102 protein-coding genes, 1 tRNA gene and 2 pseudogenes (1 of these 105 only partly in view) are annotated in these 115,343 nt (G+C 41.4%); 35 read left to right on the top strand and 70 right to left on the bottom strand.

All coding sequences use genetic code 11. From position 1 onward, the window contains the following. Positions 1-335, bottom strand: partial view of a phosphoserine phosphatase SerB gene (serB, locus tag MSC25_RS04770; protein WP_096739181.1) — the start only. Its footprint begins 682 nt before the window's first position; only the first 335 of its 1,017 coding nucleotides appear in the window; the start codon lies at positions 333-335; the stop codon falls past the left edge of the window. Between the two features lie 151 nt (positions 336-486). On the opposite strand from serB, the gene MSC25_RS04765 reads away from it, so the two are divergent. Beyond that, the gene (locus tag MSC25_RS04765; RefSeq protein WP_004586158.1) at positions 487-1,107 is read left to right on the top strand and encodes an AhpA/YtjB family protein; all 621 of its coding nucleotides are present in this window, start codon (positions 487-489) and stop codon (positions 1,105-1,107) included. On the opposite strand, the gene MSC25_RS04760 is transcribed toward MSC25_RS04765, so the two are convergent. The 7 genes from MSC25_RS04760 to MSC25_RS04730 all read right to left on the bottom strand — a co-directional run bounded on the left by MSC25_RS04760 (position 1,074) and on the right by MSC25_RS04730 (position 10,707). Continuing rightward, positions 1,074-1,841: a TatD family hydrolase gene (locus MSC25_RS04760; protein ID WP_248442785.1), complete on the bottom strand. Its 768-nt coding sequence runs from the start codon at positions 1,839-1,841 to the stop codon at positions 1,074-1,076. The two genes, MSC25_RS04765 and MSC25_RS04760, sit on opposite strands and share 34 nt — an antisense overlap. Before the next feature lie 12 nt (positions 1,842-1,853). Beyond that, positions 1,854-2,492 (bottom strand): pyridoxamine 5'-phosphate oxidase, encoded by a 639-nt coding sequence (pdxH, locus tag MSC25_RS04755; protein ID WP_248442784.1) that lies wholly within the window; start codon positions 2,490-2,492, stop codon positions 1,854-1,856. A 410-nt stretch (positions 2,493-2,902) separates the two neighbouring features. Then, positions 2,903-4,645: an arginine--tRNA ligase gene (gene argS, locus MSC25_RS04750; RefSeq protein WP_248442783.1), complete on the bottom strand. Its 1,743-nt coding sequence runs from the start codon at positions 4,643-4,645 to the stop codon at positions 2,903-2,905. A gap of 62 nt (positions 4,646-4,707) precedes the next feature. Next, on the bottom strand, positions 4,708-6,297 hold the full coding sequence (gene prfC, locus MSC25_RS04745) for a peptide chain release factor 3 (RefSeq protein ID WP_004586154.1): 1,590 nt from the start codon (positions 6,295-6,297) through the stop codon (positions 4,708-4,710). 289 nt (positions 6,298-6,586) lie between these two features. Then, complete coding sequence (locus MSC25_RS04740; RefSeq protein WP_064385284.1) at positions 6,587-7,621, bottom strand: HlyD family secretion protein; 1,035 nt, start codon at positions 7,619-7,621, stop codon at positions 6,587-6,589. A 24-nt stretch (positions 7,622-7,645) separates the two neighbouring features. Then, on the bottom strand, positions 7,646-9,190 hold the full coding sequence (locus MSC25_RS04735) for an MFS transporter (RefSeq protein WP_248442782.1): 1,545 nt from the start codon (positions 9,188-9,190) through the stop codon (positions 7,646-7,648). After that, positions 9,190-10,707, bottom strand: coding sequence for an efflux transporter outer membrane subunit (locus tag MSC25_RS04730; protein ID WP_248442781.1), 1,518 nt, complete (start codon positions 10,705-10,707; stop codon positions 9,190-9,192). The genes MSC25_RS04735 and MSC25_RS04730 overlap by 1 nt, the downstream gene beginning before the upstream one ends. A 232-nt stretch (positions 10,708-10,939) precedes the next feature. On the opposite strand from MSC25_RS04730, the gene MSC25_RS04725 reads away from it, so the two are divergent. Beyond that, positions 10,940-11,608, top strand: a complete 669-nt coding sequence (locus tag MSC25_RS04725) for a TetR/AcrR family transcriptional regulator (RefSeq protein WP_248442780.1) — start codon at positions 10,940-10,942, stop codon at positions 11,606-11,608. Between the two features lie 432 nt (positions 11,609-12,040). Next, positions 12,041-14,713 (top strand): ATP-binding protein, encoded by a 2,673-nt coding sequence (locus MSC25_RS04720; protein ID WP_248442779.1) that lies wholly within the window; start codon positions 12,041-12,043, stop codon positions 14,711-14,713. Between the two features lie 48 nt (positions 14,714-14,761). Here the strand turns inward: MSC25_RS04720 and rimI are convergent, their stop codons facing one another. From rimI to MSC25_RS04705, 3 genes are all read right to left on the bottom strand, one after another. Further along, the gene (gene rimI / locus MSC25_RS04715; RefSeq protein WP_029772791.1) at positions 14,762-15,229 is read right to left on the bottom strand and encodes a ribosomal protein S18-alanine N-acetyltransferase; all 468 of its coding nucleotides are present in this window, start codon (positions 15,227-15,229) and stop codon (positions 14,762-14,764) included. Continuing rightward, positions 15,216-15,521, bottom strand: coding sequence for a hypothetical protein (locus tag MSC25_RS04710; RefSeq protein ID WP_248442778.1), 306 nt, complete (start codon positions 15,519-15,521; stop codon positions 15,216-15,218). The genes rimI and MSC25_RS04710 overlap by 14 nt, the downstream gene beginning before the upstream one ends. Positions 15,522-15,585: 64 nt before the next feature. Continuing rightward, a tRNA-Trp gene (locus tag MSC25_RS04705) sits at positions 15,586-15,662 on the bottom strand. Positions 15,663-16,365: 703 nt separating this feature from the next. On the opposite strand from MSC25_RS04705, the gene MSC25_RS04700 reads away from it, so the two are divergent. Next, positions 16,366-17,964 (top strand): BCCT family transporter, encoded by a 1,599-nt coding sequence (locus MSC25_RS04700; RefSeq protein WP_055252828.1) that lies wholly within the window; start codon positions 16,366-16,368, stop codon positions 17,962-17,964. 153 nt (positions 17,965-18,117) lie between these two features. Here MSC25_RS04700 and guaA read toward each other — a convergent pair whose 3' ends face one another. Together guaA and guaB are read right to left on the bottom strand one after the other, a co-directional pair. Continuing rightward, positions 18,118-19,695 (bottom strand): glutamine-hydrolyzing GMP synthase, encoded by a 1,578-nt coding sequence (gene guaA / locus MSC25_RS04695; protein WP_024033152.1) that lies wholly within the window; start codon positions 19,693-19,695, stop codon positions 18,118-18,120. Positions 19,696-19,791: 96 nt separating this feature from the next. Continuing rightward, positions 19,792-21,261: an IMP dehydrogenase gene (gene guaB / locus MSC25_RS04690; protein ID WP_004586134.1), complete on the bottom strand. Its 1,470-nt coding sequence runs from the start codon at positions 21,259-21,261 to the stop codon at positions 19,792-19,794. A gap of 146 nt (positions 21,262-21,407) precedes the next feature. On the opposite strand from guaB, the gene xseA reads away from it, so the two are divergent. Further along, positions 21,408-22,739: an exodeoxyribonuclease VII large subunit gene (xseA, locus tag MSC25_RS04685; protein WP_248442777.1), complete on the top strand. Its 1,332-nt coding sequence runs from the start codon at positions 21,408-21,410 to the stop codon at positions 22,737-22,739. 11 nt (positions 22,740-22,750) lie between these two features. On the opposite strand, the gene MSC25_RS04680 is transcribed toward xseA, so the two are convergent. The 3 genes from MSC25_RS04680 to MSC25_RS04670 form a co-directional block, all read right to left on the bottom strand. Then, complete coding sequence (locus MSC25_RS04680; protein WP_248442776.1) at positions 22,751-23,431, bottom strand: hypothetical protein; 681 nt, start codon at positions 23,429-23,431, stop codon at positions 22,751-22,753. Positions 23,432-23,473: 42 nt separating this feature from the next. After that, the gene (gene cysE / locus MSC25_RS04675; protein ID WP_004586131.1) at positions 23,474-24,292 is read right to left on the bottom strand and encodes a serine O-acetyltransferase; all 819 of its coding nucleotides are present in this window, start codon (positions 24,290-24,292) and stop codon (positions 23,474-23,476) included. Between the two features lie 124 nt (positions 24,293-24,416). Next, positions 24,417-25,346: a GGDEF domain-containing protein gene (locus MSC25_RS04670; RefSeq protein ID WP_248442775.1), complete on the bottom strand. Its 930-nt coding sequence runs from the start codon at positions 25,344-25,346 to the stop codon at positions 24,417-24,419. 296 nt (positions 25,347-25,642) lie between these two features. Between MSC25_RS04670 and MSC25_RS04665 the strand changes: the two genes are divergently transcribed. Further along, positions 25,643-26,050, top strand: a complete 408-nt coding sequence (locus MSC25_RS04665; protein ID WP_024033156.1) for a hypothetical protein — start codon at positions 25,643-25,645, stop codon at positions 26,048-26,050. A 1-nt stretch (position 26,051) separates the two neighbouring features. Continuing rightward, positions 26,052-26,366, top strand: coding sequence for a helix-turn-helix transcriptional regulator (locus tag MSC25_RS04660; RefSeq protein ID WP_054982750.1), 315 nt, complete (start codon positions 26,052-26,054; stop codon positions 26,364-26,366). A gap of 87 nt (positions 26,367-26,453) precedes the next feature. Here MSC25_RS04660 and MSC25_RS04655 read toward each other — a convergent pair whose 3' ends face one another. Then, a complete protein-coding gene (locus MSC25_RS04655) occupies positions 26,454-29,333 on the bottom strand; it encodes a pitrilysin family protein (protein ID WP_248442774.1) in 2,880 nt (959 codons plus the stop codon). Positions 29,334-29,592: 259 nt separating this feature from the next. Between MSC25_RS04655 and MSC25_RS04650 the strand changes: the two genes are divergently transcribed. Then, entirely contained in the window at positions 29,593-30,549 is a 957-nt protein-coding gene (locus MSC25_RS04650) for a methylenetetrahydrofolate reductase (RefSeq protein ID WP_154945191.1), read from the top strand. 77 nt (positions 30,550-30,626) lie between these two features. On the opposite strand, the gene MSC25_RS04645 is transcribed toward MSC25_RS04650, so the two are convergent. The 3 genes from MSC25_RS04645 to MSC25_RS04635 all read right to left on the bottom strand — a co-directional run bounded on the left by MSC25_RS04645 (position 30,627) and on the right by MSC25_RS04635 (position 33,938). Then, positions 30,627-31,604, bottom strand: coding sequence for a sensor domain-containing diguanylate cyclase (locus tag MSC25_RS04645; RefSeq protein ID WP_154945190.1), 978 nt, complete (start codon positions 31,602-31,604; stop codon positions 30,627-30,629). Positions 31,605-31,659: 55 nt separating this feature from the next. Further along, positions 31,660-32,910 carry a DEAD/DEAH box helicase gene (locus MSC25_RS04640; RefSeq protein WP_248442773.1) on the bottom strand — a complete coding sequence of 417 codons (1,251 nt, stop codon included), beginning with the start codon at positions 32,908-32,910 and terminating at the stop codon, positions 31,660-31,662. A 326-nt stretch (positions 32,911-33,236) separates the two neighbouring features. Then, positions 33,237-33,938 carry a DUF3581 domain-containing protein gene (locus tag MSC25_RS04635; protein WP_248442772.1) on the bottom strand — a complete coding sequence of 234 codons (702 nt, stop codon included), beginning with the start codon at positions 33,936-33,938 and terminating at the stop codon, positions 33,237-33,239. Positions 33,939-34,105: 167 nt separating this feature from the next. Between MSC25_RS04635 and MSC25_RS04630 the strand changes: the two genes are divergently transcribed. Beyond that, positions 34,106-34,498 carry a hypothetical protein gene (locus MSC25_RS04630; RefSeq protein ID WP_029773896.1) on the top strand — a complete coding sequence of 131 codons (393 nt, stop codon included), beginning with the start codon at positions 34,106-34,108 and terminating at the stop codon, positions 34,496-34,498. 4 nt (positions 34,499-34,502) lie between these two features. Here the strand turns inward: MSC25_RS04630 and MSC25_RS04625 are convergent, their stop codons facing one another. The 5 genes from MSC25_RS04625 to proB all read right to left on the bottom strand — a co-directional run bounded on the left by MSC25_RS04625 (position 34,503) and on the right by proB (position 39,330). After that, positions 34,503-34,802, bottom strand: coding sequence for a hypothetical protein (locus MSC25_RS04625; RefSeq protein WP_024033163.1), 300 nt, complete (start codon positions 34,800-34,802; stop codon positions 34,503-34,505). A 161-nt stretch (positions 34,803-34,963) separates the two neighbouring features. Then, on the bottom strand, positions 34,964-36,448 hold the full coding sequence (gene gltX, locus MSC25_RS04620; RefSeq protein WP_248442771.1) for a glutamate--tRNA ligase: 1,485 nt from the start codon (positions 36,446-36,448) through the stop codon (positions 34,964-34,966). A 45-nt stretch (positions 36,449-36,493) separates the two neighbouring features. Continuing rightward, a complete protein-coding gene (locus tag MSC25_RS04615) occupies positions 36,494-36,853 on the bottom strand; it encodes a glutaredoxin domain-containing protein (protein ID WP_004586118.1) in 360 nt (119 codons plus the stop codon). A 55-nt stretch (positions 36,854-36,908) separates the two neighbouring features. Continuing rightward, complete coding sequence (locus MSC25_RS04610) at positions 36,909-37,883, bottom strand: GGDEF domain-containing protein (RefSeq protein ID WP_248442770.1); 975 nt, start codon at positions 37,881-37,883, stop codon at positions 36,909-36,911. 343 nt (positions 37,884-38,226) lie between these two features. Continuing rightward, positions 38,227-39,330 (bottom strand): glutamate 5-kinase, encoded by a 1,104-nt coding sequence (gene proB, locus MSC25_RS04605; RefSeq protein WP_024033166.1) that lies wholly within the window; start codon positions 39,328-39,330, stop codon positions 38,227-38,229. Positions 39,331-39,446: 116 nt separating this feature from the next. On the opposite strand from proB, the gene MSC25_RS04600 reads away from it, so the two are divergent. Then, positions 39,447-40,412 (top strand): DMT family transporter, encoded by a 966-nt coding sequence (locus MSC25_RS04600; protein WP_248442769.1) that lies wholly within the window; start codon positions 39,447-39,449, stop codon positions 40,410-40,412. Here MSC25_RS04600 and MSC25_RS04595 read toward each other — a convergent pair. From MSC25_RS04595 to pdsO, 3 genes and pseudogenes are all read right to left on the bottom strand, one after another. Then, positions 40,301-40,900, bottom strand: coding sequence for a class GN sortase (locus MSC25_RS04595; protein ID WP_248442768.1), 600 nt, complete (start codon positions 40,898-40,900; stop codon positions 40,301-40,303). The two genes, MSC25_RS04600 and MSC25_RS04595, sit on opposite strands and share 112 nt — an antisense overlap. After that, positions 40,897-42,879: a marine proteobacterial sortase target protein gene (locus tag MSC25_RS04590; protein WP_248442767.1), complete on the bottom strand. Its 1,983-nt coding sequence runs from the start codon at positions 42,877-42,879 to the stop codon at positions 40,897-40,899. The genes MSC25_RS04595 and MSC25_RS04590 overlap by 4 nt, the downstream gene beginning before the upstream one ends. 46 nt (positions 42,880-42,925) lie before the next feature. After that, positions 42,926-43,657, bottom strand: a pseudogene (gene pdsO / locus MSC25_RS04585) (sortase-associated OmpA-like protein PdsO). Between the two features lie 200 nt (positions 43,658-43,857). Between pdsO and pdsR the strand changes: the two are divergent. From pdsR to MSC25_RS04570, 3 genes are all read left to right on the top strand, one after another. Further along, positions 43,858-44,547, top strand: coding sequence for a proteobacterial dedicated sortase system response regulator (gene pdsR / locus MSC25_RS04580; protein ID WP_054982760.1), 690 nt, complete (start codon positions 43,858-43,860; stop codon positions 44,545-44,547). Continuing rightward, on the top strand, positions 44,547-46,682 hold the full coding sequence (gene pdsS / locus MSC25_RS04575) for a proteobacterial dedicated sortase system histidine kinase (protein ID WP_248442766.1): 2,136 nt from the start codon (positions 44,547-44,549) through the stop codon (positions 46,680-46,682). Before pdsR ends, pdsS begins: the two co-directional genes overlap by 1 nt. A gap of 141 nt (positions 46,683-46,823) precedes the next feature. Further along, positions 46,824-46,988 (top strand): hypothetical protein, encoded by a 165-nt coding sequence (locus MSC25_RS04570; RefSeq protein WP_024033174.1) that lies wholly within the window; start codon positions 46,824-46,826, stop codon positions 46,986-46,988. Between the two features lie 8 nt (positions 46,989-46,996). Here MSC25_RS04570 and MSC25_RS04565 read toward each other — a convergent pair whose 3' ends face one another. Continuing rightward, positions 46,997-48,247, bottom strand: a complete 1,251-nt coding sequence (locus MSC25_RS04565; protein ID WP_248442765.1) for a multifunctional CCA addition/repair protein — start codon at positions 48,245-48,247, stop codon at positions 46,997-46,999. Between the two features lie 125 nt (positions 48,248-48,372). Here MSC25_RS04565 and MSC25_RS04560 point away from each other — a divergent pair, with 125 nt between their 5' ends. After that, a complete protein-coding gene (locus MSC25_RS04560; RefSeq protein WP_004586108.1) occupies positions 48,373-48,600 on the top strand; it encodes a hypothetical protein in 228 nt (75 codons plus the stop codon). Between the two features lie 8 nt (positions 48,601-48,608). On the opposite strand, the gene MSC25_RS04555 is transcribed toward MSC25_RS04560, so the two are convergent. From MSC25_RS04555 to MSC25_RS04540, 4 genes are read right to left on the bottom strand one after another with little or no spacing between them, the layout of a single operon-like run. Continuing rightward, positions 48,609-49,109 (bottom strand): DUF1543 domain-containing protein, encoded by a 501-nt coding sequence (locus MSC25_RS04555; protein ID WP_064385316.1) that lies wholly within the window; start codon positions 49,107-49,109, stop codon positions 48,609-48,611. A 20-nt stretch (positions 49,110-49,129) separates the two neighbouring features. After that, the gene (locus MSC25_RS04550) at positions 49,130-50,479 is read right to left on the bottom strand and encodes a sigma 54-interacting transcriptional regulator (RefSeq protein WP_004586106.1); all 1,350 of its coding nucleotides are present in this window, start codon (positions 50,477-50,479) and stop codon (positions 49,130-49,132) included. Between the two features lie 2 nt (positions 50,480-50,481). Continuing rightward, a complete protein-coding gene (locus MSC25_RS04545; RefSeq protein ID WP_029773902.1) occupies positions 50,482-51,003 on the bottom strand; it encodes a hypothetical protein in 522 nt (173 codons plus the stop codon). A 4-nt stretch (positions 51,004-51,007) separates the two neighbouring features. Then, positions 51,008-52,459, bottom strand: coding sequence for a HAMP domain-containing sensor histidine kinase (locus tag MSC25_RS04540; protein WP_248442764.1), 1,452 nt, complete (start codon positions 52,457-52,459; stop codon positions 51,008-51,010). 301 nt (positions 52,460-52,760) lie between these two features. Between MSC25_RS04540 and MSC25_RS04535 the strand changes: the two genes are divergently transcribed. From MSC25_RS04535 to MSC25_RS04510, 6 genes are all read left to right on the top strand, one after another. Continuing rightward, on the top strand, positions 52,761-52,994 hold the full coding sequence (locus MSC25_RS04535) for an EF-hand domain-containing protein (RefSeq protein WP_248442763.1): 234 nt from the start codon (positions 52,761-52,763) through the stop codon (positions 52,992-52,994). A 25-nt stretch (positions 52,995-53,019) separates the two neighbouring features. After that, positions 53,020-53,247: a hypothetical protein gene (locus tag MSC25_RS04530; RefSeq protein WP_004586102.1), complete on the top strand. Its 228-nt coding sequence runs from the start codon at positions 53,020-53,022 to the stop codon at positions 53,245-53,247. Positions 53,248-53,536: 289 nt separating this feature from the next. Beyond that, on the top strand, positions 53,537-53,773 hold the full coding sequence (locus MSC25_RS04525; RefSeq protein WP_024033183.1) for a calcium dependent protein: 237 nt from the start codon (positions 53,537-53,539) through the stop codon (positions 53,771-53,773). Positions 53,774-53,781: 8 nt separating this feature from the next. After that, positions 53,782-54,018 (top strand): calcium-binding protein, encoded by a 237-nt coding sequence (locus MSC25_RS04520; RefSeq protein WP_004586100.1) that lies wholly within the window; start codon positions 53,782-53,784, stop codon positions 54,016-54,018. 131 nt (positions 54,019-54,149) lie between these two features. Further along, positions 54,150-55,805 (top strand): amidohydrolase, encoded by a 1,656-nt coding sequence (locus MSC25_RS04515; RefSeq protein ID WP_248442762.1) that lies wholly within the window; start codon positions 54,150-54,152, stop codon positions 55,803-55,805. 120 nt (positions 55,806-55,925) lie between these two features. Continuing rightward, complete coding sequence (locus tag MSC25_RS04510) at positions 55,926-56,603, top strand: FlgO family outer membrane protein (protein ID WP_004586098.1); 678 nt, start codon at positions 55,926-55,928, stop codon at positions 56,601-56,603. A 50-nt stretch (positions 56,604-56,653) separates the two neighbouring features. Here MSC25_RS04510 and MSC25_RS04505 read toward each other — a convergent pair whose 3' ends face one another. After that, the gene (locus tag MSC25_RS04505) at positions 56,654-56,884 is read right to left on the bottom strand and encodes a uroporphyrinogen decarboxylase (protein WP_248442761.1); all 231 of its coding nucleotides are present in this window, start codon (positions 56,882-56,884) and stop codon (positions 56,654-56,656) included. 489 nt (positions 56,885-57,373) lie between these two features. On the opposite strand from MSC25_RS04505, the gene MSC25_RS04500 reads away from it, so the two are divergent. Then, positions 57,374-58,030, top strand: coding sequence for a Crp/Fnr family transcriptional regulator (locus MSC25_RS04500; protein ID WP_004586096.1), 657 nt, complete (start codon positions 57,374-57,376; stop codon positions 58,028-58,030). 142 nt (positions 58,031-58,172) lie between these two features. Here the strand turns inward: MSC25_RS04500 and MSC25_RS04495 are convergent, their stop codons facing one another. Both MSC25_RS04495 and pepB read right to left on the bottom strand, forming a co-directional pair. Beyond that, positions 58,173-58,739: a phosphoribosyltransferase family protein gene (locus MSC25_RS04495; RefSeq protein WP_004586095.1), complete on the bottom strand. Its 567-nt coding sequence runs from the start codon at positions 58,737-58,739 to the stop codon at positions 58,173-58,175. Between the two features lie 182 nt (positions 58,740-58,921). After that, on the bottom strand, positions 58,922-60,217 hold the full coding sequence (gene pepB, locus MSC25_RS04490) for an aminopeptidase PepB (protein ID WP_248442760.1): 1,296 nt from the start codon (positions 60,215-60,217) through the stop codon (positions 58,922-58,924). Between the two features lie 120 nt (positions 60,218-60,337). Between pepB and sfsA the strand changes: the two genes are divergently transcribed. The 8 genes from sfsA to MSC25_RS04450 all read left to right on the top strand — a co-directional run bounded on the left by sfsA (position 60,338) and on the right by MSC25_RS04450 (position 66,681). Further along, entirely contained in the window at positions 60,338-61,054 is a 717-nt protein-coding gene (sfsA, locus tag MSC25_RS04485; protein WP_248442759.1) for a DNA/RNA nuclease SfsA, read from the top strand. A gap of 226 nt (positions 61,055-61,280) precedes the next feature. Next, positions 61,281-61,724, top strand: a complete 444-nt coding sequence (gene dksA / locus MSC25_RS04480; protein WP_004586092.1) for an RNA polymerase-binding protein DksA — start codon at positions 61,281-61,283, stop codon at positions 61,722-61,724. A gap of 16 nt (positions 61,725-61,740) precedes the next feature. Further along, entirely contained in the window at positions 61,741-62,685 is a 945-nt protein-coding gene (gene gluQRS, locus MSC25_RS04475) for a tRNA glutamyl-Q(34) synthetase GluQRS (protein WP_248442758.1), read from the top strand. A 234-nt stretch (positions 62,686-62,919) separates the two neighbouring features. Further along, positions 62,920-64,251 carry a polynucleotide adenylyltransferase PcnB gene (gene pcnB, locus MSC25_RS04470; protein WP_248442757.1) on the top strand — a complete coding sequence of 444 codons (1,332 nt, stop codon included), beginning with the start codon at positions 62,920-62,922 and terminating at the stop codon, positions 64,249-64,251. Positions 64,252-64,255: 4 nt separating this feature from the next. Further along, positions 64,256-64,741 (top strand): 2-amino-4-hydroxy-6-hydroxymethyldihydropteridine diphosphokinase, encoded by a 486-nt coding sequence (gene folK / locus MSC25_RS04465; RefSeq protein ID WP_029773910.1) that lies wholly within the window; start codon positions 64,256-64,258, stop codon positions 64,739-64,741. Between the two features lie 30 nt (positions 64,742-64,771). Then, the gene (gene panB, locus MSC25_RS04460; protein WP_248442756.1) at positions 64,772-65,566 is read left to right on the top strand and encodes a 3-methyl-2-oxobutanoate hydroxymethyltransferase; all 795 of its coding nucleotides are present in this window, start codon (positions 64,772-64,774) and stop codon (positions 65,564-65,566) included. Further along, entirely contained in the window at positions 65,566-66,414 is an 849-nt protein-coding gene (panC, locus tag MSC25_RS04455; RefSeq protein ID WP_248442755.1) for a pantoate--beta-alanine ligase, read from the top strand. Before panB ends, panC begins: the two co-directional genes overlap by 1 nt. Before the next feature lie 30 nt (positions 66,415-66,444). Continuing rightward, positions 66,445-66,681, top strand: a complete 237-nt coding sequence (locus MSC25_RS04450; protein WP_024033192.1) for a hypothetical protein — start codon at positions 66,445-66,447, stop codon at positions 66,679-66,681. A gap of 92 nt (positions 66,682-66,773) precedes the next feature. Here MSC25_RS04450 and MSC25_RS04445 read toward each other — a convergent pair whose 3' ends face one another. From MSC25_RS04445 to MSC25_RS04385, 13 genes are all read right to left on the bottom strand, one after another. Then, complete coding sequence (locus tag MSC25_RS04445) at positions 66,774-67,739, bottom strand: phosphate ABC transporter substrate-binding protein PstS family protein (protein ID WP_004586085.1); 966 nt, start codon at positions 67,737-67,739, stop codon at positions 66,774-66,776. Between the two features lie 115 nt (positions 67,740-67,854). Further along, a complete protein-coding gene (phoR, locus tag MSC25_RS04440) occupies positions 67,855-69,162 on the bottom strand; it encodes a phosphate regulon sensor histidine kinase PhoR (RefSeq protein ID WP_004586084.1) in 1,308 nt (435 codons plus the stop codon). Positions 69,163-69,220: 58 nt separating this feature from the next. After that, complete coding sequence (phoB, locus tag MSC25_RS04435) at positions 69,221-69,910, bottom strand: phosphate regulon transcriptional regulator PhoB (RefSeq protein WP_004586083.1); 690 nt, start codon at positions 69,908-69,910, stop codon at positions 69,221-69,223. Positions 69,911-70,545: 635 nt separating this feature from the next. Beyond that, positions 70,546-71,610 carry a class II fructose-bisphosphate aldolase gene (gene fba / locus MSC25_RS04430; RefSeq protein WP_004586082.1) on the bottom strand — a complete coding sequence of 355 codons (1,065 nt, stop codon included), beginning with the start codon at positions 71,608-71,610 and terminating at the stop codon, positions 70,546-70,548. Positions 71,611-71,813: 203 nt separating this feature from the next. Further along, a complete protein-coding gene (locus MSC25_RS04425) occupies positions 71,814-72,989 on the bottom strand; it encodes a phosphoglycerate kinase (protein WP_004586081.1) in 1,176 nt (391 codons plus the stop codon). 63 nt (positions 72,990-73,052) lie between these two features. Further along, positions 73,053-74,063, bottom strand: coding sequence for an erythrose-4-phosphate dehydrogenase (gene epd / locus MSC25_RS04420; protein ID WP_004586080.1), 1,011 nt, complete (start codon positions 74,061-74,063; stop codon positions 73,053-73,055). A 178-nt stretch (positions 74,064-74,241) separates the two neighbouring features. Continuing rightward, positions 74,242-74,904, bottom strand: a complete 663-nt coding sequence (locus tag MSC25_RS04415) for a peroxiredoxin-like family protein (protein WP_248442754.1) — start codon at positions 74,902-74,904, stop codon at positions 74,242-74,244. Positions 74,905-74,983: 79 nt separating this feature from the next. Further along, positions 74,984-75,712, bottom strand: coding sequence for an SIMPL domain-containing protein (locus tag MSC25_RS04410; protein WP_248442753.1), 729 nt, complete (start codon positions 75,710-75,712; stop codon positions 74,984-74,986). Between the two features lie 82 nt (positions 75,713-75,794). Continuing rightward, on the bottom strand, positions 75,795-76,487 hold the full coding sequence (locus tag MSC25_RS04405) for a hypothetical protein (RefSeq protein WP_029773917.1): 693 nt from the start codon (positions 76,485-76,487) through the stop codon (positions 75,795-75,797). 58 nt (positions 76,488-76,545) lie between these two features. Further along, positions 76,546-77,169 carry a 3'-5' exonuclease gene (locus tag MSC25_RS04400; protein ID WP_248442752.1) on the bottom strand — a complete coding sequence of 208 codons (624 nt, stop codon included), beginning with the start codon at positions 77,167-77,169 and terminating at the stop codon, positions 76,546-76,548. A gap of 15 nt (positions 77,170-77,184) precedes the next feature. Beyond that, positions 77,185-79,023: a DUF294 nucleotidyltransferase-like domain-containing protein gene (locus MSC25_RS04395; RefSeq protein ID WP_004586076.1), complete on the bottom strand. Its 1,839-nt coding sequence runs from the start codon at positions 79,021-79,023 to the stop codon at positions 77,185-77,187. Positions 79,024-79,136: 113 nt separating this feature from the next. Further along, positions 79,137-80,861: a sodium:solute symporter family protein gene (locus MSC25_RS04390; protein WP_004586075.1), complete on the bottom strand. Its 1,725-nt coding sequence runs from the start codon at positions 80,859-80,861 to the stop codon at positions 79,137-79,139. A gap of 10 nt (positions 80,862-80,871) precedes the next feature. Then, positions 80,872-81,135, bottom strand: a complete 264-nt coding sequence (locus tag MSC25_RS04385) for a DUF4212 domain-containing protein (RefSeq protein WP_004586074.1) — start codon at positions 81,133-81,135, stop codon at positions 80,872-80,874. Positions 81,136-81,527: 392 nt separating this feature from the next. On the opposite strand from MSC25_RS04385, the gene MSC25_RS04380 reads away from it, so the two are divergent. Further along, a complete protein-coding gene (locus MSC25_RS04380; protein WP_055252793.1) occupies positions 81,528-84,968 on the top strand; it encodes a PAS-domain containing protein in 3,441 nt (1,146 codons plus the stop codon). A gap of 70 nt (positions 84,969-85,038) precedes the next feature. On the opposite strand, the gene MSC25_RS04375 is transcribed toward MSC25_RS04380, so the two are convergent. The 4 genes from MSC25_RS04375 to MSC25_RS04360 all read right to left on the bottom strand — a co-directional run bounded on the left by MSC25_RS04375 (position 85,039) and on the right by MSC25_RS04360 (position 91,169). Continuing rightward, positions 85,039-87,756: a DUF2339 domain-containing protein gene (locus MSC25_RS04375; RefSeq protein ID WP_096739147.1), complete on the bottom strand. Its 2,718-nt coding sequence runs from the start codon at positions 87,754-87,756 to the stop codon at positions 85,039-85,041. A 176-nt stretch (positions 87,757-87,932) separates the two neighbouring features. After that, positions 87,933-89,294: a DUF4397 domain-containing protein gene (locus tag MSC25_RS04370; protein WP_024033201.1), complete on the bottom strand. Its 1,362-nt coding sequence runs from the start codon at positions 89,292-89,294 to the stop codon at positions 87,933-87,935. Positions 89,295-89,447: 153 nt separating this feature from the next. Beyond that, positions 89,448-90,353, bottom strand: a complete 906-nt coding sequence (locus tag MSC25_RS04365) for a GGDEF domain-containing protein (protein WP_096739146.1) — start codon at positions 90,351-90,353, stop codon at positions 89,448-89,450. Between the two features lie 231 nt (positions 90,354-90,584). Then, positions 90,585-91,169: a VTT domain-containing protein gene (locus MSC25_RS04360; RefSeq protein ID WP_096739145.1), complete on the bottom strand. Its 585-nt coding sequence runs from the start codon at positions 91,167-91,169 to the stop codon at positions 90,585-90,587. Between the two features lie 190 nt (positions 91,170-91,359). Between MSC25_RS04360 and MSC25_RS04355 the strand changes: the two genes are divergently transcribed. Beyond that, on the top strand, positions 91,360-92,595 hold the full coding sequence (locus MSC25_RS04355) for a TMEM143 family protein (protein ID WP_096739144.1): 1,236 nt from the start codon (positions 91,360-91,362) through the stop codon (positions 92,593-92,595). 284 nt (positions 92,596-92,879) lie between these two features. Here the strand turns inward: MSC25_RS04355 and csrA are convergent, their stop codons facing one another. The 6 genes from csrA to ribA all read right to left on the bottom strand — a co-directional run bounded on the left by csrA (position 92,880) and on the right by ribA (position 98,949). Beyond that, on the bottom strand, positions 92,880-93,071 hold the full coding sequence (gene csrA / locus MSC25_RS04350; protein WP_004587515.1) for a carbon storage regulator CsrA: 192 nt from the start codon (positions 93,069-93,071) through the stop codon (positions 92,880-92,882). Between the two features lie 89 nt (positions 93,072-93,160). Then, the gene (locus tag MSC25_RS04345) at positions 93,161-94,378 is read right to left on the bottom strand and encodes an aspartate kinase (protein ID WP_024031600.1); all 1,218 of its coding nucleotides are present in this window, start codon (positions 94,376-94,378) and stop codon (positions 93,161-93,163) included. 6 nt (positions 94,379-94,384) lie between these two features. Further along, positions 94,385-96,985, bottom strand: coding sequence for an alanine--tRNA ligase (gene alaS / locus MSC25_RS04340; protein ID WP_055254821.1), 2,601 nt, complete (start codon positions 96,983-96,985; stop codon positions 94,385-94,387). A gap of 19 nt (positions 96,986-97,004) precedes the next feature. Next, the gene (locus MSC25_RS04335; RefSeq protein WP_004587512.1) at positions 97,005-97,457 is read right to left on the bottom strand and encodes a regulatory protein RecX; all 453 of its coding nucleotides are present in this window, start codon (positions 97,455-97,457) and stop codon (positions 97,005-97,007) included. Beyond that, the gene (locus MSC25_RS04330) at positions 97,457-98,245 is read right to left on the bottom strand and encodes a BPSS1780 family membrane protein (RefSeq protein WP_004587511.1); all 789 of its coding nucleotides are present in this window, start codon (positions 98,243-98,245) and stop codon (positions 97,457-97,459) included. The genes MSC25_RS04335 and MSC25_RS04330 overlap by 1 nt, the downstream gene beginning before the upstream one ends. Before the next feature lie 80 nt (positions 98,246-98,325). Beyond that, positions 98,326-98,949 carry a GTP cyclohydrolase II gene (ribA, locus tag MSC25_RS04325; RefSeq protein WP_024031598.1) on the bottom strand — a complete coding sequence of 208 codons (624 nt, stop codon included), beginning with the start codon at positions 98,947-98,949 and terminating at the stop codon, positions 98,326-98,328. Positions 98,950-99,404: 455 nt separating this feature from the next. On the opposite strand from ribA, the pseudogene MSC25_RS20315 reads away from it, so the two are divergent. After that, positions 99,405-100,517: pseudogene (locus tag MSC25_RS20315) on the top strand (energy transducer TonB). A 42-nt stretch (positions 100,518-100,559) separates the two neighbouring features. Here the strand turns inward: MSC25_RS20315 and MSC25_RS04310 are convergent. Together MSC25_RS04310 and MSC25_RS04305 are read right to left on the bottom strand one after the other, a co-directional pair. Continuing rightward, positions 100,560-101,009: a low molecular weight protein-tyrosine-phosphatase gene (locus MSC25_RS04310; protein WP_248442750.1), complete on the bottom strand. Its 450-nt coding sequence runs from the start codon at positions 101,007-101,009 to the stop codon at positions 100,560-100,562. 34 nt (positions 101,010-101,043) lie between these two features. Continuing rightward, complete coding sequence (locus MSC25_RS04305) at positions 101,044-101,550, bottom strand: DUF3087 domain-containing protein (RefSeq protein WP_248442748.1); 507 nt, start codon at positions 101,548-101,550, stop codon at positions 101,044-101,046. A 145-nt stretch (positions 101,551-101,695) separates the two neighbouring features. Between MSC25_RS04305 and MSC25_RS04300 the strand changes: the two genes are divergently transcribed. From MSC25_RS04300 to MSC25_RS04290, 3 genes are read left to right on the top strand one after another with little or no spacing between them, the layout of a single operon-like run. Beyond that, the gene (locus MSC25_RS04300) at positions 101,696-102,331 is read left to right on the top strand and encodes an energy transducer TonB (protein WP_248442746.1); all 636 of its coding nucleotides are present in this window, start codon (positions 101,696-101,698) and stop codon (positions 102,329-102,331) included. 14 nt (positions 102,332-102,345) lie between these two features. Beyond that, positions 102,346-102,918 carry a sigma-70 family RNA polymerase sigma factor gene (locus MSC25_RS04295; RefSeq protein ID WP_248442744.1) on the top strand — a complete coding sequence of 191 codons (573 nt, stop codon included), beginning with the start codon at positions 102,346-102,348 and terminating at the stop codon, positions 102,916-102,918. Further along, on the top strand, positions 102,905-103,516 hold the full coding sequence (locus MSC25_RS04290) for a hypothetical protein (protein WP_248442741.1): 612 nt from the start codon (positions 102,905-102,907) through the stop codon (positions 103,514-103,516). The genes MSC25_RS04295 and MSC25_RS04290 overlap by 14 nt, the downstream gene beginning before the upstream one ends. Before the next feature lie 86 nt (positions 103,517-103,602). Here the strand turns inward: MSC25_RS04290 and MSC25_RS04285 are convergent, their stop codons facing one another. The 9 genes from MSC25_RS04285 to MSC25_RS04245 all read right to left on the bottom strand — a co-directional run bounded on the left by MSC25_RS04285 (position 103,603) and on the right by MSC25_RS04245 (position 115,083). After that, complete coding sequence (locus MSC25_RS04285) at positions 103,603-105,264, bottom strand: P-loop NTPase fold protein (protein ID WP_248442739.1); 1,662 nt, start codon at positions 105,262-105,264, stop codon at positions 103,603-103,605. A gap of 216 nt (positions 105,265-105,480) precedes the next feature. Further along, positions 105,481-107,223, bottom strand: a complete 1,743-nt coding sequence (locus MSC25_RS04280; RefSeq protein ID WP_096739138.1) for a potassium/proton antiporter — start codon at positions 107,221-107,223, stop codon at positions 105,481-105,483. A 210-nt stretch (positions 107,224-107,433) separates the two neighbouring features. Continuing rightward, a complete protein-coding gene (locus MSC25_RS04275; RefSeq protein WP_248442737.1) occupies positions 107,434-108,144 on the bottom strand; it encodes a hypothetical protein in 711 nt (236 codons plus the stop codon). A 202-nt stretch (positions 108,145-108,346) separates the two neighbouring features. Next, positions 108,347-109,246, bottom strand: coding sequence for a hypothetical protein (locus tag MSC25_RS04270; RefSeq protein WP_248442736.1), 900 nt, complete (start codon positions 109,244-109,246; stop codon positions 108,347-108,349). 60 nt (positions 109,247-109,306) lie between these two features. Continuing rightward, positions 109,307-109,897 (bottom strand): hypothetical protein, encoded by a 591-nt coding sequence (locus tag MSC25_RS04265; RefSeq protein ID WP_248442734.1) that lies wholly within the window; start codon positions 109,895-109,897, stop codon positions 109,307-109,309. Further along, positions 109,894-110,469 (bottom strand): hypothetical protein, encoded by a 576-nt coding sequence (locus tag MSC25_RS04260; RefSeq protein ID WP_248442732.1) that lies wholly within the window; start codon positions 110,467-110,469, stop codon positions 109,894-109,896. The genes MSC25_RS04265 and MSC25_RS04260 overlap by 4 nt, the downstream gene beginning before the upstream one ends. 200 nt (positions 110,470-110,669) lie before the next feature. Then, positions 110,670-112,046 carry a Na+/H+ antiporter NhaC family protein gene (locus MSC25_RS04255; protein WP_029773935.1) on the bottom strand — a complete coding sequence of 459 codons (1,377 nt, stop codon included), beginning with the start codon at positions 112,044-112,046 and terminating at the stop codon, positions 110,670-110,672. 187 nt (positions 112,047-112,233) lie between these two features. Further along, complete coding sequence (gene pbp4b / locus MSC25_RS04250) at positions 112,234-113,898, bottom strand: penicillin binding protein PBP4B (protein ID WP_248442729.1); 1,665 nt, start codon at positions 113,896-113,898, stop codon at positions 112,234-112,236. 9 nt (positions 113,899-113,907) lie between these two features. Further along, positions 113,908-115,083, bottom strand: a complete 1,176-nt coding sequence (locus MSC25_RS04245) for a DUF1343 domain-containing protein (protein WP_248442726.1) — start codon at positions 115,081-115,083, stop codon at positions 113,908-113,910. Between the last annotated feature and the right edge of the window lie 260 nt (positions 115,084-115,343).

Below are 115,343 nucleotides of genomic sequence, written 5' to 3'. Positions count from 1 at the left end.
TCAAGCGTGTTTGCAAACTCTCTTAGCGCAAGCGGGTTAATTTTTTGCTCTGCCTCTGGGCTATAAAAACACAGAGCTGGGGCTAACCCTAAGTCGGGCTGATATTGACATACAGCGGTTACTTTAAGCGCGTGCGTTTTTAGAAAGTCGATAATACTCGTTACATGCTTTAGTTCAAAATCGCCCGCAAACGCAATACTAAATAACCCAACGGTTTTATCTGGTATTGTTTGAGCAGGAGTAAAACTCCCTTCTTTGTAATCAAACCATGTGTTTAGCGTTAAAGAATGTAATGCTTGCTCAGCAGCTGGCTGTGCCATGTTCATTTGCGACATGGGTTCTCCGTGTTTGTTATTTATTTTTCTAATTTGGCGTATCAATTAGGGTATTCATAACTCTAAATTCGCCATCGGGGTAGATTTAAGGTTATAGTTAGCGTAGTTGTAACATCAAATCAAAATGCTGTCAGTAGCATATACGGTGACTATGAAAAATAACCATATAAAAAGCCCTTTGTCTGCATCACAAAGAAAGCGAATCGTTCGCTTGTTATTGGCTGCGGGCTGTTTTGTATTACTGAGTTTTGTAGGTGTTAACAGTAGCTTTGAAAGCCACCAACTACTTTATAATAGTGCCGATAATACTGCCAAAAGCTTAACCTCATTTATGGCACTTAATGCTAAAGAGCCATTGCTTGCTAAAAATAAGCCACAGCTTAGAGCTTTGTGTAATGATATAAGCAAAGACGAGTTTGTACTTTCAGCCACAATTTACGATCAGCAAGGCGTACTTATAGCCAGCAGCGATCACTGGCAATCGCACCACATATTTGGCCAATTGCCAGAGTCTACCCCAGGGATTAGTAAACTAAAAACCCCATTTGTTGAGCCTGTTGTAAGCGACATAGATAAGCCTTTAGGCTTTGTATCTATTACTTATTTAACCCGCGCGGCAATATCTGACAGCCACAATCATTTTCATGATTTAGGCAGGCAAGTTTTATTAATGCTAGTAATAGCCTGTATTTTTACATGGCAGCTAGGGCGAGGCCTAAAACGTTGGCAGGTAAATCGCTATATGCAAAAAACCTCAGAGCAAGAATCGTAAAGCTGCTGAGCAAGTTCGGCTTTATTACTATTTGGCTTTAAGCTGCATAAAACTTCAAATACAGTAGGAATATGCGCAGGGGTGTTAATTTCTCCCTGATGGCCACTTAATGGCATTGAGGGTGCGTCCGTCTCAAGCACTAAATGCTGCGGTTCTATTTGAGCAATTACATCACGGGTTTTAGCTGCTCGTTCATAAGTAATAACGCCACCTACACCTAATTTAAAGCCCTGTTTAATATAATACTGTGCTTGTTGCATGGAGCCTGAGTATGCATGTATCACCCCGCCATATTTTGGCTTGCAGCGCTTAAACGCATGCGCAATTAAATCATGGCTTTGCCTGTGATGCACAATAAGCGGCAGCTTGAGCTCGTTAGCAAGGGTAATATGTTGCTCAAATAGGCTGGTTTGTTTTTCAAGGTCATCAATACTTCTATCAAGCCCGCACTCCCCTATTGCCACCAGCTGCTTTTTATTGGCTTTTGCAAAATCGAATAACTGTGCTAAGTGAGCATCTTTATGCTCATCTAAAAAGTAAGGGTGAAGCCCTGCGGCAATATGTAATTGTGGGTATTTAGCTTTAAATTCAATTAGTTGCTTAGATTGCGCCAAGCTAATTCCTGGCACAACAAAGCGCTCAACACCTTTAGCCATACACTCTTTTATGAGTGATCCGCGGTTTGCGTCAAACTCAGTAAAATCGAGGTGGCAGTGGGAGTCTATAAACTTCACAGCGCAAACCGGTTAAGGGTTTAAACGTGTTATTTGCCAGCTATTATCAGTTTGGCGCTGATATATAAAGCGGTCATGTAAACGGTGTGCGCCACCTTGCCAAAACTCAATTTTAGAAGGGACTACGCAGTAACCGCCCCAAAAATCAGGCAATGGAATTTCACCATTAGCAAATTTACTCTTCATATTGGCAAAGGTTTCCATAAGCACTTTGCGCGATGAGACTGGCCTGCTTTGCGCTGAGGCCCATGCTGCTAATTGACTTTCTTTAGGGCGCGATAAAAAATACTTAGCGACTGCAGCCGTCGGTAATGGTCTTGCCTCACCGTATACAATCACTTGGCGCTCCATATGATGCCACGGAAAATGCAGCGATATTTTGTTATTGCCTTTTAGCTCTTGCGCTTTACGTGAGCCGGTATTAGTAAAAAATACAAACCCGTTATCATCTAAATGTTTTAGCAATACAATACGCTGTGAAGGTTGCCCGGTTTCATCAACCGTTGCCACAACCATGGCCGTTGGGTCTGGGATATTACTGCCCACAGCATGCTCAAGCCACGTTTCAAATTGTTTGAATGGATCATCTTGCAAATTATCTTCGCTTAGCGCGTCTTGCAGGTATTCACGGCGGATGTCTTCGAGTTTCATAAACAAATCCTTCTCTGTTTATTAAAGCGTATGTGGGTAAGTTAAGGTCAGGCAATCAATAGTAATCAGTAATAAGAACAATTTTATATTTTGGGTTAGTGCTTGGTTAATGTTGGGTTTCGTTTCACTCAACCCAACCTACGGTGCAAACCTATATATCTGCAAGTGCAGGAGTGCTGACAAGGCGAAGTGCATTTTTATGCCAAGGAGCATACAATTAGTATATGACTTAGGCTAAAAAAGCACGACAACGCAGTCAAAGCGAACTACACGAAGCAGAAGGTTCACCTATGTAGTTTAGCCTAAGACAAGGCATCCACCTCCTACTTATCCCTATGAGCATACGATTTGTATGTGATTAGGGTAAGTTGGGGTGGATAACGCAGTATTAGGTTAAAATACGACGGTGATTACATTTGCTCCATGACTTCAATGCCTAACAAATCCAATCCTGTTTTTAGTGTATCTGCCACTAAATTACATAACACTAAACGGCTGTCACGTACGTTTGGCTCTACGCCTTCTTTTAGTACTGGGCAGGCTTCGTAGAATGTCATGTATAGGCTAGCTAGCTCGTATAAGTAGCTACATAGTACGTGCGGAGTAGCCTCAGAGATCATTAAATCAAGGACTTCTTCAAGCTGTAACAGTTTAAGCGCGAGTGCTTTTTCTTGCGGCTCGGCTATGGCTACATCTGCATTTAGCGTAGCGGCGTCGACACCTGATTTACGGAAAATACTGCGCACACGGGTGTAAGCATATTGTAAGTAAGGTGCTGTTGCGCCTTCAAAGCTTAACATGGTGTCCCAGTTGAATATGTAATCGCTGGTACGATGCTTAGAAAGATCAGCGTATTTAACAGCGCCAATACCTACTTTACGCGCAATTTCGCTGCGATCATGATCTGATAAATCAGATTCACGCTCAGCAAGCTTTGTTGCTGCACGACTAATTGATTCTTCAAGTAAATCAGCAAGTTTTACTGTACCACCTGTACGGGTTTTAAATGGTTTACCATCGGCGCCCATCATGGTGCCAAACGGGCAAAACTCGTAGCTCGTTTCATCGCGTAAAAGGCCTGCTTTACGTGCGGTAAGCTCCACTTGATTAAAGTGAAGGCTTTGGCGTGCATCAACAAATATTAAAATACGCTCAGCGCCTAAGGTATTTGAGCGGTAGTTACACGCGGCTAAATCGGTGGTTGCATATAAAAAGCCGCCGCCAGATTTTTGCACAATAAACGCCGATGGCTCACCATCTTTATTAGCAAGTTCATCTAAAAAGACCACTTGTGCGCCTTGCGACTCTACCGCTATGTTTTTATCTTTTAATAGGCTAATAATATCGTTAAGCTCACTGTTGTAAGCACTTTCAGCCATAATATCGTCTTGGGTAAGCGTTACGTTTAGACGTTTGTAAACTTCTTCAGAGTGCTTAACAGAGGTCGCTATAAATAGCTTCCATAGCTTTTCACAGTGCGCGTCGCCGCCTTGTAGTTTAACTACATAGTCACGGGCTTTATCGGCAAAGCCTTCTTCATCGTCAAAGCGCTTTTTAGCATCGCGGTAAAACGTTTCTAAATCAGCAAGCGCTACCGACTCTAAGTCTACGCCTTGACTAATTTGATCTTCTAAATGCGCAATTAGCATACCAAACTGTGTGCCCCAATCGCCCATGTGGTTTTGACGAATGACTTTGTCGCCTCTAAATTCAAGCGCACGTACAATGGCATCACCAATAATGGTTGAACGCAAATGGCCTACGTGCATTTCTTTTGCAAGGTTAGGTGATGAGTAATCTACCACGACAGTTTGCGGATTTGCGTGCTCGTTTACAGCCAGTTTTGCATCGCTGTTAGCTGCTTTTACACTGTTGGCTAAAAACTCAGGCTTTAAATGAATATTAATAAAACCCGGGCCGGCAATTTCTGTTTTTTCAGCGATGTCGGTTACATCTAGGTTATCAATAATTTTTTGCGCAAGCTCACGTGGGTTGCTTTTCATTTTTTTAGCGGCGCCCATTGCACCATTAATTTGGTAATCACCAAACTGTGGGCGTGTGCTTTGTGTAACAGCTGGGTTTGTGTCTTCTGGTAGGCCTGCTGCGGTCATGGCGGCAATGGCTTTTTCTACTAAAATAGTACGAATGTTCATTATATTATTTACCTTTGTAAGCCCGCCATAGCAGGCTTTCAGTTAACTTTAGTCAGTCGATTCTAGTTTTCGCGCGTATGGTTAAAGGTTACCTCTGGGTAACGCTCTACCGATAAGTTAAGGTTTACACGGCTCGGTGCTATGTAAGTTAAGTTATCGCCACCATCGAGTGCTAAGTTGCTTTCACACTTACGTTTAAACTCTTCAAACTTTTTAACATCGTCGCTGCTTACCCAACGTGCCGTATTTACATTTACGCCTTCGTAAATTGCATCTACGTTGTACTCAGCTTTTAAGCGCGCTACAACTACGTCAAACTGTAGTACACCTACCGCGCCTACAATTAAATCGTTGTTAGTAAGCGGTCTAAATACCTGTACAGCACCTTCTTCAGAAAGTTGTACTAAGCCTTTTAATAATTGCTTTTGTTTGAGCGGATCGCGCAAACGAATACGACGAAACAGCTCAGGCGCAAAGTTAGGAATACCGCTAAATTTAAGCTTTTCGCCTTGCGTAAAGGTATCACCAATTTGAATGGTACCGTGGTTATGCAAACCAATAATATCGCCCGCATATGCATCTGCTGCGCGCTCACGATCGCCCGCCATAAAGGTTACCGCATCAGAAATACTAATTTGCTTACCAAGGCGTACGTGGTTCATTTTCATGCCTTGGCTGTATTTGCCCGACACAATACGCATAAAGGCAATGCGGTCACGGTGTTTAGGGTCCATGTTGGCCTGAATTTTAAACACAAAACCGGTAAAGTTTTCTTCTGTTGCGATTACTTGGCGGTCATCTGTTTCGCGCGGTAATGGTGTTGGTGCCCATTGCGTTAAACCATCAAGTACATGGTCTACACCAAAGTTACCAAGGGCTGTACCAAAGTACACCGGTGAAAGCTCACCTGCTAAAAACAATTCAAGATCAAACTCATTTGAGGCACCAATTACCAGCTCTAGCTCTTCACGTAATTGCTCAGCGAGTTCTTCACCAATGGCGGTATCAAGCTCAGGGTTATCTAGGCCTTTTACAGTGCGAACTTCTTGAATAGTATGACCTTGGCCTGTTTTGTATAAAACAGCTTCGTCGTTATGAATGTGATAAACACCTTTAAACTCTTTACCACAACCAATTGGCCAGGTAATAGGCGCACAGGCAATATTTAGCTCTGTTTCTACTTCATCAAGTAGTTCCATTGGGTCACGAATATCACGGTCACACTTATTCATAAAGGTAACAATAGGCGTGGTACGTAGGCGCGTAACTTCCATTAGCTTACGGGTACGTTCTTCTACACCTTTTGCGGCATCAATAACCATTAAACACGAATCTACCGCGGTCAATGTACGGTAAGTATCTTCTGAGAAGTCTTCGTGTCCAGGGGTATCAAGTAAATTAACCAGCGCATTGTTATACGGAAACTGCATTACAGAGGTAGTAACCGATATACCACGCTCTTTTTCCATTTCCATCCAGTCAGACTTTGCATGCTGATTAGAGCCACGACCTTTTACAGTACCGGCTTTTTGAATCGCTTGTCCGAACAAAAGTACTTTTTCGGTGATGGTGGTTTTACCAGCATCCGGGTGCGATATGATTGCAAAAGTCCTTCGCTTGCTAATTTCGTTGATAATATTCTGGTCTGCCATTAATAAGTTCTTTTAGTTTGATGCCAAGTTACATGCATAACATTGAGTGTATGCAAGGCAACCCGTTAAGTTGATCGTTATTAACTGGGCTTTGAGCAATTTAGTGTGAATAAATTGACAACAATTAACGCCATATAGCTAATTTTTTAATAGTGGCAATTGTAACAGGAGTCGGTATAAAAGTGTGCTATCTAACTCAAAAATATCTTGGCTTTGTATGCAAAAGGAAGGAGTAACTAATTTTAAGGGCCAGCAACATGGTTACTGGCCCTGTAATTAACGCAATGTGCTACTGCGTTATTGAAATACTTGGCACCACCGACATACCTACTCGTAACTGCTTAAGCGCTGGCTGGTTTGCATCTAAACTAATTTTAACCGGTAAGCGCTGCACAATTTTGGTGAAGTTTCCCGTGGCGTTATGAGCACCAATGGCTGAGTAGCTCACGCCACTGGCAGGGCTTAGGCTATCAACGTGGCCGCGTAAAATTTGCCCTGGTAGTGCATCCACTTTTATTTCAACTTCTTGGCCTACTTTTACATTAGCTAGCTGAGTTTCACGGTAGTTTGCACTAACAAACACTTTATCAAGCGGTACAACAACCAATAGCGGGCTGCCTGGGTTTACATACGCCCCTACACGCACCGATTTTTGGCCAACTATGCCATCAATAGGCGCAGTAATTTGGGTATACGATAACTTAAGCTCGGCATCTACTACACGAGCTTTAGCTTGTACAAGCACGGCTTTGGCTTTTTCGATATCGGCACGTAAAATTTCAATCTGCTGCTTTGCTGCTGCAAGGCCTGCTTGGTTTTTATGCAAGTTTGCTTTTTGAATAGCCAGCTTTGCTTGTGCTTCTTCTCGTGCTTGCACAGTGCCTGAGCCATCGGTTGCTAAGTTGGTATAACGCTTTAAATTTAACTGCGCTAATTTAAGTGATGCAGTATCGGCCTCTACCGCAGCTTGCGCTTGTTGTACCAGCGAATCTTGATAAGTTAGCTTAGCTTGCAAGCTAGCTACACTTGCTTTAGCACTATTAGCTTGGGCTTTAGCAGAATCTAGGGCCACTACAAAATCGCGATTATCTATGGTGGCAATTAAATCGCCTTTTTGTACTCGCTGGTTATCTTTAATGAGTACTTGATCTACCGTGCCAGATACCTGAGGCGCCACAAAGGTAAAGTCGGCTTGCACGTAGGCATCGTCAGTTGTTTGAGTTGCACTTTGCGACTCCGGTTTATTAAGATAAATAATACTGCCTGCAACAACGGCAAGTATAGTTGCTACAACGGTTAATTTAACTACTTTTGGTAAGGCCATAATATATTACTCAACAATTAAAATTTAAGATTTATTAAGATTCGGGGCTGGTACAAAGTTCATACATAGCGCCAGCGGAATTAATACAAGTGCTAACACACCAAGCACCAAGTAGGCATCACCTACCGACATCACTAACGATTGCTGGGCAATAACGCCACCTAATTGATCATTAGGTATGGTGTTTGCCAATGAATTACCGACCAGTGAGGCGCGATCTAATAGCATTTCGTTATGAAAATGACTGCGCACCGTTAATAGCTGCCCCACAACAGCCCCGCCAATAAGCGAGCCAAACACACGTAATGTGTTTATGGTTCCCGAAAAAAACGGCCCTTCGCTTGGGTCTAGTACACTGGTCATTAAAAATAAAATAGAGACCACTGCCATGGGCTGGCCAAATGCTTGCAACAGCTGCGCTGTGATAAATTGATCCCGATGCCATAAAGGCGTAATTTGTGCGCCGCTAAAACAGGCCAGCGCAATTAAAAATAATCCAATTGACATCACAATGCGGGCGTCTACCCATTTTTTGTATAAAAGCAGTGCCACTACCGAGCCAAGTACAAGTTGTGGTAGCGCAATTAATAACCCTACTGGCGCTAGCTGTAATGCTCTATAGCTATGCAAATTGGCTAAATGGGTTGAGGGCAACATTGAGCCCGACATCAACACCACTAACAACATGGTAAGCAGTACAGAGCCAATACCTAAATTGCGTCGGCCTAATAATTGCGGTCTCATAAACGGCGCTTTGTGATGCCACTCGGTTAATACGTAGCAGCCAAATAAAATTAGCCCACCAAAAAAACACACACTAATAAGCGATGAATTAAACCAATCTAAACGCACACCTTGATCAAGCGCGATGGCAATTAACGTCAAAGACGATACGCCGCACACTAGGCCTAACCAGTTTCCTTCTTTAAAGCGCACATATTTAACGCCCTCTTTTGGGAGCCCCCACGCAGTTAGTGAGCCCGCAATAATACAAAGCGGAATAACTTGCCAGTAAATCCAGCGCCAGTCCGATAACACTTCAGCCCACTGCCCGCTTAGCCAAATAGCTAAATTTGGAGCGAATGTAGCGGTCATGGCGTAAAGCGCTAAACCGTGTAAACGTATGTTAGGGGGTAAAAATTTAAGTGCAGCCATCATTAATATAGGAATGAGCGCGCCACTACTTACCCCTTGCACAAAACGCAGAGCAATTAATAAGTTTAAATCATGAATAAAAGGCAAAATAGCCGCAATAACGCCACATATAGTCACCATAGAAATATGAAAGCGTCTAACCGATAACGTAATAGCAAACCACGAAGCAAAAGGCATAGCGATTAGCTCCCCAACGGTATAGGCGCTTGAAAGCCAAGAGGCATCGTCTAAACTAGCCCCTATTACGCCCCTAACATCTGCTAATCCAAGTGCCCCTACTCGGTTATTTAAACCCGCCATCATAGCGGCAATAAAAATGCCTAATAGCCCAGCCAGTGCTTGTTTTGAAGGCCCTGCGGGCTTAGCAACAGGTGCTGCATTTTGTACAGGCACATTAATCGTGACTGCATTCATTACTCGCCCTCCGCCTTGGCTGACATTGGCGCAAGCGCACTTTCAGGTAGCGCGTCTGGGTTCCAGCCACCACCGAGAGATTTATACAAATTTACAACCGCAATCGAGGCATTGGTTGCACTGTTATTTAACTTAGTTTGGCTTGCTAATAAATTACGTTGCGCCGTTAAAACACTAAGGTAGTCGGCTGCCCCTTGCTGGTAGGCTCTTTCAACGGTTTGTAAAGCCTGCTTATTAAAGTCGTGGGCAATTTCAACTTTGTGATGGTGATTTTGCTGCGCAGCCCAGCCATCTACTGCGTTATCAACTTCGTGCCACGCTTTTAGTACAGTTTGACGATACGTTAATGCCGCGTTTTTCTCGCGCTCTTTAGTAAGCTTAAGCTGTGACTTTAAGCGCCCACCCTGAAAAATAGGCAAATAAACATTTGGTCCCACTGAAAAAACACGTGAATCCCAGGTTGATAAATCACTCTGCGCATACCCTTCAACTCCTAATGAGCCCGTTAAAGTAATGCGTGGGTAAAAATTCGCTTCGGCCGCGCCAATAGCGGCAACAGCGGCAACAGCGCTGTGTAAGTTTGCTTGCGCTTGTAAAATATCTGGGCGGCGTTTCACAAACTCTGATGGAATAGCCGAAGGGATTTCGCTTGGCATAACAGGCGCAGCAATACGCTCGGCTAACAAAGTATTTAAGGCACGTGGTTTTTCACCTACTAGCAACGCAAGCGCGTTCATTAACACATTACGGCGCTGCGTTTGCTCTGGTAGCGCAGCATTAATTGTTGCCAGCTCTGCTTTTGCACTAATTGTTTCAAAACGTGTACTTACACCGTTTTTTTCGCGGCTTTGTGCAAGCTTTAACACACGCTCTGCAATGGTTTTGTTTTCGTGTGTTATGTTGAGCTGCGTTTGTGCACTGCGCAGTAACAAATACGTTTTAGCTACCTCGCCAGCTAAGCTAACACGCGCGGCTTCACGCGCATACAAAGAGGCCTGCAGCATAGCGACGGCCCCTTCTTCAACACGTTTATTACGGCCCCATAAATCAAGTTCCCAGCTGGCATCAAAACCAAGCTGCCAAAAGTTATCAGGGTCTGAGGGCGCACCGAGTGCAACAAACTTACCATTTTCGCTCAGCCCTTCGCGCTTGTAGTCAAACCCAGCAGATACACTGGGTAAGCGGTCTGCCGATGCAATACCCAATGCCGCGCGGCTTTGGGCAATTCGGCTTGATGCTAGCTGTAAGTCAAGATTACCTAACTGTGCTTTGCGCTCTAGCTCCGTTAAAATAGGATCGTTTAAAATTGTCCACCAATTCCACGCCAATTCAGCATTACCGCGTTGTAGCTGAGTAAATTCGGGAGTTGGCTTTATAGCATCGTTGTTTATATTTGTATTAGGCTCTTCAAAGTTAGGACCCACTACACAACCAGACAAAGCCGCAGCTAATGTAAGCGCAATAGCTGAATGCCGCGAATAATTAAAAAGTCTTTTATTAAGACACTGATTAGCCATTTTTAAATCCTAAATTAATAACACAATTATTTATGTACTGTACCGCTCGGTTCGAACGATAAGCAAAAAAAAGCTAAGCACGCTAATTGCTGCCTAGTCACACCTTAAATACATTTAAACAGGGTAATACCGATAGTTAACAGCTGCTAAAAACACCCTTAACTCAAATTGAACTGTACCGCTCGGTTTGATATGCTAGGCGTAATTTAACATTATGTCAAGGTGAAATGTAATGACAAAAACGCTTACTAATGCCCAAAACACTCTGCCTCCAAGTGAATTAGAGCTTGGCGCAAAAGCACGAACGGTATTACACGCTGCACGTAAAATATTTTTAATTCATGGTTTTAACGGTGCAACCACCGACATGATCCAACGTGAGGCAGGCGTATCAAAATCGACGGTTTACGCTCACTTTGCAAATAAAGAAATTTTATTTTTAGCGGTCATTAAAAGTGAATGCGAAATATTTACAGCATCAATCGATAATATAACGTTTAAGCCAGGCAACTTAACAGAAAACTTACGCCGCCTTGGGCATGCTTATTTACAAATCGCTCTATCAGAGACAGCCATGGCTCTATACCGAATTGTTGTTGCTGAAGCCCCCCGCTTACCCGCCCTAGGTCATATGTTTTATAACTCTGGCCCGCGGATGGTAAAAGACAAGGTCTCTAATTATTTAAAAGCGGCAGTGGAATCTAAAGAGCTTGATTTTGAAGAATTAAACATTGAAGAAGCCACTAACCTATTTGTTGCCTTAATGCGCAGTGAGCTACATTTAATGTACTTAACTCATCCCGATCAGCCAGTGCTTAAAAAAGATATAGACCGCTGGGTAGAAGTAGCAATAAACTTTTTAGTGCGCTCTTACGGTACGGCTCACACTCAAAAGAACTAATTTTTAAATGTGTAATACTTTAAATAAATAGCACTTTAAAGCCACGTATAAATTTTAAACGTGGCTAAATTACCCTTAACGCCAATGCCCTGACAACGCATATTTTAATGCATTATGCTAACTAAACACTAATAAATATAAAAATAGCGCTACAGGTTTGCCCCTTGCGCTCAATTTATGACAGGCATTTATACTGCACTGTTAGCTATATAATTAAAAAATCAAGCAGCGCAGCCGCTAACTTATTTAAAACAAAGCTAAATATAGCGCCTTAAAAGATAATCTCGCTTTCGGTGCTCATTAGCCTTGTTTAAACCAATTATATACACACTTTTTTTACGCTAAATTAACCCAAATCAGCTTACGCTTCTTGTGTAATAAAGTCGTAACGCATATCATTGCTAGATTGCACGGAGGATAAGTAGTTTGGTCATGAAAACCAGTAAGTTAAGTATTCGATTATTATGGTATATAACCCCGCTTGTTATATTACCCTTGTTGTTTTTAGGTGGTTTTACATTAACTAACGTAACCAACTCAACACAAAAGCAGGCTGATCTTATAATGAGTCGCTTTGTTGAGCAGCAACAGCAAAAGGTTTTCAACTACATAGACTCGTTTCATTCAACAGCAAAACTACTGTCTACCTCGCCTGTTTTAAACGATTTTTTATCAAACGACATTCATGCTGATGGCAGCTATACCCGCCGCTTAGGGGCACTAATGGATGTTTTTGCCAGTTACAGCGAAGCCTACCCAGACATAATTAGTATTAACTTAGTCTCGGCCAGTGGTAAAAGTGACGCGTATTATTCTAATAATTTAACTACCGCACCGCAGTCATACCCATTTTTTAAGCAAGTACTGCAAAGTAATTTGCGCCAACAACAATTTATGGTGCAAAACAACGATGGCACCACCAACTTATTTTTTGTACAGCGCGTACAAAGTGTTGATTACTATTTAAAACGCCCACAACAACTTGGCTTTATAGTATTACAAGTTGAACCCTCTATATTAAACACCAGTATTTTAGAGGCGCCTTATAACAACACCCTAAATTTACTGCTAACCAACGACGGGCAAATTTTATTTAGCTCAGACTACAGCTTACGTGGGCAATATATTACCGAGCACGAGCTTGAACAGGTTCACGATTTAGCCGATGTAGGCACCCTTTCGACTATTGAGCTTTCGAGCATAGATAAAATAGAAAGAATGATATTTGCCGTACAAATGAGTGGCGGTTATTACTTTGTATCAACCATTCCAAAAGGCGTGCTTTATCAATCGGGTAAGGCAATTAGCTTAATCACAGGCTTAATTGTGATAATTTCGGTGATCACCCTGCCTATCCTTATTTTTGTGGTTGTGCGCAATTTACTGCTAAACCCAATTGAGCTTTTAGGGGCCGCCAGCCACCGTGTAGGTGATGGTGATTTATCGGTAAATTTACCTGCTCATACAAATGATGAAGTTGGTGTGTTGTTTAACGATTTTAACCACATGATCAACCAAATAAGACACTACCAAGAACAGTTAGAAGAATATAAACACCACCTAGAAGACAAAGTAGAAAGCCGTACTAAAGCGCTTGAAGCGATGAACAGCCAGCTTGAACTTGCCATAGCTCAAGCAGAGCAAGCTAACCAGCTTAAAAGCCGCTTTTTAGCAAATATGAGTCACGAGATTCGCACCCCACTTACAGCCATTATGGGCTTTACCGAGCAGTTATTAATTAACGATAAAGTGGTTAACGACAAACAGCATTTAAATACCATTTTACGAAACTCTAAACACTTATTAGAGCTAATAAACAACATACTCGATTTATCTAAAATAGAAGCAGAAAAGCTCGCTGTAGAGCAAGCACCCCTTAATGTAGTGCAGCTGGTTCACGATATAGAATCAATTATTGAACCGCTAGCACACGAAAAACAACTCGGGTTTAGCATTCATTACGAGCTGCCATTACCGCGCACTATTTATAGTGATATGACGCGCTTAAAACAAATTTTGATAAACATAGCCAGCAATGCCGTAAAATTTACCGAGCAAGGCAAGGTGTCAATTTGTGTGCACTATTTGCAAAGTAAGCAGCAGCTTGAATTTGTGGTTAAAGACACCGGTATTGGTATGTCTGAGCACCAAATAGAGCGTATATTTAAACCTTTTGAACAAGCCGATGCCACCACCACGCGCCGCTTTGGAGGCACAGGATTAGGTTTATGTATTTCTAAAAACTTAGCGCAATTATTGGGTGGCGATGTTACTTTAAAAAGCGAAATTGGCATAGGCAGTCGCTTTGCTATTACCGTTGATTGCCATATTAACGAGCCTAAACAGTCACTAGAGCTTTTAACTGAGCAAGCACAGCTTATTCCAGAAAAAGACCCTTTCTTGTCGTTTGCCACTTCTAGTTTTGATGCCAACATATTAGTTGCCGAAGATAACCCCGATAACCAGCTACTTATAAAACTGCTATTACAAACCTGGGGCCTAGAGCCAGATATGGCTAACAATGGTGCACAAGCAGTAGAAATGGCGTTAGTAAACGACTACCAGCTAATTATTATGGATATGCAAATGCCTATAATGGGCGGCCTTGAGGCAACTAAAATGCTACGTCATGCAGCCTACGATGGGCCCATTATCGCGCTTACTGCCAATGTAATGAACCATGATATAGACACATACATTGAGGCAGGTTGCGATAAAGCGCTGGCAAAACCCATTGATAAAGACGCGCTTGAAAACGTGCTAGTTAGTTACTTAAACCTTGAAAAAGATAATCAGAACAAGTGGGATAGTTTACTAAAAAGTGAAAAGTTTCAGCAAATTAACGATAACTATGTGGCTAACCTGCCAAGTTACTTACAAAAGGTAAACAGCTTAAAAGCCAGTAACGATGCAGAGGCGCTTCGAAGTGTAGCTCATAGCTTAAAAGGCAGTGCTGGTTGCTTTAATTTTGACGATATTTACCACAGTGCAGCGCTACTAGAAGAAAACCTACTTAGTAATGACCAAGCGCAGCGCCCCACCTTAATTGTAAATTTAATTAATGCTATTGAGCAAACCATAGCTAAAAGTAAAGAAACCGCCTAAAAGTGCGTGTTTTACTTTAAACGTTTATTTAGCGCTTAATTTAACCCTTTAACTAAACCCTAAGTTAAGCGCCATACCCATTAGTATGGCGTCTTCATAGCCATTTTTAGAGGGTTCATCGCTTGGGTAATAGTTTTTACGTACCGACATTTGCGTAAAGCCAGCATGTTCGTAAAGCGTTATTGCACGCGCGTTTGATTCGCGTACTTCTAAAAAAAGGTTTTCAGCATTTTGCTGCTCGCCATATTCAATAAACTGGCTAAGTAACTGCCTTGCAATGCCTTTACCTTGCTCACTGGGCGTTACACATATATCCATAAGGGTAAAGTCAGGCCCTGCCTTTTCACCTATATAAAAACCTACCAGGGTATTTTCATCAAACGCCGCTAAATTAAAGTAACGGCCGCCCATGCAAGAGCTCATTGTTTTAAGAGACCAAGGATGAGAGTGGCAGGCAGTTTCAATAGCCATTAATTGTGCTATTGCGCTTTCGTTTACAGGTTTAAAGTTTATCAAGGTGTGTGCTCATTAAAGCCCATAAAGCGCGCTTATCAGAAGCACTGAGCTGTGAGGTTGGTAGTGTAAGCTTATCGTCGGCTAACTGTATGTCTGCCCCTTTTAAAACATGATTAATTGTTAAAGAAGGTGCACTAAAACGTATATCACTTAATAACTGCTTGCTCAGCGCTAAAGGCTCAGCTGGAGTGCTTTGTGAAACGGCTAAAGTAGAGTCAGTATTTTTAGGACGATAATGCTGATTTAGTTCAAGGTTTTCTATACCAAAAATAGCTGCGTAACGTGGATGCATAACAACTCAGTAGATTAAACACTAGAACAATATATGAAGTAATAAAAACGATGTAAAGAAGAAATGGCAGGGGCGGAGAGATTCGAACTCCCAACCGTCGGTTTTGGAGACCGCTGTTCTACCAATTGGAACTACGCCCCTGCAATGTCGACGAATTATAGAGACCTTTTAGAAAAGGTAAAGTAAAAAATTAACTTTTTAGTTTAACTGCTTTTTAATTATACAAAACGCTGAATTAGCAAGCTAAATAGCGCTGTAAAGCCACTTTAGCTTTAGCAGCACTCACCTTTAAAAAAATAAATGCTGCTCAGCTTAGCGTAATTAAAACTGCAGTATGTGCTTTAAAACCGTGCGTGCTTAATAACCGCCGTACTGTTTTACCTACGCTTAGCCCAAACGCTATGCTGTAAATTCCTTCTTAAGTGTTAAATGCTTTAGCTAGCATGGTGTATTTACACTTGCTGCTAGTTATTTTTATAGCGATTTAGCTTGGTGGAGTTGCTGTATACATAAACAAATCAATAACATTGGCAGCATTTATGATACAGTTTAGCGTCTAGGGGATCCGCGTTATACCAATCGTGTTAAGTTATTAGTCGCTTATAGCGACAGATAAATAGAGCGGTTACAAGGCATTAATTTTTACATGTAGTTGCTCTACCTGAGAAATTTATAACGCTGTTAGCGCTTTATTTAGCTCGCTAGAAAGACTAAGTATTTAAGTCGATTGGTATTACCACCTAATTGCATATTTCATCATGTATCTTACTTACGCGGGTCATTCACAATGCAAATATGGAGGAGCTTTACTATTAGCAGTTGCTGGTAGTTCACGCCGTGTTATATGAAGTTTAAATCAAAAAAATACAGTATCGATTCAACCGATTACCAAGTAGGACAAGATAACGTTAGCAAATGGGGCATGGATATTCATACTAATGTATTTTCTGTTTCTATTGGCCTATCTCTACTTTTTATAATTACTCTACTTGCACTCTCACCTAACGAAGCTAAAGAGGCGATTAACTCAATAAAAAATGCCGCACTAACTAATTTTGACTACGTATTTATGTGGGGCGCCAATATATTACTGCTGTTTGCAGTAGGTATTGCCGCTTCACCGCTGGGTAAAATTCGCCTTGGCGGCGATAAAGCAACTACAGACTATTCAACCTTATCGTGGGTATCTATGCTCTTTGCTGCAGGCATGGGTATTGGCCTAATTTTTTGGGGCGTGGCTGAGCCCACCGCCTTTTACACCGACTGGTTTGGCACGCCTCTCAATGCAGAAGCCTTTACCGAGCAAGGCCGAGAAATGGCTTTAGGGGCTACTGTATTCCATTGGGGTCTGCACGCGTGGGCAATTTACGGTATGACCGCTTTATGCCTAGCCTATTTTGTTTATAACAAAGGCTTACCGCTTTCTATGCGCTCAATATTTTATCCGCTTTTAGGAGATAGAGTATGGGGCAAGTTAGGTGATGTTATCGATGTAATGGCGGTATTAGTAACCCTTTTTGGTCTAGCTACGTCGTTAGGCTTAGGCGGAGCACAAGCTGCCAGTGGTATTAGCCACGTGCTCGGCTTTAAAAGCTCTTTATTATTACAACAAGGCATTATTTTATTAATTATGAGCTTGGCTATCCTCTCTATTGTGCGCGGTATGGATGGTGGCGTTAAACTCCTAAGTAATATAAATATGGGCATAGCCTTTGTGTTTCTGGGTTTAGTGTTTATTTTAAACTTTACCACGGTACTTGATTCTGCATACACTGCAGTAATAGGTTATGTTAAAAATATCATTCCTCTAAGCTACAGCACAGGCCGAGAAGATACGCAGTGGCTACATGGCTGGACTGTGTTTTATTGGGCGTGGTGGGTTGCATACGCACCTTGCTTTGGTATGTTTGTAGCGCGTATTTCAAAAGGGCGCACCATACGCGAATTTTTAGTGTATGTATTACTCATTCCTACTCTTGTAACTACTGCTTGGATGTCGGTTTTTGGTGGTGTTGCGATTGATCAAATTATAAATGAAGTTGGGGTACTTGGCGCAAACCAAGGCATTACAGATGTAACGCTTAGCTTGTTTTATATGCTAGATGCTTATGCATTTGGTACGCTGCTTTCACTTTTAGCTGTGGCGTTAATAATTATCTTTTTTGTCACCACCCTCGACTCCGGCTCTATTGTAATAGATAGCCTTACATCAGGCGGAAAACTAGAAGTACCTATAAAGCAAAAGCTAGTATGGGCCGTTATTGCCAGTATTATTGCTATGTTAATGCTGTGGATTGGTGGCACCGATTCAATTCAAGCATTGCAATACATTACTATTATCGCCGCCCTGCCCTTTACTATTATTTTAATTTTAGGCTGTATTAGCCTAGTTAAAGGGCTACTTACAGAAACCGAGCAACCTACGCCCGTTCCTGCAAAATAACCCCGCTTAGCCCACTTCACTTAATGAGTTTAGTGGGCAAGAGCTAACGGTTTTTAGGCATAAAAAAAGTCCGTGTAAGCGGACTTTTTATTATTTAGATAACAAAACTATGTTTGCTATCTAAAAGGCATTAACCATTAGTAAAGACGGGTGTTATTCCCACTCAATAGTGGCCGGTGGTTTACCAGAAATATCGTAAACAACACGTGAGATACCGTCAATTTCGTTGATGATACGGTTAGAAACCACACCTAAAAACTCATACGGTAAATGTGACCAACGCGCCGTCATAAAGTCGATAGTTTCAACACAACGTAGTGACACAACCCAATCATATTTACGTGCATCGCCCATAACCCCTACCGACTTAACAGGTAAGAATACAGTAAACGCTTGGCTTACTTTATGATAAAGCTCAGCTTTGTGTAGCTCTTCAATAAAGATAGCATCAGCACGGCGTAGTAAATCACAGTACTCTTTTTTAATTTCGCCAAGTACACGTACACCTAAACCTGGCCCTGGGAATGGGTGGCGGTAAAGCATGTCGTACGGTAAACCAAGCTCTAAGCCAATTTTACGTACTTCGTCTTTAAATAATTCACGTAATGGCTCAACTAAGCCCATTTTCATGTCATCTGGTAAGCCGCCCACGTTGTGGTGAGATTTAATTACGTGTGCTTTACCTGTCGCTGAAGCGGCTGATTCTATTACGTCTGGGTAAATAGTCCCTTGACCTAACCACTTCGCATTTTTAAGCTTTTTCGCTTGCTCATCAAATACATTAATAAACGTATGGCCAATGGCTTTACGTTTTTCTTCTGGATCTGATTTGCCTGCAAGGTCAGCTAAAAATTGCTCCTCAGCGTCTACTTTAACAATGTTTAAGCCAAATTTATTGCCAAACATGTCCATAACTTGCTGACCTTCGTTTAAGCGAAGTAAGCCATTATCAACAAATACACATGTTAGGTTTTCGCCAATTGCACGGTGGATCAGCATTGCTACAACAGATGAATCAACACCTCCTGATAAGCCTAAAATAACTTCGTCATCGCCAACGGTTTCTTTAATGCGCTCAATAGCATCATCAATAATTTTGGCAGGTGTCCATAGCTTTTCACATCCACAAATATCAATTGCAAAACGCTCTAATAAACGTTGCCCTTGATGAGTGTGCGTTACTTCTGGGTGAAATTGTACGCCGTAAAAACGTTTTTCTTCGTTAGACATAGCAGCATGCGGACACGTTGGTGTTTTAGCTGTGGTGCTAAAGCTTGCCGGCACTTCCATTACTTTGTCGCCGTGGCTCATCCACACGTCTAAAACGCCGTTGCCGCCATCGGTAATATGATCTTCAATTGCATCGAATAATGCACAGTTACCCACTTTTTCTACTTGTGCATAACCAAACTCTTTTTTATCTGAGCTGTGTACACTACCGCCAAGTTGAGCTGCCATGGTTTGCATGCCGTAACAAATACCCAGCACTGGCACGCCAGCGTTAAACACGTATTCAGGTGCACGCGGGCTGTTCTCTAGTGTGGTTGACTCAGGGCCACCAGATAAAATAATACCTTGTGGATTAAATTCGCGAATTTGCTCTTCGGTCACATCCCATGCCCACAGCTCACAGTAAACGCCAATTTCGCGGATACGACGCGCGATTAATTGAGTGTATTGCGAACCAAAATCTAAAATTAGAATTCGTGAATCGTGAATATCTTTGCTCATGAAGGATCTCGTAAAGTAGATGCTAGATTCCACTAATTTGCTTAGTGGCTATAAAAGAGGGCTGGTAATTCCAGCCCCGTAATTTAAACGTGTTGTTTAACCTAAGCGGTAGTTAGGCGCTTCTTTGGTAATTTGCACATCGTGAACGTGCGACTCACCCATACCTGCAGATGTAACACGTACAAACTGCGGTTTAGTATTTAGCTCTTCAATGGTGGCACAACCCGTTAATCCCATTGCGCTACGAAGGCCACCCACTTGCTGATGAATAATCGTTGCAATTGGGCCTTTATAAGCGACGCGACCTTCAATACCTTCAGGTACTAATTTGTCAGCTTGGTTAGATTTTTGGAAGTAACGATCCGACGAACCTTCTTTTTGATCCATCGCACCTAATGAGCCCATACCACGGTAAGATTTGTAGTAACGGCCTTGGTAAAGTTCAACTTCGCCTGGCGCTTCTTCTGTACCAGCAAGCATTGAGCCCACCATTACACACGATGCACCCGCAACCAATGCTTTAACAATATCGCCAGAAAAACGAATACCGCCATCAGCAATAACTGGAATGTCACGCCCTTGTAAGCCATCTACCGCATCAGAAATAGCCGTAATTTGTGGCACACCACAACCTGTAACAATACGCGTAGTACAAATAGAACCTGGGCCAATACCTACTTTAACCGCATCCACACCTGCATCAGCAAGGGCAATTGCGCCTTCGGCTGTAGCAACGTTACCGGCAATAATTTGTAAATCTGGGTAAGTTTCACGAGTTTGAGAAACACGGTCAATAACACCTTGTGAGTGGCCGTGTGAAGTATCGATAAGTAAAACATCAACACCCGCTTCAACTAATGCAGCAATTCGCTCATCAGTACCTGCGCCAACACCAACTGCAGCACCTACACGTAAACGACCTAGCTCGTCTTTACATGCATGTGGTTTGTCTTGCGCTTTTTGGTAATCTTTTACGGTGATCATGCCTTTTAGTTTAAACGCATCATCAACCACTAAGATTTTTTCAATGCGGTGTTCGTGCATTAAACCTAAAATTTCTTCGCGCGATGCACCTTCTTGAACCGTTACCAGTTTGTCTTTTTTAGTCATAACGCTAGAAACAGGCTGTTCAAGCTTCGTTTCAAAACGCATGTCACGACCAGTAACAATACCTAGTAGGTTATTTTCGCTATCAGTAACCGGGAAACCCGAGAACCCTTTTTCTTGCGAAAGAAGCGTCGCATCTGCAATGGTTAAATCGGCAGACACAGTAACAGGGAATGACACAATACCTGCTTCGTAGGTTTTAACTTTACGTACGTTTCTCGCTTGTTCTTCAATGGTCATGTTTTTATGGATAAAACCAAGACCACCTTCCTGCGCGAGGGCAATAGCTAAACGAGCTTCTGTAACAGTATCCATAGATGCTGAAATAAGCGGCAAGTTAAGTTTGATACCACGCGTTAAGCGAGTTGAAATATTTGCCGTGTGTGGCAAAACAGTAGAATGACCAGGTACTAAAAGTACGTCATCAAAGGTAAGAGCTTCTTTAGCGATTCTAAGCATTTTGGCAACTTCTCACATGTGGATCTAAGATAAGGAATTGCGGCCAAATTTTAACAGCGTTGTGGGCATTCGTAAATAATATTTCGCAAATATTTATGATAAACTTGCCTTATAACTTGCCTCATAATAGTTTTAGGTTGTTTTTTATGTTTTCGAAGCCTTCGCAAACGGTTTACACCGTATCGCGCCTTAATAGAGAGATTCGTACAGTTCTTGAGCAGGGCTTTGCATCGCTAATTTTAACAGGCGAAATTTCTAACTTTATTACCCCTGCTTCTGGGCACTGGTACTTTTCGTTAAAAGATGAAAAAGCACAAATTAAAGCGGCTATGTGGCGCGGCAATAACCGCTCTCAAAGTTACCGCCCCGAAAGCGGCGCACAAGTAACAGTAAGAGCCCGAGTTTCACTTTACGAACCACGCGGTGATTATCAGCTTATTGTTGAGCATATGGAACCTGCCGGTGAAGGCCAGCTTAAACAAGAGTTTGATGCATTAAAAATGCGCCTAGCCGCAGAGGGCTTGTTTAGTTCAGCCTATAAAAAACCACTGCCGCAAAATATAAACCGTGTAGGTGTAATAACCTCAGCAACGGGCGCTGCTATAAAAGATATATTAACCGTACTTAAACGCCGCGCACCGCAATTAGAAGTCATTATTTACCCAGCCATGGTGCAAGGCAAAGAAGCCCATGTGCACTTAATTAACCAAATACAGTTAGCCAATGCACGCAATGAGGTCGACGTACTTATTGTAGGGCGAGGCGGTGGCTCGTTAGAAGATTTATGGTGCTTTAACCATGAGCAGCTTGCGCGTGCTATTTATCAAAGTGAATTACCCACAGTCAGTGCGGTAGGCCACGAAATAGACACAACCATCAGTGACTACGTAGCCGATGTACGCGCAGCAACGCCTTCAGCAGCTGCTGAGCTTGTCAGCCCTAACACGCAAGAGCTACATAGTAAGGTTATTGAGCTCATTAACCGGTTAAATAATGCCTTTAAACACGATATGGCCGATAAGCGCGCACTAGCAACACAGTTACAGCATCGGCTTAACTTGTGTCATCCGCGCAATCAACTTAATCAAAAAGCGCAGCGACTAGATGAGCTAACTATTGCCTTACAACAAGGCATGCGCAATCGCCTTTACCAACAAGAGCGCACGCTTAATAATTTAACCCCGCGTTTAATGCGTCAATCGCCTGATAAAAAGTTATCGCAGGCCAGCCATCAGCTTATGCAGATACAAACTCGGCTTGAGCAAGCAATGCAGCACAAGTTACAACACGCGCAAAATAGTTTAGCGCTGCAAGCGAGTAGGCTCGACTCGGTAAGTCCACTTAATGTTTTAGCGCGCGGTTACAGCATAACCAAAACCCAACAAGGCAAAGTGGTTAAATCGGTAGATCACATTAAAACGGGTGACGTGCTAATTACAGAGCTGGCCGATGGCGCTATAAAATCAACGGTGTTGTAAAGCTCTTTCAGTTAAAGCTCTGTGGCCATTAGTAAGGTTAGTTCGGTGTCGCTTGACGTTGAGGTTGTTCTTTTAAATTGCAACCAAAACTCTTGCTTCATTAACTTATCGTTTAGCTCTCGCCATTGGGTATGATCAAACGAGTCGTTATCAGTAGGTGCAGCAAGTTCAAATTTACATACAGTGGTTTTACACGCTGCACTAACAATCTCTGGGATAGAGCTTAGATCAGAGGTAAGTAAAAAATCTTGTAAAGCTATTTCTGTTTGATAAGCCCACTCTTCATTACGTATTTGCTCATCAAATTGCGCTTGCAAAACGGCTTGCGCATCAGAGGGGTCACGCAGCTGCTGCGCCGCGTTTTTCATCAAGGCTTTTTGTGCTGCTAATTGCTGTTTAAGCTGCGATACTTGCTCTTCTAAAGGAAGCTCATCTAGCGGTTGTGGTTCTGATTTAGGGGGATTATCTTTTTGCTCTATACGAGCGCTTTGTTCAGGGGCAGCGGGTACAACACGCTTTGCTGTTGCTTCACTGCTTTTAACTGGCTGAACAAAAGGTGCCTGCTGCTTTATATCAGCATGTTGTAACTTTGCGGGGTTTGCGTCACTTGAAGATAAATTAAAGTAGCTCCACGTTAAACCTACACCCGCAATAAATCCTATCCCTAGTGTTAATAAGCTATTTTTGTTCATTTTAATTCCTTTTAAAATTATTTTTATTTATACAGGCTGCTATTACAGCATGGCGCTGGTGTGTGATTCGTTTTCAGGCTCTGGAGTGGTTAAAAAGTTTTGGTTCATACTTTGCGCCGGACACGGGCAATCCGGTCTGCCAATAATTTTAGCTGGTACGCCTACAGCGGTGGTATGTGGCGGTACTGCGGTTAAAACAACTGAGCCTGCGCCAATACGTGCGCCCTCGCCTACTTCAATATTACCCAGCACTTTGGCGCCTGCACCAATAAGCACACCGGCTCTAATTTTAGGATGACGGTCGCCCTGCTCGTTACCCGTACCACCAAGCGTGACCGATTGCAGTATTGATACGTTATCTTCAATTACTGCCGTTTCACCAATAACAATACCGGTGGCGTGGTCAAACATTATCCCTTTACCAACCTGACAAGCAGGGTGAATATCAACCCCAAACACTTCTGAGGTTCGGCTTTGAATAAAACGAGCAAGCTCTTTACGGTTTTGCTGCCACAAGCAGTTAGCTAAACGATGCGCTTGAATAGCATGAAACCCTTTTAAGTTTAAAATAACCGTAAGGTAGGTTTCGGCTGCCGGGTCTCTGTCTTTAACGGCTTTAATATCTTCGGCCACATAGGTAAGCATACGGTCGCACTTTACAAACGCTTGGTCAAACAACTCACGTATTGTAAAAGCCGATACAACAGCATCTGCCAACTTATTAGCAACAATAAAGCTTAACGCCGAACCTAAACACTCATGATTTAAAATGCATGAATACACATGACTTGCTAAAAGTGGTTCGCGAGTTACAACTTCATTAGCTTCACTACGAAGCTGTTGCCAAATTTCATGACGCATAATACTACACTGCCTTAAATTGATATAAAAAGAGCCTTTTCCTAAGTTTAACGGATTTAAAGCCTAAGGTGTTAACGCCTTAGTTATTTGTTCTGGTTATTAGGTATAACTAAGAGTAAAAAAATTATATGAGTGCTAAATCACTCACACACAAAGCATCTTTTCCTTTATCTTTTGCTTTATAAAGTAAATCGTCTGCTTCTTTTATTAAATGCGCACAGGTAAAGTCACTATTGGGTGTAATAGTAGTGAGGCCTACACTCACTGTAAGGGTTTGGCTGGGTAATGAATGTTTATTTTCAATGTTTAACTGTTTTAATTTTTCTAAAATATCGTTCAATACTAACAAGGCCTGATCTGAGTTTGTATTTCCATACACTAAAACAAATTCTTCACCACCAAAACGGGCACATAAGTCACCTGGGCGTTTAGTAAATTCATTGAGTACTTTAGCCACCCTTTTTAAGCATGTATCGCCTTGTTGGTGGCCGTAAGTATCATTGAGTAATTTAAAATCATCTATATCAATAATAGCCAACGAAAGCGGCATACCTAAACGCTGACAACGATTCCATTCTTGCTCTAAAAAGGTATCAAAAAAGCCTCGGTTAGCAATATCCGTTAAGCCATCAATAGCGGCAAGTTTTTGTACTTGCTCTTCAGCTAGTTTACGCTCGGTAATATTTTGATGGCTAATAGCGTAATACGCTTTATCTGTATGGTTAAACGACACTACTCGCATCATAAACCAACGTTTTTCATCTTCACTATGGCATGGATATTCTAAATAAAAGTCGTCATTAGCCCCCGAAATAACTGATTTAATGCCGTTAAATGCCTTTAAACCAAAGCTATCTCCTTTTTGCGCAGCTTTTTCACACTCTGCTAAGTAATTTTGCTGCTCCCACATATCACAGCAGGCACAGTCGTTTTGCTCACCAAAGTTTTGCCAGCTTCGGTTTATATAAACTATGTCGCCGTTAAAATTAATAACCACTACTTGGTCGGGCGTGGTATCTAGTACCAACTTAAAAAACGCTTTATCGTCAATCACGAGCTTTCCATTTTAGCTTTGTTGTTAATTAGTATAATCAATAACAATTTTTTAACACAATATTGTTACTTTACTTCACGCTAGTTGCATAATTTATTAATGTGAAGTAATACTCCGTATGACAGCTAAGTAGCCTATAAAAAATATAAAAATTTTACTTTTACATTAAAAATCAGATACTAAAGCAGCATGACAGGGTTACTGTCATATGCCAAACTAGCTACTGGCATACTACTGACGGCGTAAAAAATAAAAACAAACGCTAAATTAGCATCATCAACTCAACAAGGATAACGATGATGAAAAACGATATATTGAATACAAAAAAGCTTGGTTATAAATTTTACTTTCAAGATGGCGACAATCAAATAGCCTGTTTTGGAAGCTACTTTACTGGTAAGGAAGAAGTATTTGTAAACGATGACCTATTTAGTAAAAAACGAACTATCTACTGTGCAAGCACGCACTCTTTTGCTTTTGAGGGTTCACAGTACCAAGTAAAATTTGACATGCTTAATATACTTACGGGGCGTCTGGAGTGCACTCTTTATAAAAATAGCAGTGTGATAGCCAAACAAGTTCAAAGTAGTCTTTCAGACGATCCTAAAAAGGCAGCATTTTTTCTTGCTGGCTGTACATTAGGTGGCGCGGTGTTTGGCTATACAACGGCAACTATTGTTGAACTATTTGTAGGGAAGCTTTAACGTGCAATTAAATCCTACAACAGTTAAATCGCTTAGAAGTAAGTTAGATTGGACGCAGCAACAGCTCGCAGATGCCTGCGATGTAAGTTTGCGGACCATTCAACGGGTAGAAAAAGAAGGCGCCGCTTCTAAAGAAACCACTATGGCGCTTTGCGCGGTACTTGAAGTACGCCAAGGCGAGCTAATTAAACTTGATGAGCCTATAAATAATGACGTTAAAAGTACGCCAACTAAAAGCTTTTTAGCGGGAGTGGTTATTAGTTCCTTAATAAGCTTTGCTCTAGGCGCAGGCTCAGTGCTTTTAGCGACTAACTAATATTACGCTTTAATAGTACTAATTAAATAAAAATGCCCCAGGCTATAAGCACTGGGGCATTTTTTATATGTTAGAAAAAGAGATTAATTACTGAAACACTTTTTCAACAGCCATTACTTCAATGTTGTTAGCTGGAATAGCTAATTTATAATCGGCAATGACTTTATCCTCAGCAACAAGCGCTGCTGGTTTTTCTGTGTTGTAAACCATTGGCGATGTTTGCTCTGACACTAAACGTTTTTTCATGTCTTCGCCGTCACCGGTAATAAACACGTACTGTACGTTATCTGTTTGCAGATTATCTTTAATCACGCGATTAACATCAGCAAGCGTTAGCTTTTCAAGTTTACTTGTCACGTATTTTACAAACGACTCTGTGTTATAAAATTCACTATCAAGTGCATAACCTAATTGGCGGTTTTGACTTGCGACAAGCTGTGGTACGTAGTTAATTAAAAAGTTACGTGTTGCTTCAAAGTCTTTTTCGGTTAAGCCATTTTTAATAAGCTTATCCAGCTCAAACAACGCGGTACGTGTTGCAAAGTGTGCATCGTTATTAGAGCGCAGCGGGCGTAACCAAATTTGGAATATTTGCTCAGAACGTCCTAAGTTTGCATCAGGCTTAGTTTGAAACATGCCACGTGGGAAGTACTCAATGTAAGCGTAATCGCCGTAGTTCATACCACGTGTTTGACGAATTCGCTCATACAGGTATGAGTTAGAACTACGGTGCTCACCAAAGTACGAACGCACCAGCCAAAGGGCTGTCCAATCTTCACTACTGCGAATAGTATCAATTGGGAAACCAAACGATACCGCAGTAGATTGCGCCGACTTTTCTACAATCGTTGCATGGTGACCTTTGAGCTCTGGCGCATCAGGAATACTTAAACGGCTTTGCTCGCCTTTAGGTAAGGTTGCTAAGTCGCTCATAATTTCTGCTTTAAGCGCTTTTGGCACAGCACCAATTAAACCCAGTGTTAGTTTAGATTGGGTAAGCTCTGTGTTGTAAAAGGCTTTTACATCATCAAGCGTTAATGCTTCTAAATCCGAAATATCCCCGTAATTGTAGCTTTCGTATGGGTGGCCTTTGTAAAGTGCGCTGTAAAGCACTTCTTTACCTAGCTCTTCATCGTTAGAGGCTTTTAATCCCGATTTAATACCGTCGATCATTTCTTTTTTAAGGCGTTTAAAGTCATCGTCTCTAAAGCCTGGGTTAAGTAATTGATCGCTTACAAGCGCATACCATGTGGCAGCGTTATCTTTATGAATACGCCCTTGGAATGACAGCATTTCTTTATCTATTTGATAACCAAAGCTGCCAGCAAGCGGATAAAGCGCTTTTTGTATATCTTTGTAACTCGTACTTTGCGAGCCACCTTGAGCAAGCATAGCGGCTGTGAGCGCAGCAACCCCTTTTTTACCTTGCGGGTCTGCAGCAGCCCCTGTATTGAATAAAAAGTTTACATCAATCAGCGGCGAGCTATTCGTTTTATCAAGCACTTTAAATACGGGTGCCTCTGGCGCTTTATCACGCTTAGCTACTAATGCGTTTAAGCTTGTTTCTTGTTCAAACCCTGGCGCTTTATCAAGTGCCGACATAGTTACGGTAGTACGCGCGTCATCTACAAAATACTTATTAGCCACGGCTTTAATATCTTGTGCTGTGATGTTGTCGGCCGATTTATAAAGCTGGTTAATAACCTCTGGGTCGCGCTCAAAATGCATATAACTTGCAAGTGTTGATGCAATCGCTTGCGATGAGTCTAAGCCGTTAATAAAGCTGTATTTAAGGTTAGACTTTAAATCACTTAGTTTTTGCTCATCAACAAGTTCGGTACGTGCTTTTGCGTAAGTGCGGTTAATAGCATCGCGTGCTTTTGCTAAATCATCTTCGTTTTCTACTTTTACAAATACATGCAGTAAGCCAGGATCTTTTGTCTCTGGATTGTAGGTAAACATTTGACTCGCTATTTGTTTATCAACAACTAGCTCTTGGTATAAATCGGAGTTTTTAGAAAAATAAAGCTGTGAGATTAAATCAAGTGCGGCTCTGTCCTTTTTAGCAGGCTCCCATGCAGCCCCTTTGTAAGATACAAGCAACCAATGACCAGGCAAACCTTCGTTTTTCTCATGTACATATTTAGGTGCTTGCTGCTTTGGCTCAGCTTTAATATCGGCAACGTAATCGCCTTTTTCCCAGCCACCCCAATGTTTTTTAACCATAGCCATTGTGGCTTGTGGGTCAATATCGCCCACAATCACTAGCGATACATATTCAGGCTTATAAAACTTATCAAAAAATTCTTTACCGTACGCCATTTGATCTGGCATGGCTTCTATATCTTCAAAAAAGCCCATGGTGGTATGTTTATAGGTGTGTGTATCAAACGCTTCTTCGCGTACTGCGCTCAATAACTTACGAATTGGGCTGGCGTTATTTTTTAAATATTCCCCTTTAACCGTTAGCGCTTCGGTTCTAAATTGCTCTTCGGTGTAGGTTAAGTTTTGAAAAATATCGGCTTCAATTTCAAGTACTTTATCAAGGTGCTGCTTTGAAAAGTTTAAATGGTAGTTTGTGTAATCGTTAGTGGTGTAAGCACGGTTATCGACCCCTGCATTTTTAAATATGGCAGTGTATTCGTCTTGCGGAAATTTTTTAGAGCCTTTAAACATCATGTGCTCAAAAAAGTGAGCAAAACCGGTTTTACCTGCTTTTACTTCATTACGCGAGCCAACCGATACCGGAATTTGCAGCGAGACTACATCGGGGTAATCAGTTTTAACAACCATTACACGCAAGCCGTTATCAAGCTCTTCGATTAAGTACTCTTGCGAAAATACACGTTCGTCAGCTTTTGTTGTTTGCTGTTGTTGTGCCGCTTGGGTGTTTTCGCTTTGCTGTGTTGCGCAGCCTGTTAATGCCAGCGATACCGCTAAGCTTGTTGCTAGTAATTTAAATTTCATTGTTGTCCCTTTTTAAATTGAGCAAATTTGTTATTAGGTTTAATACTAACTCGCTTAGATTATGCCCCAAAGCCACTAAATATAAGAGCCCATCGGCTATTTATAATGTAAACAACTGTGTCAATTCCCTATTTTAAAAACATTTAAGTATGAAAAAAGCTCAAGTTGATTGAAAAACTTTCACTAAATAAATCTATCTAGACGTCTAAATGGCTGCTATATTAAATTACATACATTGGACTAAGCTGGAATGAGGATTATGGCTTTATCACTACAAGAAAAAATAGAAGACACCAATCAAGGTGTTTATCTTATTGGTACTACTCCACCTAAAATTGGTACTGATAAAGCGCAACTAAAAATCATTGCAGAAAAACTACTTGCTCGCTTACACGAAATTGAATACGACGGCGTGATAATTTACGACATTCAAGATGAAAGTAGCCGTACAGATAAAGCACGACCATTTCCGTTTAAACAAACTGTAGACCCACGTGAATACAGCCACTTACTACGTAATTTATCTGCTCCAGATGTCATTACTTACAAAAGTGTGGCACAACGTGGTGTAGAGGAGTTTAAAGGCTGGTTGGATGAAACTAAAAACGACTACGATTTAAAAAATGTCGTTTTAGTGGGTAGCCCCTCATCGGTAGGTGATATAAAACTAAGCTTGCCCGATGCCTATAAAACGCTTGCAGAGCAAAGTGATGACTTCTTTTTAGGGGGCGTTACCATTGCTGAGCGACATTCAAGTAAGCGAAATGAGCACGAGCGCCTTATAGAAAAAACAGCACAAGGTTGTCAGTTTTTTATATCGCAAGCGGTTTACGACGCGCAAGCAACTATAGAGCTAATCACAAGTTACGCGCGTACCTGTAAAGCACAAGGTATTACACCAAAACGGATTATTTTAACGTTTACGCCGTGCGGTGGCGATAAAACCTTAGAGTTTATGCAATGGTTGGGTATCTCAGTGCCAGAGGCCACTAAATGGCGCATGCTCGATGCAGACAATACCTTAAGTGAATCTGTACGTATTTGCCGAGAAAATCTCGACCTAATACTCAAAAACTGTGCGCACCTAGATGTGCCACTGGGCTTAAATATTGAAAGCTTAACAAACCGTAAAGAAGAAATTGACGCATCAATAAACTTATACCGTTTATTAAAAGCCATTATGGAATTAAACCTAGCCGAAAAACAAATCGCTTAACGCCTAATTCACACCGTTTATAGCAAGCCTAATGGCTTGCTTTTTTGTTGCTATGTTTAAGTGTATTACTTTTATTATTATGCTTTTTTAGCCAATTTGTACGCTTGTTTATTTTTATACATTTGGTGATCGGCCAAATTTAATAACGTATCAAAAGGTTGCTTTTGTTTATTAGTAAAACTTTCGCCTATGCTAAGTGTCAGCGCGCACACGTTGTTTTCTAATAGTGCGTTTTTATACTCAATTTTTATTTTATCAATAATATGGCTAAGCTTACTTCTATCACTAATTTGCATCACAGCTACAAATTCATCGCCGCCTAAACGCCCTACTATATCAGCCTCTCTTAAATGTGTTTTTAAGGTATTTGCTAAGAGGATTAACGCTTGATCGCCTATTTCATGGCCATAAGTGTCGTTTAGTTTTTTAAAGTCGTTTACATCAATAAACAAGCAACACACATCAAAACCTAAACGCAGCGCTAAATTAAGTTTGTGTTGGGCAAGTAAGCTAAGTGCACGGCGATTATAAATATTGGTAAGCGGGTCGAGCATGGCTATTTCGCGCATTTGCTCAAAGCTATAAATAAGGGCTAAATCGTCTTCAATTAAATCACGAAGCTGCTCTATTAGCTCAAAATATTCATCGGTATAACTGGTTTTTTTTGAATCTTTTAAACACAAGGTGCCAAATACTTCACCTTCAGGCCAGTGAATTGGCAAGCCAAGGTAGGATTCAACGCCGTCTTCAATAACCTCGGGCATGGTATTCCACTGCGTATCGCTGCGAGTATCGCTAACATACAAAGTGTTGTTGTTTTCGGCTACATATTTACAAAATAAGGGAGTTTCGGGAGGGAGTATAGGGTTGGTTTCAAAGTGTGAGCCACCTTCATTAGCTCTAATAACTACACGATAACCTTTACTAGTAGCTTGAACTATATAACCAGAGGGGGCCGAAAAAAGCCCCGTAATAAGATCAATGGTTTTTTGCCATTTATGTAATGATATTTGGCCATCGACACCAGAAAACGCCCATTGATCTGTTTCAAACATAACTATACCTCAGCTATTTAGTGGCCTTAGTATAGCCAAATAAATATGTTTAAGGCTACTTTCTGCGGCGTTTACTTGGTGCTCTTTGCCCGGTAATGCGCTTTTTATCGCGATCTTTACGCGCTTTGTTGGTGTTTTTACGGTTATCTTTAGGGGGCTTGTTTAAATCAGGCTCGTAACCTTCTAGCCATTGTGGTGCTAAGCGGGTATCCAGTAGTACTTCAATTTCTTCCAGTAACCACTGCTCGTCAATACTTACCAGTGACATGGCAAGGCCTTGCTCGCCAGCGCGCCCCGTACGGCCAATTCGGTGCACGTAATCTTCAGCTATGTAAGGTAGCTCAAAGTTTATTACATATTTAAGCGCTGGAATATCTAAACCGCGGGCAGCTACATCGGTGGCAACTAAAACCCGCGTTGTGCCTTCTTTAAAGTTTTGTAATGCACGGTCGCGTGCACCTTGTGATTTATCGCCATGGATAGACTCGGTTTTTAAGCCGTCTTTACACATTTCTTTGGCAAGTTTATCGGCCATTTGTTTTGTGCGTGTAAATATAAGTACTTGGCGCCAGTTTTTCATGCCAATCATGTGTGATACAAGCTCGCGCTTTCGCTCTTCATCTACTGCGTAAATAACTTGTTCAACCTCTACAGCAGCAGAGTTGCGTTTATCAACTTCAATTAGCTCGGGGCTTTTAAGTAGCTTTTTACTCAGCTCAAACACGCTGTCATCGAATGTGGCTGAGAACAATAAGGTTTGGCGATCGCCTGGAGTGTGGCGCAAAATACGTTTTATTTCATCAATAAAGCCCATATCCAGCATGCGGTCGGCTTCATCAAATACTAACGAATCAACACTTGAAAGCACCACACTGCCTTTAACGATATGATCAAGTAAACGCCCAGGCGTTGCGACTATCACTTGCGCCGTTTTAAGCGCTTTAATTTGCGGGCCAATACTTGCACCGCCATACGCTAAAGCGCCTTGAATATTTGTGCCTTGGGCGTATTTTTCAAAGCTTGCAAACACTTGCTGAGCAAGCTCACGCGTGGGCGTTAAAATAACCACTCGGGCTATGCCTGGCTCATCTTTTTTTGGTGTATTTAAAAGCTTATGTAGTAGTGGTAATACAAAGGCGGCTGTTTTACCTGTGCCTGTTTGCGCGCTGCCCATTACATCGCTGCCCGCTAATATGTGCGGAATAGTTTTAACCTGAATTGCGGTAGGCGTGGTGTAATTATTTTGCTCAATTGCGGTTAGTAATAACGAATCGAGTTTAAGAGATGAGAACGATGTGGCAGACATAGGCTTAGCTTTAAAATAACAAAGAGCGCTATTGTACGCATATTACGGTACTGCGTAAATTAACCAGCCCAGAAAAGTATTCAGCCTAGCTGCATTCGCTAACCAATAAAAAAGGCGCTAAATAACAATGTATTTAGCGCCCTTTTTATACCAATCCGCTTAATTAAGTGATCTATTTTGAGGACAGATAAACGTGTTGATAGCTAGGCAAAAAATTCGCTATTTAGTTGTTCTAAATGAGAATTTTTTAACGCAGATAGCAACACTTTTAGCCCCTAAAAATGATTAAGTATTATTGCGGATTGGTATTATAATTTAATAACGTTTTAAACCGGTTTTAAGGTGGCTTTTCGCTCATTATAAAACGCGATTAAGTCATCAACCGTTGCTTGGCAGTATTCACGAATGCCCGACACCACCATGTGCTTTTCACCAAAACCCACTTTTTCGCCGTTTTCTAGTAAATTAAAGCGCAAGGTAATTTTGCCGCGCTTACCCGTGTACTCAAAACTTGGCTCAGCAAACTCAAGGGTTGCCGTTTGAATATTAATGTTATCAAGGTTAATGATCATCGACTCGTAAATAACCATAGGGCGCGCTGGGTTAATCATTACATCTTGCTTACCCATTAGCGGAATAATTACGTGCGGAAATGCAGCACCAGAAAACTCAACATAGTTTTTTATTAAGCTATTTGTAAGTGTTGGGCATTTGCTGGTTTTACCTTCGCGTTTTACCTTTAAAATTACTTTGTCGCCGTTGGTTACAGCAAACTCATCATCCCCTTCTGGGAAGTTAAGTTTGGTGTTTTCGTCAACCATACCGGCAAAGGTAAATTCCATTCGCTCACTTATACCGTAGCGGTCTAACACTAAAGAAAAAAGTAAGTCTCCTGGCGCGCAAAACTTTTTGGCATCTTTGTCATGAAGTGGGTTGTAATCATCGGCAACGCACTTTGCGAAACGACACCCTTGCTCACGAGAGATAGAAACATAATCAGCATGCTGCTGAAAGTAAGGACTTAACATAGATTGTTCACTGCTTAAACTGCTTATAACCTGCCCATACTACCAGAAAAAATTTAAAGAGAGGTCGAATCACTTACAAATTCATACAATTAACTTAAGAGTAAATGTTGCACACACCTGTTTTAGTTAGTAATTTAGGTACCAAACTAAATAAGGGACTAATTATTATGTTACGTGTTTTTGCAGTAATAAGCGTACTCACTACTTTGGCTGGATGTTCTAGCGTGACTTTTCATACCGATATAGATAACGATGTTTTATCTGAGGAAATTGGTACGTACGTTAAAAAACGAGATTTACAACAGTTTTATAGCGACCAAGAAGCACACGAAAGTGGCGCCACACTTTTAGGCCGAATTGAAGGCGAAAGCTGCAATGGCGACGGTAGAGGCGACAATAATATAAGCTACAATCGCTTAAAATCAAATGCTATAGATTTACTTAAAGCAGATGCAATGCGCAGAGGCGGTAATGCCTTTACTATAAATTCTTGTAGCGAAATCTCTGTATCGTATTGTGACCTGTCTGTTTTATGCAGCGGACAGGCCTACGACTATTAATAAATTATATATTAAGCGCAAAGCTAAGTAGTACGCGCTTTCCCGACTCAATTTTAGATACGCTATGCTCGTACTTGTCGGGTCTAAATAAATACACGCGGTTAAACCAATTAATAATGCATTTTGAGCATTTAAAAACCCCACCAGCTTTAGGTTTTACTAGTACAAAATTAAGTTTGTAGTAGCGCCCTTGCTGTACTGGATCTATATGGTTCATCACACTGTGATGTGTAGGGTAAGTAACTAGGTTTATTGAAAAGGCATTACTGCTAAATAAAGCTTTGTTTTTTACAGGTGCAATCATACTGCCTCCTTTTAATTTACATACAGCATTGTAGCATTTGCTAAAGCGCCACGGCTTGCGCTAAACAATATCAAAACGCGATGACATATAGCCAAACAGCCTGAAACAAAAAAGCCGAGCTTAATTAATAAGCTCGGCTTTTTATAAAGTATGACTAAAGATTATGCACTTGGGTATGTGCGGTACGCACGCTCAATATTTTTAGCCTGCTTTTTAGAAATGCCTAAATGAGCAAGCGCTACACGTAAACGCGCACGTGATAAGTCTGAGCCTAAAATTTCCATTGCATCAAGTACTGACGTTGAAGACGTTTTACCCGTAATTGCTACAAATATTGGCTCTAAAAAGTCTTTAATTTTAAGCTCGTGGAATGTAGCAACTTCTTTTGCAATGGCAAAAATAGCTGGCTTATCAAAACTACGTAAACCTTCAAGCTGCCATACAAAAAACTGTAGCGCTTGGCGTATTACGTTTTCGTCAGCTTTGCCCGCCGTTAACAGTGCTGGGTCGTAAGTTGGAATACCGCCTACAAAATGCCCTGCTAAATCAACCATGTCCGAAAGTGTATTAATACGCGTTTTAGCTTCTGGTAATACTTTAGCTAGCATTTTGCCATTAAACTTCCAATCAACAAAGCGCTGTACAAGCTCTTCATCTGTTAGGTTTTCGCGGATCCACATGCCGTTTAACCAGCTTAGCTTATCAACATCAAATACTGGGCCACCAAGTGATACACGCTTCATATCGAAGTGTTCAATCATCTCGTTAAGAGTGAATTTTTCACGCTCATCTGGCATTGACCAACCCATACGGCCTAAGTAGTTAAGCACGGCCTCTGGTAGGTAACCCATTTCTTTATAGTAATTAATAGAAGTTGGGTTTTTACGCTTAGAAAGCTTTGATTTATCAGGATTACGCAGTAGTGGTAAATGCCCTAGCACAGGTGCTTCCCAACCTAAATCTTCGTAAAGTTTTAATAGTTTAGGTGCTGAGTTAATCCACTCTTCGCCACGGAAAATATGGCTTATTTGCATGTGGTGGTCATCCACTACGTTTGCTAAAAAGTACGTAGGGAAACCATCGGCTTTTAATAGCACTTGCATGTCTACGTTTTCCCACGGGATCTCAATTTCGTCGCGTAGGTAGTCGTTAAATTTAAAAGTGCCTTCGCTTGGTATTTTCATACGTATAACGTAAGGCTTGCCTGCGGCTAGGTTTGCTTTAATTTCATCTTCGGTGAGGTTTAAGCCACGGCCGTCGTATTTCGGGCGCAGACCTTCTGCCATTTGCTCTTCACGCATTTGGTCAAGCTCTTCGCTGGTTGCAAAACAGTAAAATGCTTTACCTTGCTCAACTAATTGGTGTGCGTATTTTTTGTATAAATCGCTGCGCTCTGATTGACGGTAAGGGCCAAATTCGCCACCTACGTCAGGGCCATGATCCCACTCAAGACCTAACCAACGTAAGCTATCCATAATCGCTTGTTCTGACTCTGGCGTGCTACGAACTTGGTCTGTATCTTCAATACGAAGCACAAACTCGCCGCCTTGTTGTTTAGCAAAACAGTAGTTAAATAAAGCAATATAAGCGGTGCCAAGATGCGGGTCACCTGTTGGAGATGGGGCAACACGAGTACGGATTGTCATGATAATGTCTCTTTTAATAAGTGAGATAAAAATTAAGGGGGTCGTTTAAGCCGCTACTTTGTTTAAGTAAGCAATAATATCGTTAGATTCGTATAGCCACTCTACTTGGCCATTTTTTTCTATACGAAGGCATGGCACTTTAATTTTGCCGCCTTGCTCTAACAGCTCTTGACGAAATTGTTGATTATTTTTTGCATCACGCGTTTCTATTTTTAAGCCTTCGCGCTTAATTGCACGGCGTACTTTTACGCAAAACGGGCATGCTTTAAATTGATAAAGTTTAAATTGTGAGGTTTGCTGATCAAGCTGCGCTTGCACATCGCTTGCACGCTTTTTACTGCGAGGAGTAAATACAAAATTAAAGAATAAAATTATACAACCTAAAAACCAACGAACGAATTTCATGTTTTGTGCCTGCCTACAACAATTTAAGGAGCCAGATTTTAGCACAAATTTACAATCAAAAAAGCTCAATACTATTATCGGTGGTCACTTCTTCATTTACATCAAGCTCGCTATAAGCAGTCACTTTATTACGGCCGCTATTTTTAGAATGATACAGCGCCATATCTGCTTGGTTTACGATACTAGATACAGTATCAATACTTGCCAGCTCTAAAAAGCCAATACTTATTGTAAGCTGCCCAACTTGCGGAAAAGGATACTCAGCAATATTTGAGCGTAAACGGTTAAGTGCTATATGTGCTTGTGCCTCGGTTTTGGTTTGAAATAACACCGCAAACTCTTCGCCACCATACCTAAATACGTAGTCTTCTAGCCTAAAGTTATTTTTTAACAACCGCGCCACAAGTAAAATAACTTCATCGCCTATTACATGGCCGTAGCTGTCGTTTACGCGTTTAAAGTGATCGATATCTGCAATGGCTAAATACCATCGTCGCTTTTCGTTGGTATCATCAAGGGGTAATAAAAAACCTTTGCCTGAGACAATTTCGATCACTTTTTTATCAAAGGTTTGTCTATTTAAAAGCTCGGTTAAAGGGTCTAACCGCGATTTATGTAATAGCCCTAGCTGGTTGGCATAAATATTTAAAATATGCACGGCGAGCATTGTGGTGGTTTGCGCTAACTCTTTTGTGGTTTCTATTAGTAATATGCCAATTACTTTACCAAAGTAATACACCGGCACATACGTAGTTACTACACCTAAGGCACGGCTTACTCTTATTTTGTTTTGGGTTACTTTATTAAGCAGCGCTAAGGCTTCGTTAGACTCTAATACTTCAAGGCGGGTGTGGGTGTTTATAAGCGTAGGCGGTAATTGCGCACTAAAGTGCTTATTAATATAAATAGCAAAATTTTCAACTTCGAGTAGGTCGCCAATAATCTGCACTAATGATGCATCTAAATCACTTTCTTCTTCTTGCTGAGTTAGACTGATTATCCATTCGTGCCCGCAATTGTTTGCCTTCATTAGTTTGCCTAAACTGTTTTAACTTCAATCAGTTTAGACAAAATCATCAACTTTGCTAATTAATTAACCAATACTTTTGAATTAGGTCGCATTGAGCTATGTGGATTAAAGTTTGTTTTAGCTAAGCGTTATTAATTCGCAGCGCGAGCTTTGTAACTTAGTGAGCTCAATAACTACTGCGCTGTTATTTAATAACTTACATACAGCAGAGCCTAAAACAGCCTATGCTTTGTATTTATGTTTTGTATTTATGTTTTTATACAACCAGTTATTCTAAACACAACATAGGCTCTGCCTTGCTTAAATACCGAATATACGGCCGCAACACGCGCTATTTAAAAAGCTAAAGCAAAACTAAGTCGTCTCTGTGTAGCACCACAGCGCCACTATCAAAGTCGAGTAGCTCGCCTATTTGCTCTGAGTGAGCGCCTTTAATTTTATTTACTTCAACTTGGTTAAAACGTGTTAACCCTCGTGCAATAACTTGGTTATTGGCGTCTATTAAATCTATTAAGTCGCCCCGCTCAAAACGGCCAAACGCATTGGTTATGCCTTTTGCCAGCAGGCTTGCCCCTTTGTTTTGTAGCGCCGAAATAGCCCCTTTATCAATCATAATTTGGCCGGTACTTTTAGGCCCAGCCATTAGCCATTTTTTACGGCCATCTTTTGGCGCAGTAAGTTTTAAAAACCGCGTACCGGGTAATTGCTCACTCATGCATTTTAAAATAACGTTGTTGCCAGCGCCTTTTGCAATAATAACCTCTACCCCTGCGCGCCTTGCTACGTCGGCGGCTTGTAGTTTTGTGGCCATACCGCCGGTACCTAAACTTGTACCGCTACCACCAGCCAGTTGGCGTAACTCATCGTTTATATGAGTGACTTCGTCAATCAGTTTTGCATCGGTATTTGTGCGCGGATCGCTGGTAAATAAACCTTCTTGATCGGTAAGCAGTAATAGCTTGTTGGCATTAGCTAAAATAGCCACCAGCGCCGATAAATTATCGTTATCGCCTACTTTTATTTCAGCGGTTGCTACCGCGTCGTTTTCATTAATAATAGGCACAACATCGTGGCTTAATAACGCATTTAAGGTATCGCGCGCATTTAAATAGCGTTCGCGGTCATCTACGTCGGCACGGGTAAGCAGCATTTGCCCTACGTTTATGCCATACAAGGCAAATAAGCTTTGCCAAATATGTATAAGCTGGCCTTGCCCTACGGCTGCCAACATTTGTTTATCTATTAGGCCGCGGCCACAGGGTTTAATAAGTTGTTCGCGACCCGCAGCAACCGCGCCACTTGATACTAATATAACTTGGTGGCCTTGCTTTTTAAGTTCGCTACATTGGCGAACCAGCTCAACCATATGGGCTTTATCTAACTTATCGGTGCCGCCGGTCAGTACACTTGTACCAAGCTTAACAACAATTACCTGTTCCCTACGCATTATTATTTACTATTAAAATGAAAGATAAATAAACTTATACCAGCTCGGTATTTTTGAACAAGTTAAAATTATTCATGCTAGGATCGGCGTTAATTTAATTTGATAAAATTTCATTTATGCCAGCCAGTTTATGCCTAATTATTGCCACCTTTTTATGGGGTAGCTCCTTTATTGCACTTAAGTATGCTATTGCCGTTTACGACCCTGCATTAGTTATATTTTTACGCATGCTAACCACCTTAGTTTTATCGCTGTGTTTATGGCGTTATGTAATTAGGTTTGAGTATTTAAAAGGCGATTGGAAGTACTTATTAGGTATGTCGCTCGCAGAGCCATGCTTGTACTTTTTATTTGAAGGCCACGCAATGGAATACACCTCGGCCTCTCAGGCGGGAGTTATTGTTTCGTGTTTGCCTATTATTGTGGCGTTGATGGCGTTTTTTATGCTTAAAGAGTATATAAGTAAAGCCATTGTGATTGGGTTTACCCTGTGTATTGGCGGCAGTATTTTACTTACTTTGCTTTCACCAAATACCGATCAGGCCCCTAATCCATTATTGGGTAACTTTTTAGAGCTTATGGCCATGGTATGCGCGGCGTTTTACACCATTAGCATTAAGCACTTAGCCAATCGCTACTCGCCGTTAACGCTAATTGCTTTACAAGGCATAAGCGGCAGTGTGTTTTTTGCACCGTTTTTATTTTTTATCGACTTACCAAGCGAAAACCAGCATGACCTAACCGCCCTTATGAGCATTTTGTATTTAGGCTCGTTTGTCACCTTAGGTGGCTATGGTATGTATAACTATGCAATTGGCAAAGTGTCGGTATTAACGGCTGCGGCTTATTCAAATTTAATTCCTATTTTTACGCTTATTTTATCGGCCATTATTTTGGGTGAAGTACTCGATTTTTGGCAATGGGTGAGTATATTTGTTGTTTTTGCAGGGGTGCTGATAAGCCAACGACATCAAGAGCTGGTGGTAGACATACCGCTTAATGACGCTGGCGATGACCCTATCAACTCAGCCGATACAAGCCATCTTAAATCAGTACCTGATGCCAGCGAGTCAAAAGGGTAACAGGTTAATAAATAAAGCCCTGGGGTTTGTAAAAACGCCTGCTGGGATTGATGAATTACCTCAATCCCCTTCACTTTATAATGCTGTATTACGCCACTTTGCAGCTGCAGCGTAAACGTTTCACCCACTTTGGTGTGTTTTAAAAATGCAAAGTGGGTATCGTTGTGACCCGCTATTAACGCACCGCCATGTTTATCTCCAAGCTTTGCCCCTGGTAAAAAGTGGCTTGGTGCAAATGCTAAATTACGACCACTTGCCCCAGCTAAAACGCTAAGCACTTTATTATGCTCGGGCCAGTTAAGCTGCGCGGTTACAAAGCTGTCGGCGTAAAACCACGGTTTAACGCGAGCGTGTGGCGTAATAAGTGCCTCTTGCCAGGCCTGCTCTATTAATACTTGGGCAAGCCATGCCTTAGCTTGCATATAAGCACCATGAGAAAACAGCCCCAGCCCAGCGATTAATAAGCCCGCACTTAGCCACTTTTTCATTTAAGCCCTCGGTTTATTTTAAACGCGCCATAGCCAAGTAATACAATGCAGCCCAGCAATATGTACAGTCGGCTTTGCCCATCGGTTTGTGGTAAACGCATAGCCAGTCCTTGTGGCGCTGCGTTCTTAGCCAGTGCCGTTTGCTTTGCAGGCTCGTTAATTTGAGTGTGTTCAATAGCTATAAAAGCAGTAAACGGGCTCAGTAGTTGATGTGTGAGCGCAAGCCCCTGCACCTCATTTTTAACTGACTGACGGTCATTATACAAAAGCAACGATTTAATTTTTTGGCGCGCCCACAGCTTATCAATCCCTTTTGCGTTGGCGCTATTTTGTGCGCTTAGTTTTATATTTAAAGGGCCTTGAGCGGTTTGCCCACTAAGCGTAATTTGATTTGTATCATTTAGTTTTATAGCCACCATTATTGGCTCGCCAAAATATAAATCAGGCAAAGGTGATGGCCAAAAATCTAAACTGTGAGTGCTTTCATCGCGCAGTGCTAAATTAGTGATAGCGGGATGAGCAAGCTTATCAAATAACTGCTTCATTTTAGGCTGCACCTCATTTGTGCTGCCAATAAACGTAAATGACCCTTTACCTATATCAGCTGCGCGGCGCATAAAAAAGCTATTGGGTGCACTGCCAATGCCTACAGTAAATAAGCGGCTATCACCCAATTTACGCTGAATATTTTTAAATAAGGCATCTTCGTTACTTACACTGCCATCCGTTAAAAACACCACTTGGCGTACAAAGCCTTCAAAACTGCTGCCATCAAGTACCGCATCAAGCGCACCTTGTATTTCGGTACCGCCATCGGCCTCTAGGCTATAAATAAAGCGCTCAGCGCGGCGTAAGTTAAAGTCACTAGCAATAAGGGGTTTATCGCTCATGGGGGTAACTACGTTATCAAAGCCAATAATGTTAAAGCTGTCGTCACTATCAAGCAAAGACAGCGCATAAAACAGAGCCTTTTTAGCTTGCTCCATAGATTGCCCGTGCATAGAGCCTGAGGTATCTACAACAAACACCATTTCGCGAGGTAGGCGCTGCGTTTGTGTAAAGTGATCTGCTGGCGGCATTAGCATAGCAAGCCCGTACCGGTCGCCGTTTTCAAACTGCTGGGTAAAAAATGCTGCTTGTGCGCTTTCTTTTTGCAGCGGTTTAAACTCAAGTACAAAGTCGCGATTAGCCCCCGTTTGCTCATTTAAAGCAACCGTATATTGCCCAAAAGCCGGGTTTTGTACTTCAACACGATGAAATTTAGACGTTATATCTACAAGCTCTAAGCCTACATCTATATCAATATTTAAACTAAATTGGCTGCTTGGCGCCTCGCTGTGCTGCGTTTTGCTATACACAGGGCTTAACCACCCCTGAGGAGCATGAGTTAGGCTAGTTTGCTCAGCTTCAATATTTGCGCTTATTGTGTGATAGCGCGGCGTAATAGTACTTGGGAAGCGAATAGCAAATGTGCCATTGCTGTAATCAATAATCTCTTGGTATTCAAGCTCTATCACAATTTGCTCGCCAGGGCCTATATTTGCCACGTTAGTAATAAACATATTAGCGCGCTGCTGGCGTACAAGGGCGGCTTGCTTGCCTGCATTTTTAGCTGCCTGATACTTTTTTTCGGCCTCTACTTTTTTATCTATTTGGCCTTTTATGACTCGCTCACCTATGCGCATCGTCATCGCATGTACGGCGCTTTCATCAGGTAGCGGAAACACATAACGCGCATTTACCGCAAACGGATTATCGTTTTGATAAGTTTGCTTAACAACCACGTGATTTATCAGCCCGGTTAGGGTCATGTTAGCATCGCTTTTTAATATAATTGCCGGCGCGACAGATGCGCCGCTGCTGTCAAAAAGTTCAAGCTTGGGCGATTGTGCACGGCTATTAAAACTAACCATAAGCACAGCCACTAAGAAAATAAAAATGCTTACTTTAGTAAGCATTTTGGTTGGGTTACTCAACATAAAATCACTCCATCGAACGCTTAACTTTACTCAAATAAAAGTGGCTTTAGTTACTTGCCGTTTGGCCATTTACTGGGTTTATTGAGCGGGTAGTAAGTGTTACGCGTCGATCAAAAAAGTTATCTTCTACGGTATTGCTGCGCGCTAATGTTTGTTGCTCGCCAAATGCCTGCGCACTTAAACGTGTATGGCTAATGCCGTGCTTTATAAGGTAACTTTGCACTGCGTTTACACGTTTTTTAGACAATAAAAGATTCGCTTGCTCATCACCGCGCTGATCGGCAAAGCCACTTAAATCTAATGCTAGTTGCGGCTGATTTTTTAACAGCACCACAAGCTGGTCTAACTGCGTAGCAAAGTGCGGGGCAATAGCACTTGAGCCTGTTTTAAATTGTACTGTCATGGCAAGTAAGTTATTTATTTGTGATTGTGTTAACTGCTCATTTTGATTAGTCAGTACATCTAACTGCTGCTCTAGCCTATTGTTTTGATTAAGTACCTGTTGGTAGTCGCTGGTTTTTTGCTGCATCACTGTTATTGCCCTCTGCTACTGGGCAATTTTGTCATCGGCTACTTTTGAATCACCAATTAAGCCCCCGGCAAATGCGCCAATAAAAGCACCAATTGGCCCACCAACGACACCACCAATAATAGCGCCTGTACCTAAGCCAATGGCGGTTTCTTTATGTGCTTCTTTAGAAGGGGTGTTAGCGGCTGCTGCAAATGCAGGTGTACACACTGTGGCTACTAGCGTTAATGCTATTAATGTCTTCTTCATAATGTAATCCTTAAACTTGTTTTAATTTGTGATGTTTTGTTTTGATGGTTGTATTAAAACAGCTGCAAGTGGCAACAAAGGGGAGCAAAAATGGCAAACCGCTGAGCAATTGTGGCAAAAAAATGGCAATTGCCTTTTTAAGCGTACATAACTGAAAAACTTCGATATAGTGCGTTTTAAAATAAATAAGGGTGAGTAGAATGAAAAAAATAGCCATCATTGAAGATGAAACCGCCATCCGCGAAAACTATATTGAAATGCTTAGCGCCCAAGGTTACCAGGTAAGTGGTTTTGCTGATCGCGTCAGCGCAGAGATTGCATTTAAAGACGCCCTACCCGATTTAGCCATTGTTGATATTGGTTTAGGCCACGAAATAGACGGCGGTTTTTTGCTTTGCCAAACCTTGCGTACGCTTTCTAAAACACTGCCTATTATTTTTTTAACCGCCCGCGATAGTGAAATAGATACCGTGTGTGGCCTGCGTATGGGCGCCGATGACTACCTAACAAAAGATATTAGCTTAGCCCACTTGGCTGCCAGAATAGGCGCGCTATTTAGACGCATGGAAGCGCTTGAGCAACCCGCCGATGCTAATGCATTAATTACACGCGGCCAGTTAACGCTCGACACCCAGCGCATGCAAGTATTTTGGCAGCAGCAATTGGTTGATTTAACCGTGACCGAATTTTGGATGTTGCACTCACTTGCGCAGCGCCCAGGCCATGTAAAAAGCCGTAACGATTTAATGAGCGATGCAAAAATTTACGTAGACGACAGCACTATCACTTCGCATGTAAAACGCATTCGTAAAAAGTTTATCGCCCTTGATAACAACTTTGACTGCATAGATACGGTGTACGGCATGGGCTACAGGTGGGAACAACGCTAATGTTACGATTTGGCCTGCGCAGTAAATTTATATTACTGTCGTGTTTTTTGTTTTTACTGCCTTGGCTTGGCTACGAGTACGTGTGGGAAATGGAAAAGTTTTTACGCCAAGGCCAAGAAAAAACCCTCGTAGGCACCACTCGCGCGCTCGCCACCGCCCTGCATGAACGCCCAGCACTTTTTGATGAGCAAACCAACTTTTTAGACCAGGTAGTAAAAGGGCGCGACTTATATGCGTACAATCTTAAAAATGCCATTCAACTCGATGGCAAACTGAGCGACTGGCAAAGCTATCAACCACTCTTTTGGCATTACGATAAACGCTATTTACAAAAAGCAGACAAGGAGCATAAAGCTGAGGATTTATCGTTTGATCATATGGTTGGCAAGTTTGATAACTATTTATATGCCGTGTTTAAAGTAACTGACGATCACCTTGTATATCGTGCTAAAAATAGTTTAAGCATTACTAATAACGACCATTTAATAATTGGCCTAAAAAGCCCCGACGGAGATTTTAATACGTACATTATTGCCCCACGCCAAGATGGCTGGGTAAATGCGTTTGATGCTAATACCAAAACACCGTTTACAAAAATTCAGGGCTATTTTATACGCACTGAATCGGGATATAACGTAGAGCTGCGCTTTCCTATAAATATGCTTGGTAACAAGCTAGGCTTTGCCGTGGTCGATATTGACACAAAAAAAGCGCCGCTCGATTTTAAAACAATGTCGACCTCTAATTTAAATAACCCAAGCGATTTAGGCTCGGTATTGGTGCCCTCACCAGAAATTAACCGAATTTTAAAAGGTATGGGTCACAGTGGTAGCCGTATTTGGGTGGTTGATAATCATCATCGTGTATTAGCGCAGTCGGGCACAATTCAAAATGCCGATGGCGTATGGGCCGACGGTCTTAAAAACCAGCCGCCTAAAAATGCCTGGCAACGCTTTGAGCAAACGTATTTGCACCCACTTTATTATAAAATTTTGACTCGCCCCGAAAACGAATTTTTAGATACCCTGCACGATGTTGCCTCTATGCAAGGCACGCATTTAGCTAAGGCACTGAAGGGGCAACCAGCGTCGTCTTGGCGGTTAACGCCCGACAGTAAAGCCGTTATTTTATCGGCGGCATACCCTATTTGGATAGAAGATAAAGTGATTGGCGCAGTAATCGCCGAGGAAACCACTAACGGTGTACGCACCCTGCGTAATAAATCGTTGGAAAAGCTTTTTAACGTTATTTTAGCGGTGATGCTAATTGGCACCGTTACGTTGTTCTTTTTTGCCTCGCGTATTTCGAGCCGCATTAGGCGACTGCGCGACACCGCAGAGCAAGCCATTGATGCCCAAGGGCGTATTACCGGCAGTATTAATTACAGCGACTCAAACGATGAAATAGGCGACCTTTCACGAAGTTTTGCCAATATAGTTGGCCGCTTAGGTGGGTACACTAATTATTTAGAAAATATGTCATCGCGGTTATCTCATGAGCTACGTACACCGGTGGCTGTGGTTCGCTCTTCTTTAGAAAACCTACAAAGCTTGGAGCAAAATGAGCTTAGCCAAAAATACCTAGAGCGAGCAAGTGAAGGGGTTGAGCGCTTAGGTAAAATAATAACCACCATGAGCGAAGCCACGCGCCTTGAGCAAAGCATTCAAAGCAACGAGAGCGAGCCGTTTGATTTACAAAAAGTAATTAATGGCTGTATGCAAGGCTACCAGCTTACTTACCCTGAGCAGTTATTTGAGCTTGATGTATGCCAAAGCCCTTTACCTATGCAAGGTGCTCCCGAATTTATAGCTCAGCTACTTGATAAGCTTATTAATAATGCGCTGGAATTTAGTGAAGCAAATACAGCTATTAATGTAGGTCTTAAGCAGAACGAAAATAAAGCAATATTAACAGTGAGTAATACAGGCCCCGCCCTGCCTGAAGGGCTAACTGAGCATATTTTTGATTCTATGGTGTCGGTGCGTAGCCAGCAAATGCAGCAACAACCGCACTTAGGCTTGGGGCTTTATATTGTAAGGCTGGTGTGTGATTACCATAAAGGCAGTGTCACTGCGCAAAACAACGAGTGCGGTAATGGCGTGGTGTTTAAAGTAACCCTGCCTTTACAAAGCTAGGCTGTGCATAAAGTGGCGCCCTACTGAGTCGCCCTTATTTTTTGCACATCGATTACAATTTACTACAACTTAAAATGTAACTATTCACTTTTAATTCAGTCAAACGGCCATACCCTGAACGCTAATTAAGGAGAATAGATCATGAACAACCCACTTGAGCGTGAAGAGATCGAATTTATTTTTGATCTATACAGGCCCCAAGAGCAAGCACCTAGCTTGCCTTCAGAGCCTGCCACCTCTACATATAAAAACTTACGACAGCCAGAACAAGTTAAAAACGAAGGCGTGTCTGAATACCTCAGCTAGGGTATTACCTATTGCGTTGCTTGCTCGTTTTGTAAAAATGCTTTGATGCAGTTTATTTCTGCCAGCTTTACCTCTTCGCCTATTTCTGGGCCTTTTTTGCCATTTTTAAGTGCAGTTTGCACTACCTGTTTTTTATCCATTTTTTGTAATTCATTAAAAATTGCACGCAGCTTAGCCCCTTGCGGATAGGGCTTATTTACGAGCGTTTCTCCGCGCCCTTGCGCATCACATTGGCATGCTTGGGTAAACGCAATAAATCGCTCTGGGTGCACTAAAGCATTTAAATTAGTAACAATTAATTTATGAATCGTTTGTGGCCTTAATTGCTCCAGCGTATGACATAAGGTGTGATTATCGCTGGTGAGTACGCCAATATCGCGAAAACGATTAGGCACTTTTAAACGCTCACAAAACTTTTCTACTACGGCTACCCCTTCGCGTTCATGGCCGCGTAAATTACCGCGTTTTTTAAAGCTCAGGGCCTTACCAAAATCATGAGTGAGTGCCGCAAATCGTGTTTCTAAATTAAAATTTAAATCGGCAGCGCGCCTAAGTACCAACATAGTATGAACGAATACATCGCCTTCAGGGTGGTGGTTTGCAGGTTGCGGCACCCCTTGCATACTCTCTATTTCAGGGAAAATACCTAAGCCATGTAATGCTTGAAAATACAGTTCAGGGTGTTTTTCACCCAGCGCTTTTTCGGTTTCGAGCCATACGCGCTCGGGCACTAAATGATTAAGCTCACCTTTGTTTTTAAGCTCGCGCATTAATGCATAAGTACTTGGGTGAATACGCCATTCACTTCCGTAGCGTGCTAAAAAACGCGCTATGCGTAATACCCTTACCGGGTCCTCTACAAAGGCTTCTGTGGTGTGGCGCAGTATTTTATTGTGTAAATCGCTTTGGCCATTGAAAGGGTCAATAACGGTGCCGTTTTTATCAAGTGCCATTGAGTTTATGGTTAAATCGCGCCGTGCTAAATCTTCTTCAAGGGTGACATTAGGGCTGGCATCTACCACAAAGCCGGTATAGCCTTTACCGCTTTTTCGCTCGGTGCGACCCAAGGCGTATTCTTCTTTTGTTTTTGGGTGTAAATAAACCGGAAAATCACTTCCTATAGGCACAAAACCAAGCGACTCCATAGTTTGGGGTGTTTCGCCTATAACAACATAGTCGTTATCTTTTGATGCTATATTAAGTAGCTGGTCGCGTACCGCGCCACCAACAAGGTAAACTTGCTTAAGGTTGTGTTTCACTGTTTATCCTAATCACACTGGGTGGTTATTTGATGTCGATCATACCATTAAAATCACCATAGTTTGCCAAGCTTAAATAAGCTCATTACAATAGCGCTTTATTTTAAGCCATAGCCTTACATGCAATGAAAAATCATTCATCAAAAAAAGAACTTATGCTACTGCCTATATTACTTGTGGTTATTGTAATGTGCGTGGCGGGTCACTTTTTACTACAGGCTAACTTTCAAGATAGCAACATGGTTGAATACATGTTGGCAGCGCTGCCCTTTGCGATGTTTGGCCTAGTTATTGTGGCATTTAAAATGGCAGCTAAAAGCGAAGCCAATGAGCAAAGCGAGCAAGACTCTTAATTTTACTATTAAAGAATATAATAGCCAAACCAATCTGGTTTTATTGGTTGAGCATGCCCACTTGGCGTAAGCTTAATATTTAGTTGGCTGTCGAGCAGGTCTATAGCAAAACAGTCATCTACATCATGTAAATCATCTTTATGAATATGGCTAAGGCCTGCAAGCAAGTCGCTTTTAGCGCGCTCCTTGGCCTCTGCTGCGCTACTGGCAACATACAATGCAAAGTCGTGTTGCTCAGCCATAGAGTCGCTTCTGTAAGCGCCTAAATTAACAAAGTACAGCTGCTTATTTTGCTCAACGTAGGTATCAACGACTTCTACTTTATAACCGTCGATATGGTTAATTGCCATGTAGCTGTCCATATGCACATTGTTTTTATCGCCCACCCATTGGCTTTTTAGCTTTGAATAAGTTTGCTCAATGCTTTGCCCTACGACAAAGCGAATATCGTGCATTTCTATGTGGCAGCCTTGAATTCGCCCGCCCAGATACACCATAAATAACTGCATTTAATAACCTTACTCTTAAATTACACTAAATTATCGACATCAATATTGTGTTTTTTTATTAACTTATAAAAATCCGAACGATTACGTTTGGCAAGCTTTGCGCCTTCGGCTACGTTACCGCCGGCCATTTTGAGGGTGTTTATTACATAATCGCGCTCAAACTCTTTTTTGGCATCATTTAGAGAAAGCGGCTCTGCACTGGCTTGGTTTGAGTTAAGTGCGTTTAACACTAAGTGCGCAGAAATTACCTCGCTGGCGCTCAATGCGACCACTTGCTCTACAACATTTTGTAACTGGCGAATATTCCCAGGCCAGTCGTAACGTACCAGCGCATGCATGGCATCGTTTGCAAAGCGCTTTTCTTTTTGGTTCATACGTTTAGCAATACTTGCGCTAAAGTGCTGGGCGAGCAGGCTTATGTCTTCTCGGCGCTCACACAGCGGCGGTAATTTTAAATTAACAACATTTAGGCGGTAGTATAAATCTTCCCTAAATTGTTGATTGCTAATCGCATCGGGTAAATTTTTGTGAGTGGCCGATACAATACGCACATCAATAGGAATTTCTTCTTGAAAGCCCACCGGGCGTATGGTTTTTTCTTGCAGTACACGCAGTAACTTAACTTGTAAATTAAGCGGCATATCGCCAATTTCATCTAAAAATAAGGTGCCGCCTTGAGCTTGCTGGAATAAACCTTGGTGATCTTTCACCGCCCCTGTAAATGCGCCTTTTTTATGGCCAAATAATTCTGACTCTAAAAGCTCCCCAGGCACTGCGCCACAGTTAATGGCCACAAAAGGCCCTTCACTTACATGGCTGTGTTGATGAATCGCCTGAGCCAGCAGCTCCTTACCTGTGCCGCTGGCGCCTGAAATAAGTACATTTACTTGGGTTGGCCCCAGTAATTTTACTTGCTCAAGGAGGTGTAACATAGCGCCACTGCGCGTTACTATATTGCTTTTTTGGGGCGATTCTTCTGCGTTTACGCCATGTATTTCAATGGCTTTGGCTAGGCTGTCAAACAGCTCGTCTTTATCTACCGGTTTTGTAATAAACGCAAAAATGCCTTGTTTTGTCGCCTCCACCGCATCGGGTATAGAGCCATGCGCTGTCATCATTATAACCGGCAGTGCTGGGTAGCGGCTTTGTAATTGGCGATGTAAGGCCATGCCGTCCATTTCGTCCATACGCAGGTCTGTTATAACTGCATCAAACACTTGGTTTTTAAGAATTTGTAATGCAAGTATGCCGCTTTCGCAGGTTGTTACTTCATACCCTTTAGACTCGATTCTTAGTGCGAGTAATTTAAGTAAACTTGCATCGTCATCAACGAGTAATACTTTTGCACCTTGTGGTGTGTGTGTTGCCATAATTACTGCTCCTTAGTGTCTTCGCGTAGTAACAGCTGCTGCTCTATGGTGGCTAAAGACGATAACGTTTGCTGCATTTTATCATTTAACGCCTGCTGCTCTTTTAGGGCATTTATTTGCCGAGTAACATGTTGCTTTTGAAGCCATAAATATTGTTTTATTGGCTCAGGCCAAAAGTAGGCTAAATCGAGTTTTTGTAATCGTGTCATTACCTCCTCTGGCGCACTTGAGGTGTTAACACACATGAATTTAAAAAAACGTTTTAGCTCTTTTTCACCTAAATAAGTATGTAGGCTTGGCTTTACTTTAAAACCGCCACATTGATTAGCATGCCATGCAACAACACGTTCTGCGCTGGGGTAAACGGGGTCACTTTTAGGGCGCTTTTTAGGATTTGGCACCGCATTTTTTGCAGGCTCAACCTCCTGCGACACTGCTGCTGTTTGTGTGTTATTTGTTTCACACCCAGCTAAAACAACCGTACTACTGAGCACACATAAAATAGCTATTAAACGCGTACGCATGCTATTAAACTCCTTGATTAATTAAAGGTATTTTTATTGTAAATAAGCAGCCTTGGGGCTGGTTATGCTCAACACTAAGCTGGCCTTGTAACTGCTCAACCGACTCTTTTACTATGGTTAAACCTAAGCCACTGCCTTGCAGCGTAACATCTTTATTATGCTTGCCTTGGTAAAATGCGCTGAATATCTGGGTTTTTTCTTGCTCTTTAATACCACAGCCTTCGTCGCGCACTTGCATTATTAATAGCTTTTGCTCAAGTGCTAAGGTTACATCAACACTTTGCCCTGTATTTGAAAATTTTAACGCATTAGAAATGAGCTGAATGAGGGTCATTTCTATCAGCTCTGCGGGTAATGCAAGTGGCTGTTTTGTTATGCTGTTGTGCCAATTTAAGCGTTGCTGCTTAGCCGTTAAGCGGTGCTCAAAATGGCTGTTTATTTTATTTATTAAATTGCCAAATTCGACTTCGCTAACGCTGTCTTTACTGGTTCTGATAGCGTTATAACTAAGTAGGCTGTCAATCATAGTGCGCAAACGCACCATAGATTGGCTAATAAGCTCAAGTACGGCTTGCTGCTCTTTTGTAATGGGGCCGACTATTTCATCGCTAAGTAAATCGGTGCCCTCGACCATTGAAGCCAACGGCGTTTTAAGCTCGTGGGTTACATGGCGTAAAAAGGTATCTTTTTGTTGCTCAAGCATATGTAGCTGCTCTTGCACCCACTGTAGTTTTTCGCCTAATTCCACCAGCTCACTTGAGCCTTGCACTGCAATTTTTTGCTGCCAGTGGCCTTGTCCTAGTTTATCTATTACCGACGTAAGCCCTTTTAAGCGCTTACTTATGCGCCATAAAAACCCCCCGCCCACTAGTAAAGTAAGCGGAATAAGCGCCACTAACCAGTTAATAAACGAGCTTTGTAAAGTACTTAATTCACTTTGGTTGTTTTGAATTTGTGCTGCATTCGTATCGCGCAACCACACCGTAAGCTCAGCCACTAAATCGCTAATAGGCACAAACAATGCAGCATCTTGTTGGTTATTTTCAATTAAAGCTTGATGAGTACTACGCAATGTTGTTGCTAAGCGGCGCCACTGCATAGTGTATTGCTGTGTGGCACTGGCTTGGCTGAGCGTGTCGATTGTTTGTAAGGAGGATTGCCATTTTTCGTTTATTAACGTGTCGAGCGACTCGCTTTTTAACACCCAGTTTTGTCGCGTTGCCCGCTCTAGGCTATTAAGCTCTTGCTTTAAAAAATTAAACGACTTAGTAACTTGGTAATTATTACTGACAATAAGCTGGGTAACAGCGAGCTGTTTGTTTAACGCATTTAAAAAAACAATAACCACCAAACTAAGCGGCAGTAACGACAGCAGCATACTAATTATAAACTGACCTATTAAGTTAGGCCGCCAATTAAGCATTGCACGATACTTGTTAGCCAACGTTACAGGCATTATCATTTCCTTTTATTATTTTAAGCGCCCTATTTTAGTTACTTACCTTATACTCTCGCTGAATCAACTTCTATATTTAACCCAATATATCCTCCTGTTGCCATTTAGCAACACACTAAGTTATTGATAACTATATTAACGACTAATAGCACCTACCGCCTGTTGCAAAAATAACACACATTTAAGTAAAAAATTCCGACCAGTGCCCCATAAAAAATACAAGCCATTGATTTTAAACATTTATTTAAGTTGGCACCATTTTTGTAATAGTGAGTGCAACTTTAATCAATAAGGAAATTAAATGAACAACCGCTTTTTAGTAATTTCACCCATGCTGGCTTTTGGGTTTATGGGCACAGATGCAATAGCTATGGACGTTCAAGCTACATTTAATGAGCTAGATAAAGACAGTAACGGCACACTTAGCGAATCAGAAGCGGGTGAAGATGCCGTACTACACGAAAACTTTTCACAAATAGACACTAACCAAGATGGCCAGTTGTCGCTAAGTGAATTCAAAAAGTTTATTCAGTAAATTCATTTAATTAGGGAACATGATTATGAAACAACTTATCGCAGCATTTGCATTAATGTTTTTAGCCATTAGCGCCACGGCTTTAGCCTCTTCTGTCAACATTCGCTTTGCTCATTTAGACAAAGATATGGATGGAGCAGTATCGCTTGCAGAAGCCAAACAAGATAAAGAAGTAATGAGGCAATTTGCCGATTTAGACGAAAACCAAGACAAGAAAATTTCTAAAGAAGAGTTTCAAAATTTTAAACCTTAATTGTGATTAAGCGCTTTAATAACAAACTCAATAGTAACGATGTTTAAGTCTTTTTCTCTGGCTAGAAATTTTAAGCAGTTAGCGCTAAAGCTGACTGCTTAAAATAGATTTATTATCCACAGCTGAAGTTAATTAAGTTTTACTTAAGCTTTCACCTAGTAAGGTAGGTTTCAAAAGCATTTGCCATAATCCCTGAGGGAATGTGTAAACGGATTTAATGTTGGGAAGTTAAATTATGGCAAGTGCTTTTTTTATTAATCTACAAACACTGTATGTTGGAAGGAAAACCATGAAGTGTGTTTTTTTTAGTGTTATCGCTATTACTATGATCAGCTTTAATGCTGTTGCGTTAGATGTTAAACAACGTTTTGATCACCTTGATGCCAATAAAAGCGGCTTCTTAACAGAAGACGAATTAGAGCCACAGCCTCAGCTACTCAGCACCTTTACTCGCTGGGATAAAAACCAAGACAAACAAATCTCGCTTCTTGAGTTTAAAGACTATTTAACCAATAACCTTTACTGAGTATAAGTATGAAGACTGTAAGCTATTTAGCGCTTGTTGCGCTTGGCCTTTTTAGCGATGTAAGCCTTGGCCAAAGTACAGAAGTTGCCGATAAATTTGAAAAGTTTGACCGTAACCACGATGGCTTTTTAACCCGTTCAGAAACCGCCATTGACCCCGCCCTTTGGTCGCGTTTTTCAAGCTATGATAAAGATAAAGACGGCAGACTTACCCTTTCGGAATATGGCATATACGCCAGTAAGTAACTCTTTTTTATAAGCGTAAGCGCTAAATTTTTAACAGCCCTTACGCTTTTAAGCTATCTACCTCAACATATTGGTATTCTAAAAGTGAGTTTGCTAGTGTTATTTTACTAACAATAAAAAATAACCAACTTATGCAACTCAAAAAACTATTTAACCCACTACTGCTTGCCGGCTTATTTGTAAGCAGCACTGCGATTGCGCAAACGCAGGTCATTTACAACGCTAATGGTTACACTCCCTTATACCAAGGTGGTATTCAAACGTTTTCTACTTTAGTGATTAAAAACGGTAAAGTTGTTAAAACTGGAGATGATACGCTTAAAAACACTTTTCCTGATGCCAAGCTTATTGATGCCAAAGGTAATACGTTACTGCCAGGGTTGATTGACGCTCACGGGCATGTAATTGGCCTTGGCGATAACTTATCGCAACTTGATGTACGCGGCGCTAAATCGGTCGATGAAATAACCACAAAATTAGAGCAATTTGCGAAAAATAAACAAGGCTGGGTATTAGGGCGAGGCTGGAACCAAGAGCTGTGGAGCGACACGCGCTTTCCTACCGCCAAAGACTTAGACAAAGTAGTCAATGACCGCCCAGTGGTACTTTCGCGCGTTGACAGCCATGCAATTTGGGTTAACAGCAAAGCCTTAGAGCTGGCCAGTATTACCGCAGCCACTCAAGCCCCTGACGGCGGCGAGATTATAAAAGATGAATTTGGGAATCCAACCGGTATTTTTGTTGATAAGGCCGAGTCGTTAATTACCCAGCATATGAGCGCTCCTTCAAAACAAGCTATAAGCGACTCGCTAGATGCCGCAGGCGCGCACTTATTAAGCTTAGGCATTACCTCTACTCACGATGCCGGTATTGATAAAACCACCTGGGAAGTTTACAAAGAGCGCAGCGAGCAAGGTAATTTGCCACTAAGAATAGTCGCCATGCTAAGTGCTGCTAGCCCTGATTTAAAGCACATGCTTAAGGCAGGGCGCTATCAAGATGCTGCATCGTTTATGTCTATCCGCAGTGTAAAAGTATATGCCGATGGCGCATTAGGCTCGCGCGGGGCTGCGCTAATTGATGACTACGCAGATAGAAAAAACCACCACGGTCTGATGCTAGAAACCCAAGCCAAGCTTGAAGAATTATTTACTTTAAGCTTCAAAAATGGCTTTAGCGCCAACACTCATGCAATTGGTGATAAGGCAAATAAAGTGGTACTTGATGCGTATCAAAACGTGTTTAAGCAAACGGGCGGTATGTTACTGCGTAACCGCATTGAACACGCGCAAATAGTCACCCCTGATGACATTCCGCGCTTTAAAGCACTTAAAATCATTCCATCTATGCAGCCTGTGCATGCCACCTCAGATATGCATATGGCTCAGCAGCGCTTGACCGATAACCAATTACAAGGTGCATATGCATGGCAAACATTTTTAAAGCAAGGCTCTGTGATTGCAGCAGGCTCTGACTACCCAGTAGAGCTGGCAAACCCTTTTGATGGCTTGTATTCAGCCATTACCCGTATGGATCATAATATGCTGCCTGAGAACGGCTGGCGCGCAAGCGAAGTGCTAAGCCGCGAACAAGCCCTAAGAGCGTTTACCCTCGGCGGCGCGTATGCAGCACACCAAGAGTTTAAAATAGGCAGCTTAGAAAACGGAAAATGGGCAGACTTTATTTTAATAGACAAAGACTACTTTAAAGCCCCTGTCGATGAGATTTATAAAACACAGGTTTTACAGACTTGGGTAGCTGGAGAATTACGCTTTAAAAAAGAATAGCTTATAAAGCATACAAACTTAAAAATAAACAAAGTAATTATGGATATTTACTAAAGTAATTAAAAAGTGTGTCGATAAGTGAGGGAATTTAAAAAATCTCTTATGTTTCAGGAAGAAAACATGTTTTCAAAAAAACTATCGCTTACTTTATCGGCTCTTTTTACTTTATCACTTAGTGCATGCTCTACTCACCCAGTTTATAACGGCCACGCTTCGCATAATAATATTGGCCATCACAATAGCCATAATCGTTACACAGACGTTCATCAGCCACGCGTAAATAACTGGCAGTTCCCAGAAAATAACTACCGCCCTATTAACAGCAGTAAATTATTAAGTAACTATACAGAACAATTAGCAATGAAGCTGATTGAAAATATGAACTACATCAACAGTGGGACGCCTGTTGCAATTACTTCGTTTGTGAACTTAGATGACAATTTACAAACCACAAATATATTTGGTAATCACTTGGCTGAAAGCTTTATTACTGAAATGCAGGAGTTTGGCTTATCGGTAGTTGATTACAAACACACAGGCGCTGTGCATGTAACCCCGTTAGGTGATTTCTCGTTTAGTCGTAATGGTAAAGAAATTAAAGGTTACCCACATATTGAATACACTTTATCAGGCACTCTAACTTACACGAATCGTGGTGTAATAGTTAACGCTCGTATTATTGGGGCAAAGTCTAAAGTAGTGGTCTCATCGGCTAAAGGATTTATCCCAAGCTTTGTTGTTGAGTCACTTTATCCAACTCGTAGAACTGATGGCATTGTTTTAGACGCGGTGCTTTAAAACAAAAAAGGGTTAACTTAAATGTTAACCCTTTTTTTGAATTTTTAGCTTCACGCTTCTTTGACTTTAGGCTGCCGGTAGAGCTTTACAATATGGTACATATTTACCAGCGCTAATAAGCCATTAGTAAACGCAACAGGCATTGCACCAATAGCCACACCGTAAATAGTAAATACAATACAACCAAACATATTATACCAACGCAGTTTTACTACATCGGTCATTGTTAACGATGCAACCAAGAAAGCTGATGCAATATAACCTAAATATTCCCAACTCAATTGTTCTCTCCTACCCTTTAGGTTAGCATTACGCCAATGCTAACGTGTGGCACGTGTCAGTGTTACAACGTTTAATACCAATTCGCAATAATACTCAATCATTTTGTGGGGCTAAACGTGTCGCTACCTGTGTTAAAAAATGTTCATTTACGACTGCATGGATGCAGAAGGTAGAGCAATGCAGGAGCAATTGCCGAGAACGACTAAATAGCTATTTTTTGCCTAGCTATCAACACGCTTTCCTAGCCTTAAAATTGATCACTTAATTATTAGGCAGATTGGTATAAAATAAAAAAACTAACTTGCTTAAAAAACCTTAAAAAGTATATTGGTTGTAGCCAATAGCTTCCTAAATCATTACACGGGAAATGAAGGTATTACGTACTTAGCAAGGCTAAATACAGTAGCAAGTTAGCGTAAATTCTTAGAGCCTTAATAATATCGTCATTAAGGTGTAATAAATAGGACAATTGTCCGAAGAGCATATTGATGTTTCAATACCATTTTTCTAGTTACCTTGTTGAACAATTACTCACTTTTGCAGGGAGTAGCTATCAACAATCAAAAAAAGAAGTGCTGATCCACCAAGATCAACCACTTAGTAAACTTGTGCTGGTGCGCAGCGGTACTATTTCATTTAGTTATGATGTAGGTAACGGACGCCGCCTATTATTAGGCCAATTAGATTGCAACAACACCCTAATTGGTGAAATAGAAGCATTAAACAATAACCCATGTATTTATACGGTCACCTGTTTTAGCGATGTAACCTATAATTTAATAGAGCTTCGCCACTGGCGAGCATTACTACTCGAAAAGCCAGAGCTGAGCTTATATACCGCGCAAACCATTGCGGCTAAGTTTCAAGAAAACCAAAAAATTAATTTAGATAAGTTACTGCTGCCTTTAAGCTACAACATAGCTAAAGACTGCTTACTACGCGCCGAGAACAATAACCCAACGCTACTGCGCGCATACCCAACCGTTAACGCCGAAGCAGAGCGCTTTGCAACCACTGAGCGAGCTTATCGTCGCGTAGTTACCGAGCTTGTTGAAAAAGGCTTAGTGCAGCGCAGCTCCCATGGGCTAAAAGCGGTCGATACACAAAGTTTAAGTGATTACGTAGACAGTTTTGCGCAGCTGTAAAAAACAGACACAAAAAAAGGCCGTAATGGCCTTTTTTAGTTTTTATGGTATTTATTAGCACTGCGCTATAGCAGTAATTTATTTAAAACGAGTACACAAACACGCCCCCGCGCAAATAAACTCCTACTTAACGCTTTGGCAATTACTTATCTAATAAAATATCTTGGATATTTACTAAATCAGATTTACCTTCAATTATTTCATCTGGCGTTAAACCCGATAACTCATGCGGGAACACTAACCACTCTTCTGACTCATGAATAAAGTAATCTGGCACCATCTCTACTTTTGAGTTTTTAGGCTTATAGTACGGACATGCCACACGAATATCGCGTGGTAAATTTAAGCGCATAAGCTCAGAAAGCTTTTCTTTTAGTGCAAATATACTGCGGCCAGAATCAAACACATCATCAACAATAAGCAGTGAGTCACCAGCATTAGCGTTTTCTACAATGTAGTGTAGGCCGTGTACTTTTATTTCTTTAGATTGCTTGCCAATACCGTAATAAGACGACGTACGCACCGCAATGTGATCAGTCTCAATGCCTTTGTAATCGTAGTATTCTTGCACAGCAATACCAATAGGTGCACCACCTCGCCAAATACCAATTATAAAGTCTGGACGAAAGCCATCTTTATAAACTTGTGCCGCTACGCGGAATGAATCTTCAAGTAGCTGTTGAGCTGTGATGTAGCACTTATCTGACATAGTTTAGAACCCCAGTGGTGAGTATAACATTTGAGTGTAGGCACTTTAGCCAATAATTAAACACCCAAACAGGTATTGGCGAAGGATTTTACCGTAAATAAAAATAAATTGCTTGCCTGCAAATAGCAAAATAGGCACCAATTGGTGCCTATTTTATGTATTAAACGCCTAGTTACGTACTATTAAGCTTTTTCTAACAATGTACGTGCCACTGTGCGCATACCTTGCGTAGTTGCACCTGCAGCCCATTGGCTAGTGCTACCCATATTAAATGCTGCAGCTAAATCAATGTGTACCCAACCTTTACCATCGTTTGGTACAAAGCGAGATAAAAAGCCTGCTGCATTTGATGCGCCGCCGTAACCGCCACCTTTTTGAGCGCGGCTATTTGCCGTATCAGCATATGGAGATGGGCAGTTTTGCTGGTGCCATTTTTCAAGCGGAAGAGGCCATGCAGCTTCCATTTCTTGCGATGCAAAGTCTTCTACTTCGCGTACCAGCTCTTTATCAAGGGCAAATAATGCGTTGTACTCTTGACCTACAGCCACTAGTGCAGCACCGGTTAGTGTTGCCGCATCTATGATTAGCTCTGCGCCAGTTTCGCCTGCAGCCATTAGGCCATCGGCAAGCACTAAACGCCCTTCAGCATCGGTGTTTACAATTTCAACGGTTGTGCCATTTTTGTAGGTTAAAATATCACCTAGTTTGTAAGCGTGGCCCGAAATTAAGTTCTCTGCACAGCATAAAAATAGCTTAATGCGTTTTTCTATACCGCGGTTAATAGCCAGTGCTAAACCCGCTGTTACCGTTGCCGCGCCACCCATGTCGCACTTCATTCCTAGCATACCTTCGCTAGATTTAATTGAGTAACCGCCAGAGTCAAACGTAATACCTTTACCTACAAGCGCTGCGCTTACCGGTGCGTTTTCATCGCCTGTTGGGTTGTAATCAAGCTCAAGTAAAACAGGTGGACGCTCAGAGCCACGGCCCACAGCATGAATACCAATCCACTGTTGCTCTAATAACGCATCGCCTTTAATAATTTGGTAGCTTACGTGTTCAGGCGCTAACGATTGAATAAATTCGGCGGCTTTTTCAGCAAGGCTCTCAGGGTAAATGTCATCGGCTGTGCCGTTTACCATTTCTCGTGCCCACGTAGCTGAGGCTTTTAAATGCGCAAGCTCGGTTAGATCTGACTGTGCGTTATCAACAAATTCAACACCATGTAATGATTTAGGTGTTACAAAACCTTGGTAAAAAGCCCATTGGCTTTCTGTGCACCATGTATCGCCCGCAAGCTCAACCTGTTTAACACCTTGACTTGCAATTGTTCGCGCCGCTTTTTGAACATTTTTTAATGTTTCTTGCTCAGATAAATGAACCGTTGCGCCTTGCTCGTTAAAAGACAACGCCGCGTTTTCGCCCCAATGGCTTGGTGCTGCTTGCTCGCTTAGTTGAACAACAAATTTTTCACTCATGTTAGAATACCCTTACACTTAAATGTGCCACCGAGTTTACTATAGTGAGTACAAGTTCCCAACAGCTTGAGATAAATAACATAAACCAACGCATCTGCAGCGTTTAGCATTGGAATTTAAATGAAATACACCCCAGCTTTACAGCCCGCCACGTTATTAAAACGCTATAAACGCTTTTTAGCCGATCTCCAACTTAACGATGGAACTGAATTTACCGCCCACTGCGCCAACACCGGTAAAATGACAGGTTGCGCAGAGCCAGGTTTTAGCGCTTTTTATTCAACCAGCGATAACAGTAAACGGAAATACCCTCAGTCGTTAGAGCTCACTCAAAACTCCCTCTCGCAATTAATATGTGTTAATACCGCCGTGGCAAATAAAGTGGTCGAAGAGGCTATCAACAACCAGGTTATTACAGAGCTTAACGGCTATGAGCAGCTTCAAAGTGAAGTAAAATACGGCAGCGAAAACAGCCGTATCGACTTTTTACTCACCAGTGACAATAAACCCGCTTGCTATGTAGAGGTAAAATCAGTCACCTTGTTAAGCGAAACCGCACCACAAAGTGGGCAAGGCTACTTTCCGGATGCGCAAACCGTGCGTGGGCAAAAACACATTCGCGAATTAATAGAAATGATCGAACAAGGCCACCGCGCAGTATTACTATTCGCTGTTTTACACCAAGGTATTAATACGGTGAGTGCAGCAAGCCACATAGATAAAAAATACAGCGACTTATTAAACCACGCGATTAAAAAAGGCGTGGAGGTATACGCTTATAAGGCATCTATTTCGCCAAGTGAAGTAACGCTTAGTGAGAAAGTGACCTTTAAATAAAAAATTTAACTTGCTTTTAAACTTTATGCCCATATAACTAGGCAAGTTTAAATACCGAAATAACGATTAATAAAGCATCAAAATCAAAATATGAGCCTTTTTAGTCAACACACTGGTTGAAGCTAATTCGATTAATTAAAAAATAAATTTGCCTAGGGTATAAGATTCTGCTATTTATACCGCCGGCTAATGCTGAGGCATTAAATTAAGGATTTAGGAGAGAGTTATGCCAGACCAACAAAGACATGGTTTATTGGCTCAAGCCGGTTTAGAACCATACCAAGAAAAGCCGGGCGAAGAGTATATGAATGAAGCACAACGTGCTCATTTTAAAGCGATTTTAGAAGCGTGGCGTAACGACTTACGTAATGAAGTTGACCGCACGAAATCGCATATGCAAGACGAAGCTGCCAACTTTCCTGATCCAGTTGACCGCGCTGCGCAAGAAGAAGAGTTCTCTTTAGAACTTCGTACTCGCGACCGCGAACGTAAACTGATCAAAAAAATTGAAAAAACAATTATCTTAATTAAAGAAGATGATTTTGGCTTTTGTGAGTCATGCGGAATCGAAATTGGTATTCGTCGTTTAGAGGCGCGTCCAACTGCAGATTTATGCGTAGACTGTAAAACCCTTGCAGAAATTAAAGAAAAACAAGCTGGGCGCGGTTAATTAAAATTAGTTAACTATGTCTCCTACAGCCGTTACCACGCCAAAGCGTGACTATCGCGGTCGATTTGCACCGTCTCCTTCTGGGCCACTTCACTTTGGCTCACTTGTGGCGGCTGTGGGCAGCTACCTTGATGCTAAAGTAAATCAGGGTAAATGGTTAGTGCGCATTGAAGACATAGACACCACCCGCGTGGTTAAAAATGCCGACACCAATATTCTAAATACCTTACAAGCCTACGGCCTTTACTGGGACGAATCCGTTGTTTATCAAACTCAGCGCCTACCTCTTTATCAAGAGGTAACAAATAAGCTGATCCACCAACAATGTGTATATGGTTGTCGCTGTTCTCGCAAACAAATAAAAGCCATGGGTGGCATTTACCAAGGTCACTGCAAAACGCTTAACTTATCAACAGAGCAAGGCGCACTTCGTCTTAGCCAACAGCACCCAACATGCCATTTTAACGATTTGATTCAAGGCGATATTACTGTAAATAGTGCATTAGCCCATGAAGATTACATAATAAAGCGCAGTGACGGATTATTTGCCTACCAACTAGTGGTGGTTATTGATGACATTGAGCAAGGTATTAATCGTGTGGTACGTGGCGCCGATTTAATCGAGCCTACAGCAAGGCAAATCAGTTTATTTAAACAGCTTAATGCGCCCATCCCCCAATACGCACATTTACCCCTTGTGGTGGCCGAGCCTGGTTTTAAACTCTCTAAACAAAATTATGCGCCCGCTATTAGCACAGACAATCCAAAACCTGCGCTTATTGATGCGTTTGAATTTTTAAACTTACCTGTACATAGCCAATTGAATGATTTGTCTGTAGAGCAATTAATTACGTGGGCTATTAACGAATTTAGCTTAACAACGGTGCCAAACATACCCGAAATTCAAATTTCGCAAGGTCAGCATCCAAACAGCACTAAATTTACGCATTTAAGCAAATAAAAAACTTAAAAACGGCTTAATTTCAGTCCATCAACTTAATTTTTATACCGCGCTGGTATATGATAGCCGCCTAAATAGAGGCTATTTACAATAAATACAAAGCACCGCACTATAATACCTAATTTATGTGCTTTTTGATTGCGATGACCAGCCAATCATCATTTCTGTAGGAGACAGATTATTATTTCCAAGCTTTTTCAATTTTGCAGGCAAATAATCGGCCCAAATGCCGATGTGCAAAGCACTCAAACAAGTGATGAACCGGTTGTTGTAACACGCGGCGAACATGGTATTTCACGTAAACAATTTAGCCCAAATGCAATCAAAGTACTTTACCGTTTAAAAGACGGTGGTTACGACGCTTACCTTGTAGGTGGTTGTATTCGCGATATATTGTTAGGTCAACAACCAAAAGACTTTGACGTTGTTACCAATGCCACCCCAGAGCAAGTTAAAAAACTATTTAGAAATTGCCGCCTAATTGGTCGTCGTTTTCGATTAGCACATATTGTTTTTGGTCGCGAAATTATAGAAGTAGCCACCATGCGTGGGCACCACGAAGCGCAAGAAGACAAAAACCAAATTAGCCAATCAAGCGAGCACGGGCAGTTACTGCGCGATAACGTGTTTGGTAGCATTGAAGAAGACGCCGAGCGCCGTGATTTTTCTATCAACGCGCTGTATTACTCTATTAACGATTTTTGTATATACGATTACGCCAATGGCTTAGCGGCTATACAAGCAAAACAAATTGAGTTAATTGGCGACCCAGAAACACGCTACCGCGAAGACCCTGTACGTATGCTACGTGCGGTACGCTTTGCAACTAAGCTTGATATGAGCATAGCGCCAAAAAGCGAAAAGCCAATTACTGCGCTTGCCAGCCTACTTGATAACATACCGCCAGCGCGTTTATTTGAAGAAGTTCTAAAGCTGTTTTTAAACGGTAAAGCCGAAGCTAACTATTTAATGCTACGCCAATACGGCTTGTTTAAGTCGTTATTTCCGGTGCTTGATAAAATTTTAGATAAAAACCCTGACGGCTTAGAAGCGGCGTTTATTCAGCAAATGTTTCAAAACACCGATAAACGCATTAATGCAGATAAAAAAGTAACGCCTGCGTTTATATTTGCTGCTTTAATGTGGTTTCCGCTGCTTGAGCGCACAAATAAAATTAAACAACAAGAACAGCTGTCTTACTTTGATGCCTTTGCTCAAGCCATGAATAAAGTACTGAGCGAAAATGCCCAGCATATTGCAGTACCTAAACGCTTTACCTTAGGCGCACGCGACATTTGGCATATACAGCAACGTTTAGATAAACGTGCCGGCCAACGCGCTTACAGACTTACCCAGCAGCCACGATTTAAAGCCGCTTATGACTTTTTATTATTACGTGTGGATGCCGGTGAGCACCAACATAGTGAGCTTGCCCAGTGGTGGACACAATACTTGAGCCTAGATATTAATGGCCAAAAAGAAATGGTAAAAAACCTAGGCCACCAAGGTGGGCCAAAACCACGTAAACGTCCGCGCCGCCGTACCACTAAAAAGCCAGCCGAGTAATTGCATGCAGTGTGTATATTTGGGTTTAGGTGCCAACCTAAACTCACCCAAAGAGCAGCTTGATAACGCCGTTTGTGCGCTTAAAAAGCTGCCTCATTGTGAATTTATAAGTGTATCGCATTACTATGCAAGCAAACCAATGGGCCCACAAGATCAACCCGACTATGTAAATGCCGTCGCGTGTATTAAAACCGCGCTTGAACCTGAGCAATTACTTGATTTAACTCAAGCCATAGAGCTTGAACATGGGCGGGTAAGAAAAGCCGAACGTTGGGGGCCGCGTACGCTCGATATAGATACCTTACTGTTTGGTCAGCAAGTGATTAATACCCAGCGCTTAACTGTGCCACATTATGGCCTGTGCGAACGTGAGTTTGTAGTTTACCCTTTACTTGAGCTTGCCCCAGAACTGATTTTACCAAGCGGCATTGCATTAAAAACCATTGCGCAAGACTTACCGCTCAACGACTTACAACAATTACCTCTGTAATTAACCAAGGCTTATGCCTGCGAGGATATTATGTCTAAAATAACCGTTTCTACTTTAAATAAAATGAAAGCAGAAAATAACAAAATCACCGCATTAACCGCTTACGATGCCAGTTTTGCTAAGTTATTTCATGATAACGGTGTGGACGTTATTTTAGTTGGCGATTCTTTGGGCATGGTGCTGCAAGGTGGCGACGATACCCTAGGCGTAACCAATCAAGATATAGCCTATCATACCCGCTGTGTACGCGGTGGCAGCCGTGAGCTTTTTGTAATAGCCGATATGCCCTTTATGAGCTATTCAAACGTTAGCGACACCTGTAAAAATGCAGCAGAGTTAATGCGTTCAGGCGCTAATATGGTAAAACTTGAAGGCGGTGAATGGCTTTACGACAGCATTAAAAGTTTAACGCAGCAAGGTATTCCTGTTTGCGGCCATTTAGGATTAACGCCGCAATCAGTACACGTATTTGGTGGCTTTAAAATTCAAGGCCGCGAAGACGACAAAGCGCAAAAAATGATTGATGATGCAAAAGCCCTAGAAGCCGCAGGTGCCCAATTATTAGTGCTTGAGTGTATCCCAAGTGTTCTCGCTAAACGCATTACCGATGCCGTCACCATTCCTACCATAGGTATTGGCGCAGGTAATGTAACGGATGGCCAAATACTGGTAATGCACGACTTAGTCGGTATTTCGGCAGGATACATTCCTAAATTTTCTAAAAACTTTTTACTGGAAACTGGCAACATGCCAGATGCAGTTAAAAAATATTGTACAGACGTTAAAAGTGGCGCATTTCCAAGCGCCGAACATGAGTTTAAATAATGCAGTCAATTACTGAAATTAAATCATTACGTAGTCAAATTAAAGCTTGGCGCCAAGCAGGTTTAAGCGTGGCTTTAGTGCCAACCATGGGCAACTTGCACCGCGGCCACTTTTCATTGGTTGAAAAAGCAAAAACAATGGCCGATAAGGTGGTTGTGAGTATTTTTGTCAACCCAATGCAATTTGGTGCCAACGAAGATTTAGATAGCTACCCGCGTACATTAAACGAAGACAAACAAGGCTTAGCCGACTTAAACACCGATATAGTGTTTACCCCAAGCGTAGACACCATTTACCCAAATGGGCTTGGTGAGCAAAGCTTTGTAGATGTACCAGGAGTATCTATGGGGTATTGTGGCGGCACGCGCCCAGGACACTTTAGAGGCGTTGCCACGGTAGTGACTAAGTTATTTAATTTAGTACAACCAGATTATGCATGCTTTGGCGAAAAAGACTTTCAGCAGCTGCAAGTGATTAAAACCATGGTACGCGATTTATCAATTCCGGTTGAAATTGTTGGTGTACCGACCATGCGCGAAGTTTCAGGCTTAGCTATGAGCTCGCGAAATGGCTATTTATCTGCAGAGCAAAAAGCCACGGCTACCGCATTATTTAAAACACTAAACACTTGCGCTGAGCAGCTCAAAGCAGGTAATACCGATTACAAAGCACTTGAGCAAAGCGCACAGCTTAGTTTAGAGCAAGCCGGCTTAAAGCCTGATTATTTTGAGATAGCTCAACGAGATACATTAAAAGCTGCTACACTTGATGATACACAACTTGTTATTTTAGCTGCCGCCTTTTTAGGCAATGTTAGATTAATCGACAACTTACAAGTTGAGATTTAACAAAAGCGCAGTTCAACGTTAAGGATAAGCATGCAAACATTTATTAAAACGAGTGCCCTCGCCCTTTCATTTTCATTGTTAGCAGCTTGCCAAAATCAAGTGAAAAACCCTGAGTTAAACCAATGCGCACAACAAAACTATCAGTGCGAAAATAGTTGCGATCAGCAATCGATTGACAAAGGGTTAAAACAGCAAGTGTGCTCTGCCAAATGTGTAGAGAGCTATAATCAGTGTAAAGCACAAGCGCAAAAGCTGACTGATCTGTAATCGCTTTTAGTAAGTTAGTCTGTTTTACGCTTTAAAGTTTTACACACAAAAAAACCGCTCATTGAGCGGTTTTTTTATTGGTTGGGCTTAAATTATAAACCTAACTTTTTAAGCTCTGCTTCTACTAACTTAGCAGATAGTGGTACGTAACCATCTTTTTCAACGATTTTTTGACCGTCTTTAGAAAGTACCATTTTTAAGAACTCAGCTTCAATTGGTGAAAGCGGCTTATTAGGGTGCTTGTTCACGTAAACGTATAAGAAACGAGAAAGTGGGTATTTACCTTTAGCAACATTATCAAGCGTTGCATCTACGTAGTTAGTGCCTTTTTTAGATAAAGGAACCGTACGTACACCCGACGTTTTGTAACCAATGCCTGAGTAACCAATCGCGTTTAATGAAGATGAGATTGACTGTACAACAGAGGCTGAACCTGGTTGCTCATTTACGTTGTTACGGAAGTCACCTTTACACAGTGCTTTCTTTTTAAAGTAACCGTAAGTACCTGATACAGAGTTACGTCCGTATAATTGAATGTCTTTTGCAGCCCAGTCGCCCGTTAGGCCAACATCGCTCCAGCGGTTAACTTGCTCAGACGCACCACATTTACGAGTAGATGAAAAAATAGCATCTACTTGGTCAATACGTAAGCCTTCAATTGGGTTATCTTTGTGTACAAATACCGCTAATGCATCAATCGCTACACGCACTTCTGTAGGCTTGTAACCGTAGCGTTTTTCAAACGCTTCGATTTCTTTTGATTTCATTTTACGGCTCATAGGACCCATGTTAGAGGTGCCTTCGGTAAGCGCTGGTGGAGCAGTAGACGAACCTGCCGCTTGAATTTGAATATTTACATTTGGGTAAATACGTTTGTACTCTTCAGCCCAAAAAGTCATCATGTTAGCTAAAGTATCAGAGCCTACAGATGAAAAGTTACCTGAAACGCCGTTAATTTTTTGATATTCAGGAATTGCGTCGTCAAGAGCAACAGCCTGTGCAGATACTAATGTTGTAACAGCCACACCCATTGCGGCAACTAAGTTTTTAAATTTCATGTGGGGTTCTCCGATTTGTTCGTCCCATTTCCTAACTGTCGTCTACTGTAAAGTGAGTAGATGACAGTTACATTACTCTTAAATGACACTTTTATGACTTTGCTTTTTATTGCCTTTAACTTGCCAAGTTAACAAGCTTATCCTTTGAAAAGTCGAAAGAAAAACACGAGCCTTTACCAAGCTCACTGCTTATATTTAATTTACTATCGTGACGTGTAAGCACATGTTTAGTAATTGCTAAGCCTAAACCTGAGCCACCGGTTGTGCGGCTCCTTGCTTTATCTACGCGGTAAAAGCGCTCAGTTAAACGATTTATATGCTCTGGTGCAATACCATCGCCATTATCATTTACACTAAAGTGCGCAAGCCCCTCTTTACGCTGCCAGGTAACAACAATTTTTCCGCCCGCTTTAGTGTAATGTATAGCGTTAAACACTAAATTAGAAAACGCACTGCGTAGCTCATCTTCAGAGCCTTTAATATCAAGCTCATTATCTATATCAAAAATAAGCTCGTGGCCTTTATCTTGGTTTATAGACTGCGCTTCGGTTTTAATGTAGTTGAGCATTTGCGGCACATTAATGGCTTTGTCGTTGTCTTGCCTGCGCGCCCCTTCAATACGCGAAAGAGATAAAAGCTGATTAACTAAGCTGTCCATACGCTTACATTGCTCAAGCATGGTATTTTGCGCTTTATTCCACATTGCAGGCGGTGGCATCATATCGCCATCCATCATTTCAAGGTAACCAGTAACAACCGTAAGCGGCGTACGCAGCTCATGCGACACATTGGCAACAAAGTCTTTGCGCATTTGCTCTAGCTGCTTTAGGCGTGTTACATCACGTACTACCACCATAAGCTGCGTGTTGGCATACGGCATTACCCTAAATTCAAGCACTTGGTCAACAATATGCCCGTTATCAAGCTCTAATGGCTCTTCAAATTCACCGCGCAGCATGTACTTGGCAAATTTAGGTTCGCGTATTAGGTTATCTAGGCGCTGACCATGATCGGTCGGCCATTGTAGCCCCAATACTTTAAGTGCAAGTTGGTTACACCAAACAATGCTTAAATCACTTTGCAACACCACTACGGCATCGGGTACGGCTTCAGCTCCATCGCGAAAGCGACGAATTAAATCGGCCAGTTCATTGCGTTTTTTACGATTACGATGCTGTAAATGATAAATGCCTTCAAATACTTGTTCCCACGCACCCTCGCCCTCTGGTGGGTTAAAGCTACGTTGATTTAAAAGCCAATCGCTTAAGCGATAAAGTTGATGATAATGCCAGACTAAAAGAGAAGAAGTGCCTAAAAATAAAAGCAAAAAAGGTGCACCAATAAGCACACCAACTAATAACAGGGGTAAAAAATAGATAAACAGACGTTTTACTAACGCCTGTTTATTAATAACTCGATACATACACTCACTTTACCTTTGAGTAGTAATTTATGCGTACTCACACCCTAGCTGCGGTACCTTATAATTTACTAGAAAAACGATAACCTGCACCACGTACTGTTTGTACTAAGCGATCATGCCCCAGCGGTGCAATCGCTTTGCGTAAACGACGTATGTGCACATCAACTGTACGGTCTTCTACGTACACATTAGTTCCCCAAACATGATCAAGCAGTTGCTCACGGCTATAAACACGCTCTGGGTGAGTCATAAAAAAATGTAATAATCTAAATTCGGTTGGGCCCATATCAAGCTCGCTCCCCTCAGAGGTAACGCGGTGCGATATTGGGTCTAAACGCAAGCCATGTACTTCTATGGCTTCTTCTAATGAGGTAGGCGATACACGGCGAATAACCGCTTTAATACGAGCCATTAACTCTTTAGGAGAAAAAGGTTTAGTGACGTAGTCATCTGCCCCCACTTCTAGGCCGCGTACTTTGTCTTCTTCTTCGCCGCGGGCTGTAAGCATAATGATTGGAATTTGGCGTGTGTATTCACTTTGCTTAAATTGCTTAGCAATTTGAATACCGCTACCGCCTGGTAGCATCCAATCGAGTAAAACCATATCTGGGTATGGTTCAACCATAGCTGCAATTGCAGAATCGTAATCTTCTGCTTCAATTGCTTGAAATCCATTTTGCTCTAAAACAAAAACTAACATCTCTCTGATAGGAGCTTCATCATCTACGACTAGTACTTTACGTGACATTCCAAATTATCTCTTACGCTATCGAATTAGTTTTCATTATTATGACTAAGTATGACATTTTTATGAAAGTGTAACGTGTAAATTAAAATCCTGGTAAAAAAAACACAAAATAGTGACAAAAAACCTCATTAACGTCATATTTTTAAAACTATTTTGCAAATTACGGTTAATCAAAACATATTTACAAAAAGATGACAGTTTTATTTCTGAGTAGATATTCATGGCGGGATCATTACTTTACTAACACAGTAAAAAAACCAGATACGAAACTGAGTTTGCACTGGAAGATGTCATTACGTGGTTAAAAATAGATCTGTTTTTTACTAAGCAGCCTATAAAAAGATCAGATTTTTACTAAGCCGATCGGGTTTGGGATCACGGTTATACTTAGTCAAACAACTAAGCATCTGATCTATTGTACAAATAAAAAACGATCTGATTGATTGAGCGCCTAACGTGGCGTAAATTTATGCGCCTAGTTGGTAAATAAATGATCCGAATGCGGGGCGGTTAGTAAATCAGTGATCCCATTTTATTAAGTTGGTACAACAGTGATCCCAGTGCTTTGCGGTATAAAAAAACCAGCTAGATTACGCCAGCTGGTTTTTATAACGCTATTTATTAATCAAAGATCATTATTTAATTTGTGGGTCTAACTCACCACTTAAATATTTAAGGTGCATGTCATCAAGTGAAATTGGCTTAATTTTACCTGCTTGACCAGCTGTACCAAACGCGTTGTAACGCGCAACACAAATCTCTGTCATTGCTTTAGTTGCTTCTGCTAGGTATTTACGCGGATCGAAGTTAGATGGGTTAAGCGCCATATGACGGCGAATAGCACCGGTAGAAGCCAGGCGTAAATCGGTATCAATATTTACTTTACGTACACCGTATTTGATCCCTTCTACAATTTGCTCAACAGGTACACCGTACGTTTCAGGAATTTCGCCACCGTATTGATTTATGATCTCTAACCATTCTTGTGGTACAGACGACGATCCGTGCATTACTAAGTGCGTGTTCGGGATACGTGCGTGAATTTCTTTAATACGATCAATCGCTAAAATGTCATCTGTGGGTGGGCGCGTAAATTTGTACGCACCGTGCGATGTTCCACAAGCAATTGCCAAGGCATCAACATGGGTTTTATTTACAAAATCAGCGGCTTCTTCTGGGTCGGTAAGCATTTGATCAGTAGTTAGTTTACCTTCTGCGCCTACACCATCTTCTTCGCCCGCTTCACCGGTTTCAAGTGAGCCAAGTACACCTAGCTCGCCCTCTACCGATACGCCACAAGCATGTGCCATAGCCACGGTTTCGCGTGTTACTTCTACATTATATTCGTAGCTTGATGGGGTTTTTCCGTCAGTCATTAATGAGCCATCCATCATAACTGATGAAAAGCCAAGTTGAATTGAGCGTTGGCAAACACCGGGTGAGGTACCGTGATCTTGGTGCATTACTACTGGAATGTGCGGCCATTCTTCAACGGCTGCTAAAATCATGTGGCGGATAAATGGAGCACCAGCATAAGCACGTGCGCCTGCTGATCCTTGAACAATTACTGGGCTGTTTGTTTTATCAGCCGCTTCCATTATTGCGCGCATTTGCTCTTGGTTATTCACGTTAAAGGCTGGAACGCCGTAACCGTGTTCAGCTGCATGATCTAAAAGTTGTCGCATACTGATTAAAGCCATTGGGTATTCTCCAATTTATCGACAGCAGTCTCCTGCCATCTAGTTTGAACGGATATGTTAGTTTGACGCAATCACTGCGCCACAAAATAAAGCAATTTACACTGCTTAGTTTTGTCTTAATTAACTATTAAATAAGGGTGAGAGGTATTTAATAATTAATCGTTGGTGAGGGTTTCCCCTCACCTAATGCGGCTAAAAATTTATTATTTAGCGCGCGACTCTAGCATTTCTACTGCTGGAAGTTTTTTGCCTTCTAAAAACTCTAAGAACGCACCACCACCGGTAGAAATGTAAGATACTTTATCGGCAATGCCGTATTTATCAATTGCCGCTAAAGTGTCACCACCGCCTGCAATCGAAAACGCATTAGAGTTAGCAATTGCCTGGGCAATAGCACGTGTACCATTACCAAACTGATCAAACTCAAATACGCCAACTGGGCCATTCCATACAACAGTACCGGCGTTTGCAATAATTTTTGCAAGCTGGCTGGCTGTATCAGGGCCAATATCAAAAATCATGTCATCGCTTGTTACTTCGCTTACATCTTTAAGCGTAGCGACTGCAGAGTCTGAAAATTCATTACCTACCACAACATCAGTCGGTACCGGAATTTCACCATCGTTTGCTTTAGCTGCTGCACATAAACGATTTGCTTCATCCATTAAATCAGCTTCATAAAGTGATTTACCAACCGGATGACCCGCAGCTGCAATAAAGGTATTAGCAATACCGCCACCTGTTACAAGCTGATCTACAATCGTTGAAAGCGAGTCTAAAACGGTTAATTTAGTTGATACTTTAGAACCACCTACAATGGCCACCAATGGGCGTGCTGGGTTATCTAGTGCTTTACCTAGTGCTTCAAGTTCTGCTGATAATAACGGGCCAGCACAGGCAACATCTGCAAATAAGCCAACGCCATGAGTAGACGCTTGTGCGCGGTGAGCGGTGCCAAATGCATCCATTACATACACATCACACAGTGCAGCAAGTTGTTTTGATAAGGCTTCGTCGTTTTTCTTCTCGCCTTTATTAAATCGTACGTTTTCAAATACAACCACTTCGTTATCGGCAACTTCAACGCCGTTTAAGTAGTCTTTTTCAAGGCGTACATTTTGCTCAAGTGCATCGTTTAGGTAATCGGCTACAGGGGCAAGTGAAAATTCGTCATCGTACTCGCCTTCCGTAGGGCGACCAAGGTGCGACATAACCATTACTTTAGCGCCTTTTTCAAGAGCTAGCTTAATAGTAGGCAGTGCAGCACGAATACGTGCATCTGAGGTCACTTTACCTGCTTTAACTGGTACATTTAAATCTTCACGAATTAATACGCGCTTGCCGTTTAAATCTAAATCTGCCATTTTTATGACCGACATAACATCTCCTTAGTTAACGATACTTGAACCTGAAAAATAAATTTTAAAATTATTATAAAATGCTTACTTAGCCATCATCGCACGTGCTGTATCTAGCATGCGATTGGCAAAACCCCATTCGTTATCACACCAAACAAGTAACTTTATCAGGCGTTTGTGACTAACACGTGTCTGCGTGCCATCAATAATACAAGAATGTGGGTCGTGATTAAAATCAACCGATACCAATGGCTCTTCGGTGTAACTTAAAATACCTTCTAAGCGGTCTTTTGCTTGGGCTTTAAGTGCCGTATTTACCGCCTTTAAATCTACATCGGCATTTACTGTAACACTTAAGTCCATTGCCGTTACGTTAATTGTCGGCACGCGAACCGCAATGGCTTCAAAGCGCCCTTCAAATTTGGGTAAAATGCGGTCTATTCCTCGTGCTAATTTTGTATCAACCGGAATAATAGACTGACTCGCAGCGCGGGTACGACGTAAATCATGATGGTACGCATCAATCACTTGCTGATCGTTCATCGACGCGTGAATAGTGGTAATAGCACCCGATTCAATGCCAAACGCATCATCTAGCACTTTAATAACAGGCACCACACAATTTGTAGTACACGAGCCGTTAGATACAATAGTGTGCTCGCGTTTGAGCTCATCGTCGTTAATGCCATACACAATGGTGGCATCTACATCGTTATCAGCTGGGTGCGAAAACAACACCTTTTTAGCACCCGCAGTAATGTGTAATTGTGCATGCTCGCGCGAGTGATAAACACCGGTACATTCAAGCACTACATCTACATCAAGGGTTTGCCAAGGTAATTCTACTGGGTTTTCTTCACAAAATAGTGCAATGGTATCGCCTGCAACGCTAATGGTGTCTTCACCAAGTTTTACAGGAAAAGAAAAACGACCGTGGGACGTGTCGTATTTTAATAAATGAGCAATAGCTTCAGGGTCAGCAAGTTCGTTAATCGCAACAATTTTTATCTCGTCGCTCAAACCTGACTCGTACAACGCGCGGACAATATTTCGACCAATACGACCAAAACCATTAATTGCAAGTTTGATTGCCATGAAATATAAAATCCACTCTCTTTACGTGCAGACAAAGGCATCGATGCCTTTTAGATGGCTGTATTGTAATCGACCTTGAACATTATTATAAGAGGGAGCGATTAGAAACTTTAAATTAACCCAAAAGTAGCTAATTTACTTGGCTACTTTTGGGCATAAAGCGAGCTTGCGTTATTGCTTACTGTAGTGCTTTTAAAGCATTAATTATATCTTGTGGTTCTGAGCGGGTGCGGTAATCAACATCAACATAGCGCCACGTCACTTTACCTTCGCTATCTAAAACAAACGTGGCAGGGATAGGTAAAATACTGCCGTTGCCGTTATTAAGCGACTCTAAATCAAGGCCGCGGTCTTCGCGCATATGATCTAATAAAAATGCAGGTACTTGCCACGCTACGCCATAGCTTGCTGCTACATCTGCATTTTGGTCACTCAGCACGACAAAATCCATATTACGTATGTCGTTTTCGCTCATTGAGCCATCGGGCGCTTGCGGGCTAATAGCCACCAGCTGTGCGCCTAATGCGTGAATTTCAGCTAGGCGTGACTGCAATGCTTTTAGCTGTAAATTACAATAAGGGCACCAACTACCACGATAAAAAGTTATAACCACAGGTCCTTTTGCAAGTAGCTCATCTAATAAAACTTGCTCAGCGTGTTGGTTCGGCAGTTCAAAGCGTGGGGCATTTTGATCTAAATTAAGTGCATTAGCCCCTTCTTGAAACGCTTTTGCCTGAGCAATGGTTTCATCAACGCCTTTCATAAAATCAGGATTACCTTTTCGCCCTGCTGCTACTTTTGCCTCGGTTTGTGCTTTTAACGTGTTGCTTTTATCGCTCATAGTATTGCTACCTTCAAATTAATCAAAAACATAAAGCTAGCTTACAGTACGAACATGTATTTGAAATGAAATTATTAATTTAATCAGTTATATCTAAATCAAACACCACATTTATGGATGATTTAAAGCTTATTGTTGCCTGTAAATCGTTACTACGTATTTGAGGAAAAGAATTATCATCTTGCTGCGCCCTGCGCATCTTGGTTATGGCTGTACTAAAACCACTGTCATAGTTGTTTTTAGTTGAGCGAATAGTGCGTACTTCACCTACTTTTGCATTGAATGAATCAGCAAGTAAATCCGCTTTTATTTTTGCATCTTCAATTGCTAACTGTGTGGCTTGCGCTTGTAATTGCTCAAATTTTGAAGATAAAAACGCAATATTTTGAATCGCATTTACTTCTTGGTTCAATAAAAAATCGGTTAAATCGCTCACACGCTCAATACTGTTTAGCGTTACTTCAAACGTTCTTATCGCTGCGTATTCGCTAAGGGCCTGATGCCCTGTTTCAATATAATCCATTCCTGTTTTTTCAATTTTAACGTTTGAGGCAACTACGTCATCGGCGCTTATTTCAAATTGATTGAGCCCATCTATTAATAACTTCACTTTATTCTCAAGCGCGTTATTGGCGGCATTCGGCTCATTTTTAACACTATTCACCTTAAATAGTATTTTAGCCATGTCAGGCTCAACTAATACCTCAGCAGTGCCTTGCACTGAGATATGACGATTGGCAGGTAAGCTTGAATTAGCACAAGCGATCACAGGGAATAAGGTTAGAAGAATAGTGGTAATGAGTTTCATAATTTGTCCTGAATAAGTGCCATGCTTGGTTATGCGTCCATACTAATAAATAGCAGCCAATCGTGTTTCAGCGAATGTTTAATTACTGTGTGCTTGATGCAGCTTTCGACTTTGGCTTAATCGTTTTTTCTTGGTGTAGATTAGGTATCAAAGCTGAAATATTTTCTTGTGAAATAATAAGTAACTCATCTTGTTTATTATCATAAACAAATAAATTCCGCATTGTTGAGGCTACTATTTGAACATTTTGAAGTTGAGTTACTTTACTCTGAGCAATTGGATAATTTAATGACAAGTGATAATTCATTGTTCTTTCATTTATTATATCTTTACTGTGTGAATGCGCCAACATAGTAGGGTATGTAGATATTATAAGTGCTAAAAATAACATTAATGAGTAACTAGGTTTTAATAAATAGAACGGGTAACCAAAGCCATAATAAAGTTTTTTTAACACGGTTGTTTTACTAGGATCTGGCATGTGTCCTGAGCGCCAATTTAAATAAATAGCTGTTAAAACGATGATCGTAGTATAAAGAGTAATAAGTAAAAAATTTGAAATCAGTGCCAGTAAAAAGTCACTTATTTCAATGAAATTGAATATATCAACCGAGAAGTTATTAAGTAAAACGTAAAGATACACAACGCCTGATAAACTACCCAGTAAGTAAAGAATAGTAAGAAACACACCAAAATTATTGTGAATGTACTTTTTAACTGCTTTAAGGTCATTGTTTAACTGGTTGTAATACTTACTGGCGGCTTCAATTACCATAATAAATCCTTTTAAAATTCTTATCTTAACAAAATAATTAGTAAATGCTGTAGCTTTGTTAAATTATTGACCTCAACTGCAACTCTTTCCCACGGTTTATTTGGTAGCACTGGGCTAGCAATAATTCGGCGGTGGCCTGTGCGTCTGTAAGTGCGTTATGGCAATGATAGCTTGGTAACTCATAACGTTTGCGACACGCACTTAGGGTTAAATCATCTTGTTTTATTTCTGCACCTTGGCAAATAAGGCGCTTTTTTTCTATGTGGAGGGTGTCGAGTATCAACTTAGGTTGTGCACTTATATTAGCGTTTTTAAGGGCTGCTTTTAAAAACCCCCAATCCAGTATGGCGTTATGAAAAACCAAAATATGGTCACTAAAATCACGGCTTAGCTGCGTTAATATAGTGTGCAGGCTTTGTCCTTTAGCAACGGTGTCGTCAATAATGCCGTGAAAAACAGGGCTTTGGTCTAAGCGTTTAACGTTTTTATTAATTAAATGCTGAGACTCACTCATTTTTATACATTGGTTATCTATTTTTACCCAGGCTACTGAGACAATTTCATGCTGGTTTACATCAAGCCCAGTAAGCTCTAAATCAATCACTAAATAGCGTTGCGTTAACGCATTTTGACTTAATAAATTACGCCTTTTTATATACCTACTGAGCCATTTTTTTACCACAGCGCTTACCTCTTATTACAAACTGCCACGGGCAAATTTAAACGCCGCGGCTTGCTGCGCTTGTTTTACTAAATAAAAAGCCTCTTTAAGCTGATGACGCTCTAATGAACTTAATTTATCGGGGTTTATGCAGTTACTTGGCAAACCTTCTTCGTTTATTTGCGTACTAAAACGCAACTGAGTTAAAAATCGCCAGCAATCTTTTAAATTATAAATATCGTCTTTATTTAGCAGTGAATGCTTAAGTAAAGCATCTAAGCGCTCTTGGGTATTGGCGCGTTTTATGCCTGCTTTTAACGCATATAAACGCACTATGTCGTTAATGATCACCACACCGCGTTTTTTTAAATCAATGTATTTATGATTATTATCATTTTTTTGCGTTTTAAGTTTATTAAACAAGCCAATAGGCACTGAGCTGGCTCTTATATCGGTTGCCATAGCAGCATAAAATAACTCATCGCGCGATATTCTGTTTAACTGCTCACAAAAGCCGCTGTATAGGGCATTGGAGCCTTCTATAAAGCGCAAATCAAAAAATATTTTGCAGTTAAGCATGGCGCTAGGCGTTGGGCTTTTTATCCATTTAAAAAAGCGCTCGCACCACTGGCTTACACTCATTCTGCACTCATCGCTGCTGGCCATAATATTCCCTGGGCAACGCCTAATGCCACATTCTACTAACTGCTCACATACAAACTCCCCCATGTGTTTAAAGTAAGCTTGGTGTTGCTCGCTTAAGTCATCTGGGAGTAATAAGCCGTTGTCTTGATCTGAATGTAGGGTTTGCTCTTCGCGTGCTTGCGAGCCAAAACATATAAAGCAAAAACTGGTGGGGGCTGCGCCATTTTCTTCTTGAAATAAATGAATAAGACGCGAAGTAAGTGCATCGGTTAAGCCGCTGAGCAATTTACCAATTAGCGATATGTCTTCTATGTTGTACGAAAAACTACGCAGTAACTCAGGGATTTCGCCTGCATAACGTTTTAAATCGGCAATGCTGTGAGCTTTATAAATACGGCCAATAAGCTGCACAGGGTCACTTTTTTGCTGGCGCAGTAAATCGGTACTGGTAAGCATACCCAAAGGCTTATGGTTTTCATCAAGTACAGGTAAATGATGAATATTGTATTTAAGCATTAAATGCAAAGCAGAAAACACCCGATTGTTTTCAAATATAAATTTAGGCTTTGCACTCATTATGCTGCTAACCGCATCTTGTGGATCGACTTCATCGGCCAGCACACGGTTGCGTAAATCGCGGTCGGTCACTACGCCAACTAAAATGGCGTGTTCGGTGATCATAATTGACGATACACCGTGTTTTTTCATTTTTTTAGCGGTTTGCCTAATACTGGCATCGGGGGCTAAGGTTATGGCGGTGCGGGTCATCAGCTCAGATATTCTGCGCTCAGACCAGCTATCGTTTTTACTTTTATAATGTGATGAAAGTAAACGATTGGCGTGCGCGCGTACAAAATACTGCTCAAACGGTTTGTATTGATGACGTAAAAAATCAAAATGCGTTTGCGCAAGCATATACACTATGCCCTCTTTTTGTACCTGTAACCTATTTTGAATCGCCTCTCCGGTTAACAAAGAAGGATAACCAAAGTAATCCCCCTGCGCTAAACGCTTCACTACATCACCTTTTGCATCCACTAGGTCGTATAAACCGGAGCGAATTAAAAAAAGCTTTGGGGTTTGCGTTTGCAGCCACTGCGCTTGGTTTTCTCGGGTTAAATAAACACTATCAATATGGCTTACAAAATACTCACACGCACTGTCATGTAGCATGCTAAATGGCGCCTGCATACACACAAACTGGGCAACTTCCTGCTGCTCTACACTCATTGCTGTACTCTTAAAAAGTATACACAAAACCTAATGTACTCATTATTTGAACAAATAAAAAGCCCGACTAAAGTCGGGCTTTTGGTGCTTTATTTTTAAGTAGGCTTAGCGCATTAATGTGCGTGTGCTTCACCTGACCCTTTAGGATTACGAATACCTTCCACCATTTGTTGTATTTCAAGCGGTGTCGATTTTGTTAATTTAAGTACGGTTGCAGCAACCACAAAGTTTATTATCATCCCCACTAAGCCAATTCCTTCGGGCGAAATACCTAAGAACCAATTTTCTGGACTATTAAGCTCAGGGCTTACAAATTTAAAGAAGATAATATACGCAGCGGTAAAGCCTATACCGGTCACCATGCCAGCAATTGCGCCTTCTTTATTCATTGTTTTAGAGAATATTCCCATAATAATTGCCGGGAAGAAACTCGCCGCCGCTAAACCAAAGGCAAAGGCGACCACCGATGCAACAAACCCTGGCGGGTTAATCCCAAAGTAAGCCGATATAACAATGGCAATCATCGCGGCTAACCGTGCAGCTAGTAGCTCTTGTTTATCGCTTATGTCGGGTTTGAGGGTTCGTTTAAGTAAATCGTGCGACACTGATGTTGAAATAACCAGCAATAACCCCGCTGTGGTTGAAAGCGCAGCAGCAATACCACCGGCCGCTACTAATGCGATTACCCATGCTGGTAAATCAGCAATTTCAGGGTTAGCCAGTACCATAATATCGCGGTCTACTTTTACTTCGTTTGCGCTTGTTGGGTCTTCTACCTTGCCGGCGGTGTAAAACATTTTGCCGTCGCCGTTTTTATCATTAAAGGTAATTAAACCCGTGCGTTCCCAGTTTTTGATCCACGCTGGTGCTTGAGCGTACTCTGTACCGCTACCATCTTTACCGTTAATGGTGTCAATCATGTTTACGCGTGCAAACGAGGCAACCGCCGGTGCAGTAGTGTAAACAATGGCAATAAATACCAGTGTCCACGCTGCTGAAATACGGGTATCTTTAACGCGAGGTACAGTGAAAAAGCGAACAATTACATGCGGTAAACCAGCAGTACCCACCATTAACGCGCCGGTAATAGCAAATACGTCAATCATGCTTTTAGAGCCTTCGGTGTATTGTGCAAAGCCCAGCTCTGCGCTTAACCCGTCTAGCTTATCAAGTACATACATGCCTGAGCCATCACTCAATGTGGCACCAAAGCCGGTTTGCGGGAAGAAGTGGCCTGTCATCATCATTGAAATAAAGATAGCGGGCACAAGGTAGGCAAACACAAGCACACAGTACTGCGCTACTTGCGTGTAGGTAATGCCTTTCATGCCGCCAAGTACCGCATAAAAGAATACAATCACCATTCCAATGTAAACACCGGTTTCAATTTCTACTTCTAAAAAGCGCGAAAATACCACGCCTACGCCACGCATTTGTCCAGCAATATAAGTAAAACAAATAAAGATGGCACACAAAATAGCAACAACACGTGCTGTTTGTGAGTAGTAACGATCGCCTATAAAGTCAGGTACAGTGAATTTGCCAAATTTACGTAAGTAAGGCGCTAAACACATAGCGAGTAATACATAGCCGCCAGTCCACCCCATTAAGTAAACACCGCCATCGTAACCTGCAAACGAAATAATACCCGCCATTGAAATAAACGACGCTGCGCTCATCCAATCGGCTGCGGTTGCCATACCATTGGCAAGCGGAGGTACGCCGCCCCCTGCCACGTAAAACTCATTTGTAGAGCCTGCACGCGCCCAAATTGCAATGCCGATATAAAGCGCAAAACTTAAACCAACAATTATAAATGTGAGTGTTTGAACATCCATTACCTAGCTCCTATTCGTCTACGCCGTATTTTTTATCTAACGTGTTCATTTTGAAAACGTAAACAAAAATCAAAGCTACAAAGGTGTAAATAGCGCCCTGTTGTGAAAACCAGAAGCCAAGTTTAAACCCAAAAAAACGTACTTCATTCAGTACATCTACCAGTAATATGCCAAAGCCAAATGAGACCACAAACCACACTGCTAGTAACTTAAACAGTAGTGAAATGTTTTCTGCCCAATAAGCTTTTGCTTGTTCTTCATCTTTAAAAGCCATTTTTATTTTCCCCTTTAAGCATTGCATAATTGCAATGAGTGGTTTTTTTATAGTCGGTTATTAATTTAGCAACGCGGCGTGAAGAGTGAAGTGAGACCATAGTCGTAACAGACCATTAACGTTTACGTAAACTGCAAATGCAATTGTATTTAAAAACACAATTACACATAATTTTCAGTAAGTTAGCTTTTAACAAAGCGCGTTAATGGCAAAATTTAAGTGGCTTTGTGTAAAAATGCGACATTAGTCTAATAAATCATCAACAATATAAATAATCATTTAAAATCAACACAATAAAAACAACGTTAATATTTTGCATAAAATTGTGCACGCACACTTAAAGTTATCTCTGTTATTGTGTGTGGGTATAAATAATAAGGTTTAATAACAACATGACTGCTGTACTGATTTTTGTAGCATTAGGCTATATTGGGGTGCTGTTTTGGCTTGCTAATTGGGGCGATAAAACAACACCACTTGCTAAACGGATTAGCCATCATCCTTTTGTGTATTCATTATCGTTAGGGATTTATTGTACCTCGTGGACGTACTATGGTTCGGTTGGTACCGCCGCCACCAGTAGTTGGAGCTATTTACCCATTTTATTGGGCCCTTCATTGTTGTTCTTTTTTGGCCAAGGCTTTTTACGCAAGCTGGTATTAGTAAGTAAAAAACAAAACATTACTACCATTGCCGATTTTATTTCTGCCCGCTATGGTAAACGTCAAACCAGTGCAATACTGGTCACTGTTATTGCCCTACTTGCTACCATTCCCTATATTGCGCTGCAGTTAAAAGCACTCAGTACCAGCTTTTTGCTTTTGCAAAACAGCAATCAAATATCTGGCGAAATGCTTACCCTCACCGCCACGTTAATTATGGCGCTGTTTGCAATATTTTTTGGTACCCGTAAGGTAGATGTTACCGAGTACCGCTCTGGGCTTATGCTAGCAGTCGCCTTTGAGTCAATGATAAAGCTCATTGCGCTTATTGCCGTCGCTGGCTTAGCCTTGTACACCTTATTTAATTTACCCACCCTTAGCGGCGACAAAGTCACAGAGTCGATTTGGCAACACTGGGGCAACTTTAACTTTTTTAGTTTTAACTTTATTGGCCAGTCACTTATGGCTGCCGCGGCCATAATTTGTTTACCACGACAATTTCATGTCACCGTGGTAGATAACCAAGACAAACGCCATTTATTTACTGCTCGCTGGGCTTTTCCGCTGTATTTATTACTCACCGCCGCGATGATAATTCCTATTGCTACTGCCGCAATTCACCCAAGTATTGGTAGCAGTTTTTCACCCGACAGCTTTGTATTAGCGCTACCGCTTATTCACGACCAAGCTTTTTTAAGTACCTTTGTATTTATTGGCGGGCTTTCTGCAGCCACCGCTATGATAGTGGTGGCCACACTTACGCTTAGCACCATGATCTCTAACGATGTAGTGCTGCCGCTTATGCTACGCCGTAAATTTAAGCGCAACTTAATTACCAGCAGTTATAAATCGCAAATTTTGTTAGTTAGGCGTTTTACCATAGCCGGCATACTTATATTGGCTTATTTTTATCAGCAATGGTTTGGCCATGGTAGTGCGCTGGCCAGTATGGGGCTGGTGGCATTTTCGTTAGTAACGCAGCTGCTCCCAGCTATTGTGGGCGGGCTTTACTGGCGAAAAGGCCATGCTTATGGTGTATATGCGGGGCTATTAGCGGGTTTTATTTGTTGGGTATTATTTTTAATGATGCCAATTTTAGATGCCGGTAGCGCTCTTGATAGCGAGCTTCAGCAAACCCTTATTACACGCGGCACTCTGATTGCCTTATTTGCTAACATTGGCTGTTATATTAGCTTTTCGTTAGGGGCAGAAGAGCGCTTGATAGATAAAATTCAGGCCGCCGCATTTGTTAACCCTAAAGATCAGGCTATTTTATCGCGCCGCTTAAACAAAAATGTTAAAGCCACGGTTTACGACTTTAAAATACTACTGCAAACCTTTTTAGGTATTCAGCGTAGCCAACAAGTACTGGCGCACTTTTCACTTTCGCACCAGCTAAGTGACAATAATGCCCACCCCGAGCCCGAATTTATAGCCTACTGCGAGCGTGCGTTAACTGGGGTATTAGGGGCGTCTTCGGCGCAGGCGCTAATACGTACGGTTTCATCGGGTAAACGTATGGCCTTTGAAGAGGTGGTTAACTTTTTTGACGAAACCACACAAGCATTGCAGTTTAACCAAAACCTTTTGTATACCTCGCTCGAAAACTTAAGCCATGGTATTTCGGTGGTCGATAAAGATTTAAAACTGGTAGCATGGAATAAGCGCTACAGCCAAATGTTTGGCTACCCTGACGGCTTTTTAGAAGTGGGGCAACCCATTGAAGATATAATAAGGTACAACGCAGTACGCGGTGAATGTGGCCCAGGCGAAATAGAGCGCCAAGTAGAAAAACGCGTTCAGCATTTAAAAAATGGTAGCTCGCATCACTTTATTCGCCACCGCAGAAACGGCCAAGTGTACGAAATGATAGGTAACCCCCTACCCGATGGCGGCTTTGTAACGAGTTTTTCAGACATTACAAACCATATAAGTACGCAAAATGCGCTTGAAGAAATTAACATGGATCTTGAAAACCGCATTGAAGCGCGAACCCAAGAAGTGCAAACCATTAATAAAGACTTACAAGCACAAATAGATAGCCGAGTAAAAACAGAGCAAGCACTTACTTTAGCCAAGCGCGAAGCAGAGCAAGCCAACGACAGTAAAACGCGATTTTTAGCACTGGCAAGCCACGATATTTTACAGCCTCTTAACGCGGCGCGTTTATACCTTGCCGCCATTGATGAAAAGCAGCTTGATACAACTAACCAAAATAGTTTTAATAAGCTTGGCCACAGTTTAGACTCAACCGTGCATTTAATGTCGGCCTTACTAGAAATTGCCAAGTTAGAGCAAGGCGCAATGACCCCAACCCCTCGGCACTTTTGTATAAACGATATACTTATGCCACTGCAAAGCGAGTACGCTATTTTATCAAGCGATAAAGGCTTAAAACTAACCGTGCGTTCAAACGCACAAATTGTGCATAGCGACATCACCTACTTGCGCCGAATTATACAAAACTTGGTGTCTAATGCGGTTAAATACACCGAAACAGGGCGAGTATTAATAGCATGCAGAAACCGTAAACATAATTTACGTATAGAAGTATGGGACACCGGTCCAGGTATTAGCCAAATAGAACAAGCTAAAATATTCAACGACTTTTACCGTATAGAAGCCGGTGATAACAAAGGCGTTGGTTTAGGGCTTGGCGTTGTAAAACGTATGGCCGATTTACTTAGCTTAGAGCTTGATGTGCACTCAGAGCCCGGTAAAGGCAGCCGCTTTAGTATTGAAGTACCCTATGGAGATGCGCAGTTTGTACAACAAAAAGCAACGGCCAGCAGCTTAGTAGAAAACCGCGCCGCGATTAACATAGTCGCGGTAGACGATGACCCCGAAAACCTAGCAGCAATGGCCAGTTTACTTAAAAAGTGGCAAGCCAATTACACCTTGTTTGACGATGTAAATAAAGTACTCGCGCACGCTAAACAGCACGCAGCGCCCGATGTAATTTTAATGGATTACCAATTAGGTAATGATTGCGATGGTATTTCGCTTATAAAAACACTGCGTGATACATGGCAAAGCGAAGTGCCCGCCATACTTATAACCGCCGTACGCGACACCGAGCTTAAACAAGAAACTAAAGCGGCTAATATTCATTATTTAAGTAAGCCTATTAAGCCAGGTAAGCTAAAAGCACTACTTAATCACAGTACTTAGGCTCTGCTCAACAGTGTAAAACCAAAGCCCAACAAATTGCTGGGCTTTGGTTTATAGCTTATAGCTACGATTATGCTTGTTTTACGAGGCTTCTAAGCTTTTGAAATAACCAACTAAGCCCCACTAACGACAAGCCTAAGCCAATAAACGACAGCGCTTTTAAAAGCCCCGTTAAATTAGCCATGTCCACTAAGAATACTTTTAAAATAACGGCTGCCAATAATCCTAACCCTATCTTTTGGATTAATAGCTGATTTTTTAAATGCCCTAGCACCACAGTAATAGCCCCTAACACAAGCCAAATAACCGAGTAGCTATAAAGCTCTGCGTTGCTTGCACCTGTTGATAAGTAAATATAAGGGCCTTGCCAGTATTGGCGTATAAAGCCATTAATTGCCAACACACTCAATACACCCGCTACTGTGAGTATAAATGACGCAGCTTTTGTATACAGCGGTTTAATTAACGTATAAAGCCAAAACACGAGACCCGCAGGCACTAACCAAAGCAAAAATAGCCAATTAAATACAAAATATTCGCCAATATAAATAGAGCTTAAAAATGGATTAGCGTTTAGTAAGGTGCTCAGTGCAGTAACACCCGCAGCACCTGCTAATGCTATGCCTGCCACTTGGTATAATTTAGCTAAGCTACCGGCAATACGAGCACGGTGTAAATATACACAACCCAGTGCAAGCCAATTACAGGTGAGTAAAGCTTGTTCGTAAAAGCTCAAAGAATCAAACTGCGGATAGTGTCCTACCAGTTGATAGCTGGTTTCGGTGGTAATAAATAACGCCAAGCAATGCAGCGCTGCGCCTTCAAGCCAAACTTTTAACTGCGATGCGTTAAAGCATTTGGCTGCAGTGTAAAATAACACCACACACAAAGGATAAACGACTAAGCTCCAGTGCACACCCAATACACTAAGCGCCTCGTAACTTGGGGTCCACGGTGACAATGTAAGGCGAAGTAGTAATGCAGCCACCAGCGCTTTAATAGGCCAATGTGGCATAGGCACCCTATAGCGGTTTATTAACACGCTAATAAGTAAAACTTGAATAGCCAGTGCAATGGTTAGCCCGCTGTCATTTAATAACATAGTAATAGCAAGCGTGATGTTGGCATTTGCCCCCACCCAATATGTAAAGCGCTGAAAAAGCGTTGCGCCACCTATTGCACACTTAATTAAAATGGCGCTACTTGTAAGTAGTATCACTGCCCACAATGGATAGGCTGTGGCCAACGCATGGTTTGGGATTATAGCGTATAAGGTTGCAATCATTATAAATACGCTAAACGAGGCAGTAATGTGAAAAGCCAATCGTTTAGGTTGCCACTTTATACCAAAATAAAGCCCATATACGCTGAGCGCTAACCCTAAAAATATAGCGCCACCATATTGGTGCCTAAATATAAATAGCGAGTCAGAATAATCAGCATAATAAGAAGGCGTGCTTAATAGCCAGAGTACAGCTATTAGCATCGCCACCCCTTGCCATAAATCCCAGCGGCTATTTTTAAGCACTAAAAACAGCAATGTTAATATGCTTAACGCATTTATTATTTGCCACTGTAAGTAGTTATTACTATCAAAAAGCATTGCCAGTAACAAAGGGACAATACAGGCAAGCATTAAAGGGTTACTAGGGAGTGCGTTTATTAGGCGCTTTAAACTATGTGGGCGAGTTTCAACCACCGCAAGTTTTGACCCCAAGCGTGGCACGGCAATTAAACCAATAACACTTAATAGCCCATACATGCCCATAAGCCAAATGGTGCTGCTGTTAGCTAAAGTAAAGCCAACAACATACCAGCTCAAATGCCCCGCCCAAAGTAAATACCACAGCCATGCACGCTGTACTTTATACGCGACCAGCGCAGCAGATAAGCTCACAAACCCAATGTACATATAAAACGCAAATAAATTATTGCTGCCGGTATTAATCAGCACGGGGACACAATAAGCACCAATAATACCTAGTACGGCTAATACTGGGCCAAGCATTATTGCCATAGCGCTCGCACTTATGGCAATAACCCCAAGGACAACAAATGCTGTTAAAGGGCTGATCATGTTATAGCTGCTATACGCTAATAAGGTCAGTGCAAAGCACGTAATAAAACCCCCACTGGCAAGCGCTGCAGGTATATAGTTATTAAACCCTTCAAATACACTATTTTTGTAATGCATATAAGCTGCGGCTGCAATTAAGCCACCACCAAATAAACCGCCTAGGGTTAATCGCATTGCAGGAGAGAGCAACCCGGCTTCTAAACTGTACTTTGCTAAAAATATACCGCCTAACGCCAATGCGATTGCGCCTATCCAGGTCATCCAGTTTTGTTCAAAGTCGCTACGCAGTTTTTCAAAAAAAGAAGTAAAAAGTGTGGGTTTGAGATTTTTACTGTCTTGCTTATGTTTACTGGCAGTAGCATTAGCGGGTGGCTTTATTGCTGAAGCTGGCGTTTTTACCTGCCCACGAGGCTGACTTGGCTGATTGGATTGATTAGGACTAACTTGATTAAAAGTCGCCTCATTGCTATTTGCTTGAGCCGTGTACGCATGTTCAGCTGTGGAGCAAGCGGCGCTTTTATCGGTGCTTTTAACGGCGTCTTCATCGTGGCTTTGTGCGTTGTTAGCTAATTCTAAGCTGAGTACTTTTGCTTTTAATTGAGCAATTTCTTGCTTTAAATTACTAAGTTGTGCAATTGCGACAATACCGCAAATAGCACCGGCCATTATTGCAAATGCAAATAAACCCACTATTCCTAAAAACTCATCCATGGCACGCTCTTTTTATTTATTATGTTATGAGTGTACCTAAAATTTTTAAAAGTTATAGCAATCTGCTTATATATGGGTTTATTTAATGTAAACAAAATCACGCTACAGCTAGGCAAAAAAAAGCCCCAAACAATAAAGCTTAGGGCTTTTACTTTCTAGAACGTGTTACAAGTTGCTTATTCTACGCTGTCTGTAATTGTGCGCGTTACACTCATTTTAAAGCCTGAACTGGTTGTCTCATCGTGCTCTAAAATTAAGATATAGTTACCTTCTTCGGTAAAATCTATATCGCTTTGTTGAATTAACACTATTTGTTGGCCGTTATCTTCGTATACGGCATACACAGTGTAAGCTTCATCATCTACATCAATTTCTTCTTGATCGTATCTATCTAAGCCATCAATTACATTGGTGGCGTCATCAACAGTTTCACCATTTAAGGTAAAGTACACGTCAACTTCGCTTACTGTTTGCCCTGCGTAGCTTTCAATTAGGTTAACAACCGAAATAGTATGGCTGTAGCTGCTAGGTGTTAGGTTTTCCTCAACACTCATCATGCGTAAACCATTATCGACATCGTTGTAAAAAACGCCTACCGCACTTTGCTCGCGCTCTAGGGTCATTAAAAAGTTATCGGCAAGCTTAGTGCCCTCTTCGTCGTACATTGCAACGCTGTAACTATTTGGCGAAAGCTCAACGTAATCGGTGTAGGTATCGCTTGCTACCGTATTGGTATCGTTAACTGTGGTGCCACGGGTCGTGCTAAAGCTAACTGGCGAGTAATCGTCAACGGTATTTATAAAGCGCAATTGGCCTAACGCTGATTGGTGCTTTAGCGCTGTAACATAGTTATTGTCAGTCACAATATCGAGCGTGATACCGTTTTCTTCTGTTGCATAGCTTGGGCGGATCATGGCTACGTAGCTTTCTTCATCGTAAAAATAAACCGACTCCGACTCATACACTACATCAGTGCTACCTGCCTCAGTGATATAAATTGTGTAGTAACCCTCATCAAGGGTTTGTAAATCTAGTTCACTTAAATACTGTGTTGATGTAAATAGTTCAGCACTTTCAAATACGCCATCATCGGTTGCTAGGTAAATATCGTAGCTAGTGTCTTCACTGGTGATATTGTAAAAACCTAAGTTAAACTCATCTGTATCACTTGAAATGGGCACGCTTAGCTCTGTGAACGTAGGTTCGTCAAAGTTACCGCTCATTACAATTAGTTCGGTTTTGTCACCTTTGATTGATACTTCTTGTTCGCTAATTGTAATGTAGCTGTCGTTTGCATCTAAGTATTCAAAGCTTAAATCGTAAGTGCCGGTGCTGTAATTATGACGCGTGGTTACATCAGCAAAATCAGTGCCTGAGCGCTCAGTTTCGTCTACAAATAAACGCGTATATGGGCTGTTATATGAGCCGTTATATAATTGTACGTAGCCTGTATCACTTGAGCCGTCGCTGCCGCCACAACCAACTAAAATAGACATTAAACTTAGAGGTAAAGCAGCTTTCAACAGAGAGTTGGTCATTAAAGTTTCCTTATTATTAAAATCACTATTATGACTTCTTTGCTGCATTTTAATTTCATAGTTTACAAAGTATTACCCTCGCTGACAGTTCTTTACGAAAACGTTTAAAAGTGTAATAAATGTGCAAATAATAAGGATATTTGCGTAGAAAGCTTAAGGGGCTATTTTATATTGATCTCGGCCATTATTTTTAGCAACGTATAAAGCCATGTCTGCCCGCTTCATTACCTTGTCGAGGGGCTCGTTAGCGCTTTGCAGCGCCATACCAATACTTACGGTAAGCTGTTTGACCTGTTTAACTTTAATATTGTGTGCAATGTCTATTAGTTGCCCACAAAATTCAGCCGCTTGGCTTATATTGCTGGTGGGTAAATAGCCACCAAATTCCTCACCACCGAGGCGCGCAAATTTAGCGTTATTAACAAACACACGATTATATTTAGTGGCTAGCTGCTGTAGCACTAAGTCACCTTCATCGTGTCCAAACTCATCATTAATAGCCTTAAAATGATCAATATCTATAATTAAAATAACGTAAGGCGTACTAGGGGCAGTTTTAACATGCCGATAAAAATAGCGTCTATTATGTACTTGTGTAAGATCGTCCGTTATCAACTCGTGCGCTAAACGGTTATGTATACTTTGTACAAAACGCATGGTCTTAAATAACCCATAGGCGGTAAAAAGCATTCCCATGGTTCTGCATAAGTCTTCAAAATAAACACTCATCCAATAGGGCTGCACAACTAATTCATCTATTACATCGGCCGTTGTGCCCATACTCCATAGCAATAAACCCAATGTAGAAAACACGTACGCTTGTTTTGAAAGCTCAGAGCATTGCACTATCCAAAATAAAAATACGAGCACGATGAGATTGCAAAAGTCGGTAGTAAAACCGTACACGTTATTTTGCACATCTAAAGGGGGGAAAGTATTTAAAGCATAAAGTGAGAAAACAATAATGTAGAGCAGTAACGCTATACTTACCGCCTTGTTTATCCAACTCATTTTATAAAAGTTAGACAGCCTAACGGTAAGTTGTACAGTTTCAATCATAGGGTGGCGCTTTTTAGTGCGTTATTAACAAACTATAGCACACCAGAAAAAACCGTTATAAAAGGTTACCTTACCCTGTACTTTCTGGGTTATTTCACCACCTTGAATAAAAAGGGTTGAGCAAAGCAGACACAAATACAATGCAAAGCTACAAACCCATATTTGCATTAGTGCCTTCACAGTTTTAGTCGCGCTGAGCAGCTTACTTACCTATACCAACCAAGCATAAAACTATATTAGAGTGCTAAGGCCCCACAATGCCAATACTAAAATAGTAATAGCAATCATCGCTTTAGTTTTATGTTTACTGATTATTTGTTCAGCTTTATTACCTGCGTAATACACCACTATTGCTAATCCAAAATAGCGAATTGAACGAGCAATACCAGAAGCTAATAAAAACAAAGCTATAGAGTACTTTGTAGCGCCTGCAGCGAGCATCGCAATCTGAAACGGAATAGGCACAATTCCCAGCGTCATTACAAACCAAAACCCTTGATTTTGCATTTGCTGCTTTACATTTTCAAACTGCTCTTGGCTCGAAAACATTTCAATAACCCAGTCACCTATCGCGTCAAATAAATAATAACCCAGTGCATAACCAAATAAAGCACCAATAATACAGCCTAATGTCGCCATAAGGGCGATTAACCACAGCTTCTCACGACGCGCTTGCATAAGCGGAACAAGCACTGCCTCAAGCGGAATAGGGACTATTGTAGATTCTAAAAACGACGCTACGGTAATGCCTGTTAGCATATGTTTAGAATCTATAAAGTGCCGTGTTTTTTCTTTTAGTTTTTTTTGAATAGCCATGTAAATCCTTTTTTTGCTTGTGATGATAAGCCGTTGCTCAATGGGTTAATTCTTACATATTTACGTTAATACACGCTGAAAAAAGTTAAAGATTTACCTCCCACATAACCGTTAACAAATTAGCAATATTTATAAGAATATTTTATTATGTGCCCATGCAGTTAAATACCTACCAAAGCAGTTAAAATTTATGCAAAGTGCACGTTTTATTCCCTTTAGAAAACAAGATATTGTTGATATGTGCAGCGCTGAGCTCACAAACAACTTAGAGCAAACATCGTTTAAACAATTTTGCGATTTATTAGCAAGCCTTATCCATTACGATTACCATTCAACACTTGAGTCGCTCAAAAATAACTACGCGCCCTTTGATCCCAATAGCGATACGCGATCTTTAGCGCCAGTATCAGCTGATCAAAAAGCGCAGTGCCAACGCGAATTTGCTAAAGATTTTGCTAAGGTACTTAATGCAGCTAACTTTGAAGTGATCACCCATCAAGACCTGCAAGATGCACTCAACGAAGAGTCACTATTTAAAGTACGCCTTGAGGTAGAGTTTGACGACTTTGAAGAAGTGGTTTTTTACCGCCGTGGCGAATCACAACTCACTGAAACCATAACCAGCTTTTGGGGCTTGCGTAAAAAGCCCCTGCACTTTACCAATTACGACCGCGTTGCAGTGTTTATTCGCTTTAAAGATAAAGCCTACTTTGAGGCTAAAAATAAAACGCCTTTAGGGTTTGAGCCAAGCTCGACCATAGTTAAGCTGTTTCAAAATGTCCCAAAAGCCGACCTTGAAATGCTATTTCCGAATAGCGAAGTACGTATGCGCCCTATTGATAAAGTGATTATTGGCTCATCGGCTTTAGTAGGCGGTGCTGTGGTATTAATTACTAAGCTTGGCGCATCTATTTTATTGTTATTTGCTTTATTTGCTTTTTGGGGTGGCTTTAGGAGTGAGGCCGTAGAAATGACCCAACAACACTTTATTACCTTTGCTATTGGAATGGGAGTTTTTGGCAGCTTTATTTTTAAAGAGTGGAGTAAATTTAAAAACCGTAAAATTAAGTTTATGAAAGCGCTAAGCGATAACCTCTACTTTAAAAATCTAGATAACAATGCCGGTGTTTTTCATACCCTTATAGACGCCGCCGAAGAAGAAGACATAAAAGAAGCCCTGCTTGCCTATACATTTTTACTAAAATCAGAAAGTGGCTTAAGCGCACAAATGCTTGATGAGCAAATAGAGGCGTGGTTTAAAACAAAGTATAAATGCGAACTCGACTTTGAAATTAGCGATGCGCTTGAAAAGCTCACTCGGATGCGTTTAGTAACCTGCACTAACAATTTGTATAGTGCAATAAATTTAGATCATGCAAAAACTATTTTGGATGAGCGCTGGGATAACCTGTTTCAATATAATTAAATAACCTTTAAGGCGGTTAGCTAGATTTAGATTCGGGGATTAGCTAATCTTACTCAAAGTACCTTAACTTTAATTTATGCTTTAGCATATTGTATTTTATGATAGCTTATATATTGCCTGAGATAGGTTACTTTCGCCTATCACCTTGTAAATTAAATACTTTCTATACAAAATTCATTGAATAGAGCTTGACTTAATAGAGCAAGCTAAGAACAAAAAAAAGCCACTCAGTGAGTGGCTTTTGGTATAGCTAAGTGCATTACTCAGCTAAGTATACGTGTTGATTAAGCATTGCCCGGATTAGGGTTAGACTTTTCAGCTTGTATACGCATGTAAATCTCTTCACGATGCACTGAAACGTCTTTAGGTGCGTTAACACCAATTCGAACTTGATTTCCTTTAACACCTAATACAGTAACAGTTACTTCGTCACCAATCATTAGGGTTTCACCTACTCTACGAGTTAGTATTAGCATTCTCTTGCTCCCATGTTCCAATAAATTATAAGATTCCGCTTGACCATTTTAATGAAAAATTGATTGAAAAGTAAGTAAAAACTCCCAAACTATCCATTTTCTGTTAAAAATTCTGAGTGTAACGCTCTTACTGCTAGTTCTAAATACTTCTCGTCAATTAAAACCGATACCTTGATTTCAGACGTCGATACTAAAACTATGTGTATGCCTTCTTGCGCCAATGCATCAAAAAATTGATGCGCTACACCACTGTGAGACTTCATTCCTATGCCAACAGCCGACACTTTTGCAACTGTTGTATCACTAGAAATGCTATCAGCCTGCAGATTTACCTGTTGTTGAGTTAGTAAATCGTGTGCTTGCAAATAGTCATTTGAATGCACAGTAAAAGCATAGTCTATTTTTTCAAAGTTATGATTAACTTGACTAATCATATCTATTTCGATGCCATTTTCTGCAAAAAGTTTCAAAATTTTTGTAAGAGAATGAACACAGTATGGTACGCCATGTACCTTTATCAAGCATTCGTCACGATTAAACGCAATCCCCGACACAACCTTAGTTGGCATATCGCTCTCCTCAAAACTTATTAGCGTTCCTTCATCGGGCTCAAAACTCGAAAGCACCCTTAGCGGCATTTTATGATTACCAGCCGACTCAACAGCACGAATATGCAATACTTTTGCGCCTAAGCTTGCCAGCTCTAGCATTTCGGCAAACGTTACATGGCGCATTCGCTGTGCGTTTGGTTCTACACGAGGATCAGTAGTGTATACGCCATCAACGTCGGTATAGATCTGACATTCATCGGCTTTTATTGCCGCGGCTATCTCTACCGCAGAGGTATCGGTGCCGCCGCGTCCAAGGGTTGTAATATTGCCCTCTACATCGCGCCCCTGAAAACCGGCAATAATCGCAACCCGATTATGCTCAAGCTCATGCTTTAAACGCGTCGCAGCAACCTCTTCAATACGGGCTTTACCAAACATGTTATCGGTTTGAATATTAACCTGATCGGCTAGTAGGCTTACAGCCGAATGGCCACGTTTTATAATAGCCATAGCAAGGAGCGAAACAGAAACCTGTTCTCCAGTGCTAATAAGTACGTCTAATTCTCGGCTACTCGGGCGAGTATCTATTTGCTTGGCGAGGTTAATTAAGCGGTTGGTTTCTCCCGACATGGCCGAAAGAACCACAACCACTTGATGACCTTGCTGCTTAGTTTTAACAACAAGGTCGGCGACCGCTTCTATTCGCTCAATAGAGCCAACCGAAGTGCCGCCAAACTTTTGGACAATAAGTGCCACGTAAGCTTAAACTTTCTCGCTTACCCAGGCTGTCACGCTTTCAAGCGCAGCGTTTAGGTTTTCAGGCTGTGAACCACCCGCTTGTGCCATATCAGGACGACCGCCCCCTTTACCGCCTACTTGGCCTGCCATGTGGTTTACAAGCTCACCGGCTTTAACTTTACCGGTTAAATCTTTCGTTACACCGGCAATTAGGCTCACTTTTTCGCCGCTGGCAACACCCAGTGCAATAACACCTGAGCCAATCTTGTTTTTAAGATCGTCAACCATACCTCGAAGCGCTTTAGATTCAGTACCTTCAACGTTTGCCACTAGTAGCTTAACGCCATTAATTTCAACAATCGAATCAAGTAAAGACGCACCCGCTGCACTGGCTAGCTTATCGTTAAGCTGTGCAATTTGCTTTTCAAGGCCTTTAGACTTTTCAAGAAGCGCAGTTACTTTTTCAAGTACCGATGCGCTATCACCTTTAACCAGCGCTGCTACATCGTTTAGCTGTTTTTCTTGCTCGCTTACATACGCCACTGCATCTGCGCCTGTTACTGCTTCAATACGGCGTACGCCTGCAGCTATACCGCTTTCAGATACAATTTTAAATAAGCCAATATCACCCGCGCGCTCTACGTGCGTACCGCCACACAGTTCAATTGAGTAATCGCCAATGGTTACTACGCGTACTTCATCGTCGTACTTTTCGCCAAACAGCGCCATTGCCCCTTTTGCTTTAGCGTCATCAATTGCCATAAGCTCAGTGTTTAGGGCAAAGTTACGACGAATTTCATCGTTAACTACTCGCTCAATTTCACGTAGCTCGTCTTTAGTAACCGCTTCAAAGTGCGAGAAGTCAAAACGTAAACGCTCAGGCTCAACCAGTGAGCCTTTTTGGCTTACGTGTTCACCTAATAGTTGGCGCAGTGCTTCGTGTAAAATGTGCGTAGCTGTGTGATTTTTCTTAATGCGTTCACGGCGTGCATCATCAATAGTGGCATCTACTTTATCGTTAACCGCAATGCGCCCTTGCACGCTACCGTGGTGCGCAAACGCATTACCCAGCTTAGTAGTGTTAGTCACTGTAAACTCGCCACCTGCAACAGTAATGGTACCGGTATCGCCTGTTTGGCCACCAGATTCAGCATAAAATGGCGTATGGTTAAGTACAACAATGCCTTGTTGGCCGTCTTCTAAAATAGAAACCGACTCACCATTTGCAAAAACTTCTACTACTGTAGCGCTATGATGTGTGCTGTCGTAGCCTTTAAATTCAGTGTGTTTTTCTGACTTTAATTGCTCGTTGTAATCGGCACCAAATTTACCAGCTTGCTGCGCTGTTTTACGCTGTACAGCCATGCACTCTTCAAAGCCTGCATGGTCTATTGTCATTTGGCGCTCACGGGCTACATCGGCCGTTAAATCAGCGGGGAAACCATAAGTGTCGTATAATTTAAATACTAAGTCACCAGGAATAACATCGCCTTTAAGCTCGCTTAGGCTTTCTTCTAAAATAGCTAAGCCACGCTCAAGGGTTTTACCAAATTGTTCTTCTTCAATGCGCAGTACTTTTTCGATAATTTCTTGCTGCTTTGCAAGCTCTGGGTAGGCTTGGCCCATTTGTTCAATAAGCGCTGCAACCAGTTTATAGAAAAACGCACCTTGTGCACCAAGCTTGTTACCATGGCGTACTGCACGACGAATAATACGACGCAATACATAACCACGGCCTTCGTTTGACGGCATAACACCATCAGAAATTAAAAACGCACACGAACGAATATGATCCGCCACAACGCGTAGCGACTTATCGTTTAAATCTTGTGCGTTAGTTACACTTGCCGCAGCTGCAATTAAGCCTTGGAACAAGTCGATTTCGTAGTTTGAATGCACGCCTTGTAAAATAGCAGCAATACGCTCAAGGCCCATACCTGTATCAACAGATTGTTTAGGCAGCGGCTCCATAGTACCGTCGCTTTGACGGTTGTACTGCATAAATACAAGGTTCCAAATTTCGATAAAGCGGTCGCCATCTTCTTCAGGCGAGCCCGGAGGCCCACCCCAAATGTGCTCACCGTGATCGTAAAATATTTCAGAACACGGGCCACACGGGCCAGTATCGCCCATTGACCAGAAGTTATCTGAGGTAGCAATACGAATAATACGATCTTCGCTTAGGCCAATATCATTGTGCCAAAAGCCAAATGCATCTTCATCGTCGTGGTAAATAGTAACAAGTAGTTTTTCTTGTGGTAATTTAACAACCTCAGTTAAAAACTCCCACGCAAACTTAATAGCGTCTTGTTTAAAGTAATCGCCAAAACTAAAGTTACCTAGCATTTCAAAAAATGTATGGTGACGCGCTGTGTAACCTACGTTTTCTAAATCGTTATGTTTACCACCAGCACGCACACAACGCTGTGCACTTGTAGCACGCGTGTAAGGGCGAGTTTCGGCGCCTAAAAACACATCCTTAAAAGGAACCATACCGGCATTGTTAAATAACAACGTGGCATCGTTACCCGGAATAAGTGAAGCCGATTGGACAATTTGGTGCTGTTTGCTGGCAAAAAAGTCTAAAAACTGTTGCCTAAGTTGTGCCGTAGTCATGTGCTGCATGTGAAAATCTCACCTGTATTTACTGTGCTTGCATTGCAAAATCAATTTGTTCGTAGCTAAATCCTCGGTACATTAAGTAGCGCACGCGCTTAGCTTTATCTTTGTACTCGAGGTTGGCCGGTGTAGTTGAATATTTTTTGTTGTACGCTTCCTGCGCAAGCTCAAACCAGTCTATTTCAAGCTCTTCAACCACTCTTTCAAGTAGTGAACGGTCAATCCCTTTGCCTATGGCTTCGCTTTGAATGCGCTTTAAGCCATGGCCTTTAAAAATGTGTTTTCTGACAAACCCTTCGCAATAACGTTGCTCGTTAATAAAATTGTGCTCTTCGCACCAATTAAGCAGGGTTTCTATAAACTCGTCGCTGGCTTCTTTTTGCTGAAGCTTAAAGGTTAACTCACGGCGCGAATACTCTTGGCGCCCAAGTAACCACAGTACATAGTTTTTAAGCTTTTGTTTTAACTTATCATCCATTAAGCGTCAAAGCGCCCGCTTTGTTCACTGCTAAGTGGTTTAACATTGCTATCGTCACTTGGCGGTACAACTGGCATAAAAATAGCCTGATAAGATACAAAGAAACTAATGTAGCAAATTGGCATTAAAATCAACAGCGGTAAGAACGATAAGAACATAGAAAGCGCCATAAATAACACACAAATAATGCCAAAAACACTCAATGCGAACAGGTTATGATAAAAAACCAATAGCGAATTTTTAAGCGCCGTTAAAATGCGTTTTTCTTTACTAAAATAAATAAGCGGTACCGCGTAAGCAAACGCCATTAAATACACCGCCATTGCCACTAAAAATAGCACCACACTGGCGCCCGAAATACTATTTAAGGTTTGCTCAAGCGCAATGTTAGGATCAAGCCCCTCTTGGCTCATAATAGCCACCGCATCGGCAAATAGGCCATTAGCCAATAAGGCCATTAAAATACCCGCCCCCATTTGGTAAAGCGCTAAACGTAGTAGCCCTAAACGGTTACCTTTTGCGCTAAAGGGTTTGAGTATGTCGGCCAGCATAATTTTACCGCCCTGCTGCTTGCTAAGCACCGCCTGATAAAAGCCGGCGGTTAAAAAAGGCGTAGCAAGTGCCGCAACAACTTGCAGCAAAGGTAAAAATAACGACAGTATGCCCACTATGCCTATTAATAAGTGCATAACTACAAAGGTAAATGGCTGGGTTTTAAAAATATGCCAACCGGCTTTAAACCACTTTAGCCCGGCATCGGCTTTAAAAATTCGTAATTCGTTAGACATACTGGCTCTTAAATTAAACAAAACACGCCAAGTATAACTTGGCGTGAGGGGGGATTAACAGACACTACATGATTAAATAGTTAAGGTTTTTTAATTTTTTTAATATCTAACATATGTGCGCCGTGTTTTATTTTGGTTTCTAGGTAAGCTTTGTTACCTGTAAGGCCTGCTTTAATATGCGCGTGGGTACCAATAACGGTGTCTACTTCAATGCCGGCATCTTTTAATGCATTAAGCTTTTTAGGGTTATTGGTCATTAATTTAACGTGGCTTAAATTAAGTGCGTTGAGCATTAATACCGCGTCCGAAAAATCACGTAAGTCGTCGGCAAAGCCTAAGTGGTTATTAGCCTCGTAAGTGTTCATACCTTGAGATTGCAGCACGTAAGCATCAATTTTATTATATAAACCAATACCCCGGCCCTCTTGGCGTAAATACAATAACACCCCGCCTTGCTCGTGCATCATTTCAATACACTCATTTAACTGCTCGCCACAATCGCAGCGCGATGAATGAAACACATCACCGGTTAAACACTCAGAGTGCATGCGAATAAGCGGCACATTTTGATTTACATCAGCATTATTAAATACAAACGCAACGTGTTCTTGGCCGTCTTTTAAGCCACTAAAAGACACTATTTCTGCGGGAATATCACTATTTTTGCCAACATTAAGCTGGGCTCTTGCTCTTACTTGCGCCACGACAAATCCAAATAATTAAATAACTACGACACCATAAGGTGATAATATCACAAATGTTTAAAGTTAGATCGTAGTACACTAGGTTTATGGCAAATATATGGCGATTACACAGGCTATTTTCAATCTTAATATGCAATAAACTCCCACTACCTAGGGCTATTTCCCCAAAACAATGACAAACTTGTACGCATTTGCTATTTTAATTTTATTACTTTTACCACGCTGCTTATACATTAAGTTAATACACCGCACCTATAAAAAGCTAAAACGGTGTTACCTAGTTATCTCAGCAGGCACTATTAGTACAGTTTAATGACGAAAGTTAGTTACAGCTTAGTGCACATGGGTATTAGGTAATTAGTTAGTTTTATAAGCAAGCGCCCACTCAAAAGATAATGAAAACCATTATCACTTGTGGTATTTTGTTTCTAGATTGAACACTAATAGGGATTATTATGAAAGCACAACACCTCGCCTTAGTTATCGGATTAACCTTTACGCCTTTTGCAAGCCAGGCCAATGCAAGCCAAGTAAGCGATGATAAAGCCGCCTTTTCTGATGCATACCAAAGTTATTTAACGGCTGTTAAAAAAGACGAAAACATAGAGCAAGCGGCTAAACATGCCTATACTACAGGCCTTGCGCTTTATGGTGATAAAAGTGATAACACCGCAAGCCTTGCTATTAATTACGCCAAAGCAATTACAGCGCCGCGCTCTATCAACGACAAAAAAAATGTATCAGAGCAACGCTTCGAACTTTACTCGTAAGCCTATACAATACTGGCAAATAACCACGGTAAAAATGCAATAGAAACAATCGACGCCCTAATAGGCAAGGCGGAAAACACCCGCTCGGCCTATCAAGCCGATAACGATTACGACCGTATAATTGAAATAGCTAAAACACAAAACAACCCTAAATTTGTTGCCGACATGCAGTTTGAAGCAGCCTCGCTGCTTGCCAAAAAATTTGCTCATAAAAAATACCATAAAGCTAAAACGCTGCTTAACCAAGCCGATGACTACTACCGTAATAACCTAGACGACAATACCGTAGAGCGCATTAAAGCCGACTTTTTAATGGCGTCGTTTGCTCAAGGTAAGAAAAAATACAATGAAGCCATTGAACGACTAAACCATGTTGTATCGGTATTTGATAACAACTTAAGCTTTGATCACAGCGCTGAGCTTACTGCGCACTCAAAGCTTGTTAACCTTTACGAAAAAACAGGCCAAAGCGAACAAGCCACTAAGCATTGTTTAGCAATTGCTAAAATGGTGCCGTGGAAAAAAACACAAGAGCAAACACCTATATACCGCAAAAACCCTGAGTACCCACAAAACAAAGCACGCCAAATGCGAGATGGTATTGTCGTTGTTGAATTTGACGTAGATACCGCAGGCTTTGTCAAAAACCCAGAGGTAGTTAGCTCACAAGGGGGGAAAGAGTTTGAAAGGTCGGCACTTACGGCACTTAAAAAGTGGCGTTATGCACCAAAATTTGAAGACGGCCAACCCGTTGTTGCAAGCACGCAAGTACAGCTCGACTTTAAAATAGCCAGATAACACGCAAGGTATTATAGCGTCTTTTTGTTCAGGTAGTTTTATTCAAAGCTTTGCGAGTATTTTATCGCTTGCGGCTTCAATTAAATCGAGCACATTTTCAAAGCCATCATCGCCGCCGTAGTATGGGTCGGGTATGGTGCTTTGGCTTTGCTCGCCGTATTCTAAAAACAATGCCAGCTTGTAATGTAAATGGGTGGGGCATTGCGCTTTTAAGTCAGCTAAGTTTTGTGTGTCGGCCGCTAAAATTAAATCAAACTCAGTAAAATCGCTGCTGCGCACTGGGCGCGAAAATATACCTTTAAAGCTATAACCGCGTTTTTCACCCGCAGCCATTGAGCGGCTATCTGGCGTTTTACCTTCGTGGTAGCCAATAGTCCCTGCCGAGTCTACTTTTACCTCAACACCTAATTTTTTAGCGCGCGCTTTTAACACCGCCTCTGCTGTGGGCGAGCGGCAAATATTACCTAAACACACTATCAGTACTTTTTTCATTAAGGCTCCTTTAGCTAATTTAACCACCTAGGCTTTAAAACTGTTTTAATATAGCCTCGTTATAGTCATCGGCATTTAAAGTCAGGTTATACTTGGCCGCCACACTATCAAGATCCGCTTGTTTTATAGTTAACTCGTCCATAGTAATGGTGTTATCGTCAAGCTGCCATAAAAGCCGTGAGCCCGCATAACTATAATGAATCGCTAACAATGCATCGGCATTACCCTCGCGCCCTGCCGCTTTTAGCTTTGGCATTTTGCGGGTTATTTTATTAAGCGCTTGTTTAAGCTCCCACACATATACCACTTCGGTCATAAAACTATGGGTACGGTATTTATTTAACAGCCAACCAATGGCCAAACTTGTTATAACAACACCGGTTAAATTCCAATGAAAATGGCTCCCGCTTTCATCAGGAAACAACGCAATTAACGTTTGCGATATAGCCAAGCTGCCAACAGCTAAACCCGCCGCACACCCAGCAATTACCCTATTTAAATGTTTGCGGTAACGTGCTTTATCTATTTGTATGAGTTGCATAACAGCCTAAAAAATTAATAAGTAAAAATATAGCGAACGCTATTGTAACTAAACCCCGCAATTTTTATAAAATTATTTAACCCCTTTTTGATTTGCCCCCCGTTATAGCTTTTAAACAACCCAATAAGTTTACTCGGAGCGGCTTATGCACACACTTGAAGTACCCAATAATTCAGCATTTATTAAAACATCAACCGCCGTTATTGGCGGCGCAGTAATGACCTTTGCCGCCTTTGCATTTATGCAATACCTAATTAGTGGCGAGCAGCGCGCGCCTATAAAACTTGGCGACGATATTATTGTAGAGATTTTTCAGGCACCAGAGGATTCAAAAGTAAGGCATATACAAAAAATACAGCCACCACCGCCTGTGCCAAAAACGCCACCTAAAGCGCCACCAGTCGATACCTCAAACGACCCTGTAATAGCGATTAACGAATTAACACCAATCACTATTGATGATTTTGGAGATGACATAAATAGCACGATTAACCGCCCAACAGGCGATGCAACACCCATAGTGCGCATAAACCCAAAATACCCAACATCTGCTGCGCGCAATGGCATAGAAGGCTGGGTACAACTGAGCTTTAGCATTTCGCCCACCGGCGAAGTAATAAACCCAGTGGTAATAAACGCCGAGCCCAAACGTACCTTTGACCGCGAAGCAATAAGAGCCATAAAACGCTGGAAATATCGCCCCAAAGTAATAGAAGGTGTGGCACAATTACAAACAGATCAAACCGTACAGCTCGATTTTAAATTAGATAACTCTATTTAACGGACTAAACGCCTATGTTACTCAGTATTAAGTCATGGTTATTTGAAACGCCAAGCAAGGATTGCATGGCAAGTTACGCAAAAAGTGGCGACAACCGCTACTTAGAGCAGCTTATTGCCTTATACAGTAACGATTTATATCACTACCTAGTGACGCAATCTAATACGCATTTAGCATACGACGTAAGCCAACAAACCTGGCTAAAAGTAATTGAAAAGCGCCACCTTTACCAAGCGCAAACCACGCCAAAAGCGTGGTTATTTAAACTCGCGCGCAACACATTAGTAGACGAATACCGCAAACAGCAGCGCTTTGTAGAGCTTGACGAAAACACCCACATACCCGCGCAGCAAAATGAGCAAGGTAATAACAATAGTATTAGCAATATAAATTACCAAGCGTTCGATAGCGCACTCAAGCAACTGAGCTTTGTACAGCGCGAAGCCGTTACCTTACAACAAGAAGGCTTTAGCCTTGCCGACATAGAGCTTATAACGCAAAGCAACCATGAGAGCGTAAAAACAAGGCTGCGCTATGCCAAGCAAAACCTTAAACGTTTATTAGGAGCAAACAATGAACAAGCCTGATGAGCAGTTTGACCAAAAGCTCACTCAACACTACAAAGAGCGAAAAGCACGCACTACACTCAGCGCTTCCCAGCAAAAAGCGTTACTTAATAATGCCAGCCATAAAAAGCCCTCAAAGCTTAGTTTTACGCTACAGTTAACCAGCCTTGCCTGCGCACTGGGCGTATTCGCATTTATTGTGTTTGATAGTAACGAGGGCATTAACCACGCACCTAAAACAGTGCTTAACACTATCGATATTCACAACTACTCAATTATTAAAACCCACGAAATAAACCCATCAGGCAGTTACACAAGCGCCATTACCGAGCAAAAACACGCACTCGATACTCAGCATGCTAATAGCTTGCGCTTACACCAACAACGCCACATAGAATACGGCACTCTCGTAAAGGTTGATAACGACTGGTACATAGCCAGCTGTAATGACGAGGTACTGGTACAAATTAAGCAGTCACTGCTCAGTGATTTAAAGGGTAAACATGCGGTAGAAAGTGGTCTAAATACGGGCGATATGCTGGCTATGGCGCATAACGGTAAAGGGCAGATTGTAGCGCTTAAACATGCGGGAGTTGGGACTAGGCAGTGTGGGGCTTAGGTGGTTTAGCTCAGTTAATGTTGGTGGTAATTTAGATATTTATTACCACCGAGAACACAGAGGCGCTTCGCGCTGCACAGAGGTAGTTAACTATCGCCCATATAATCTAATGGTGAGGAAAGCTCTATAAAATCACGATATTGCTCTTTGGTAATTTTGTTGTATTCATCTTTGATATAGATATAGTCAAGCCATAATAAAGTAACTTCTGGAGAAGCTTCTATTTTATGCTGTGCTAACGCATTTTCTGTGTATTGCAGTTCCGTTAAACCATCATCACTAGAAGAAATCCAAAAATCATAAGGATTTGATTCTGAAACAAAAATACTGCAAAAAATATTCTCAATAAATTTAGATAGTGAAATAGGGTAATCACCTTCATAGTAATTATTTACTTTTGTACCCAAATTTTCATGGTAAAGTTGTCCCGTATATGAGTCAGGGTCAATAAAATAGGTTAACTCGGCCGAAAAATGTTCTTCCGAAATATTTTTTTGTAAAAAGCTGCTTAAACTTATATTTTCCATTTTACCCTTACTATTTGGTTCTTTCCGCTTAAATAGTCCACTAATTATCTCTTCATAAAGTGGGTGGTCTTTTTCATGGATACAAAACAAAATAGCGAGCACAAGCACATCTACTTTTTTACCATTTGGTAAATTTACAATAATGGCAGTAATGCGTTCAGTAATTTGAATAGCTGTTCTTGCTGACACCTGAAAAGCATCTAATACAACAGAGATATTAGCTAAAGCAGTTTCGGGGTTTTCTGTGTGGGGGAGTAGCTCAATATTTTTACTTTCTAAATACGCAGTTTCAAATTTAGTTGTATCACTATGTACTGATAAAAAATCCTTCAAAGCAGGACGCTTTAAACTGTAACGACTATTAAAAAAACGGCCTAAATAAACCTTAGCGTCAAACCCTTCACCGTATATTGATTTTATTGTATGTTGGAGCTGATCGGTATCCGTAGCCACAACAAATACGATACCTTTTACATTAAAAATATGTTTAATCGCCTCTAGCATTTCTACTGCATAACTTGGGCGACAACGGTCTAATTCATCAATAAAAATAAATATAGGTAACGACTTATCTTCCTGCTCTTCAAACTTATTTACCCAATCAGCTAACTTCGCTTTGATTACTTCAACGCTTTTATTTTTAGCTTCATGATCTTTAATTAAGTTTTGTGCAAGCGCCTTTACAGCAGGCGAAAAGTCGCTGCCCGTCGGCTTATTAGAGTTTTGATTTTGGTCATTTTCAGTTTCATCATCAGAAAATAGTAATGTGTGTAACTCATCTAAATCGATGCCTGATATTTTTTTAGTTAGGCCTTGTGCGATAGCAGGTGCAACAGCCTTAAACATCGAAACGGCACTTTTAGGTATGGTTATATTAAACTTAGCCTGACGTTGAAGCTGCTTGATGATACCTGCAATTACAGTTAAAAATGGGTCGTCTGAATAGTCTTGCTGCCATGCATCAATATATACAACAGGAAAATCTACTATTAATTCTCGTGACCAACGCTTAAGAAAATAGGTTTTACCTGCCCCCCATTCAGCATTAAGATTTAATACATAGTTTTTCTTTTGCTCATCATCAGGCCTACTTTCGTCATAACCTTCTTGAGCCAATAGCCTTGATAAGAAAGTGGCGTAGCGAGCTCTATCTAATTTATCTGCAGGAAAATATTCCTCTAATGGTGGCTTAGTTGCTTCACTCCAATTAAATTCTTTCATTTAATTCCCTTTAAATAGTCTTTTTTCATAGTGCGATATAAAACGATCGCCGCTGAGTTCTCCGAGCTAACGCCCGACGCGCCAGCAAGCTGTACGCCTACAACAAACACTACATATAATTAGCCTTGGGTTTGCTCATTGCATCGGTGATACGTTGGGTTTCGTGTCACTCAACCCAACCTACGTCGCTAATATCTTGTAAATCATCGGTAATGGTTACTGCTTTAAAAGTCGTTGTTCTGGATTGTGTAAGTACTTTAGGCCGATGGTCACTATACGTGTATGTACCATTGTTATAACGCGTAGTTGAACATTACCAATAACCACAATTGAGCCTTTACTGATTTCTCCTGAGAGCTTTTGGTTGATCACTTCTTCCAAGCTTATGCCCTCTGGCGCGTCTATTTTCATGTGGTATGAGTAAAATATATCGCCTACTAACGTAACCCCTTTCACTTTAAGTTCGTTGCGCGCTAAGTGGCTGTCTTGGTGGTTTGTTTTATCGGTTGCTGTAAAAACTAAATCAACAAAAGGTCTGTTAGCGGGTTTTAAAACAACAAATAAATGATCGTTTGGTTTTAATTTAGTTGAGCCGCGTGGCGGTATGATTGAAGGCCCTCGTGTGATCATGGCTACAACTACACTTTCTGGTAGTGCAGCATGTGACAAACTGCGCCCAGAAACCCGAGAAACCTCACTTAACGTGTACTCTACAATTTCTATATCAATATCATTTAGGGCGGTAATTTCGAGCGTTGCAGCTGCTAAATCGGGTGGCGGCTCTATTAAACTTAACTTTTTAGCCATCCAAGGCATAGTTGAGCCTTGCAACGTGGCCGAGATTAACACCACGAAAAAAACCACATTAAAAATAAGCTCCGCCCCTGAAAGGCCAAACAACAGTGGGAATATAGCTAAAATAATCGGCACTGAGCCTCTTAACCCCACCCAAGATACAAATAAAGTTTCGCGATTATTAAAGCCAAATAATTTTAAAACTGGCGCTACCGCAAGTGGGCGAGCAACAAAAATAAGTGCCAGTGCAATTAACAACCCTTCTAACCATACATCAACCAAAGACGAGGGGTTAATTAAAAGCCCTAACACAACAAACATGGTTATTTGCCCAAGCCACGCTAAACCATCGTGAAAAAGAAAAATGCCGCGTTTATATACAAATTTACTGTTACCTAAAATAACGCCGGTTATAAATACAGCTAAAAAGCCACTGCCGCCAAGCGTTGCAGAAAGGCCAAAAGAAAGCAGCCCAAATGCGGTTACCATTACTAAATACAAACCTGATGCATTTAATTTTATTCGATTAATAAACCACACCGACACCTTACCAATTAAAAACCCACAAACGGCGCCTACGCCCATTTGTTGGGCAAATAACTGCAGTAAACCCAGCCCTATTGGCATGTCGTTCACTAGCATTTCGAGCAAACCAACCGTTAAAAAAATAGCCATTGGATCGTTCGAGGCGCTTTCTATTTCAAGGGTTGATTTAAGTTTTTTATTTAAGTGAATACCGGCGCTTCGTAAAAGTGCAAATACGGCAGCCGCATCTGTGGAGCCCACAATAGCGCCCAGTAAAACGCCTTGTAATACGGGTAAGTCTAAAATATAAGTGGCGACAAGGCCGGTAATTACAGCCGTTAAAAGCACCCCGACCGTTGCTAAAGCCGAAGCAGGTTTCCACACTTGTTTAATAGAGCTGGTTGGCGTTTGTAGCCCACCATCAAATAGAATAATAGCCAGTGCTAGGGTGCCCAGAGCATGAGCCGCCTCTGCGTTATCAAATGATATGCCGGCAATACCGTCTTCACCTGCAAGCATGCCCACCAGTAAAAATAGCACCAGCACGGGTAAGCCAACGCGCGCAGATAGCTTGCTCGAGATAACCCCTAGTAAAATTAAAATGGCACTAACAAGAATGATATTATCTATTACAAACATAGTGTGGGTTTACAGCCTTGTATAAGTTAAAAAGTAAGAATTTATAGCTATTAAAAAGCTTAAAGCTCATACCATACAATAACCTAAAAAATATAAATACGGGTACTTAACTGCATATTTAAAACAAAAAAGCCTGCGATTAAGCAGGCTTTCGTATATTTAGTAGAGTCCTCTCATAAAATATTTAAAACTGTCTTTTCAGCCTTAACTCTATGAGAATCCGTTTTCAATATCCCGAAAAGTCCATTGTCCATTTGGATCAGCTATATCGATTAACTCACACGCTTTTTTATTCCAAGCCGCTAAACACGTAATGTAGTTAGTTAATTGATGATAGGCTCTATCCGGCGCATCAGGACGTATTCTTGACATAGTGAAACCTGAATAAGTAGCGCCACTGCCTACCCAACTAACAATAGAGGATACGGCTCCACCTCCAGGAACAACAAAACCAACTGTAGTTGTGACCAGTCCTAATATAGTAGCTGTTTTTTCTACTGCGTTACCTGTTTTCATAATATCACTGCTTATTACAGGGTGTAGTAAAGCTAACAAATTAACAGCTTGTGGTTGATTAGAAGCAACGGCAACATCATTGGATGTTTTGGAAGTATTAGTTGGTGCGGCTCTCCCTCCACGCATTGCAGGTAGTAGGCTATTAAAAGATTTTTGGCTATTACTACTTGTGGAAAAAGTTACTGACTGTGTACTCAAGCCTCCGGCTTTAACTCTTTTTTCATCTCGTGGCGTTACAGTTGATTTGTAAGTGCGCTGTAACCTCCTATAAACAGCTGCACTGCATTGAGTCATTTGTATAGCTAATGCTGCTTGCTCTTTGAAATCTCGACCGATTGCTCGCTCTGATAACTGAGTTAGCTGATTTTTCTTTTTAAGAGCTTGCTGACCAATCATAATATCCATAAAAATGTCCTTATTTATTATTTAATTGGTGAAATCATATCATTTAAAGTTACGTAGAGAAATCCTGACAAGTTACTATTACAATGATTTAAGGTACATAAAAAGCTGCTTCAGAGTATTCGATTTATGCTTCTTTAACAGAGGAGTATCTTAAGTATGAACCATGACTATATGTAAAACATAAACCTTTTACTAAATTTACTTAGTGAATTATTTGAGGCTTAATATTACTAAAATCACTGTGGATTGTAATCTCTATATTATCAGGTTTTATAGCAACATCGCTTAAACCCGTATTAGTGAAATACTCTTCGAAGCCCTGCTGATATTCAGGAAGAACCTGCTTATATGCATTAATAAATAAACTCAGCTTTTTAGCTATAGTTGGATACTTAGCTGCAAGGCCTCGTAGCTTTTCAGGCTCAGAAAAAGCAAATTCGGCGAAAATATTAAAGTCGTTCTCAATATTAGTTTTACCGTAGGTAGATAAAAATCCATTTTCATAATCAGGCTCTATACTTCTATCTTGCGTTAAAGCCTCATAATTCGAGGAAGCAGGACTCCAACTTTCCGGCAACAGACCTTGCCATGCAAGATTAACAAAAGGGGAGCGTAAATAAATTAAAGAACTGAGTTCGTGATGAACTCCCCGTAACGAATTTTCATAATTGAAGTTAGTACCGTTCTCATCTGAGATATTTGATAATATTATAGAATTTCTTGAATATGTTCCCCCCGCTTCAGCCCCCTCCATGAGCATGGGTCCTGAAATATTAATAGCATTAATAAATTTGGAAACAAAGCCTTCAGGGTAAACCTCCAACGCGGCTTCAATACCATCAAGTGACTCTGAAGAATCCTCCAAAGAAGTGCTTTGCATTTCAAGTGTAGGCGGCTTGCCTTCAATTCCTAAAAATTGTTCAGGGAAAAATAAACGAGTATCGCCAGCTCGGATATCTAGTTGGTATGTTTTACTTAAGCGCTTAGCTTGTGCGGTTTCACTTTCTTGGAAGGAGCATGCGTTCAGAAATAGTAAAAAACTAAAAAAGATAGCAGCTTTTTTTTCATTTTTATAAAAAACATTTCGAGCTTGGATAACCACTCATTACATCCAATATAGATATTTTATTAAGTAATGGTCTATACCACTTTTTAGCACCCATTAGTTACAGCTCCAATTTATCAACTTGTTAGTAAGAAATGAGTCAATATCTTTGTGGCTGTTCAAATTCATATAGTCCAAGTCAAAATTCAATACAATTTTTTCAACTTTGAGCTGCCTTAAACAGCTATAACCTTTTTTTGATTTGCCGCTACCATCTAGCATACAACTCCCCCAAAACTCATAGGTATCATCTCCTTTTTTATATGCATCCCAATGATACTTACTCTGCATATCAAAATAAATTCCATCTAAATCACTCTTAATTAGTGATTGTATTGTTTTTGGAGATTTTTCAATATTTTTTTTGGATAAGTTAACTTGTATATTATGTCTATACTTATCCGACGAAAGATTTGAAGTAAACGCTTTGAATGTAGCTATTTCTTTAGCCACACTTTCTCCTGAGAAGAATAAACTTGGACCATAGTTAGTAGCACTATCATAATTTTTATCTTTATTTGACGTAGCAGCTAAGCTAGCTGGTGTTAATTTATCAAGAGGTAGACAATACCCCTGCCATTTTAGTTTGTTCTCAGTGCAACCATTTGCCAATAGAACGCTTAAAAATAAAAGAACGAACTTAATCATTGTGCGGGTCTCTGGTAATTAGTGTTACTGTCACAGTCATGGCAATATAAATCACCGTATAATTTAAACTCAGCTTCATTGGGCACGCTATCAAGCCATGTACCACCATAAAAACTAGGTGGTATATTAAATTTTCTAAATGCCTCATGATGATAATCAGCCATCTGCTTCAAACTGAGTAACCCTTTAACTTTTCCTATATTACCAGCTTGGTAATCGTGGTGGACATACTTTATATGTTGTTTAGCAACCTCTAAACCTACCCTTTTTATCATGTTACGAGTCTCTAGAAATGTACCTCTAAACCCTCCTTTCTCAAGCCCCGCAGCTAAATTAACTACTGTAGAACGTGCCATGAACTCCCAATAGACGAAGCCTTTATTATTCCAAAAAAGAGGATTACCTTTTTCGATTTCTCTTTTAAGCTTTTCTGTATTAGAGACCCAAAGAGCATAGCCAATTCGAGCAACAGGGTCCATTTTACGTAATCGGCTAAGCCAAAAGCCCTCCAAGTCTTCAGCTAGAAAAAGGGCTCTCTCTTGAGGAGTTATAGATAAGTTTGGGGTAGACATAGTTACATTCCTTTTTATATTGAAATCCTTTAATAGAAGTCCAATGTACCCTTAATAGATAATAGTGTCAATTTGACAGCTTATCTAATAAATTCTCACTGTTAAGGATTATCCCAACTCAAATAATCATTTGTTTCGCATGATATTAAACAAAAAAGCCTGCGATTAAGCAGGCTTTTGAGTATTTAAACGAGTAAATTTTATAACACTATTATGCTTGTTACTAAGTACGCTATAAACGTCAGTGCGCCACCAAATAACGCATACGGTAGCTGCGTTTTAACGTGGGTGAGTAAGTCACACCCCGAGGCGAGTGCCGATACGGCGCTGGTGTCGGATATAGGCGAGCAGTGATCGCCAAATATACCGCCGCCTAAAATAGCGCCTACCACCAGTGAAGGTGGCAAACCGAGCGCTTGAATAAGCGGTACGCCAATAGGAATAAGTATGGCAAATGTGCCCCACGAGGTACCCGTAGTAAACGACATAACCGCGCCGGTTAAAAACAGCACTGGTACAATTAAGTAAATAGGTAGGTAATCGCCCACTAGTGATGCGACAAATACGCCCGTGCCTAGCTCTTTTAAGCTTGCGCCCAGTGTAAGTGAAAGCAATACAATGCTCACCAGCGGTAATAACTCGCCCATGCCTTTAAAGCCGGTATCGACTAATTGATGGTGAGTAAATTGGCGCGAGCTAATCATTAAAACATATGCAACCACAATGGCTAATACCGTTGCGTATAAAACTGATTTAGAGCCGCTGCCTTCTGCAAGTACGCCGTTGCCGGTGTAAAACATAAAGCCTACCATGCTCACAATTAAGGTAAGTAATGGCACTAGCATGTAACGCGCTTTAGAGCCTTTTACTTCTTCTTTTAGGTCGGTTTTTTGCAGCTCTAGCTTTTGCTCGGCTTCTTTCATTGGGCCATGTACTTTATCAAACGCGATAGTGTAAAACACAATGACTAGCGTGATAATGGCGTAAAAGTTGTACCCTACGCTGCCCCATAAAATAGAAACTGCCGATTCGCTTAGCTCGTAATTGCCAAGTAAACCCAGTACAAATGCGCCCCAACCGTTAAGTAATATTAAAATACACACCGGTGCACTGGTACTATCAATAATATAAGCAAGGCGCGCTCGGCTCATTTTAAACTTGTCGAACAAGCCACGCGATACAATACCTGAGGTTAATACGCTGAGGTTTGACTCTATAAATACCGCGATGCCGGTAAACATGGTTAAAAAGCCAACTTGGCGCTTACTTTTTGCAATGCCTTTATTCATAAGCATATTAACGGTGGCTGCTACGCCGCCAGATTCGCGTATGTAGGCAAGCAAGGCACCAATCATAATACTGAATATTAAAATGCGAGTGTTACCCGGCGAGCTGGCTACCGATATTATGCGCTCAATGGTATTTAAAAATGTAGCAAATAAGGTATTACCCTCGCCTTGTATAGCGAGTAAAAATTCTGATGAAGCCACGGCCACCAAAAGTGCCATTATTACTTCTTTTCGCCAAAATACGATAGCGATAGCAATGAGCGGCGGTAATATAGAATACCAAGACATAAATTAACCTTTATTAATAGCGAAGTGCGTTCGCTTTATTCACGTTGAAACGCTTATTTTACAGGCCGTTTTAAAAATGTGGCCTGAATTTGTAAACCGCTTAGCTTAATGGATTGGCTTAGTTAAGTCACCTGCAAATAAATCACTTAAGGCACTGCACTTAGGCCGTTTTAGCCTAAACGATAATTTATTGATTTAGTAGTGCTTCGTAAATAAGCGATACCACCGAGCCATATTGCGCGGTCTCGTATTGTTTGCCCAAAAACCGGTAGTGTTTTCGCCCGCCTTTTATTTTTGTGTGCCGCGCATTGGTCAATAAAATAATGGCTAAGTCGTAGGTTGGATCAATAACCGTTACTGTGCCCGTCCAGCCGGTGTGCCCATACGCTTGTGCGCTTGCGTAAGGGCCAAAATGCCAACGCCTGGCTTGGTTGTTACCTGCAAGCCTAAAGCCTAGGCCATAGGTTTCGTTGTTTAATTGTGGCGTTACAAACTGCGCTAAGGTTGATGCGCTAAATAATTGGGTATTGCCAAAGCCACCTTGGTTTAATAGTACTTGGCAAAGCACAGCTAAATCGGGTGCATTACTAAATAAACCGGCATGCCCTGCTACGCCATTAAACGAATAAAATGCTCGCTCGTCGTGCACTTCGCCTTGCAAAACATTGGTACGAATATTTTCAAAGGCAATACGGCCATCACGGGTATTGCCGCTAAGCTCGGTTGCTGCAAATTCAGCGCGTTTAAAGCCCTTTTTAAGTGGGTTAAATACCGTATTGGTCAGTTTAAGTGGGGCGTAAATGTGTTGCTCTAAGTAGTCATCAAGTGGTTGCCCGGTTATACGCTCAACTAGTACGCCTAAAATCATGTAATCAATATCGGAGTAAACGGCTTGTGCGGGGTATTTATTGCTCAGCGGTACTTGCGTAAGTAACAACTGCTTTGTGGTTTGGCTATTTTGCGAAAAATACGCATCGCCAGTTTTAGCACCTTTACGATGAAAATCAAACACAGGTGGGTAACCCGCTGTATGCGTGAGTAAATCTTTAACTGTGCGCAGCTCGCGGCCATCACCTTTGTATTCGGGTAAGTAACTTTGTACGGGCTTGTTTATATTTAAAAGCCCTTCACTTACAAGTTTCATAAGGGCAAAATTAGTGGCAAATATTTTGGTGTTAGAGGCTAAATCAAACAGAGTGTGTGTTTGCATTGGCTCTGGGCGTAGTAGCATTAAATCACTTTGCTGGTACTGTTTAGCATCGCCATAGGCACTAAGCTTTATGAGTTCGCCACTTTTAATAACGGCTAATACCGCCCCAGGAAAACCAGCTTGTATGTCTTTTTCAATAAGGGCATCGACCTGGCTAAAGTCTATATTACTTTGCGCAGCGGTATTTAAAGTCGGAAACTCAAAGCGCAAGGTAAGGCTTGCGCCTTTAGGTTTAATATTTTCAACCTTAAACGTATTTACCCCGTTGTGGGTGCGCCTTGCTAGCGAATACTCATATAAAGTATTGGCGGCTAATTGGTTGGTAATATTAAGCTTTTGGTTATTTATAAAAATATCGGCACTAATAGCGTTATTATTTTGAATTAATAACTGCCCTCGCCCTTTATACGCTTTAAAAGTGCCACGGTTATTTACGTACTCACGGCTACTTGGGTTAGCCTCAGGAAAAGTGACAATAACTTGGGCTTTTGGAAGCGTTACTAATTTGCTTTGCTTAAGCTCACTTGCTGTAAACTCATTTGGCTTATTTGCCGTACTGCACGCTACAAGAGTAATACTAACAAGCGCCAGTAAAGCCGTTTTAAAACAGCAGCTTAATTTTTTGTTTATTACTAAAGCCATTTGCACCCCTTACTTGTACAGCAAATACGGCGCTCGTTGCTTTTTAAATGCTGCAAGCCCTTGCTGCCAACTTTGTTTTATTTGCCGCTCTGATTGCCCTGCTTCAATAGCTAAACGTAGTTTGTTAGTGCCAGCCAATTTATCCATAAAATCAGCGCGTTCAAAAAAGGTAATATTGTTTTTAGATAATTTATTATAAGCCGTAATTAAATAACTTAAATCAAGCCCGCGCGTGTTTGTTGTGCGTAGATCGAGCCCTTTTACAGGAGTATTTTTAAATTTAGGGTTTGCTGCCGCCCCTTTAATAGAGCGCGGTGTAAAACTAAAATCCCCAAGCGCAACGGGCGAGTAGCCAATTACTTGAAACGCAAAGTCGGTGCCTCTGCCAATACTTACAGGGGTTGCCTCAAAAAAGCACAGCGACGGATACAGCGCAATTGATTGATCGTTCGGTAAATTAGGGCTGGGTTTTACAGGTAAATTGTAGGATGTTGAGCGCGTGTAATGATCAACTGGGATCACAGTAAGCTTTAAATCAGCCGCTTTATTGATCCAGCTTTCGCCTTTGATCATTTTAGCAAGCTCGCCTACCGTCATGCCATGCAGCACGGGGATTGGGTGCATGCCTACAAACGATTTAAATTGGCGCTCAAGTATTGGGCCATCAACGTAGGCAATATTGGGGTTTGGCCTATCAAGCACAATAAATTCTATGCCCTGCTCGGCTGCGGCCTCCATCATGTAATGCATAGAGCTTATGTAGGTATAAAAGCGCACGCCCACATCTTGTATATCAAAAATAATAACATCTACTTCGCTCAGAGCCTCAGCGCTTGGTTTTTTGTTTTTGCCATAAATAGAAATAAGCTGGATACCGGTTTTACTATCAACCGCATTTTTAACATGGGCTCCAGCGTCGTGATCGCCTCTAAAACCATGCTCAGGTGCAAAAATGTTGGTTATGGTTATATTTTTAGTGAGTAAAGCATCAACTAAATGAGTATTTTCAACAAGCGATGTTTGATTTACCACAAGGCCAACACGTTTATTTTGTAGCTGTGGCAAATAATGTTTGTATTGAGCAGCGCCAACAATTGGCGTTGTTTGAGCTGTGTGAGCGTGCGCGCCCACATTAAAAATAGTGATAAATAGTAAAACAAAGGTGATGAATACAGCTTTAAACATACAGCAAGTTCCTTTTAAACAAGGTGTTTAAAATACCACAGCTTAAGTTAAAGAGCAGTGAATGGTTTTGAGCTGTACATAAGTAACTAGAAGCTGCGCTTCTAACGTGAGCAAGCTCTACGTCTACGCTGAAATTTTTAGCTGGGGTGTTTGTTTGACTTAACTGATAGCTGATAGCTGAAAGCTTTCTCAAATTTCAGACACAAAAAAACCGACTTTTGTCGGCTTCTTTTCTATTAACTTAAGTAGTAATAGAAAGT

Source organism: Pseudoalteromonas sp. 1CM17D (genome assembly GCF_023161805.1).
Classification (GTDB): domain Bacteria; phylum Pseudomonadota; class Gammaproteobacteria; order Enterobacterales; family Alteromonadaceae; genus Pseudoalteromonas; species Pseudoalteromonas atlantica.
Note: the sequence above shows the minus strand (reverse complement) of the source record. Positions and strands in the feature narration are given on the sequence as shown.

What these genes read in the sequence shown, in the direction of transcription:
- MSC25_RS04765 (WP_004586158.1), top strand. Translation starts at nt 487, where the DNA reads ATGAAAAATAACCATATAAAAAGCCCTTTGTCTGCATCACAAAGAAAG.
- pdxH (WP_248442784.1), bottom strand. Translation starts at nt 2,492, where the DNA reads ATGAAACTCGAAGACATCCGCCGTGAATACCTGCAAGACGCGCTAAGC.
- argS (WP_248442783.1), bottom strand. Translation starts at nt 4,645, where the DNA reads ATGAACATTCGTACTATTTTAGTAGAAAAAGCCATTGCCGCCATGACC.
- prfC (WP_004586154.1), bottom strand. Translation starts at nt 6,297, where the DNA reads ATGGCAGACCAGAATATTATCAACGAAATTAGCAAGCGAAGGACTTTT.
- MSC25_RS04740 (WP_064385284.1), bottom strand. Translation starts at nt 7,621, where the DNA reads ATGGCCTTACCAAAAGTAGTTAAATTAACCGTTGTAGCAACTATACTT.
- MSC25_RS04735 (WP_248442782.1), bottom strand. Translation starts at nt 9,190, where the DNA reads ATGAATGCAGTCACGATTAATGTGCCTGTACAAAATGCAGCACCTGTT.
- MSC25_RS04730 (WP_248442781.1), bottom strand. Translation starts at nt 10,707, where the DNA reads ATGGCTAATCAGTGTCTTAATAAAAGACTTTTTAATTATTCGCGGCAT.
- MSC25_RS04725 (WP_248442780.1), top strand. Translation starts at nt 10,940, where the DNA reads ATGACAAAAACGCTTACTAATGCCCAAAACACTCTGCCTCCAAGTGAA.
- MSC25_RS04720 (WP_248442779.1), top strand. Translation starts at nt 12,041, where the DNA reads ATGAAAACCAGTAAGTTAAGTATTCGATTATTATGGTATATAACCCCG.
- MSC25_RS04710 (WP_248442778.1), bottom strand. Translation starts at nt 15,521, where the DNA reads ATGCATCCACGTTACGCAGCTATTTTTGGTATAGAAAACCTTGAACTA.
- MSC25_RS04700 (WP_055252828.1), top strand. Translation starts at nt 16,366, where the DNA reads ATGAAGTTTAAATCAAAAAAATACAGTATCGATTCAACCGATTACCAA.
- guaA (WP_024033152.1), bottom strand. Translation starts at nt 19,695, where the DNA reads ATGAGCAAAGATATTCACGATTCACGAATTCTAATTTTAGATTTTGGT.
- guaB (WP_004586134.1), bottom strand. Translation starts at nt 21,261, where the DNA reads ATGCTTAGAATCGCTAAAGAAGCTCTTACCTTTGATGACGTACTTTTA.
- xseA (WP_248442777.1), top strand. Translation starts at nt 21,408, where the DNA reads ATGTTTTCGAAGCCTTCGCAAACGGTTTACACCGTATCGCGCCTTAAT.
- MSC25_RS04680 (WP_248442776.1), bottom strand. Translation starts at nt 23,431, where the DNA reads ATGAACAAAAATAGCTTATTAACACTAGGGATAGGATTTATTGCGGGT.
- cysE (WP_004586131.1), bottom strand. Translation starts at nt 24,292, where the DNA reads ATGCGTCATGAAATTTGGCAACAGCTTCGTAGTGAAGCTAATGAAGTT.
- MSC25_RS04665 (WP_024033156.1), top strand. Translation starts at nt 25,643, where the DNA reads ATGATGAAAAACGATATATTGAATACAAAAAAGCTTGGTTATAAATTT.
- MSC25_RS04655 (WP_248442774.1), bottom strand. Translation starts at nt 29,333, where the DNA reads ATGAAATTTAAATTACTAGCAACAAGCTTAGCGGTATCGCTGGCATTA.
- MSC25_RS04650 (WP_154945191.1), top strand. Translation starts at nt 29,593, where the DNA reads ATGGCTTTATCACTACAAGAAAAAATAGAAGACACCAATCAAGGTGTT.
- MSC25_RS04645 (WP_154945190.1), bottom strand. Translation starts at nt 31,604, where the DNA reads ATGTTTGAAACAGATCAATGGGCGTTTTCTGGTGTCGATGGCCAAATA.
- MSC25_RS04640 (WP_248442773.1), bottom strand. Translation starts at nt 32,910, where the DNA reads ATGTCTGCCACATCGTTCTCATCTCTTAAACTCGATTCGTTATTACTA.
- MSC25_RS04635 (WP_248442772.1), bottom strand. Translation starts at nt 33,938, where the DNA reads ATGTTAAGTCCTTACTTTCAGCAGCATGCTGATTATGTTTCTATCTCT.
- MSC25_RS04630 (WP_029773896.1), top strand. Translation starts at nt 34,106, where the DNA reads ATGTTACGTGTTTTTGCAGTAATAAGCGTACTCACTACTTTGGCTGGA.
- MSC25_RS04625 (WP_024033163.1), bottom strand. Translation starts at nt 34,802, where the DNA reads ATGATTGCACCTGTAAAAAACAAAGCTTTATTTAGCAGTAATGCCTTT.
- gltX (WP_248442771.1), bottom strand. Translation starts at nt 36,448, where the DNA reads ATGACAATCCGTACTCGTGTTGCCCCATCTCCAACAGGTGACCCGCAT.
- MSC25_RS04615 (WP_004586118.1), bottom strand. Translation starts at nt 36,853, where the DNA reads ATGAAATTCGTTCGTTGGTTTTTAGGTTGTATAATTTTATTCTTTAAT.
- MSC25_RS04610 (WP_248442770.1), bottom strand. Translation starts at nt 37,883, where the DNA reads ATGAAGGCAAACAATTGCGGGCACGAATGGATAATCAGTCTAACTCAG.
- proB (WP_024033166.1), bottom strand. Translation starts at nt 39,330, where the DNA reads ATGCGTAGGGAACAGGTAATTGTTGTTAAGCTTGGTACAAGTGTACTG.
- MSC25_RS04600 (WP_248442769.1), top strand. Translation starts at nt 39,447, where the DNA reads ATGCCAGCCAGTTTATGCCTAATTATTGCCACCTTTTTATGGGGTAGC.
- MSC25_RS04595 (WP_248442768.1), bottom strand. Translation starts at nt 40,900, where the DNA reads ATGAAAAAGTGGCTAAGTGCGGGCTTATTAATCGCTGGGCTGGGGCTG.
- MSC25_RS04590 (WP_248442767.1), bottom strand. Translation starts at nt 42,879, where the DNA reads ATGTTGAGTAACCCAACCAAAATGCTTACTAAAGTAAGCATTTTTATT.
- pdsR (WP_054982760.1), top strand. Translation starts at nt 43,858, where the DNA reads ATGAAAAAAATAGCCATCATTGAAGATGAAACCGCCATCCGCGAAAAC.
- pdsS (WP_248442766.1), top strand. Translation starts at nt 44,547, where the DNA reads ATGTTACGATTTGGCCTGCGCAGTAAATTTATATTACTGTCGTGTTTT.
- MSC25_RS04570 (WP_024033174.1), top strand. Translation starts at nt 46,824, where the DNA reads ATGAACAACCCACTTGAGCGTGAAGAGATCGAATTTATTTTTGATCTA.
- MSC25_RS04560 (WP_004586108.1), top strand. Translation starts at nt 48,373, where the DNA reads ATGAAAAATCATTCATCAAAAAAAGAACTTATGCTACTGCCTATATTA.
- MSC25_RS04555 (WP_064385316.1), bottom strand. Translation starts at nt 49,109, where the DNA reads ATGCAGTTATTTATGGTGTATCTGGGCGGGCGAATTCAAGGCTGCCAC.
- MSC25_RS04550 (WP_004586106.1), bottom strand. Translation starts at nt 50,479, where the DNA reads ATGGCAACACACACACCACAAGGTGCAAAAGTATTACTCGTTGATGAC.
- MSC25_RS04545 (WP_029773902.1), bottom strand. Translation starts at nt 51,003, where the DNA reads ATGCGTACGCGTTTAATAGCTATTTTATGTGTGCTCAGTAGTACGGTT.
- MSC25_RS04540 (WP_248442764.1), bottom strand. Translation starts at nt 52,459, where the DNA reads ATGCCTGTAACGTTGGCTAACAAGTATCGTGCAATGCTTAATTGGCGG.
- MSC25_RS04535 (WP_248442763.1), top strand. Translation starts at nt 52,761, where the DNA reads ATGAACAACCGCTTTTTAGTAATTTCACCCATGCTGGCTTTTGGGTTT.
- MSC25_RS04530 (WP_004586102.1), top strand. Translation starts at nt 53,020, where the DNA reads ATGAAACAACTTATCGCAGCATTTGCATTAATGTTTTTAGCCATTAGC.
- MSC25_RS04525 (WP_024033183.1), top strand. Translation starts at nt 53,537, where the DNA reads ATGAAGTGTGTTTTTTTTAGTGTTATCGCTATTACTATGATCAGCTTT.
- MSC25_RS04520 (WP_004586100.1), top strand. Translation starts at nt 53,782, where the DNA reads ATGAAGACTGTAAGCTATTTAGCGCTTGTTGCGCTTGGCCTTTTTAGC.
- MSC25_RS04515 (WP_248442762.1), top strand. Translation starts at nt 54,150, where the DNA reads ATGCAACTCAAAAAACTATTTAACCCACTACTGCTTGCCGGCTTATTT.
- MSC25_RS04510 (WP_004586098.1), top strand. Translation starts at nt 55,926, where the DNA reads ATGTTTTCAAAAAAACTATCGCTTACTTTATCGGCTCTTTTTACTTTA.
- MSC25_RS04500 (WP_004586096.1), top strand. Translation starts at nt 57,374, where the DNA reads ATGTTTCAATACCATTTTTCTAGTTACCTTGTTGAACAATTACTCACT.
- MSC25_RS04495 (WP_004586095.1), bottom strand. Translation starts at nt 58,739, where the DNA reads ATGTCAGATAAGTGCTACATCACAGCTCAACAGCTACTTGAAGATTCA.
- pepB (WP_248442760.1), bottom strand. Translation starts at nt 60,217, where the DNA reads ATGAGTGAAAAATTTGTTGTTCAACTAAGCGAGCAAGCAGCACCAAGC.
- sfsA (WP_248442759.1), top strand. Translation starts at nt 60,338, where the DNA reads ATGAAATACACCCCAGCTTTACAGCCCGCCACGTTATTAAAACGCTAT.
- dksA (WP_004586092.1), top strand. Translation starts at nt 61,281, where the DNA reads ATGCCAGACCAACAAAGACATGGTTTATTGGCTCAAGCCGGTTTAGAA.
- gluQRS (WP_248442758.1), top strand. Translation starts at nt 61,741, where the DNA reads ATGTCTCCTACAGCCGTTACCACGCCAAAGCGTGACTATCGCGGTCGA.
- folK (WP_029773910.1), top strand. Translation starts at nt 64,256, where the DNA reads ATGCAGTGTGTATATTTGGGTTTAGGTGCCAACCTAAACTCACCCAAA.
- panB (WP_248442756.1), top strand. Translation starts at nt 64,772, where the DNA reads ATGTCTAAAATAACCGTTTCTACTTTAAATAAAATGAAAGCAGAAAAT.
- panC (WP_248442755.1), top strand. Translation starts at nt 65,566, where the DNA reads ATGCAGTCAATTACTGAAATTAAATCATTACGTAGTCAAATTAAAGCT.
- MSC25_RS04450 (WP_024033192.1), top strand. Translation starts at nt 66,445, where the DNA reads ATGCAAACATTTATTAAAACGAGTGCCCTCGCCCTTTCATTTTCATTG.
- MSC25_RS04445 (WP_004586085.1), bottom strand. Translation starts at nt 67,739, where the DNA reads ATGAAATTTAAAAACTTAGTTGCCGCAATGGGTGTGGCTGTTACAACA.
- phoR (WP_004586084.1), bottom strand. Translation starts at nt 69,162, where the DNA reads ATGTATCGAGTTATTAATAAACAGGCGTTAGTAAAACGTCTGTTTATC.
- phoB (WP_004586083.1), bottom strand. Translation starts at nt 69,910, where the DNA reads ATGTCACGTAAAGTACTAGTCGTAGATGATGAAGCTCCTATCAGAGAG.
- fba (WP_004586082.1), bottom strand. Translation starts at nt 71,610, where the DNA reads ATGGCTTTAATCAGTATGCGACAACTTTTAGATCATGCAGCTGAACAC.
- MSC25_RS04425 (WP_004586081.1), bottom strand. Translation starts at nt 72,989, where the DNA reads ATGTCGGTCATAAAAATGGCAGATTTAGATTTAAACGGCAAGCGCGTA.
- epd (WP_004586080.1), bottom strand. Translation starts at nt 74,063, where the DNA reads ATGGCAATCAAACTTGCAATTAATGGTTTTGGTCGTATTGGTCGAAAT.
- MSC25_RS04415 (WP_248442754.1), bottom strand. Translation starts at nt 74,904, where the DNA reads ATGAGCGATAAAAGCAACACGTTAAAAGCACAAACCGAGGCAAAAGTA.
- MSC25_RS04410 (WP_248442753.1), bottom strand. Translation starts at nt 75,712, where the DNA reads ATGAAACTCATTACCACTATTCTTCTAACCTTATTCCCTGTGATCGCT.
- MSC25_RS04405 (WP_029773917.1), bottom strand. Translation starts at nt 76,487, where the DNA reads ATGGTAATTGAAGCCGCCAGTAAGTATTACAACCAGTTAAACAATGAC.
- MSC25_RS04395 (WP_004586076.1), bottom strand. Translation starts at nt 79,023, where the DNA reads ATGAGTGTAGAGCAGCAGGAAGTTGCCCAGTTTGTGTGTATGCAGGCG.
- MSC25_RS04390 (WP_004586075.1), bottom strand. Translation starts at nt 80,861, where the DNA reads ATGGATGTTCAAACACTCACATTTATAATTGTTGGTTTAAGTTTTGCG.
- MSC25_RS04385 (WP_004586074.1), bottom strand. Translation starts at nt 81,135, where the DNA reads ATGGCTTTTAAAGATGAAGAACAAGCAAAAGCTTATTGGGCAGAAAAC.
- MSC25_RS04380 (WP_055252793.1), top strand. Translation starts at nt 81,528, where the DNA reads ATGACTGCTGTACTGATTTTTGTAGCATTAGGCTATATTGGGGTGCTG.
- MSC25_RS04375 (WP_096739147.1), bottom strand. Translation starts at nt 87,756, where the DNA reads ATGGATGAGTTTTTAGGAATAGTGGGTTTATTTGCATTTGCAATAATG.
- MSC25_RS04370 (WP_024033201.1), bottom strand. Translation starts at nt 89,294, where the DNA reads ATGACCAACTCTCTGTTGAAAGCTGCTTTACCTCTAAGTTTAATGTCT.
- MSC25_RS04365 (WP_096739146.1), bottom strand. Translation starts at nt 90,353, where the DNA reads ATGATTGAAACTGTACAACTTACCGTTAGGCTGTCTAACTTTTATAAA.
- MSC25_RS04360 (WP_096739145.1), bottom strand. Translation starts at nt 91,169, where the DNA reads ATGGCTATTCAAAAAAAACTAAAAGAAAAAACACGGCACTTTATAGAT.
- MSC25_RS04355 (WP_096739144.1), top strand. Translation starts at nt 91,360, where the DNA reads ATGCAAAGTGCACGTTTTATTCCCTTTAGAAAACAAGATATTGTTGAT.
- csrA (WP_004587515.1), bottom strand. Translation starts at nt 93,071, where the DNA reads ATGCTAATACTAACTCGTAGAGTAGGTGAAACCCTAATGATTGGTGAC.
- alaS (WP_055254821.1), bottom strand. Translation starts at nt 96,985, where the DNA reads ATGCAGCACATGACTACGGCACAACTTAGGCAACAGTTTTTAGACTTT.
- MSC25_RS04335 (WP_004587512.1), bottom strand. Translation starts at nt 97,457, where the DNA reads ATGGATGATAAGTTAAAACAAAAGCTTAAAAACTATGTACTGTGGTTA.
- MSC25_RS04330 (WP_004587511.1), bottom strand. Translation starts at nt 98,245, where the DNA reads ATGTCTAACGAATTACGAATTTTTAAAGCCGATGCCGGGCTAAAGTGG.
- MSC25_RS04310 (WP_248442750.1), bottom strand. Translation starts at nt 101,009, where the DNA reads ATGAAAAAAGTACTGATAGTGTGTTTAGGTAATATTTGCCGCTCGCCC.
- MSC25_RS04305 (WP_248442748.1), bottom strand. Translation starts at nt 101,550, where the DNA reads ATGCAACTCATACAAATAGATAAAGCACGTTACCGCAAACATTTAAAT.
- MSC25_RS04300 (WP_248442746.1), top strand. Translation starts at nt 101,696, where the DNA reads ATGCACACACTTGAAGTACCCAATAATTCAGCATTTATTAAAACATCA.
- MSC25_RS04295 (WP_248442744.1), top strand. Translation starts at nt 102,346, where the DNA reads ATGTTACTCAGTATTAAGTCATGGTTATTTGAAACGCCAAGCAAGGAT.
- MSC25_RS04290 (WP_248442741.1), top strand. Translation starts at nt 102,905, where the DNA reads ATGAACAAGCCTGATGAGCAGTTTGACCAAAAGCTCACTCAACACTAC.
- MSC25_RS04285 (WP_248442739.1), bottom strand. Translation starts at nt 105,264, where the DNA reads ATGAAAGAATTTAATTGGAGTGAAGCAACTAAGCCACCATTAGAGGAA.
- MSC25_RS04280 (WP_096739138.1), bottom strand. Translation starts at nt 107,223, where the DNA reads ATGTTTGTAATAGATAATATCATTCTTGTTAGTGCCATTTTAATTTTA.
- MSC25_RS04275 (WP_248442737.1), bottom strand. Translation starts at nt 108,144, where the DNA reads ATGGATATTATGATTGGTCAGCAAGCTCTTAAAAAGAAAAATCAGCTA.
- MSC25_RS04265 (WP_248442734.1), bottom strand. Translation starts at nt 109,897, where the DNA reads ATGATTAAGTTCGTTCTTTTATTTTTAAGCGTTCTATTGGCAAATGGT.
- MSC25_RS04260 (WP_248442732.1), bottom strand. Translation starts at nt 110,469, where the DNA reads ATGTCTACCCCAAACTTATCTATAACTCCTCAAGAGAGAGCCCTTTTT.
- MSC25_RS04255 (WP_029773935.1), bottom strand. Translation starts at nt 112,046, where the DNA reads ATGTCTTGGTATTCTATATTACCGCCGCTCATTGCTATCGCTATCGTA.
- pbp4b (WP_248442729.1), bottom strand. Translation starts at nt 113,898, where the DNA reads ATGGCTTTAGTAATAAACAAAAAATTAAGCTGCTGTTTTAAAACGGCT.
- MSC25_RS04245 (WP_248442726.1), bottom strand. Translation starts at nt 115,083, where the DNA reads ATGTTTAAAGCTGTATTCATCACCTTTGTTTTACTATTTATCACTATT.